The 93,101-nt window shown below is 71.7% G+C and carries 85 protein-coding genes and 1 tRNA gene (1 of these 86 running past the window's edge); 62 read left to right on the top strand and 24 right to left on the bottom strand.

Annotation, left to right across the window (positions count from 1 at the left end):
• From nth to ACZ4Z1_RS10480, 3 genes are all read left to right on the top strand, one after another.
• Positions 1–612, top strand: the 3' portion of a protein-coding gene (gene nth, locus ACZ4Z1_RS10470) for an endonuclease III (protein ID WP_468486160.1). Its footprint begins 483 nt before the window's first position; only the last 612 of its 1,095 coding nucleotides appear in the window; the start codon falls outside the window, past its left edge; it ends in the stop codon at positions 610–612.
• A gap of 198 nt (positions 613–810) precedes the next feature.
• Positions 811–1,515: an NUDIX hydrolase gene (locus tag ACZ4Z1_RS10475; RefSeq protein WP_468486161.1), complete on the top strand. Its 705-nt coding sequence runs from the start codon at positions 811–813 to the stop codon at positions 1,513–1,515.
• A 13-nt stretch (positions 1,516–1,528) separates the two neighbouring features.
• Entirely contained in the window at positions 1,529–2,728 is a 1,200-nt protein-coding gene (locus ACZ4Z1_RS10480) for a MarP family serine protease (protein ID WP_468486162.1), read from the top strand.
• Positions 2,729–3,212: 484 nt separating this feature from the next.
• Here the strand turns inward: ACZ4Z1_RS10480 and ACZ4Z1_RS10485 are convergent, their stop codons facing one another.
• From ACZ4Z1_RS10485 to ACZ4Z1_RS10505, 5 genes are all read right to left on the bottom strand, one after another.
• Positions 3,213–4,139: an alpha/beta fold hydrolase gene (locus tag ACZ4Z1_RS10485; protein ID WP_468486163.1), complete on the bottom strand. Its 927-nt coding sequence runs from the start codon at positions 4,137–4,139 to the stop codon at positions 3,213–3,215.
• Positions 4,136–4,594 (bottom strand): phage holin family protein, encoded by a 459-nt coding sequence (locus ACZ4Z1_RS10490; RefSeq protein WP_468486164.1) that lies wholly within the window; start codon positions 4,592–4,594, stop codon positions 4,136–4,138. Before ACZ4Z1_RS10490 ends, ACZ4Z1_RS10485 begins: the two co-directional genes overlap by 4 nt.
• A gap of 45 nt (positions 4,595–4,639) precedes the next feature.
• Positions 4,640–5,992 (bottom strand): Na+/H+ antiporter NhaA, encoded by a 1,353-nt coding sequence (gene nhaA, locus ACZ4Z1_RS10495; RefSeq protein ID WP_468486313.1) that lies wholly within the window; start codon positions 5,990–5,992, stop codon positions 4,640–4,642.
• A 414-nt stretch (positions 5,993–6,406) separates the two neighbouring features.
• Positions 6,407–8,371: an acetate--CoA ligase gene (gene acs, locus ACZ4Z1_RS10500; protein WP_468486165.1), complete on the bottom strand. Its 1,965-nt coding sequence runs from the start codon at positions 8,369–8,371 to the stop codon at positions 6,407–6,409.
• Positions 8,372–8,569: 198 nt separating this feature from the next.
• Positions 8,570–10,861 carry a bifunctional SulP family inorganic anion transporter/carbonic anhydrase gene (locus tag ACZ4Z1_RS10505; RefSeq protein WP_468486166.1) on the bottom strand — a complete coding sequence of 764 codons (2,292 nt, stop codon included), beginning with the start codon at positions 10,859–10,861 and terminating at the stop codon, positions 8,570–8,572.
• 328 nt (positions 10,862–11,189) lie between these two features.
• Between ACZ4Z1_RS10505 and ACZ4Z1_RS10510 the strand changes: the two genes are divergently transcribed.
• Positions 11,190–12,479: a polysaccharide deacetylase family protein gene (locus ACZ4Z1_RS10510; protein ID WP_468486167.1), complete on the top strand. Its 1,290-nt coding sequence runs from the start codon at positions 11,190–11,192 to the stop codon at positions 12,477–12,479.
• A gap of 49 nt (positions 12,480–12,528) precedes the next feature.
• Here ACZ4Z1_RS10510 and ACZ4Z1_RS10515 read toward each other — a convergent pair whose 3' ends face one another.
• Positions 12,529–13,515 carry an ATP-binding protein gene (locus tag ACZ4Z1_RS10515; RefSeq protein WP_468486168.1) on the bottom strand — a complete coding sequence of 329 codons (987 nt, stop codon included), beginning with the start codon at positions 13,513–13,515 and terminating at the stop codon, positions 12,529–12,531.
• A 110-nt stretch (positions 13,516–13,625) separates the two neighbouring features.
• On the opposite strand from ACZ4Z1_RS10515, the gene ACZ4Z1_RS10520 reads away from it, so the two are divergent.
• A complete protein-coding gene (locus ACZ4Z1_RS10520) occupies positions 13,626–14,447 on the top strand; it encodes a Fic family protein (protein WP_468486169.1) in 822 nt (273 codons plus the stop codon).
• Positions 14,448–14,782: 335 nt separating this feature from the next.
• On the opposite strand, the gene ACZ4Z1_RS10525 is transcribed toward ACZ4Z1_RS10520, so the two are convergent.
• Complete coding sequence (locus ACZ4Z1_RS10525) at positions 14,783–15,667, bottom strand: HAD family hydrolase (protein WP_468486170.1); 885 nt, start codon at positions 15,665–15,667, stop codon at positions 14,783–14,785.
• Between the two features lie 437 nt (positions 15,668–16,104).
• Here ACZ4Z1_RS10525 and ssd point away from each other — a divergent pair, with 437 nt between their 5' ends.
• The 8 genes from ssd (at position 16,105) to ACZ4Z1_RS10565 (ending at position 21,852) form a co-directional block, all read left to right on the top strand.
• Positions 16,105–17,289 carry a septum site-determining protein Ssd gene (ssd, locus tag ACZ4Z1_RS10530; RefSeq protein WP_468486171.1) on the top strand — a complete coding sequence of 395 codons (1,185 nt, stop codon included), beginning with the start codon at positions 16,105–16,107 and terminating at the stop codon, positions 17,287–17,289.
• Positions 17,290–17,356: 67 nt separating this feature from the next.
• A complete protein-coding gene (locus tag ACZ4Z1_RS10535) occupies positions 17,357–18,514 on the top strand; it encodes a TadA family conjugal transfer-associated ATPase (RefSeq protein WP_468486314.1) in 1,158 nt (385 codons plus the stop codon).
• Positions 18,511–19,506: a type II secretion system F family protein gene (locus ACZ4Z1_RS10540; RefSeq protein ID WP_468486172.1), complete on the top strand. Its 996-nt coding sequence runs from the start codon at positions 18,511–18,513 to the stop codon at positions 19,504–19,506. The genes ACZ4Z1_RS10535 and ACZ4Z1_RS10540 overlap by 4 nt, the downstream gene beginning before the upstream one ends.
• Entirely contained in the window at positions 19,496–20,398 is a 903-nt protein-coding gene (locus ACZ4Z1_RS10545) for a type II secretion system F family protein (RefSeq protein WP_468486173.1), read from the top strand. Before ACZ4Z1_RS10540 ends, ACZ4Z1_RS10545 begins: the two co-directional genes overlap by 11 nt.
• 65 nt (positions 20,399–20,463) lie before the next feature.
• Entirely contained in the window at positions 20,464–20,670 is a 207-nt protein-coding gene (locus ACZ4Z1_RS10550; RefSeq protein ID WP_468486174.1) for a DUF4244 domain-containing protein, read from the top strand.
• Entirely contained in the window at positions 20,663–21,016 is a 354-nt protein-coding gene (locus ACZ4Z1_RS10555) for a TadE family type IV pilus minor pilin (protein WP_468486175.1), read from the top strand. Before ACZ4Z1_RS10550 ends, ACZ4Z1_RS10555 begins: the two co-directional genes overlap by 8 nt.
• Positions 20,991–21,383, top strand: a complete 393-nt coding sequence (locus ACZ4Z1_RS10560) for an Rv3654c family TadE-like protein (RefSeq protein WP_468486176.1) — start codon at positions 20,991–20,993, stop codon at positions 21,381–21,383. Before ACZ4Z1_RS10555 ends, ACZ4Z1_RS10560 begins: the two co-directional genes overlap by 26 nt.
• A 136-nt stretch (positions 21,384–21,519) precedes the next feature.
• On the top strand, positions 21,520–21,852 hold the full coding sequence (locus tag ACZ4Z1_RS10565) for a cupin domain-containing protein (protein WP_468486177.1): 333 nt from the start codon (positions 21,520–21,522) through the stop codon (positions 21,850–21,852).
• Between the two features lie 84 nt (positions 21,853–21,936).
• Here ACZ4Z1_RS10565 and ACZ4Z1_RS10570 read toward each other — a convergent pair whose 3' ends face one another.
• Both ACZ4Z1_RS10570 and ACZ4Z1_RS10575 read right to left on the bottom strand, forming a co-directional pair.
• Positions 21,937–22,473: a hypothetical protein gene (locus tag ACZ4Z1_RS10570; RefSeq protein ID WP_468486178.1), complete on the bottom strand. Its 537-nt coding sequence runs from the start codon at positions 22,471–22,473 to the stop codon at positions 21,937–21,939.
• Positions 22,474–22,506: 33 nt separating this feature from the next.
• The gene (locus tag ACZ4Z1_RS10575; RefSeq protein ID WP_468486179.1) at positions 22,507–24,954 is read right to left on the bottom strand and encodes a DEAD/DEAH box helicase; all 2,448 of its coding nucleotides are present in this window, start codon (positions 24,952–24,954) and stop codon (positions 22,507–22,509) included.
• Between the two features lie 55 nt (positions 24,955–25,009).
• Between ACZ4Z1_RS10575 and bldG the strand changes: the two genes are divergently transcribed.
• The 7 genes from bldG (at position 25,010) to ACZ4Z1_RS10610 (ending at position 32,930) form a co-directional block, all read left to right on the top strand.
• On the top strand, positions 25,010–25,351 hold the full coding sequence (gene bldG / locus ACZ4Z1_RS10580; RefSeq protein WP_004571875.1) for an anti-sigma factor antagonist BldG: 342 nt from the start codon (positions 25,010–25,012) through the stop codon (positions 25,349–25,351).
• A 108-nt stretch (positions 25,352–25,459) separates the two neighbouring features.
• Positions 25,460–25,933: an ATP-binding protein gene (locus ACZ4Z1_RS10585; RefSeq protein ID WP_468486180.1), complete on the top strand. Its 474-nt coding sequence runs from the start codon at positions 25,460–25,462 to the stop codon at positions 25,931–25,933.
• A 1,087-nt stretch (positions 25,934–27,020) separates the two neighbouring features.
• Complete coding sequence (locus ACZ4Z1_RS10590) at positions 27,021–29,417, top strand: sodium-translocating pyrophosphatase (RefSeq protein ID WP_468486181.1); 2,397 nt, start codon at positions 27,021–27,023, stop codon at positions 29,415–29,417.
• A gap of 204 nt (positions 29,418–29,621) precedes the next feature.
• Positions 29,622–30,203 (top strand): small secreted protein, encoded by a 582-nt coding sequence (locus ACZ4Z1_RS10595; RefSeq protein ID WP_468486182.1) that lies wholly within the window; start codon positions 29,622–29,624, stop codon positions 30,201–30,203.
• A 156-nt stretch (positions 30,204–30,359) separates the two neighbouring features.
• On the top strand, positions 30,360–31,934 hold the full coding sequence (locus ACZ4Z1_RS10600; protein ID WP_468486183.1) for a DUF7059 domain-containing protein: 1,575 nt from the start codon (positions 30,360–30,362) through the stop codon (positions 31,932–31,934).
• A gap of 193 nt (positions 31,935–32,127) precedes the next feature.
• Complete coding sequence (locus tag ACZ4Z1_RS10605) at positions 32,128–32,325, top strand: hypothetical protein (protein ID WP_468486184.1); 198 nt, start codon at positions 32,128–32,130, stop codon at positions 32,323–32,325.
• A 203-nt stretch (positions 32,326–32,528) separates the two neighbouring features.
• Entirely contained in the window at positions 32,529–32,930 is a 402-nt protein-coding gene (locus ACZ4Z1_RS10610; protein ID WP_468486185.1) for a hypothetical protein, read from the top strand.
• 78 nt (positions 32,931–33,008) lie between these two features.
• Here the strand turns inward: ACZ4Z1_RS10610 and ACZ4Z1_RS10615 are convergent, their stop codons facing one another.
• Entirely contained in the window at positions 33,009–33,419 is a 411-nt protein-coding gene (locus ACZ4Z1_RS10615; RefSeq protein ID WP_468486186.1) for a DUF2752 domain-containing protein, read from the bottom strand.
• A 552-nt stretch (positions 33,420–33,971) separates the two neighbouring features.
• Between ACZ4Z1_RS10615 and topA the strand changes: the two genes are divergently transcribed.
• The 6 genes from topA to ACZ4Z1_RS10645 all read left to right on the top strand — a co-directional run bounded on the left by topA (position 33,972) and on the right by ACZ4Z1_RS10645 (position 43,815).
• On the top strand, positions 33,972–36,794 hold the full coding sequence (gene topA, locus ACZ4Z1_RS10620; RefSeq protein WP_468486187.1) for a type I DNA topoisomerase: 2,823 nt from the start codon (positions 33,972–33,974) through the stop codon (positions 36,792–36,794).
• Between the two features lie 10 nt (positions 36,795–36,804).
• Positions 36,805–37,065: a type II toxin-antitoxin system RelE family toxin gene (locus tag ACZ4Z1_RS10625; RefSeq protein ID WP_468486188.1), complete on the top strand. Its 261-nt coding sequence runs from the start codon at positions 36,805–36,807 to the stop codon at positions 37,063–37,065.
• Between the two features lie 63 nt (positions 37,066–37,128).
• The gene (gene tmk, locus ACZ4Z1_RS10630; RefSeq protein WP_468486189.1) at positions 37,129–40,380 is read left to right on the top strand and encodes a dTMP kinase; all 3,252 of its coding nucleotides are present in this window, start codon (positions 37,129–37,131) and stop codon (positions 40,378–40,380) included.
• A 238-nt stretch (positions 40,381–40,618) separates the two neighbouring features.
• Positions 40,619–41,848, top strand: a complete 1,230-nt coding sequence (locus ACZ4Z1_RS10635; protein ID WP_468486190.1) for a DNA polymerase III subunit delta' — start codon at positions 40,619–40,621, stop codon at positions 41,846–41,848.
• 231 nt (positions 41,849–42,079) lie between these two features.
• On the top strand, positions 42,080–43,681 hold the full coding sequence (locus tag ACZ4Z1_RS10640) for an alpha/beta hydrolase (RefSeq protein WP_468486191.1): 1,602 nt from the start codon (positions 42,080–42,082) through the stop codon (positions 43,679–43,681).
• A 60-nt stretch (positions 43,682–43,741) separates the two neighbouring features.
• Positions 43,742–43,815, top strand: a tRNA-Thr gene (locus ACZ4Z1_RS10645).
• 48 nt (positions 43,816–43,863) lie between these two features.
• Here ACZ4Z1_RS10645 and ACZ4Z1_RS10650 read toward each other — a convergent pair.
• Entirely contained in the window at positions 43,864–44,448 is a 585-nt protein-coding gene (locus ACZ4Z1_RS10650; protein ID WP_468486315.1) for a HipA domain-containing protein, read from the bottom strand.
• A gap of 400 nt (positions 44,449–44,848) precedes the next feature.
• Between ACZ4Z1_RS10650 and ACZ4Z1_RS10655 the strand changes: the two genes are divergently transcribed.
• Positions 44,849–45,550, top strand: coding sequence for a TetR/AcrR family transcriptional regulator (locus ACZ4Z1_RS10655; protein ID WP_468486192.1), 702 nt, complete (start codon positions 44,849–44,851; stop codon positions 45,548–45,550).
• A 61-nt stretch (positions 45,551–45,611) separates the two neighbouring features.
• Here ACZ4Z1_RS10655 and ACZ4Z1_RS10660 read toward each other — a convergent pair whose 3' ends face one another.
• Both ACZ4Z1_RS10660 and ACZ4Z1_RS10665 read right to left on the bottom strand, forming a co-directional pair.
• On the bottom strand, positions 45,612–47,072 hold the full coding sequence (locus ACZ4Z1_RS10660) for an amidase (protein ID WP_468486193.1): 1,461 nt from the start codon (positions 47,070–47,072) through the stop codon (positions 45,612–45,614).
• The gene (locus ACZ4Z1_RS10665; RefSeq protein ID WP_468486194.1) at positions 47,069–47,287 is read right to left on the bottom strand and encodes a hypothetical protein; all 219 of its coding nucleotides are present in this window, start codon (positions 47,285–47,287) and stop codon (positions 47,069–47,071) included. The genes ACZ4Z1_RS10660 and ACZ4Z1_RS10665 overlap by 4 nt, the downstream gene beginning before the upstream one ends.
• Positions 47,288–47,545: 258 nt before the next feature.
• Between ACZ4Z1_RS10665 and ACZ4Z1_RS10670 the strand changes: the two genes are divergently transcribed.
• The 3 genes from ACZ4Z1_RS10670 to ACZ4Z1_RS10680 all read left to right on the top strand — a co-directional run bounded on the left by ACZ4Z1_RS10670 (position 47,546) and on the right by ACZ4Z1_RS10680 (position 50,681).
• Positions 47,546–48,472: an MBL fold metallo-hydrolase gene (locus ACZ4Z1_RS10670; protein ID WP_468486195.1), complete on the top strand. Its 927-nt coding sequence runs from the start codon at positions 47,546–47,548 to the stop codon at positions 48,470–48,472.
• A gap of 191 nt (positions 48,473–48,663) precedes the next feature.
• Complete coding sequence (locus ACZ4Z1_RS10675) at positions 48,664–49,560, top strand: glycerophosphodiester phosphodiesterase (RefSeq protein ID WP_468486196.1); 897 nt, start codon at positions 48,664–48,666, stop codon at positions 49,558–49,560.
• A gap of 251 nt (positions 49,561–49,811) precedes the next feature.
• Complete coding sequence (locus tag ACZ4Z1_RS10680) at positions 49,812–50,681, top strand: arylamine N-acetyltransferase family protein (protein WP_468486197.1); 870 nt, start codon at positions 49,812–49,814, stop codon at positions 50,679–50,681.
• A 22-nt stretch (positions 50,682–50,703) separates the two neighbouring features.
• Here the strand turns inward: ACZ4Z1_RS10680 and ACZ4Z1_RS10685 are convergent, their stop codons facing one another.
• The 4 genes from ACZ4Z1_RS10685 to ACZ4Z1_RS10700 all read right to left on the bottom strand — a co-directional run bounded on the left by ACZ4Z1_RS10685 (position 50,704) and on the right by ACZ4Z1_RS10700 (position 55,106).
• On the bottom strand, positions 50,704–51,087 hold the full coding sequence (locus ACZ4Z1_RS10685) for a RidA family protein (protein WP_468486198.1): 384 nt from the start codon (positions 51,085–51,087) through the stop codon (positions 50,704–50,706).
• A gap of 113 nt (positions 51,088–51,200) precedes the next feature.
• A complete protein-coding gene (locus ACZ4Z1_RS10690; protein WP_468486199.1) occupies positions 51,201–52,121 on the bottom strand; it encodes a DeoR/GlpR family DNA-binding transcription regulator in 921 nt (306 codons plus the stop codon).
• 319 nt (positions 52,122–52,440) lie between these two features.
• Positions 52,441–53,388, bottom strand: a complete 948-nt coding sequence (locus ACZ4Z1_RS10695; RefSeq protein WP_468486200.1) for an alpha/beta hydrolase — start codon at positions 53,386–53,388, stop codon at positions 52,441–52,443.
• 50 nt (positions 53,389–53,438) lie between these two features.
• Positions 53,439–55,106 carry a bifunctional 3'-5' exonuclease/DNA polymerase gene (locus ACZ4Z1_RS10700; protein WP_468486201.1) on the bottom strand — a complete coding sequence of 556 codons (1,668 nt, stop codon included), beginning with the start codon at positions 55,104–55,106 and terminating at the stop codon, positions 53,439–53,441.
• Between the two features lie 459 nt (positions 55,107–55,565).
• Here ACZ4Z1_RS10700 and ACZ4Z1_RS10705 point away from each other — a divergent pair, with 459 nt between their 5' ends.
• The 3 genes from ACZ4Z1_RS10705 to ACZ4Z1_RS10715 all read left to right on the top strand — a co-directional run bounded on the left by ACZ4Z1_RS10705 (position 55,566) and on the right by ACZ4Z1_RS10715 (position 58,047).
• The gene (locus tag ACZ4Z1_RS10705) at positions 55,566–56,333 is read left to right on the top strand and encodes an alpha/beta fold hydrolase (protein WP_468486202.1); all 768 of its coding nucleotides are present in this window, start codon (positions 55,566–55,568) and stop codon (positions 56,331–56,333) included.
• A gap of 172 nt (positions 56,334–56,505) precedes the next feature.
• Positions 56,506–57,351, top strand: a complete 846-nt coding sequence (locus ACZ4Z1_RS10710) for a nitrilase-related carbon-nitrogen hydrolase (RefSeq protein WP_468486203.1) — start codon at positions 56,506–56,508, stop codon at positions 57,349–57,351.
• Between the two features lie 276 nt (positions 57,352–57,627).
• Positions 57,628–58,047 carry a Uma2 family endonuclease gene (locus ACZ4Z1_RS10715; protein WP_468486204.1) on the top strand — a complete coding sequence of 140 codons (420 nt, stop codon included), beginning with the start codon at positions 57,628–57,630 and terminating at the stop codon, positions 58,045–58,047.
• Between the two features lie 64 nt (positions 58,048–58,111).
• On the opposite strand, the gene rpsN is transcribed toward ACZ4Z1_RS10715, so the two are convergent.
• Together rpsN and rpmB are read right to left on the bottom strand one after the other, a co-directional pair.
• On the bottom strand, positions 58,112–58,417 hold the full coding sequence (rpsN, locus tag ACZ4Z1_RS10720) for a 30S ribosomal protein S14 (RefSeq protein ID WP_468486205.1): 306 nt from the start codon (positions 58,415–58,417) through the stop codon (positions 58,112–58,114).
• On the bottom strand, positions 58,417–58,653 hold the full coding sequence (gene rpmB, locus ACZ4Z1_RS10725) for a 50S ribosomal protein L28 (protein WP_468486206.1): 237 nt from the start codon (positions 58,651–58,653) through the stop codon (positions 58,417–58,419). The genes rpsN and rpmB overlap by 1 nt, the downstream gene beginning before the upstream one ends.
• Before the next feature lie 50 nt (positions 58,654–58,703).
• On the opposite strand from rpmB, the gene rpmG reads away from it, so the two are divergent.
• From rpmG to ACZ4Z1_RS10750, 5 genes are all read left to right on the top strand, one after another.
• A complete protein-coding gene (rpmG, locus tag ACZ4Z1_RS10730) occupies positions 58,704–58,868 on the top strand; it encodes a 50S ribosomal protein L33 (RefSeq protein ID WP_030260286.1) in 165 nt (54 codons plus the stop codon).
• Between the two features lie 8 nt (positions 58,869–58,876).
• On the top strand, positions 58,877–59,131 hold the full coding sequence (locus ACZ4Z1_RS10735; RefSeq protein ID WP_365837879.1) for a type B 50S ribosomal protein L31: 255 nt from the start codon (positions 58,877–58,879) through the stop codon (positions 59,129–59,131).
• On the top strand, positions 59,131–60,333 hold the full coding sequence (locus ACZ4Z1_RS10740; protein WP_468486207.1) for a GTP-binding protein: 1,203 nt from the start codon (positions 59,131–59,133) through the stop codon (positions 60,331–60,333). The genes ACZ4Z1_RS10735 and ACZ4Z1_RS10740 overlap by 1 nt, the downstream gene beginning before the upstream one ends.
• A 47-nt stretch (positions 60,334–60,380) precedes the next feature.
• Entirely contained in the window at positions 60,381–60,617 is a 237-nt protein-coding gene (gene rpsR / locus ACZ4Z1_RS10745; protein ID WP_468486208.1) for a 30S ribosomal protein S18, read from the top strand.
• A 383-nt stretch (positions 60,618–61,000) separates the two neighbouring features.
• Positions 61,001–61,240, top strand: coding sequence for a DUF397 domain-containing protein (locus ACZ4Z1_RS10750; RefSeq protein WP_385227785.1), 240 nt, complete (start codon positions 61,001–61,003; stop codon positions 61,238–61,240).
• A gap of 153 nt (positions 61,241–61,393) precedes the next feature.
• On the opposite strand, the gene ACZ4Z1_RS10755 is transcribed toward ACZ4Z1_RS10750, so the two are convergent.
• The gene (locus ACZ4Z1_RS10755; protein ID WP_468486209.1) at positions 61,394–61,942 is read right to left on the bottom strand and encodes an ATP-binding protein; all 549 of its coding nucleotides are present in this window, start codon (positions 61,940–61,942) and stop codon (positions 61,394–61,396) included.
• A 320-nt stretch (positions 61,943–62,262) separates the two neighbouring features.
• Between ACZ4Z1_RS10755 and ACZ4Z1_RS10760 the strand changes: the two genes are divergently transcribed.
• From ACZ4Z1_RS10760 to ACZ4Z1_RS10770, 3 genes are all read left to right on the top strand, one after another.
• A complete protein-coding gene (locus ACZ4Z1_RS10760) occupies positions 62,263–63,126 on the top strand; it encodes a helix-turn-helix domain-containing protein (protein WP_468486210.1) in 864 nt (287 codons plus the stop codon).
• A 90-nt stretch (positions 63,127–63,216) separates the two neighbouring features.
• Complete coding sequence (locus ACZ4Z1_RS10765) at positions 63,217–64,674, top strand: aldehyde dehydrogenase family protein (protein WP_468486211.1); 1,458 nt, start codon at positions 63,217–63,219, stop codon at positions 64,672–64,674.
• Between the two features lie 210 nt (positions 64,675–64,884).
• Positions 64,885–65,430: a DinB family protein gene (locus ACZ4Z1_RS10770; protein WP_468486212.1), complete on the top strand. Its 546-nt coding sequence runs from the start codon at positions 64,885–64,887 to the stop codon at positions 65,428–65,430.
• A 46-nt stretch (positions 65,431–65,476) separates the two neighbouring features.
• Here ACZ4Z1_RS10770 and ACZ4Z1_RS10775 read toward each other — a convergent pair whose 3' ends face one another.
• The gene (locus ACZ4Z1_RS10775) at positions 65,477–66,196 is read right to left on the bottom strand and encodes a bleomycin resistance protein (protein WP_468486213.1); all 720 of its coding nucleotides are present in this window, start codon (positions 66,194–66,196) and stop codon (positions 65,477–65,479) included.
• Positions 66,197–66,293: 97 nt separating this feature from the next.
• On the opposite strand from ACZ4Z1_RS10775, the gene ACZ4Z1_RS10780 reads away from it, so the two are divergent.
• The 4 genes from ACZ4Z1_RS10780 to ACZ4Z1_RS10795 all read left to right on the top strand — a co-directional run bounded on the left by ACZ4Z1_RS10780 (position 66,294) and on the right by ACZ4Z1_RS10795 (position 70,414).
• Complete coding sequence (locus tag ACZ4Z1_RS10780; RefSeq protein WP_468486214.1) at positions 66,294–66,956, top strand: PadR family transcriptional regulator; 663 nt, start codon at positions 66,294–66,296, stop codon at positions 66,954–66,956.
• 176 nt (positions 66,957–67,132) lie between these two features.
• Positions 67,133–68,089 (top strand): ATP-binding cassette domain-containing protein, encoded by a 957-nt coding sequence (locus ACZ4Z1_RS10785; RefSeq protein ID WP_468486316.1) that lies wholly within the window; start codon positions 67,133–67,135, stop codon positions 68,087–68,089.
• A complete protein-coding gene (locus ACZ4Z1_RS10790) occupies positions 68,086–68,931 on the top strand; it encodes an ABC transporter permease (RefSeq protein ID WP_468486215.1) in 846 nt (281 codons plus the stop codon). The genes ACZ4Z1_RS10785 and ACZ4Z1_RS10790 overlap by 4 nt, the downstream gene beginning before the upstream one ends.
• A gap of 433 nt (positions 68,932–69,364) precedes the next feature.
• Positions 69,365–70,414 (top strand): methyltransferase, encoded by a 1,050-nt coding sequence (locus ACZ4Z1_RS10795; protein WP_468486216.1) that lies wholly within the window; start codon positions 69,365–69,367, stop codon positions 70,412–70,414.
• A gap of 140 nt (positions 70,415–70,554) precedes the next feature.
• Here ACZ4Z1_RS10795 and leuE read toward each other — a convergent pair whose 3' ends face one another.
• On the bottom strand, positions 70,555–71,229 hold the full coding sequence (leuE, locus tag ACZ4Z1_RS10800; RefSeq protein WP_468486217.1) for a leucine efflux protein LeuE: 675 nt from the start codon (positions 71,227–71,229) through the stop codon (positions 70,555–70,557).
• 121 nt (positions 71,230–71,350) lie between these two features.
• On the opposite strand from leuE, the gene ACZ4Z1_RS10805 reads away from it, so the two are divergent.
• A complete protein-coding gene (locus ACZ4Z1_RS10805; RefSeq protein WP_468486218.1) occupies positions 71,351–72,109 on the top strand; it encodes a MerR family transcriptional regulator in 759 nt (252 codons plus the stop codon).
• Positions 72,110–72,163: 54 nt separating this feature from the next.
• On the opposite strand, the gene ACZ4Z1_RS10810 is transcribed toward ACZ4Z1_RS10805, so the two are convergent.
• On the bottom strand, positions 72,164–72,535 hold the full coding sequence (locus ACZ4Z1_RS10810; RefSeq protein ID WP_030375002.1) for a YbjQ family protein: 372 nt from the start codon (positions 72,533–72,535) through the stop codon (positions 72,164–72,166).
• Between the two features lie 335 nt (positions 72,536–72,870).
• Here ACZ4Z1_RS10810 and ACZ4Z1_RS10815 point away from each other — a divergent pair, with 335 nt between their 5' ends.
• From ACZ4Z1_RS10815 to ACZ4Z1_RS10860, 10 genes are all read left to right on the top strand, one after another.
• On the top strand, positions 72,871–73,590 hold the full coding sequence (locus tag ACZ4Z1_RS10815) for a DedA family protein (protein ID WP_468486219.1): 720 nt from the start codon (positions 72,871–72,873) through the stop codon (positions 73,588–73,590).
• A 266-nt stretch (positions 73,591–73,856) separates the two neighbouring features.
• Positions 73,857–75,644, top strand: a complete 1,788-nt coding sequence (locus tag ACZ4Z1_RS10820) for a threonine/serine exporter family protein (protein ID WP_468486220.1) — start codon at positions 73,857–73,859, stop codon at positions 75,642–75,644.
• A 260-nt stretch (positions 75,645–75,904) separates the two neighbouring features.
• Positions 75,905–77,917: an ABC transporter ATP-binding protein gene (locus ACZ4Z1_RS10825; protein WP_468486221.1), complete on the top strand. Its 2,013-nt coding sequence runs from the start codon at positions 75,905–75,907 to the stop codon at positions 77,915–77,917.
• On the top strand, positions 77,914–79,398 hold the full coding sequence (locus ACZ4Z1_RS10830; protein WP_468486222.1) for a phytoene desaturase family protein: 1,485 nt from the start codon (positions 77,914–77,916) through the stop codon (positions 79,396–79,398). Before ACZ4Z1_RS10825 ends, ACZ4Z1_RS10830 begins: the two co-directional genes overlap by 4 nt.
• 539 nt (positions 79,399–79,937) lie before the next feature.
• Positions 79,938–80,696, top strand: coding sequence for a class I SAM-dependent DNA methyltransferase (locus ACZ4Z1_RS10835; protein ID WP_468486223.1), 759 nt, complete (start codon positions 79,938–79,940; stop codon positions 80,694–80,696).
• A gap of 97 nt (positions 80,697–80,793) precedes the next feature.
• Entirely contained in the window at positions 80,794–81,117 is a 324-nt protein-coding gene (locus tag ACZ4Z1_RS10840) for a transposase (RefSeq protein WP_468486317.1), read from the top strand.
• A 185-nt stretch (positions 81,118–81,302) separates the two neighbouring features.
• Positions 81,303–82,172 carry an alpha/beta fold hydrolase gene (locus ACZ4Z1_RS10845; protein ID WP_468486224.1) on the top strand — a complete coding sequence of 290 codons (870 nt, stop codon included), beginning with the start codon at positions 81,303–81,305 and terminating at the stop codon, positions 82,170–82,172.
• Between the two features lie 7 nt (positions 82,173–82,179).
• Entirely contained in the window at positions 82,180–82,761 is a 582-nt protein-coding gene (locus ACZ4Z1_RS10850) for a hypothetical protein (protein WP_468486225.1), read from the top strand.
• A gap of 123 nt (positions 82,762–82,884) precedes the next feature.
• Positions 82,885–83,079: a linaridin family RiPP gene (locus tag ACZ4Z1_RS10855; RefSeq protein ID WP_468486226.1), complete on the top strand. Its 195-nt coding sequence runs from the start codon at positions 82,885–82,887 to the stop codon at positions 83,077–83,079.
• A gap of 110 nt (positions 83,080–83,189) precedes the next feature.
• A complete protein-coding gene (locus ACZ4Z1_RS10860; RefSeq protein ID WP_468486227.1) occupies positions 83,190–84,044 on the top strand; it encodes a hypothetical protein in 855 nt (284 codons plus the stop codon).
• A gap of 119 nt (positions 84,045–84,163) precedes the next feature.
• On the opposite strand, the gene ACZ4Z1_RS10865 is transcribed toward ACZ4Z1_RS10860, so the two are convergent.
• Positions 84,164–84,661, bottom strand: coding sequence for an inorganic diphosphatase (locus ACZ4Z1_RS10865; RefSeq protein WP_468486318.1), 498 nt, complete (start codon positions 84,659–84,661; stop codon positions 84,164–84,166).
• Positions 84,662–84,861: 200 nt separating this feature from the next.
• On the opposite strand from ACZ4Z1_RS10865, the gene dacB reads away from it, so the two are divergent.
• From dacB to folE, 6 genes are all read left to right on the top strand, one after another.
• Positions 84,862–86,376: a D-alanyl-D-alanine carboxypeptidase/D-alanyl-D-alanine endopeptidase gene (gene dacB, locus ACZ4Z1_RS10870; protein ID WP_468486319.1), complete on the top strand. Its 1,515-nt coding sequence runs from the start codon at positions 84,862–84,864 to the stop codon at positions 86,374–86,376.
• 297 nt (positions 86,377–86,673) lie between these two features.
• A complete protein-coding gene (locus ACZ4Z1_RS10875) occupies positions 86,674–87,813 on the top strand; it encodes a zinc-dependent metalloprotease (protein ID WP_468486228.1) in 1,140 nt (379 codons plus the stop codon).
• Positions 87,814–88,024: 211 nt separating this feature from the next.
• Positions 88,025–89,113, top strand: a complete 1,089-nt coding sequence (gene tilS / locus ACZ4Z1_RS10880) for a tRNA lysidine(34) synthetase TilS (RefSeq protein WP_468486229.1) — start codon at positions 88,025–88,027, stop codon at positions 89,111–89,113.
• Positions 89,114–89,200: 87 nt separating this feature from the next.
• Positions 89,201–89,740 carry a hypoxanthine phosphoribosyltransferase gene (gene hpt, locus ACZ4Z1_RS10885; RefSeq protein ID WP_030077134.1) on the top strand — a complete coding sequence of 180 codons (540 nt, stop codon included), beginning with the start codon at positions 89,201–89,203 and terminating at the stop codon, positions 89,738–89,740.
• 284 nt (positions 89,741–90,024) lie between these two features.
• Positions 90,025–92,043, top strand: a complete 2,019-nt coding sequence (gene ftsH / locus ACZ4Z1_RS10890; protein ID WP_468486230.1) for an ATP-dependent zinc metalloprotease FtsH — start codon at positions 90,025–90,027, stop codon at positions 92,041–92,043.
• Between the two features lie 217 nt (positions 92,044–92,260).
• Positions 92,261–92,866, top strand: coding sequence for a GTP cyclohydrolase I FolE (gene folE / locus ACZ4Z1_RS10895; RefSeq protein WP_365837924.1), 606 nt, complete (start codon positions 92,261–92,263; stop codon positions 92,864–92,866).
• The last annotated feature ends 235 nt before the right edge of the window (positions 92,867–93,101 follow it).

Here is a 93,101-nt window from a genome sequence, read left to right on the forward strand (position 1 = left end):
GTCAACCAGACCACCCCGGCCCTGTTCGCCGCCTACCCCACCCCGGAGGACATGGCCGCCGCCGAGCCGGAGCGGCTGGAGGAGCTGATCCGGCCGACGGGGTTCTTCAGGGCCAAGGCGAAGTCGCTGCTGGGCCTCTCGACGGCGCTGCGGGACCGTTTCGACGGTGAGGTGCCCGGCCGCCTGGAGGACCTGGTGACGCTGCCGGGCGTCGGCCGCAAGACCGCCAACGTGGTTCTGGGCAACGCCTTCGGCGTACCGGGCATCACGGTCGACACCCACTTCGGGCGGCTGGTGCGGCGCTTCCGCTGGACCGAGCAGCAGGACCCGGAGAAGGTCGAGGCGGAGATCGCCGAGATCTTCCCCAAGAGCGAGTGGACGATGCTCTCGCACCGCGTCGTCTTCCACGGCCGCCGGGTCTGCCACTCCCGCAAGCCCGCCTGCGGCGCCTGCCCCATCGCGCACGACTGCCCTTCGTACGGCGAGGGGGAAATGGACCCGGAGAAGGCGAAGAAGCTGCTCAAGTACGAGATGGGCGGTCAGCCGGGCCAGCGGCTGCGGCCCCCTGCCGACTATCCGGGGCAGCCCGCGCCGCCGCTGGCGGGCCGTTGAGCGGCGTAGTGCGCCCGGCGCGGCCGGGCCCGGCCGCGGTTCTCCGGGGTCCGTTCCGCCCCGGCCGTGCCGCCCGGGACGAAACCGTCACACCCCGGAGGGGAACCGAACCGGTCGTGAACGGACTCAGCCCGAATAGGACCGGCCACGGCCGCACGACCATCGATCCCATCGATCCAAGGGCCTGAGGGGGCGCGTATGACGAGCGCACGGGAGCAGTACGGGAAGACGGCGGCGTACGAGGCGGCCGTCCGCACCGACGGCCTGCCGGAGTGGCTGACGCCGGTCTCCCGCGCCGCCGCCACGATCGAGCCCCACCAGCTCAGCCGCTTCCTGCCGCCCGAGAGCGGCGGTCGGCAGTCCGCCGTACTGGTCCTCTTCGGGCACGGCGACCGCGGCCCGGAGCTGCTGCTCATGGAGCGTGCGGGCACCCTGCGCTCGCACGCCGGCCAGCCCTCGTTCCCCGGAGGCGCCCTCGACCCCGAGGACGGCGACCCGGAGGGGGAGGGGCCGGTGCGCGCCGCGCTGCGCGAGGCGTGGGAGGAGACCGGGCTGGACCCGTCGGGTGTACAGGTCTTCGGCGTGCTGCCGCGGCTGTACATCCCCGTGAGCGGCTTCGTCGTCACGCCCGTCCTGGGCTGGTGGCGGGAGCCGAGTCCGGTGGGGCCGGTGGACGAGGCGGAGACCGCCCGCGTCTTCACGGTTCCCGTGGCGGATCTCACGGACCCCGCGCACCGGGTCACCGCCCGCCACCCCAGCGGCCATGTGGGCCCCGCCTTCCTCGTCGAGTCCGCCCTGGTCTGGGGTTTCACCGCCGGGGTGATTGACCGGATCCTGCACTACGCGGGGTGGGAGCTGCCGTGGGACCGCGCCAAGCAGGTCCCGCTCGACCGGCGCGCGTGAGACGGTGGCGGGCGTGAACGTGCTGGACATCGTGTTGCTGGCCGCGGCCGTGTGGTTCGCCGTCGTCGGCTACCGCCAAGGCTTCGTCGTCGGCATCCTGTCCGTGATCGGCTTCCTCGGGGGCGGCCTGGTCGCGGTCTACCTGCTGCCCGTGATCTGGAACGAGATCACCGACGACGCCACCCCGGGCACCTTCGCGGTGATCGCCGCGGTCGCCGTCGTGGTCGTGTGCGCGTCCGTGGGGCAGGCGCTGACCACCCATTTGGGCAACAAGCTGCGGCGCTACATCACCTGGTCACCCGCGCGCGCCCTGGACGCCACCGGCGGCGCGCTGGTCAACGTCCTGGCGATGCTGCTGGTCGCCTGGCTGATCGGCTCCGCGCTGGCCCGTACGTCGCTGCCGACGCTGGGCAAGGAGGTCCGCAACTCCAAGGTGCTGCTCGGCGTCTCCCAGGTGATGCCGGAGCAGGCGAACACCTGGTTCCAGGACTTCTCCTCGGTGCTCGCGCAGAACGGCTTCCCGCAGGTCTTCACGCCGTTCTCGAACGAGCCGATCCACTCGGTGCCGGCGCCCGACCCCAAGCTGGCGAACAGCCCGGTCGCGGCCCAGGCGCGCAAGAGCATCGTCAAGGTCGTCGGTACGGCCCCGAGCTGCGGCAAGGTCCTCGAAGGCAGTGGTTTCGTCTTCGCGCCGCACCGGGTCATGACCAACGCGCACGTGGTGGGCGGCGTCAAGGAGCCGACCGTCCAGATAGGCGGCGAGGGGCGTACGTACGACGCGAAGGTCGTCCTGTACGACTGGGAGCGTGACATCGCGGTGCTCGACGTGCCGTCGCTGCCCGCGCCCGCGCTGCGTTTCGCGCAGGACGACGCGAGCACCGGCAAGGGTGCCATCGTCGCCGGCTTCCCGGAGAACGGCGGCTATGACGTCCGCGCGGCCCGTATCCGCAGCCGTATCCCGGCCAAGGGCCCGGACATCTACCACCGCGGCACGGTCAACCGCGATGTGTACTCCCTGTACGCCACGGTCCGGCAGGGCAACTCCGGCGGCCCGCTGCTCACGCCGAGCGGCGAGGTGTACGGAGTGGTCTTCGCCAAGTCCCTGGACGACACCCACACCGGTTACGCGCTGACCGCCGACGAGATCCGCGAGGACATCACCAAGGGGCGTACGGCCGAGCGGCCGGTCGACAGTCAGGGTTGCGCGATGTGAGGCGACGCCGGGCCGGACGGACCCGGGCGGGGAGGCGGACGCCGCCGCCCGGGCCCGGGGCTCCGGCGGGTGTCAGGTCCGTGGATGCTTCAGGCGCGCGGTCATCCAGCGCGCACGACGGCGCAGGATGTGCGGAATGCCCAGCGGGTGGGCGAGGCCGGGGCTCTCACCGGACACACGGTCCGAGGAACCCCTCTCCTGAGTGCCCACTGCAGCGGCGTTGCTGCGGCGGTTGCGTGCCACGTCACGGTAGTCGTGCGTCCAGCCCATACCCACGACTCTGCCCGTGCCCCGGGCTCCGTAACCGCCCGGCGGCCCGTCAATTGGCCTATGCGGGCGGCAATTGGCTGTTCGTCATACGTGCGTTCGGATCCGGTCGGCGTGTCGTGCCGCCCGGCGCCCGGGTCACGCCCCTGCGGGGTTTCAAGAACCCGCCCGGGGGCTCCGTACGCGGCGGGGGCGATGCCCGTGCGGGGCCACCGGACTACCGGTCCGGTTCCGGGTCCCGCAGCCAGTTGATCAGCTCGGCGGAGAACGCCACCGGGTCCTCCTCGTGCGGGAAGTGCCCGAGACCGTCGAAGAGCCGCCAGCGGTACGGGGCCTCCACGTACTCGCCGGAGCCGGCCGCGCTGCGGGTGCGCATCACGGGGTCGAGCGAGCCGTGCAGATGCAGCGTCGGCACCCGTACGGGCCACTTCATGCGCCGGTTGAACTGGATGCCGTCCGGCCGGGCCATCGACCGCACCATCCAGCGGTACGGCTCGATCGCGCAGTGCGCGGTCGAGGGGATGCTCATCGCGCGCCGGTAGACCTCGACATCCTCGTCCTCGGGCAGCCGCGGCCCGGACCAGTCCCGGATCAGCCGCCCCACCAGGGCGGCGTCGTCCGCCATCAGCCGGCGTTCGGGCAGCCACGGCCGCTGGAAGTTCCAGACGTAGGAGCTCTGCCGGGTCTGCTTGAAGTCGGCCAGCATGGCCGCGCGCCAGCGCCGCGGATGCGGCATCGAGGACACCGCCAGCCGCCGTACCAGCTTCGGCCGCATCACCGCGGCGGTCCACGCCAGGTAGCCGCCGAGATCATGGCCGACGAGCGCGGCGTCCGGCTCGCCGAGGGACCGTACGACCCCGGTGATGTCCAGCGCCAGGTTGGCCGGATCGTAACCGCGGGGCGTGCGGTCGCTGCCGCCCACGCCCCGCAGGTCCATCGCCACCGCACGGAAACCCGCTCCGGCGAGCGCCGGGAGCTGGTGGCGCCAGGCCCACCAGAACTGCGGGAAGCCGTGCAGCAACAGCACCAGCGGGCCGTCACCCATCTCGGTGATGTGGAAACGCGCGCCGTTGGCCGCCACGTCCCGGTGGATCCAGGGCCCGTCGGGACGTACGACCGCGTCGGAACTGTCGGGAGCCGTCATACGGAGGAGCGTGTCACAGACTCCAGGACCGGGTGGTCCTCGGGAACCGCGCGCGGATGCGGCTTGACGTTCTGCAGTACGGCGGCCGTCTCCTTGGCCGAACTGATGGTCTTCTCCGGCTTCTTGATCTTCTTGAGCTTGCTGACCGCCATCAGGACCAGCAGCAGGGCGACGACCAGGAAGGCGCCGCCGACGATCAGGAAGGACCAGGCGAGGCCGAGGCCGAGGTTGTGGATGCCGTAGGCGGCGGCGAAGCTCAGGACCGGCAGCGCGAACAGCGCCAGCGCGCCGGCCACGAGGAACGCGGCGCTGCCGATGCCGGCCCGCTTGGCGTCCTGCCGCAGCTCGGCCTTGGCCAGTGCGATTTCGTCGTGCACCAGTGCGGACATCTCGGCGGTGGCCGTGGCCACCAGCTGCCCGAGGCTGCGGTCCGCGCCGTCGTCGGCTGTGCTCATCGCCGTCTCCCTCTTGTCTTCTCCCGGATGCTAAAGCCTCTCAGATCATGCCGGACCATCGTCCCCGGCGTTTGCGCCGGAGGCCACTTCGGCAAGGCGGCGGTGTTCCGCGGCCTTCGCCTCCAGGAGTTTCGCCATCCGCAGGTGGTACTCCGGGTTGCCCAGTTCGTACACGTCCGGGATGCCGTCCTGGTCCTCGTCGCGGTCCTCGTCCTCGCACAGCTTCCGGTACTTGGCGTTACGCATCTTCAGCAGGATCCCGGACAACACCGCGGCGATCAGCGAGCCCGTCAGGACGGCCGCCTTGATCTCGTCGGTCAGCAGCGGGTCGTCGGTGAAGGCCAGCTCGCCGATGAGCAGCGAGACCGTGAAACCGATGCCGGCGAGTGAGGCGACGGCGAAGACGTCCGGCCACTTCAGGTCGGGGTTCAGCTCCGCCTTGGTGAAGCGGGCCGCGCACCACGTACCGCCGAAGATGCCCACCGCCTTGCCGACGACCAGGCCGAGGACGACGCCGAGCGTCTCCGGCTTGGTGAACACGTCGTGCAGCGCGCTCCCGGAGACCGAGACCCCCGCCGAGAAGAGCGCGAACAGCGGCACCGCGAGGCCGGCCGAGACGGGCCGCACCAGGTGCTCGATGTGCTCGCCGGGGGACTGCTGCTCGCCGTCGCGGCGGTGGCAGCGCAGCATCAGGCCCATGGCGACGCCCGCGATCGTGGCGTGTACGCCGCTGTTGTACATCAGGCCCCAGATGACCAGGGCGAGCGGTACGTAGATGTACCAGCCGCGTACACCCTTGCGCAGCAGCAGGTAGAAGGCGGCGAGGCCGACGACGGCGAAGCCGAGCGCCAGGAAGTTGAGCTGCGAGGTGAAGAAGACCGCGATGATCAGGATCGCGAAGAGGTCGTCGACGACGGCGAGGGTGAGCAGGAAGGCGCGCAGCGCGGACGGCAGGGAGGTGCCGATGACGGCGAGTACGGCCAGCGCGAAGGCGATGTCGGTGGCGGTCGGCACCGCCCAGCCAGCCGTCGAGCCGCCGCCCGCGGTGTTGACCAGGAAGTAGACGAGGGCGGGCATCGCCATGCCGCACAGCGCGGCGACCACCGGGAGGACGGCCTTCTTGGGTTCGCGCAGGTCACCGGCGACCAGTTCGCGTTTGAGCTCGATGCCGGCGACGAAGAAGAAGACGGCGAGCAGGCCGTCGGCGGCCCAGTGCTGCAGGGACAGGTCCAGGCCGATCGACCCGATGCCGAGGTGGAAGCCCCGTACCGACTCGTAACTGGAACCCAGGGTATTGGCCCAGACCAGGGCCACGACGGCGGCGATGAGCAGCAGGACGCCGCCCACGGTCTCGGCGCGCAGCGCGTCCGCGATGAAGTTCCGCTCGGGCAGGGACATCCGCCCGAGGAATATGGATCGGCGGTTGTGGGGCGCGCTCACGCGAGGACCTCCGGTGTTTCGGCAGCTGGATACGGCTGTTGCAGTTGCCGACCAGACTTCCCGGCGCACCTTTGGTATTTGTCGCGTTCTTGACGCGATCCCTACTGTACCCGGGCCACGCGGGGATAAATCCGGCGAGCTTCACCTTACGGGCATTTGGTGTGATCGGCCGCTCGGCGGCGGGTGTCGGGGCGCCCGGAACAGGTGAGGGGCACCCGGCCGGCCTGCGGACGGGTGCCCCTCGGGGTGGCGGTCAGTCATCAGCACATACGTACGAGCGCGCGCCGATGCCCGGCCACCGGGCGCGCTCTCCCGGAGCGCGCGGTGGGTCCTGGTGAAACGTCGGGATCTCGGGTGAGGTCCCTCCTTCGGTCAGTCCTCGCTCGCCGCGCCGGGCAGCTTCGCCTGGATCAGGTCCATGACGCCGGAGTCCGTCAGCGTCGAGACGTCGCCCAGGTCGCGGTTCTCGGCGACATCGCGCAGCAGCCGGCGCATGATCTTGCCGGAGCGGGTCTTCGGCAGCTCGGCCACCGGCAGGATGCGCTTCGGCTTGGCGATCGGGCCGAGCTGCTTGGCGACGTGCGCCCGCAACTCCTCCACCAGTCCCTCGTCCTCCGCCGCGGTGCCGCGCAGGATGACGAAGGCGCAGATCGACTGGGTCGTCTGCGGGTCGGTCGCGCCGACGACGGCGGCCTCGGCGACCTTCGGGTGCGAGACCAGCGCGGACTCGACCTCGGTGGTGGAGATGTTGTGGCCGGACACCAGCATCACGTCGTCCACCCGGCCGAGCAGCCAGATGTCGCCGTCCTGGTCCTTCTTCGCGCCGTCGCCGGCGAAGTACCGGTCCTCGAAGCGCGACCAGTAGGTGTCCAGGTAACGCTGGTCGTCGCCCCAGATCGTCCGGAGCATGGACGGCCACGGCTCGGTCAGGACCAGGTAGCCACCGCCTCCGTCCGGCACCTCGCGGGCCTCGTCGTCCACGACGGTGGCCGCGATGCCGGGCAGCGGGCGCTGCGCCGAACCGGGCTTGGTCTCCGTGACGCCGGGCAGCGGGCTGAGCATCATGCCGCCGGTCTCCGTCTGCCACCAGGTGTCGACGATCGGGGCACTGTCGGCGCCGATGTGCTTGCGGTACCACATCCACGCCTCCGGGTTGATGGGCTCGCCCACCGAACCGAGGATCCGCAGCGAGGACAGGTCGTACTTCGCGGGGATGTCGTCGCCCCACTTCATGCAGGCGCGGATCGCGGTCGGCGCGGTGTAGAGGATCGTGACGCCGTACTTCTGCACGATCTCCCACCAGCGGCCCTGGTGCGGGGTGTCGGGCGTGCCCTCGTAGAGCACCTCGGTCGCGCCGTTGGCCAGCGGTCCGTAGGTGATGTACGAGTGGCCGGTCACCCAGCCGACGTCGGCGGTGCACCAGTAGACGTCGGACTCCGGCTTGAGGTCGAAGACGGCGTGGTGGGTGTACGCCACCTGGGTGAGGTAGCCGCCGGTGGTGTGCAGGATGCCCTTGGGCTTACCGGTGGTGCCGGAGGTGTAGAGGATGAACAGCGGGTGCTCGGCGTCGAACGCCTCGGGAGTGTGTGTCCCGCTCTGCCGCCCGACGATGTCGTGCCACCACACGTCGCGGCCCTCGGTCCAGGCCACGTCCTCCTGGCCCGTACGGCGTACGACCAGGACGCTGCGCACGTTCTCCGTACCGGGCCTGGTCAGCGCCTCGTCGACGGCGGGCTTGAGGGCGGAGGGCTTGCCGCGGCGGTAGCCCCCGTCGGCGGTGATCACCACGCGGGCGTCGGCGTCGTTGATACGGGTCGCCAGCGCGTCGGCGGAGAAGCCGCCGAAGACGACCGAGTGCGGCGCGCCCAGGCGGGCGCAGGCCAGCATGGAGATGACGGCCTCGGGAATCATCGGCAGGTAGATCGCGACCCGGTCGCCGGCCGTGACGCCCAGCTCGGTCAGCGCGTTGGCGGCCTGGGAGACCTCGCGCTGCAGCTCGGCGTAGGTGATCGAGCGGGTGTCGCCGGGCTCGCCCTCGAAGTGGATGGCGACGCGGTCGCCGAGCCCGTTCTCCACGTGGCGGTCCACGCAGTTGTACGCGACGTTGAGCTTGCCGTCGGCGAACCACTTGGCGAACGGCGGGTTGGACCAGTCGAGCGTCTCGGTGGGTTCGGTCGCCCACGTCAGGCGCTTGGCCTGGGTGGCCCAGAAACCCAGCCGGTCCGCCGCGGCCCGGTCGTACGCCTCGGCGGTGACGTTGGCGTTCGCGGCCAGTTCGGCGGGCGGCGCGAACCGCCGCTCCTCCTTCAGAAGGTTGGCCAGGCTTTCGTTGCTCACGTCATCTCCCATTCCCGGGGCGTGCGATGTCTCTCCCGGCCATAGCTCATCAGCCCACCGCCCGGCCTGACAAGGCCTGTGGACAAAAATTGGTGTAGACCTTTACTGTCCGCAGGTCAAGTGCCGTTTACGGGTGGGGCAGCAGAGCACCGCAAGGGGTGAGGCGGACGGTGTGGACTGACGCCCGACACCGTCCGGTCACGCCGTCACCGCCGCCGCCCGGGGCCGTACCGCGCAGAACGTGCCGGTGGCCCGGTCGAGGACGTACGCCTGGGCCTCGGCCACGTGGAAGTACATCCCGTGCAGGGTGAGCGCGCCCTCGGCGACACGCCGGGCGACGCATGGGTACGACATCAAGTGGTCGAGCTGCTGGACGACGTTGACCAGCGCGAGCCGTTCCACGTCGTCGGTCACCGGGCGTCCGTCCAGCGCGACTTCGCCCCGCCCCAGCCGGCCGATCCGCTGCATCCGGGCCAGGCTCGGACGGCCGTGCCGCAGCCAGCGCGCGAGCGGGGTCTGCGCGCCCGGCTCGTGGTCGGTGCCGAGCAGCGCCTGCATCGCCCCGCACCCCGAATGCCCGCAGACGGTCAGCGAACCGACCTCCAGCACCTCGACCGCGTACTCGATGGCCGCGCCCACCGAGTCGCACGCGGCGTCCGTGCCGGGCGGCGGCATCAGGTTGCCGACGTTGCGTACGGTGAACAGGTCCCCCGGGCCGCTGGAGGTGATCATGCTGGTGACCAGGCGGGAGTCGGCGCACGTCAGGAAGAGCTGGGTGGGCCGCTGGCCTTCGTGGGCCAGCCGCGCCAGCTCCTCCCGTACCAGCGGAGCCGTGTTGCGCTGGAACGCGCTGACGCCGCCGAGCAGTTGACTGCCGCTGGACTGCGGCGCGGCTTCCTGGGGCGGGCGGGTGCAGTGGTGGTTGCGCCACGGTGTCCACGGGCGGCAGTGGTGGGCGCTCGCGGGCTCCGCGATCGGGCTTCCGGCGCGGCCACCCAGGGTCACCCAGCCGCCGCCCGCGCGATGCCCGTCGGACCAGGCCCGCAGGGCCTCGTACGCGGCATGGTCCATGAACGAGCCTCCCAGTTCGACGACGGTGTCCGCCCCGGCGGGCACCTGGGCGAGGGCCCGGGTCAGCCTCGGTACCGCGAGGAACGTCAACTGCCCATTGACGCAGACCCGGTGGCGGCCCTCCTCGGCGCTGACCGTGACCCGGGTGTGGGTCAGCCGCCGCAGCGACAGGAAGACCGTCACCCCGATGCCCAGGGCCACACCCTGGAGGACACCGAAGAGCACCACACCGCCCAGGGTGACCGCGTACACCGGGAACTCCCGGTGCCGCTGCACGTGCTTGATGTGCGCGAAGCTCACCATCCGTACGCCCATGACCATCACCAGCGCGGCGAGCGCGGCCAGCGGGATCCGCTCCAGGGCCGTGGCCAGCAGGCCGGCGCAGAGCACCACCCAGACGCCGTGCAGCACGGTGGCGCGGCGACTGACCGCGCCCGCCCGTACGTTCGCCGAGCCGCGCATCGCGCCGCCGGCCACCGGGAGCCCGCCGAGCAGCCCGGACAGCACGTTGGCGACGCCCTGGCCCGCCAGCTCGCGGTCGAGGTCCGTACGGGGCGTGGTCACGGCGCGGTCGGTGGCGAGGCGGTCGACCGCGACCGCCGACAGCAGCGACTCCATGCTGGCGACGAGGGTGACGGTGAGGACGGCCGCGACGATGCCCAGGACCGGCCCGTCCGGGAGGGCGGGCAGCGCCTGCAGGGACCAGTCGGGCAGCGCGACGCGCGGCACCGGCGCCGCCGCACTCACGGCCGTCGCGGCGGCCACGGCGGCCAGCGGCGCCGGGACCGTGCGCAGCGCCCGTCCGGCCCGCCCGGGCAGCCGCTGCCATCCGGCGAGCACCCCGACCGTGACGGCGCCGATGAGCAGCGCGGCGACGTGCGGGTGCGCCAACTGGCCCGGCAGCGCGGCGATGTTGTCGACCGCCGAGCTGTCGGGGCTGCCGCCGAGCACCACGTGCAGCTGCCCGAGGGCGATCGTGACGCCGATGCCCGCGAGCATGGCGTGCACGATCGCGGGGCTGATGGCGAGCGCGCCCCTGGCGACCCGTACGGCACCGAGGGCCAGTTGGGCCAGCCCGGCGAGGACCGTGACGGCGCAGGTGGCCCGCCAGCCGTACCGCTGCACCAGCTCGGCCGTGACCACGAGCAGGCTCGTCGCCGCGCCGCTGACCTGGAGGGGCGCGCCGCCGAGCAGCCCGGCCACGATGCCGCCGACGGCCGCGGCGACCAGGCCCGCCTGGAGGGGCGCGCCGGTGGCCAGGGCGAGGCCGAGCGAGAGCGGTACGGCGATCAGGAACACGACGAGCGAGGCGGACAGGTCGCCGAGCCGAGCCGCGGTCCGGTCGGCGGTCCGCGGGGGCTGCGTACGGCGGGTGTTCGGTGCACCGGATGGTGCTGGCGGCTTCTGTAGCTGCGACATTCCCGTCTCCTCCGGGGCGGCGCGGTCGCGCGGGGCGCGATCGTGGGCGGCGGTGTACTGCGGCGGGACGCGAGCCGGCCGGCTGGTGTCACGGTTAGTGACGGTCCGGTGACTCTCAAGCATCGGTAAATGAAGCGTAATGACATGTAAAGGCACAGAGAAGCCTTTTCAGGCATTCGGGTCTATCGTTCCGTCTTTCGAGTGACCGCAACGTCGCGTCGCTTGTCCCTTACGGCCCATTCCATGGCTTATGCGCTCTTCAAAACGGTTAATCAGTTTTTTTGATGTTTCCGTTTCGCAGTTCGCAGCTCAGGGAGTGAGGTGGCTGATGGCAGCCGCAGCAAGGGTCACGGCCGGAATGGTCACGACGATGGCGCTGGCGGCGGCCGCCGGCTGCGCCGGGGGACACGGGGGCGGGCCGGGCGGCGCCCAGGCGGGCCAGGCCGCGCCACAGCGCACCGCCCAGCAGGTCAAACTCATCGGTGACGGCTCGACCGCGTACACCGGCGCGCAGCCGATGCAGCCGAAGGCCGAGCGCCTCCGACCCGGTGAGCGGCCGCCGCAGTTCGTGGTCTTCTCCTGGGACGGCGCCGGCGAGGACAGCCAGAAGCTGTTCTCGCACTTCCGCGCGGTCGGCAAGAAGTACAACGCCCGTATGACGTACTTCCTCAGCGGCGTCTACCTGCTCCCCGGCAGCAAGAAGGAGGCCTACCACCCGCCCAAGCACAGCCCCGGCGCCTCCGACATCGGCTTCAACGACGTCAAGGGCGTACGGGCCACCGTGGAGCAGATCCGCGGCGCCTGGATGGACGGCAACGAGATCGGTACGCACTTCAACGGCCACTTCTGCGGCGCCAACGGCGGCGTGGGCACCTGGTCGCCGGAGGAGTGGCAGAGCGAGATCCGGCAGGCCGAGGCGTTCGTCAAGTCCTGGAAGACGCACACCGGACTGAAGACCGAGAAGCCGCTGCCGTTCGACTACAGCAAGGAACTGGTCGGCGGCCGCGCCCCCTGCCTCGAAGGGCAGCGCAACCTGATCCCGGCCGCCAAGGCGATGGGCTTCCGCTACGACTCCAGCTCCGTCGGCGGCCGCCAGCTGTGGCCCCGGCAGATCGACGGCATCTGGGACTTCCCCCTCCAGCAGATCCCCGTCCCCGGCCGCGCCTTCGAGACGCTCTCGATGGACTACAACTTCCTGGCCAACCAGTCCGGTACGACCCGGGGCGACCCGGCGATGCACGCCACCTGGGGCAAGCAGATGCGGGACGGCCTGGTCGCCGCGTTCGAGCGGGCCGAGAAGGGCAACCGGGCGCCACTCGTCGTCGGCAACCACTTCGAGTCCTGGAACGGCGGTACGTACATGCGCGCCGTCGAGGACGCGATCAAGACCATCTGTCCCCGCCAGGGCGTGCGCTGCGTGACCTTCAAGCAACTGGCCGACTGGCTCGACGCACAGGACCCGAAGGTGCTGGAGAAGCTGCGCGCGCTGCCCGTGGGCGGCGCCCCGAAGGGCGGCTGGGGGAGCTATTTGACGTCCCAGTCGACGAAGCCCGGCGCGCCGGAGAAACCCGCCGGTTCGGCAGGCCCGGCCGAACCGGTACGGCGGGGCGGGGAGTAGGGACCGTACTGTTTCCGGCCCGTACCGCCTCGGTTCTCCTGCGGGGACTTCAGGCGGGCTGCGGGGCCCCGGCAGGCTCGGCGAGAACGAAGGCGGGGTCGACCTGGGCCGCCAGGTCGGCGCCCGTCTTCGCGTTCGCCCAGCTCTCCGCGTTCTTCAGGTGGAAGTGCACCATCTGGCGGGTGTAACGCTCCCAGTCGCGCCGCTCGTACGTGTCGTCAGCGGCGGCGTGCAGCTCCTTCAGGGCCTGCCGGTTGTCGGCCTCCAGCAGGTCGAAGCGGCGCGGCCGGCCCTTCTCCATGGCCCGCACCCACGCCGAGTCCTCCACCGTCAACAGCAAGTCCTCGCCCACCTCGTCGGCCAGGAAGGCGATGTCGTCCGGGCCCTGGACCTTGTTGCCGACGACCTTGAGGGCGATGCCGTAGTCCCGTGCGTAGTCGCGGTACTGGCGGTAGACCGCGACGCCCTTACGGGTGGGCTCGGCGACCAGGAAGGTCAGGTCGAAACGGGTGAACATCCCGGAGGCGAAGGAGTCCGAGCCGGCCGTCATGTCGACGACGACGTACTCCTCGCGGCCGTCCACGAGGTGGTTCAGGCACAGCTCGACCGCGCCGACCTTGGAGTGGTAACAGGCCACCCCCAGGTCGGACTCGGCGAAGGGGCCGGTCGCCAGCAGGCGCACCGGCTCGCCCTCCAGGAGCACGGACCGGGCACACGCCGCGTACACCGGGTTGTCCTCGGCGATCCGCAGCAGCCGGGAGCCCTCACCGGGCGGCGTCGTCTTGATCATTGTCTCGGCGGAGGCGATACGCGGGTTGGTGCCGCGCAGGTAGTCCTTGACCAGCGGCAGCCGGGCGCCGAGCGCGGGCAGCGCGGCGGCCTCCGTCTCGTCCATGCCGAGGGCGCCGGCCAGATGCTGGTTGATGTCGGCGTCCACCGCGATCACGGGGACGCGGGCGGCGGCGAGGTGGCGGATGAACAGGGAGGACAGCGTGGTCTTCCCACTGCCGCCCTTGCCCACGAACGCGATCTTCATGGTCACGAAGCGTAATCGTCAAGTTGCCCGGGGTGAGAGGTTCGGGTGAAGAAGACCACTCCTTCGAGCGGTTCGGCCTTGCGGCTTCCGGGGTGCGTAGGGTCGTACCCATGAGTACGACAGCCGATCCGCTCGCGACCCTGGCCTCCCTTCCGGGGGTCGCCGACTCCGTGGACTCCGTGCGCAAGAGCGTGGACCGGGTCTACGGGCACCGGATCATGCGGCGGCGCAGCAACGAGGTCACCTCCGAGGCGGCGCTGCGCGGAGCGCGTGCCTCCGCCGCGCTGGCCGGTGCCGACTGGGCGCTGGAGGAGGTGCGGCGGCGCTCCGACTTCGGCGTCGAGGGCGAACCGCGGACGGTCGGTGCGGCGCTGCGGCTGACCGCGGAGGCCGGGCAACTGCTCAGCGTGTGGCGGCAGTCGCCGCTGCGGGTGCTGGCGCGGCTGCACCTGGTGGCGGCGAGCGGCGACGCGCGGCAGGAGTCGGTCGGGCGGCCGCGGCTGGCGGGTGAACCGGTCGACGAGCCCCTGGTGGAGCTGCCGCTGCCGGACGCCGACGAGGTCGCCGGGCGGCTGGACGGGCTGGCGCGGCTGCTGCTGGCGGGCAGTGAGGCGCCGGCTCTGGTGGTCGCGGCCGTGGTGCACGGTGAGCTGTTGGCGCTGCGCCCCTTCGGCTCGTACAACGGGCTGGTCGCGCGGGCCGCCGAACGCATCGTGCTGGTGGGCAGCGGGCTGGACCCGAAGTCGGTCTGCCCGGCGGAGGTCGGCCACGCGGAACAGGACCGGGCCGCGTACGTGGCGGCGCTGGAGGGCTATGTGTCCGGCACCCCGGAGGGCGTGGCGGCGTGGATCGCGCACTGCGGCCGGGCGGCGGAGCTGGGCGCGCGGGAGAGCACGGCGGTGTGCGAGGCGATGCAGCGCGGGGCGGCGTGACGGGGGCTCCCCAAGGGGCCCTCTAGTGCGCCCGGGCAAAGGGTTGCGGCGGTACCCAGTCGTTCCGGTACCGCCGCTGGCACGTCCACCGGGTTACCAAGCGCGCTCCGTATGTGCCGATCAGGTCGGAGACTTGGTCCGTCACCTGGTACGGCTGGCCCGTAATCGACGGGTCGGCGTCGCGTGGGTGCCCGGTTTTCGTGCTTCGGTCCGTGGGGCCTTGCTGCGTAGAAGGTCTTCCTCTCGGAGGTCCTCGGTCTCGCGGGCCGTTACGTCCTTTGTACTCCTGCCGCGGGGGAAGCGGAACCCCTCACCACAGTTCTTTACTTTTCCCTTCAAACTCGGGTGATACGGGCAAAAGCCGGGCGCCGTCGGCTCGCGTACCAGACGAGGCCCGCGGTCGCGGCGGCCGCGCCCACGGCGGCCACCGTGGCGAGCACCGGACGCGACGGCATGCCCAGCGACGGCAGCCGCTGCTTGAGCTGGACCGGCCGGGTGAAGGACAGGACCGGCCAGCCCCGGCTCGCGGCCTCCCGGCGCAGTGCGCGGTCCGGATTGACGGCGTACGGGTGGCCGACCGACTCCAGCATCGGAACGTCGGTCGCCGAATCGCTGTACGCGTAGCAGCGCGCCAGGTCGTACCCCTCGGAGGCGGCGAGGTCCCGGACCGCCTGCGCCTTGGTCGGACCGTAGGCGTAGTACTCCACCTCACCCGTGAAGCGGCCGTCCTCGCCGACGACCATGCGGGTGGCCACCACGCGGTCGGCGCCGAGCAGCTTGCCGATCGGCTCGACCACCTCGGCGCCCGAGGTGGAGACGATCACGACGTCGCGGCCCGCGGTGTGGTGCTCCTCGATGAGTGAGGCGGCCTCGTCGTAGATGAGCGGGTCGATCAGCTCGTGGAGGGTTTCCGCGATGATCTCCCGGACCTGGGCCACGTCCCAGCCGCGGCAGAGCGCCGACAGGTAGGCGCGCATCCGCTCCATCTGGTCGTGGTCGGCGCCGCCGGCGAGGAAGACGAACTGGGCGTAGGCGGTGCGCAGAACGGCCCGGCGATTGATCAGGCCGCCTTGGTAGAACGACTTGCTGAAGGTCAGCGTGCTCGACTTAGCAATGACTGTCTTGTCCAGGTCGAAGAACGCGGCTGTGCGGGGGGTCGAGTGAGTCGCCGAGTGGGGCACGGAGTGGTTTTCCACGGGGCGAGCATAGGCGCCCACCATTCGGCGTAAGGTGTGGCGCGTGGGTTTGCCTGAGAAGGCTCTCGGGTACACCATGGAAGTCACGGATCGTTCGCGACCGTGCTAACCCGGTCCGACTCCTCCCCCCCCGAGTCGGCCGTGGGGACGACCCCCGCTCTCCCCCCCGGCGGGGGTCGTCGCATGTCCGGACGCGTTTTTGCCCGTCCGAGGCGGATCGACCGCTTCCACCTTCGTCGCTCGGCCCGAGCTTGCTGACACCCGCTACACATCACGCAGGGTAGCCGCAGCGCTGCTCTAAGGGAGCCTTCAAGGTCGCCGGTATAGGTGACTGGGATATTCACAGCCATTGAGTTGTCCACAGTTTTGAACCAAGATCCACAGAATTTTCCGGATCGCTGCACGGTGAAACTCCGCGAGTTCGCGGATGTGTGAGTTGTGTAGCGATAGGGGAACGGAACGTGGCCGGACGTAAGACTCCCGATCAACCGCCCGGGCCCGCCGAAGGGCGCGGCGGACCGCTGGTCGTCACCGAGGACGAAGACCTCCTCGACGACATCCTGAGACTGTGCGCCGCGGCCGGCGCAACGCCCGAAGTGGCACACGGCGTCGCCCGGGGCCGCAGCCCGGGCTGGGCCTCGGCGCCCCTGGTGATCGTCGGCGCCGACTGCGCGCCCCGGCTGTGCGGGGCGGGCCGCAGGGACGGAGTGGTGCTCGTCGCCCGGGGCGCCGACGACCGGCAGCTGTGGCGGTTGGCCGTCACGGTCGGGGCGGAACGGGTGCTGGTGCTCCCCGGCGGCGAGAGCTGGCTCGTGGACCGGATCGCCGACGCGGTGGAGGGCGTCGGGCCGGCGGCCGTGACGGTGGGGCTGATCGGCGGCAGCGGTGGCGCCGGCGCGAGCACCCTCGCCTGCGCCCTGGCCCTGACGGCGGCCCGCGCGGGCCGCCGCACCATCCTGGTCGACGCGGACCCGCTGGGCGGCGGCCTCGACGTACTGCTGGGCGGCGAGAAGGAGGAAGGGCTGCGCTGGCCCGCCTTCGCCGAGTCGCGCGGCCGGGTGGGCGGTCGCGCGCTGGAGGAAGCGCTGCCGCGGCTGCACTCCTTACGCGTACTGAGCTGGGACCGGGGCGACACGGTGGCGATCCCGCCGCAGGCGATGCGCGCGGTGATGGCAGCGGCCCGCAGGCGGGGCGGCGCCGTGGTGGTGGACCTGCCGCGCCGGCTGGACGAAGCGGTCGTGGAAGCCCTGGCGCAGATCGATGTCGGGCTGCTGGTCGTCCCCACCGCACTACGGGCGGTCGCGGCGTCCCGGCGCATGGCGGCACTCGTCCGGACGGTCCTGCCGGACGTACGCGTGGTGACGCGCGCCGGCCCCGGTACGGGTACCGGCCGCGCGGCGGAGCTGGCGCCCGAAGAGACCGCCCGGCTGCTCGATCTTCCGCTGGCCGGCGAGCTGGACTGGGAGCCAGGACTCCAGGGGGAGCTGGCCCGCGGCGCGCCCCCGGGAGCGAACGCCCGAGGCCCGCTGCGGCACTTCGGCACGGCCTTCTGGGAGCGGGTGCTACCGGGGACGGCGGAGCCGGAGGGCGGCGGGCCGCGAGTACGGATCGGTGAGGGTGCGGGGGGCGGTCGGCGTGAGGCCTGAGAATTCGGGGGCGGACGACCTGCGGCTGTCCGGCGGCCGGCCGGCCCGTGGCGGTGCCGGGACGCACATCGGCGCCGGCCTGCTGGAAGCGGTGCGAGGGCGGCTGGCGGAGGCGGGCGCGGAGCCGACACCCGCGCGGGTCGCGATGGCGCTGCGCGCCGAGGGCCGCCTGCTCGGCGACGCGGAGGTGCTGGGTGTCGTGTCCGCCCTGCGGTCGGAGCTGGTCGGCTGCGGCCCTCTCGAACCGCTCGTCGCCGAGCCGGAGGTGACCGACGTCCTGGTCACCGCGCCGGACGAGGTGTGGGTGGACCGCGGCGGCGGCCTGGAGCGCACGCCGGTGCGCTTCACCGACGAGGCCGCGGTGCGCCGGCTCGCCCAGCGGCTGGCATCGGTGGCCGGGCGACGGCTGGACGACGCCCATCCCTGGGTGGACGCCCGGCTGCCCGACGGGACCCGCCTGCACGCCGTACTGCCCCCGGTGGCGGTCGAGGGCACCTGCCTGTCGCTGCGTGTCCTGCGCCCCCGCGCCTTCACCCTGGCCGAACTGGTCGCGGCGGGGACGGTGCCGCCGGACGGCGACCGGCTGCTGCGGGCCGTGCTGGACGCCCGGCTCTCCTTCCTGATCAGCGGCGGGACGGGCTCGGGGAAGACCACGCTGCTCAGCTCGCTGCTGGGCCTGGCAGGACCGGCCGAACGGCTCGTACTGGCCGAGGACTCCGCGGAACTGCGCCCGGATCACCCCCACGTCGTACGGCTGGAGACCCGGCCCGCGAACCAGGAGGGCATCGGCCGCGTCACCCTGCGGGACCTGGTGCGCCAGGCGCTGCGGATGCGGCCCGACCGGCTGGTGGTCGGCGAGGTGCGCGGCGCCGAGGTCACGGACCTGCTGGCGGCTCTGAACACAGGCCATGAGGGCGGCTCGGGAACGGTCCACGCGAACGCCCCCAGCGACGTCCCGGCGCGCCTGGAGGCCCTCGGTTCGACGGCCGGGCTCGACCGGGCGGCACTGCACAGCCAGGTGGCGGCCGCGCTGTCGGTGGTGCTGCACCTCGTACGGGACAGGGGCGGTCGGCGACGGCTCGCCCGGGTGGACGTGCTGGAGCGGGACCGGGACGGCTTCGTGGTGACCGTACCGGCGGCGGTGTGGGCACCGGGCGGCTTCCAAGAGGCGGCGGGCTGGCAGCGGTTGACGGGGTTGTGCGAGCGGGGGAGGGGTGCGGGATGAGTGGCGTCGGTGAGACGGCGGTGGCCGTGGGGCCGGTGTGTGCGGCCGTGCTGTGCGCGGGACTGGCGGTCTGGCTGTCCGGTGGGCGGAGCGGCGACGTACGGCGGGCACGCCTGCTGTTCGTGGACGGGGAGCGGGCTGGGCCGGAGACCCGGGAACGGGTGACGGCCGCCGGTGAGAGCGGGTTCGGGCTTCGACGGGTGCTGCGGCGGGTGGCGCATTGGGCCACGTGGGCGGCGTACCGGGCCTCCCGGTGGAGTGGAGACGGAAAGGACGGGCCTGCCTCATTCCCACGGGTTCCACGGGCCCCACAGGAATTGTGGTGCCTGCCGGCCGGTGTCGTCCTCGGTGTCATGGGCGGATCGGTGGTGCCCGTGATCGCCGCCGTGGTGGCGTCGGTCCTGGTACGGCGATGGCTTCGGGCCCGCGAGCGGGTGCGCGAGCGGGAGCTCCGGGACGTGGCGGTCATCGAGCTGTGCGAGGCGGTGGCGGGGGAGTTGCGGGCCGGACGGCAGCCCGGGCAGGCCCTGACGGCAGTCGGGGCCACGGGTTTCGGCGAGGAGGGCGCGGCGGTCGTGGCGGCGGCCCGGTTCGGCGGGGACGTACCGGCGGCCTTCCGGGCGGCGGCGCGGCTGCCGGGCGCGGAAGGGCTGGCCGGAGCGGCGGCGTGCTGGCAGGTCGCCGTCGATGGCGGTGCGGGGCTGGCCGCCGGGCTGGAACGGATCGCGACGGCCCTGCGGGCGCTGCGTGACCAACAGGACGACCTACGCGCCCAGTTGGCGGGCCCGAGAGCTACGGCCTTGATGCTCGCCCTCCTCCCTGCCGGAGGGCTCGCGATGGGCAGCGCCCTCGGCGCCGACCCGCTCCGGGTGCTGCTGCACACCCCTGCCGGGTGGGCGTGCCTGCTGGTCGGCGGCCTCCTGGAGTGGTGCGGTATCGCCTGGACGGCGCGGATCATCACGGCTGCCGAGGGGGGCGATCATGTCCGCTGACGCCGCGCCGGAGGCCGTCCGAGAAGTTGTCCACACCCTGGGGATTGTCTTTCTCGCGCTGACCGCCGCGGTGTGCGCCCTGACTGCGGCCAGGAAAGCACGCGGCGTACGGGCCGTCCGGCGACGGGCGCGGGTGGTCCTGGCCGAGAACGCACGGCGCGTCGACGGCGCGGACCGGTGCCCGGTACCGGGGCTGAAGCGCGACAAGGACCGGAACTCGACCCAGCGCCGGGGCCGGAATCGAGAACGGCGGTCGGCTGGGGCGGTCCGGGAGCGGCGGTGGACTGGGGCGGTCCGGGAGTGGGCCGGGGCCGTTGTGATCGCGGGCTTCGTGGTCGTTCTCGTCGGCGGAGTGACCGGTGGCGTACTGGGGCTCGCCGTGGCGTACGGAGTCGGGCGGTGGCAGCGGCGTACGAAGACACGGGCCGCGCGGCAGACGGCCGAGGCCGAGCTGCGAGCGGCGCTGGCACCGGCCGCGGACCTGCTGGCCGCCTGCCTGGCAGCGGGAGCCGGGCCACGGGAGTCCGCCGAGGCGGTCGGGCGGTCGCTCGGCGGAACCATCGGCGAGCAACTGCGGCGCGTGGCCGCGGAACTCCGGCTGGGCGGCGACCCTGCGACGACATGGCAGCGGTTCGGCGCGCTCCCCGGTGCCCAAAAACTCGCCCGGTGCATGGAACGGGCGGGCATATCGGGGGTCCCGGCCGTGGAGGGCGTCTCCCGGATCGCGGCGGAGCTGCGAGCGCAGCAGTCCCGCTCGTCGGCCGAACGGGCCCGCCGCGCCGGGGTGCTGGTCACGATGCCGCTGGCGGCGTGCTTCCTGCCCGCCTTCCTGGCGCTCGGCGTCATACCGGTCCTGATCGGCCTGGCCGCGCAACTCATGCGGAACTCATGACGACTCACGACCGACCCGGGCCACACCGGCTCACGGACGACGGAAACGATCACAAGGGGGAAGAGATGTTCGCACGAGAGTGGCTGAAGCGACGCGTCGCGGCGGTGCGGAGGAGGGCCGTCGCCGACCGGGGCATGACCACGGCGGAGTACGCGCTGGGGACGCTCGCGGCGTGTGCGGCAGCGGCGGTGCTCTACAAGGTGCTGTCGGGCGGCGCGGTGGAGGCGGCGTTGCGCGCGGTGATCGGGAAGGCCCTCGGCGTCCATGTCTGACGACGACCGCGAAAGGGGGTACGTGACCGCGGAAGCGGCCCTGGTGATCCCGGCGCTGGTCCTGTTCACCGGGCTGCTCCTGTGGGGGCTGATGGCCGCCTGCGCGCAGATCCAGTGCGTGGACGCGGCCCGGGCCGGGGCCCGCGCGGCGGCCAGGTCGGAACCGGACGCGACCGTCGGCGCGGTGGCCCGCGGCGCGGCCCCGCACGGCGCGCGGGTGGCGCTGGAGAGGCGAGGCGACCTGGTGCGCGTACGGGTCGAGGCGGCCTCGCCCGGCGTCGGCCCGCTGACGCTGACGCTCCGAGGGGAGGCGACGGCTCTTGCGGAGGAAACGGTGGGGCGATGAGGGCTCGGCCACGGTGTGGGCGGTGTTCGCGGCGATGGCGGTGTGCACGGTGTTCGCGGTGGTGCTCGCCATGGCCCAGGTGGTCGTGGCACGCCACCGTGCGGGCGCGGCAGCGGACTTGGCGGCGCTGGCGGCGGCGGACACCGCACTCCGGGGTGCGTCGGCCGCCTGCCGTGCCGCCCAGGAGGTGGCGGCCGCGCAGGACGCGCACCTGGTGCGCTGCACGGTACGGGGCGACATCGCGGACGTCACGGCCCGATCCCGTACCGGCCCGTTCGCCTCGGACATCCGGGCCCGTGCGGGGCCGCCGGTGCCGGGCCCGGGCGCGGAGCCGATACCCGAACGGCGCGGCTCCGCACGGCAGTAGCCGCCGGGTCCGCGCGGCAGATTTGACCGAACGGTCGACCACCCGTCGCCCCGGCTCGGATAGCGTCCGGATCATCCATTGATCTTGATGTGCGGACTCTTCGGGCAGACCGAGGCGGTCCGCCAGGAGGCGTGTCATGAGTGTGATCGACGTACGGGAAACGGCGGCCGCCCTGCCGGAAGCGTGGAGTTCCCGCCCCCTGGGGAAGGTGGGCGCGGCCTGCGTGAAGGTGCTGCGGATGGACGAGTCGGCGGGAGAGGAGGAGGCCCACGGGACGGCCGAGGCGCTGTTCGTGGTCGACGGGAGGCTGGAACTGACGGTGGGCGGTGCGGACGTCTCGGTGGGGCCGGGCGAGATGTATCTGGTCCCGGCGGGAGTGGCCCACGCGGTCCGTGCGGGGAGCCGGGGCACGCTGGTCATCCTCGAAGCGAGGGAGGCCGAGGAGGAGGGAGGTGGCGAGGAGGCATGACGAGCCGAAGGGGGCGGTGAGAGAGCGTCAGGCTGTTCCGCACGGGGCTCCGGGTGGGGTCCCGGGTGGGGTCGACGCAGCGCGTCAGGTTGGCCCGGGCGGGGCTCCGGACGGCGCCTCGGTCGGTGCGCCGGCCGCCGTCTCGTCGTAGCCGTACACACGCAGCGGATCCAGGTGCAGCTCGTACGGGCCCATGCAGTCGGCCGTGAGGGTGGCGACGAGTGCTCCGCAGGCGCACGCCATGTTGCGGCCGCCCGTGCCCAACGGGCCGCAGCAGCCGTGGTGGTCGGCGGGGACGGCGGCCTGGCGGAGGGCAGGTGTGTCGTCCGGGTGGACGATCACCGTGTTCCGGGGGCCGGCGGAGACCATGCCCTCCATGCCGGGAGGCATGAGCAGGGCACGGTCGTCCTCGACGCGGCTGCCCCCGGGGCCGGCGGGCTCGAAGGGCGCGCCCCACGGCTGGGGATCGATCGCGTAGTGGCCCGGCGGCACGGTGGAAGGGGCCAGCCCGGTCTTCTTGTCGCGGTCCTTGTCGTGCGTCGACACGTCGGGTACGGCAGGCAGCCGCCGCAGGTCGGACGTGAGCTCGATGCTGCATTTGGCACAGAAGAAGGTGGTCATCAGTCGGTCCAGCAGGTTTCAGGTATCAGGCGCTCAGGAAGGCGGCGTGGGCGCGTTCTTGAGGAGTTCGGTCAGGAGCCGTACGGCGCCTCGTTTGTGGAGGGGGTCGTTGCCGTTGCCGCACTTGGGGGACTGGATGCAGGACGGGCAGCCGGCCTCGCACTCGCAGGAGGCGATGGCCTGGCGGGTGGCGGCCAGCCACTCGGGGGCGGTGTGGAAGGCGCGTTCGGCGAAGCCCGCGCCGCCCGGGTGCCCGTCGTACACGAAGACGGTGGGAAGGAGGGTGTCGGGATGCAGGGGGAGGGACACGCCGCCGATGTCCCAGCGGTCGCAGGTGGCGAACAGCGGCAGCAGGCCGATCGAGGCGTGCTCCGCGGCGTGCAGGGCGCCGCCGAGCTGCTCGGGGTTGACCCGGGCCGCGTCGAGCTGGTCCTCGGTGACGGTCCACCACACGGCCCGGGTGCGCAGCGTACGGGGTGGCAGGTCCAGCTTGGTCTCGCCCAGCACCTCGCCGGTGATGAGCCGTCGGCGCAGATAGGAGACGACCTGGTTGGTGACCTCGACCGAACCGAAGCACAGGCGTGCGTCGCCCCAGGCGATCTCCGTCTCGGTCTCCAGGACGGCGATGGCGGTGGTGTCGCGCGCGGTCGTCGAATACGGCGGGTCGGCCTCCTCGACCAGAGCCACGTCGTCCTCCAGGTCGAGGTGTTCGACCACGTACGTACGGCCTTGGTGGAGGTGGACGGCGCCGTCGTGGACGGTGGTGTGCGCGGCGGCAGCGTCCACCGTGCCCAGCAGACGGCCGGTGCCCGCCTCCACGACCTGTACGGGCGAGCCGCCCTGCCCCCGGATGTCGGCGAGGTCGGCGGCCCGCTCGCGACGGGTCCAGTGCCACGCCTTGGCGCGGCGGCGCAGCAGCTTGCGCGCCTCCAGGGAGGGCAGGAGCCCTGGGGTGGCCGGGCCGAACAGCGCGAAGTCCTCCTCGGTCAGCGGGAGTTCAGCGGCGGCCGCGCACAGGTGCGGGGCGAGCACGTACGGGTTGTCAGGGTCCAGGACGGTGGACTCGACGGGTTGGTCGAAGAGCGCCTCGGGGTGGTGGACGAGATAGGTGTCCAGCGGGTCGTCGCGGGCGACGAGGACGGCGAGCGCACCCTGCCCGGCGCGTCCCGCGCGGCCGGCCTGCTGCCACAGGGAGGCGCGGGTGCCCGGGTATCCGGCGATCAGTACGGCGTCGAGTCCGGAGACGTCCACGCCCAGTTCCAGGGCGGTGGTGGCGGCCAGTCCGAGCAGGTCGCCGGTGTGCAGGGCACGCTCCAGGGCACGCCGCTCCTCGGGCAGATAGCCGCCCCGGTACGCGGCCACCCGGCGGGCCCGGGACCGTTCGACCGCCCCCAGCCGCTCCTGCGCGATCAGGGCGATCAGCTCGGCGCCGCGCCGCGACCGTACGAAGGCGAGGGTGCGCACGTCCTGGAGGGCGAGGTCGGTCAGCAGGTCGGCGGTCTCGGCGGTGGCGGTACGGCGGACGGGCGCGCCCTGCTCGCCGTGCAGCTCCGTCAGCGGCGGCTCCCACAGGGCGAAGACCACCTCGCCGCGCGGCGACGTGTCCTCCGTCACTTCGGCCACGGGCAGCCCGGTCAGCCGCTCGGCCGCCTGTGCCGGTTCGGCGGCGGTGGCCGAGGCCAGCAGGAAGACCGGCTCGGAGCCGTACCGGGCACAGACACGCCGGAGGCGGCGTACGACCTGGGCGACGTGGGAGCCGAAGACGCCGCGGTAGGAGTGGCACTCGTCGATGACGACGTAGCGCAGGGCGCGCAGGAAGGCGGACCAGCGCGGGTGGGCCGGGAGGATGCCCAGGTGGAGCATGTCGGGGTTGGTCAGGACGTAATTGCCGTACTGGCGCACCCATTCGCGTTCTTCGACCGGCGTGTCGCCGTCATACACGGCCGGCCGTACCGCGGTACCGAGCGGCGCCGCGAGTTCACCGACGGCGCGCCGTTGATCGGCGGCGAGCGCCTTGGTGGGCGCGAGGTACAGGGCGGTGGCGCCGCGCCCGTTCGGTGCCTCCGAGCCGTCAAGAAGCCCGGACAGCACGGGGACCAGGTAGGCGAGTGATTTTCCCGACGCCGTACCGGTGGCGATGACGACCGATTCGCCCCGCAGGGCATGCTCCGCCGTACGGGCCTGATGGGCCCAAGGCCGCTCGATCCCGGCGGCGCGCACGGCTTCCACCACCTCCGGACGGATCCGTGCGGGCCATTCCGCATGGCTGCCGATGCGCGGGGGCAAGTGCTCCGTATGAGTGATGCGCGTAGCGCGGGACGCCCCCTGGGTGAGACGGTCCAGGACCGTGCGCGGGGAGGGGCTGGTGCCCCCGTCCGGGGGCAGCTGATTGGAGGCCATCGGCACCGAGTGTGTCACCGGTGTGACGGACAATGCGCACAAGGCGTCGTGCACGCCTGCTGGTAAGTGATTGAATGCCATCGCGGCTGCCGATCCATGGGGGGCGACCGCTCGATAGCAAGGTGCTGGAGGATCCGTGGACCTGTCCCTGTCGACCCGGACCGTTGGCGACCGTACGGTCGTCGAGGTCGGTGGCGAGATTGATGTATACACCGCGCCCAAGCTGCGGGAGCAGCTGGTCGAGCTCGTGAACGACGGAAGCTACCACCTCGTGGTGGACATGGAGCGTGTCGACTTCCTGGACTCCACGGGGCTCGGCGTGCTGGTCGGCGGGCTCAAGCGGGTGCGTGCCCACGAGGGCTCGCTGCGCCTGGTCTGCAACCAGGAGCGCATTTTGAAGATCTTCCGTATCACCGGACTGACCAAGGTGTTCCCGATTCACACCTCGGTCGACGAAGCCGTCGCAGCCACCGACTGACGGTTTGCCGGTCCCCGCGCCGCGGCGCGGGGGTTGGAAGCAGTGGGGGGAACCGGGCTTGGCGGTCCGGCCCCCTGCGTTGCACGCCCGCATACCGAGGGGGATGGCATGACCACCGTCGAACTCCGCTTCAGCGCCCTTCCCGAGCACGTCCGCACCGCGCGTCTGGTCGCGGCTGCCGTGGCGCGGCGGGCCGGCGTGGACGAGGCCGTGCTGGACGAGGTCCGGCTCGCCGTCGGTGAGGCGTGCACCCGTGCGGTGGGGCTGCACCGCACCAACAACATCTCGGCCCCGGTGCGGGTCGCCCTGGTCGAGGACGAGAAGAAGTTCTCCATCGAGGTGGGCGACGAGGTCCCGGGCAGCCCGGCCGGTGCCGGTGCGGTGCCCGGCGTACGCGGCCTCGACGGGGAACCGCTGCCCGGCGGCCCCGCCTCGGACAACGGCGACGCGGCGGAGAGCGACGACGAGATGGGGCTCGCGGTCATCAGCGGGCTGGTCGACGACGTCGAGGTGACCTCCGGCGAGACCGGCGGCGTCATCCGCATGAGCTGGCCGACGACACCGGCGCCGGTACTGCCGTGACGGTCGCCCGGCCCTGTGCTGCTGTCGTGACGGTCGCCTGCCCCTGTGCCGCCGTGCCGTCGCCCGCCCGCCCTTGTACTGCTGTGACGCCCGCCTGAGCCGATAGCACTGCCGTGACGCCCGTCGGCCTCGTACGTGTGACGCACGCCTGAGCGCGTCCCGCCGTGACGTTCCCTCTGCCTCCGTACTGCCCCCGAACTACCGGTGTACTGCCGGGACGCACCGACGCTTCGGCGCTGCCGCCGCCGCAGCTGTGCCCGCCCGCTGCCGGCACCGGGCTCTCCCGGGCGCCCCCACCATTCGGCCGTACGCCCCGCACCTCTTTCGAGCGCCTCCGGAAGCGCCTCCACGGCCGGGGCCCGTCCCGGCCGCGCCCGAGCCCTGTACCCCCCCTCTTCAGGCCACATCGGCACACCCCGCCCCACCACGCGTCTCGAAGCCCGCCGGCGCCCCCCGAACCCATCCGGGTGCCCGCGGCCCACCCCGCCCACACCTCACCGCGCCACCATCCCCTCCGCCTCCCCACCGGGCCGTACAGGGCGTACGGCCCGCCGCCGTCCCGGAGCTGTACGGCCCGTACCGGACCGCGTACTTCCGTGGCGGTACGGGTGTCCGCGCCGCCCGGCGTCCGTCGCAGGCCGTCGCGGCGCACGCCCTCCCCAGGCGCCGCCGGCGCCCCGCCGGGCGGCCGAGCGGGCTCTCGCGCCGGCCCGCGCCCTCGTGGCGGTCCGGGCCCGCCGCCTTGTCCGCGCCCGGCCCGGCGGCGCTCCGCACCCCCTTGAGCAGGGCCGTCAGGTAGGACCCTTAGATCATCATTCAGTTGTCAGCTCATTATTCGCATTCATTCGTCCAGGCGAAATTGCGGCAGCGTGGCTACGGTCCCGCTATTTTCGATCTTCGCTGCTTGTTCGCCTGATCTCTGTCCGATCTCCGTCCGTTCTTCGAACGATCTCGGCCGCCACCGGCGAATTCCCTTTGAGGCGCCCTGTTTTGATCTGGTGCCGCTACCTACAATCCGTCCACAACTTTGCTCAGGACGCCTGAGCGTGCATCCGCGCGCCCATGTGCCAAACGTCAAGGAGGACGAATGGCGGGGCCTTACACCCCTCAGTTGCTGGAACATCCCTCTTACCTGGCCGAGCCATCGCTGACGTCGGGCAACCGCGGCATGGTGCTGGTGATCGCCGTCGTGGCGCTCGCGGCACTGGCCGTCGCGGCGGTGCTGGTGCGGCAAGTGCTCGCCGCCGGTGAGGGAACCGACGGCATGAAGAAGATCGCCGCAGCCGTGCAGGAAGGCGCAAATGCCTATCTCGCCCGGCAGATGCGCACCCTCGGCGTTTTCGCCGTGGTGGTGTTCTTCCTGCTCATGCTGCTCCCCGCGGACAACTGGACGCAGCGCGCCGGGCGCAGCGTCTTCTTCTTGATCGGCGCCGGTTTCTCGGCAGCCACCGGCTATATCGGGATGTGGCTGGCGGTGCGCAGCAATGTGCGCGTCGCGGCCGCGGCCCGGGAAGCCACACCGGCCGAGGGCGAGCCGAAAAAGGATCTCACGGCCGTCTCGCACAAGGCCATGAAGATCGCTTTCCGTACGGGTGGCGTCGTCGGCATGTTCACCGTGGGGCTCGGCCTGCTCGGCGCGTCCTGTGTGGTGCTCGTCTACGCGGTCGACGCCCCCAAGGTCCTGGAGGGCTTCGGCCTCGGCGCCGCGCTGATCGCGATGTTCATGCGGGTCGGCGGCGGCATCTTCACCAAGGCCGCGGACGTCGGCGCCGACCTCGTCGGCAAGGTCGAGCAGGGCATCCCCGAGGACGACCCGCGCAACGCCGCGACCATCGCGGACAACGTGGGCGACAACGTCGGTGACTGCGCGGGCATGGCCGCCGACCTCTTCGAGTCGTACGCCGTGACGCTGGTCGCCGCCCTCATCCTGGGCATGGCCGCCTTCGGCGACTCGGGCCTGGCCTTCCCGCTGCTGGTCCCGGCCATCGGTGTGATCACGGCCATGATCGGCATCTTCGTCGTGGCGCCCCGGCGCTCCGACCGCAGCGGCATGACCGCCATCAACCGCGGCTTCTTCATCTCCGCGGCCATCTCGCTGGTCCTCGTGGCCGTCGCCGTCTACACGTACCTGCCGTCCTCCTACGCCGGCCTGACCGGCGTCACGGACCCCGCGATCCTGGCCCACGGCGGTGACCCGCGGACGCTGGCGCTGGTGGCGGTCGCCATCGGCATCGTGCTGGCCGCGCTCATCCAGCAGCTCACCGGCTACTTCACGGAGACCAGCCGGCGGCCCGTACGGGACATCGGCAAGACCTCGCTGACCGGCCCGGCGACCGTGATCCTCTCCGGCATCTCCATCGGTCTGGAGTCCGCGGTCTACTCCGCGGTGCTGATCGCCCTGTCCGTGTACGGCGCGTTCCTGCTGGGCGGCACGTCCATCATGCTGGCGCTGTTCGCGGTGGCGCTGGCCGGCACCGGCCTGCTGACCACCGTCGGCGTCATCGTCGCGATGGACACCTTCGGCCCGGTCTCCGACAACGCCCAGGGCATCGCCGAGATGTCCGGTGACGTCACCGGCGACGGCGCGCAGGTCCTCACCGACCTCGACGCCGTCGGCAACACCACCAAGGCCATCACCAAGGGCATCGCCATCGCCACGGCCGTCCTGGCCGCGGCCGCGCTGTTCGGCTCGTACCGGGACGCGATCGCCACGGCCGTACGGGACGTCGGCGACGCCGCCCGCGGCATGGGCCTGAGCCTGGACATCTCGCAGCCGAACAACCTGGTCGGCCTGGTGCTGGGCGCCTCCGTCGTCTTCCTCTTCTCGGGGCTGGCGATCAACGCGGTGTCCCGGTCGGCCGGCTCGGTCGTCTTCGAGGTGCGGCGGCAGTTCCGTGAGAAGCCCGGGATCATGGACTACACGGAGCAGCCGGAGTACGGACGTGTCGTGGACATCTGCACCAAGGACGCGCTGCGCGAGCTGGCCACGCCCGGCCTGCTGGCGGTGCTCACGCCGATCGCCGTCGGCTTCTCGCTCGGTGTCGGCGCGCTCGGCTCGTTCCTGGCGGGCGCCATCGGCACCGGCACCCTGATGGCGGTCTTCCTCGCCAACTCCGGCGGCGCCTGGGACAACGCGAAGAAGCTGGTCGAGGACGGCCATCACGGCGGCAAGGGCAGTGAGGCGCACGCCGCGACCGTCATCGGCGACACGGTCGGCGACCCGTTCAAGGACACCGCGGGCCCCGCGATCAACCCGCTGCTGAAGGTCATGAACCTGGTGGCGCTGCTGATCGCGCCCGCCGTCGTGAAGTTCAGCTACGGCGCGGACAAGAGCACCGGCGTACGGATCGTGGTCGCCGCCCTGGCCATCGCGGTCATCGTCGGCGCGGTGTACGTCTCCAAGCGACGCGGCATCGCGATGGGTGACGAAGACAACAACTCGGGGAAGGTGGCGCAGACCGCCGACCCGGCGGTGGTCTCCTAGGGGGCGGGGCGTTCGCGCCGCTCAACGGGCGGGCGGAAGGCGTGCATTGAGCGCGCCGTCCGCCCGCCCTGCTGTGCGCCCGGCCGCGTCACGGGGCTTGGTGCAAATGGCTGCAATGCGGGTCGTACGGACCGACCGGCTCATGGCCGGGGGCCTTCGGACGTGTATGTTCCGGGGCCGAGAGCCATGGAAGGGACCGATCCGGTGAAGAAGACGCTTGTGGCCGCGCTGTCCGGCGGCGCGGCACTGATGCTCGCGCTGACCGGCTGCAGCGACGACGGCAACAAAAAGCTCGACGACTGGGCCAAGAAGTTCTGCGACCCCGCCCAGGCCCAGTTCAAGAAGATCCAGGACGCCAACACGTCCATGCAGACGGCCGACAGCGGCGGCACCGACTCCAAGAAGGTCCAGGAGGCCGATTCCAAGGCGTTCCAGCAGATCTCCGGCGCCTACGCGTCGCTGGCGAAGTCCCTCGACCAGGCGGGCGCGCCGCCCGCCGACGGCGGCGAGGAGTCCCAGAAGAACGCGGTCAAGGAGCTGAACGACCTGTCCAAGGGCTACGCCGACCTCAAGAAGCAGGTCGACGGCCTGGACACCGGAGACAAGGGCAAGTTCGCGGACGGTCTGCGGTCGCTGTCCGACGGCATCAACAAGCTCAACAAGAAGAGCGAACAGGCGTTCAAGAAGCTGGAGTCCGGCGACGTCGGCAAGGCGATGGCCGGGCAGTCCGGCTGCCAGAACCAGAAGGCGACCGAGGGCGGCGGGTCGGCTTCCCCGAAGAAGTAGCCGCGGCGGCGTGGCGGCGGCCCCGGGCGCCGGGCGCGGCCGACACGCCGTCAGGTGCGGCGGGGACCGCGTCCGACACGCCGTCGGGCGTGACCCGGTGGCCGGGGCGCGGCCGGGCCGTGGCCGTTTGTCAGTGGTTGGCCTGACAATGGGAGCGTGAGTACGCACCTCCCCACCGCTGACCTTCGAGACCCCGACTCCGCCGCCCGCACCGCCCGGCTGCGCGCGGCGCTGCTGACCGCCGGCTTCACCGCCGACGGCCTGCTGGAGCTGCTCGGCGCGCCCGCCTACGCCGCGCTGGCCCGCAGCGAGACCGTCCCGGCGCTCCGGGCGACCCGGGGCGGCGGACCGCTGCCCCTCCTGGTGCGGCTGTTCCTGCTCCAGCGCCCGGTGCCGTACGACCGGGCCGCCGCCGCGCTGCCGGTGGCCGACTGCCTCGCCGACGGCTGGCTGGTGCGCGACGGCGACGAGGTCCGGGCGAGCGTGGACGTGCGCCCGTACAGCGGCCCTGACGGCCAGGACTGGTGGATCGTCTCCGACCTGGGCTGCGCGGTCGGCGGCGCGGGCGGCATCCGGGCCGCCGAGGAGGCCGCGGGTGTGGACCGCGCGCAGCTGGTGCTGGGTGTCGGCGGCGCGTCCACGACGCTCGCCGGCATCACGGTCCGCGCCCCCGTCGCCAAGGCCCTGGACCTCGGCACCGGCTCCGGCATCCAGGCGCTGCACGCCTCCGTGTACGCGACGGAGGTCACGGCCACGGACCTGAACCCGCGGGCGCTGCGGATCGCCGCGCTCACACTGGCCCTGTCCGGCGCGCCCGCCGCCGACCTGCGGGAGGGCTCGCTGTTCGAACCGGTGGGCGCGGGAGGCCCGGCGGAGCGCGGCGCGGAGTCTTACGACCTGATCGTCTCCAACCCGCCCTTCGTGATCTCCCCGGGCGCCCGGCTGACCTACCGGGACGGCGGCATGGGCGGCGACGACCTGTGCCGCACGATCGTCCAGCAGGCGGCGGACCACCTGAACGACGGCGGGTACTGCCAGCTCCTCGCCAACTGGCAGCACGTCGAGGGCGAGGACTGGCGCGACCGGCTGCGCTCGTGGGTGCCGCGCGGCTGCGACGCGTGGATCGTGCAGCGCGAGGTCCAGGACGTGACGCAGTACGCCGAGCTGTGGCTGCGCGACGCCGGCGACCACCGTACGAGTTCCGAGGAGTACGCGGCGCGCTACGACGCCTGGCTGGAGGAGTTCGAGGCCCGTAAGACCAAGGCCGTCGGCTTCGGGTGGATCACGCTGCGCAAGTCCGGCGCGGAGGACCCGTCGATCACGATCGAGGAGTGGCCGCACCCGGTCGAACAGCCGCTGGGCACCGCGGTCGTCGCCCACTTCGAACGCCAGGACTACCTGCGCGCGACGGACGACGCGGCGCTTCTCGCGGGGCACTTCCGGCTCGCCGACGAGGTCGTGCAGGAGCAGGTCGGGCTGCCCGGCGCCGAGGACCCGGAGCACGTGGTGCTGCGGCAGAACCGCGGCATGCGGCGCGCCACGAAGGTGGACACGGTCGGCGCGGGCTTCGCCGGGGTCTGCGACGGCTCGCTGCCCGCCGGGCGGATCCTCGACGCGATCGCGCAACTGGTCGGCGAGGATCCGGTGTTGCTGCGCGACCGTACGCCGGACGCGATCCGGACGCTGGTCGAGCAGGGCTTCCTGGAGCCGGTGCCGGCCGGGAAGGGCTGAGAGCCGGGCGGAAGACGGGGGCGGGTGCGCGGGGGAACGAGGGGGCGGGGATACGGGGGCGATGCGAGGGACGTGATCGGGCGGTCCCGGCGGCCGGGTGGTCCTGGCGGCGGCTGGGCGGTCCCGGCGGCCGGACGGGCGGCATTCATCCGCAGTTCGCCGCCGCGCCGCCCCGGCGTGCCACGCTGCGTGCATGGAGAGTGGTCCCGAAGCGTTCGCCGGGGTGGCCTTCGCGCTGTTCGGCGCCGGCCTGCTGGTGTGGACGGGCGTGTGCGTACGGGCCGGGGAACCGGTCGCCGACGGGGTGGGCCGGTCGTCCGGTGCGGCGCTGGCGCTGTTGTTCGGAGTGCTGTTCCTGGGGACGGGGTGCTGGCTGCTGCTGCCGGTGTAGCGGCGGGGCCGGCCGGTCACCGGCACGGGTGCTGCCGTCCGCGCGCCGGCCTTTTCGTTGCGTGATCAACTGCATTGCTGGTCACCGGTGTTCACTTCCGGCGCCTGAAAAAATCTTATGCAGGTGTGAGGCAACCGACACGGCCATGTGCCCGTGTTCCTGTGTGAAGGCCATCAACCGGCCCCAATAGGGAGGAACACGCAATGAACCGTGCATACCGCCTCGCCGCCGCAGGTGTTCTCAGCGCCGCACTCGTAGCCGGAACCGCGGCTGCCGCCTCCGCCGCACCCGCGGCCCCGGCCGCCCACTCCGTCACCGCCAAGGCGCCGCAGAAGGCCACGCTCACCGCCAAGGCGAGCACCGGCTCGGTCAAGGCGTGGCAGGAGTTCCGCATCTCCGGCACCTCCAAGGGCCTGAAGGCCGGCACCAAGGTCACCGTCCAGCAGAAGCAGGGCGCCAAGTGGGTCTCGCTGCCGGCGAGCGTGAACGTCAACAAGACCGGCGCCTACTCGCTCCGCGTGAAGCTGGGCATCAAGGGCGTCAACCAGCTGCGCATCGCCGGCGGCGGCGCGGTCTCGCCGGTGATCACCGTCACGGTGCGCTGAGGCAGGCTCCAGGACACCGCCGATACGCACGGTACGCCGGGCGCGCCGCTTCCCCCGCGGCGCGCCCGGCGGCCGGTTTCAGCCCGTGAGATTGCGCACCAGCATCCAGACGGCGGCGATGCCGAGGGCGACGGCGTTGCCGCGCGCCCCGAGGCGGGCCCGGAACCGGCGCCCGCGCAGTCCCGCGTACAGCCACCGTCCGGTCATGTACGCGGCGGCCGGTACGCCCAGGGCCAGCAGGACGGCGTTGTCGTGGAAGGCCGCCACCAGGTCGCCGTGCATCAGGTCGTACGCCATCCGTGTCCCGCCGCACGCCGGGCACAGCAGCCCGGTCGCCCAGCGGAACGGGCACGGCAGCAGGACATGCCCCGGTTCATGGGGATTGGTGTGCCACAGGTAGACCGTGCCGAGGGCTCCGGCGCCGACGGCGACCGCCGCGCGGCGCAGCGTCGCGTTCCGTATGGCGGCGGGGGAGGAGGGGGCGCTCACCGGGTGCTCACAGCGCGCTCACCGCTCCGGGCCCCGGCGCCGACGACCTGGCGTAGTTGCCCTGATTCAGGACAAACAGACAAACATGGCGCTGCCCGGGCGGTCGCCCCCGTCCCGTAACGCCCGTAACGCCCCGCAACAGCCACTCCAGCCGACACATCAGCCACAACAACAGCCACTTCCCGCCTCGCCCCCGGCCAGATCGGCGGCACCTGGTGAGAGAGCCCGGTCGAGAGGGGACAGTACGGGGTGAGAACGGATACGGCCACCGTCCAGCCGGTCGTCGCGGCCCGCAGGCCGGAAGCCCCGCAGTGCCGTCCCGGCCCGCCGCGGGCCGGGAACACACCGGGGCCGGTCACCGGCCCGTGTCCGGTCCGGGCGGCATGAAGGCATGTAGTCGGGTTACCGTTCGAGTGGCGTTGCGGGGTTTTTCCGTTTGACACGAGGGCGGGATGTACCGTCACACTCCGCAGCGTCAAGCGTCACCGCAGTGTCCCCCAGAGCTCCGGCCCGGGGGGTTACCCCCAGCGTCGACCGGAGAGAAGAGCGAAGTTGTCCCCGACCAGCGAGACCGCACAGGGCGGCGGCCGCCGACTCGTCATCGTCGAGTCGCCTGCCAAGGCGAAGACGATCAAGGGCTATCTCGGCCCTGGCTACGTGGTCGAGGCCAGCGTCGGGCACATCCGCGACCTCCCGAACGGCGCGGCCGAGGTCCCGGCGAAGTACAAGGGCGAGCCCTGGGCCCGTCTCGGCGTGAACGTCGACGCCGACTTCCAGCCGATCTACGTCGTCAACAGCGACAAGAAGGACCAGGTCAAGAAGCTCAAGGAGCTGCTGGCCGAGTCCGACGAACTCTTCCTCGCCACCGATGAGGACCGCGAGGGCGAGGCCATCGCCTGGCACCTCCAGGAGATCCTCAAGCCCAAGGTCCCGGTCCACCGGATGGTCTTCCACGAGATCACCAAGGACGCGATCCGCGCCGCCGTCGCCAACCCGCGCGAGCTGAACCAGAAGCTGGTCGACGCCCAGGAGACCCGCCGCATCCTCGACCGCCTGTACGGCTACGAGGTCTCGCCGGTCCTGTGGAAGAAGGTCATGCCGCGGCTGTCGGCCGGCCGTGTGCAGTCGGTGGCCACCCGCCTCGTCGTCGAGCGGGAGCGCGAGCGCATCGCCTTCCGCTCCGCCGAGTACTGGGACCTGACCGGCACGTTCTCGACCGGCCGGGCCGGTGACCCGAGCGACCCCGCGACCCTGGCCGCGCGCCTGTCCACGGTCGACGGCCGCCGCGTCGCCCAGGGCCGTGACTTCGGCGCCAACGGGCAGCTGAAGAACAGCGACGTCCTGCACCTGGACGAGGCCGGCGCCCGCGCGCTGGCCGCCGCCCTGGAGCACACCGACTTCGCGGTCCGCTCGGTCGAGTCCAAGCCGTACCGCCGCTCCCCGTACGCCCCGTTCCGTACGACCACGCTCCAGCAGGAGGCCAGCCGCAAGCTGGGCTTCGGCGCGAAGTCCACCATGCAGGTGGCGCAGAAGCTGTACGAGAACGGCTTCATCACCTATATGCGTACGGACTCCACGACGCTCTCGGACACCGCGATCTCCGCGGCCCGCGCCCAGGTGACGCAGCTGTACGGCGCCTCGTACCTGCCGGACAAGCCGCGCTCGTACGCCGGCAAGGTCAAGAACGCGCAGGAGGCGCACGAGGCGATCCGGCCTTCGGGTGATCGTTTCCGCACCCCGGCGGAGACCGGCCTGACCGGTGACCAGTTCAAGCTGTACGAGCTGATCTGGAAGCGGACCGTCGCCTCCCAGATGAAGGACGCGACCGGCAACTCGGTCACCGTCAAGATCGGCGGCCGGGCCTCGGACGGCCGGAACGCCGAGTTCAGCGCCTCCGGCAAGACCATCACCTTCCACGGCTTCCTCAAGGCGTACGTGGAAGGCGCCGACGACCCGAACGCCGAGCTGGACGACCGCGAGCGGCGCCTGCCGCAGGTCGCCGAGGGCGACCCGCTGACCGCGCAGGAGATCACCGCGGACGGCCACGCCACCAAGCCCCCGGCCCGCTACACCGAAGCCACGCTGGTCAAGGAGCTGGAAGAGCGCGAGATCGGCCGCCCGTCGACCTATGCGTCGATCATCGGCACGATCCTGGACCGCGGCTACGTCTTCAAGAAGGGCACCGCCCTGGTGCCGTCCTTCCTGAGCTTCGCCGTGGTCAACCTCCTGGAGAAGCACTTCGGGCGCCTCGTCGACTACGACTTCACCGCCAAGATGGAGGACGACCTCGACCGCATCGCGCGCGGCGAGGCCCAGTCCGTGCCGTGGCTGCGCCGCTTCTACTTCGGCGAGGGCGAGGCGGCCGGCGCCGCCTCCGAGGCCGGCAACGGCGACGGCGACCACCTCGGCGGCCTGAAGGAACTGGTCACCGACCTCGGTGCCATCGACGCCCGCGAGATCTCCTCCTTCCCGGTCGGCGACGGCATCATGCTGCGCGTCGGCCGCTACGGCCCGTACGTGGAGCGCGGTGAGAAGGACGCCGAGGGCCACCAGCGCGCCGACGTGCCGGAGGACCTGGCGCCCGACGAGCTGACCGTCGAGTACGCGGAGGAACTGCTCGCCAAGCCGAGCGGCGACTTCGAGCTGGGCATGGACCCGGACAGCGGCAACCAGATCGTCGCCAAGGACGGCCGCTACGGCCCGTACGTCACCGAGATCCTGCCCGAGGGAACCCCGAAGACCGGCAAGAACGCGGTCAAGCCGCGCACCGCCTCGCTCTTCAAGTCGATGTCCCTGGACACCGTCACCCTCGCCGACGCCCTGAAGCTGATGTCGCTGCCGCGCGTCGTCGGCAAGGACCCCGAGGGCGTCGAGATCACCGCGCAGAACGGCCGCTACGGCCCGTACCTGAAGAAGGGCACCGACTCGCGCTCCCTGGAGAGCGAGGACCAGATCTTCAACATCACGCTGGAGCAGGCCCTCGCCATCTACGCGCAGCCCAAGCAGCGCGGCCGCGCCGCCGCCAAGCCGCCGCTGAAGGAGCTGGGCACCGACCCGGTCAGCGAGCGCCCGGTGGTCGTCAAGGACGGCCGCTTCGGCCCGTACGTCACCGACGGCGAGACCAACGCGACGCTGCGGCGGGACGACGACGTCGAGACGATCACGCCGGAGCGCGGGTACGAGCTGCTCGCGGAGAAGCGCGCCAAGGGCCCGGCGAAGAAGAAGACCGCCAAGAAGGCCCCGGCGAAGAAGACGGCCGCCAAGAAGACGACGGCCGCGAAGAAGACCACGACGGCCAAGAAGACGACCGCGGCGAAGAAGACCACGGCCGCGGCCGCGAAGAAGACGGCGGCCGCGGAGGGCGTGGAGAGCTGAGGGGGAGCACTTGACGTACCGCGTCACCTACACCGTCGAGGCGAAGGCGACCGCCGATGCCATGGCGCCGGAGCGGCGGGACATGCTCGAACGCGGGCTGGCCAAGCTCGCTCTCGACCCGTACCACAAGGCCACGGCGCACATCGGCACGCACGAGGACGACCGCAAGGCCCAGGTGGCGCCGGGAGTCCTCATCGAGTACGTCGTCGCACACGGTCTGCTCGTCATCGTGGTGATCGAGATCTTCGACGACATACTGCTGGAGGACTGAACCACCCGCCCGTGTGTTCGGGTGGAAACTGGACCTGTCATATCCGGCCGATAGGCTGGCGGGATGACGCGTGCCGAGCTCCCTACGGTCGTGACCCCCACATCCGGCGCCCTCGTCGCGGACTCCCGCGAGCGCGCCGTGCGAGCCCTGCTCCGCTTCCCCCCACTGAAGCGGCTCTGGAGCGCACAGTTCGTCGGGGCGATCGGCGATGCCCTGGCCCTGCTGGTGCTCGTACTGCTGACGCTGCAAGCGGCGGTGTACGTACCCTTCGGCGGCCTGGCGGCCTTCGGCGGCGGTTACCGGGGCGCGGCCCTCGCCGTCGCCTCCGTCTTCGCCGTCCGGATGCTGGCCACCCTGCTCTCCGGGGCGGTACTGCTGGGCCCGCTGTCCGCACTGACCGCGCCGTCGGGCCCGCTGGACCGCCGCTGGACCATGATCGGTGCGGACGGGGTGCGGCTGGCGCTGCTGGTCGTGGCCCCGCTGTGGATCGACTGGACCCCTGACAGCGCGCTGATCTGGCTGCTGGTGACGGCCTTCGTCGTCGGCGTGGCCGAGCGCTTCTGGACCGTCGCGCGGGAGAGCGCGGCGCCCGGACTGCTGCCCGCGCCGCCCCCGGCTCCGGCCCCGGATTCGCCCGGGCGGCCGGACTCCCGCGCCGAGGGCCCGGCCGTCCGCCCGCTGCCGGACAATCTGGACGCGCTGCGGCGCCTGTCGCTGCGTACCGCCTTCGTCTCGCTGCCGCTCGCCGCCGCGGGCCTGATCGTCGTCGCGCTCATCGGCAAGCTGCTGGCCAACGGCATCGGCTGGTTCGCCGACCACCAGGCCGCGCTCGCCTCGTACGTGGCCTCCGGCCTCTTCGCCGCCTCGATCTCGATCCTGTACTTCCTCGAACTTCCCGGTACGCAGACCCCGCGCCCGCGTTCCCCCCTGGAGGGCCTGCGCCGCCCCAAGAGCGACGCCGGCGTCGACCGCGGCCGTACGAACGCCGTACCGCTGCTGGTCCTGGCCTGCGCCGCGGTGGCCGGCGCGATCGCCGCGGCCGTCTCCGTCGCCGTCCTGCACGCCGGCGACCTGGGCGGCGGCCCGGTCGCCTTCGGGCTGCTGGTCCTCGGCCTGAGCGCCGGCCCGGTCGCCGGCATCCGCGGCGCGCGCAAGGTGCTGCCCGCACTGTCCCGGCGCCGCCTGCTGGCCCTCGCCGTGGCCGTCACCGGCCTGGCCCTGCTGGCGGCCGGGCTGGTCCCGGACACCACGACGGTCGTCCTGCTGACGCTGCTCGCCGGAGTGGCGGCGGGCGTCGCGGCCAACACCGGCCACACGCTCCTGGACCAGGAGACCGAAGAGCCCCGCGCCGCCCGGATGACCGAGCACCTGCACGCGGTCGTCCGGCTCGTCGTCGCGCTCGCCGTCATCGTCGCGCCGCTGCTGGCCGCGGCCATCGGCCCGCACCACCTGGCAGGCGACAAGAACGTCTTCTCGCACGGCGGCGCGGCCTTCACCTTGATGCTGGCCGGCGCGCTGCTGCTGCCGGTCGCCGCGTGGGTGCTCGGCAAGGTCGACGACCGGCAGGGCGTCCCCCTCGGACGCGACCTGCGCGAGGCCCTGCGCGGCGGCGACCCGGACCAGGCACCGGCCCCCACCGGCTTCTTCATCGCCCTGGAGGGCGGCGACGGCGCCGGCAAGTCGACGCAGGTCGAGGCGCTCGCAGCGTGGATCCGCGGCAAGGGCCACGAGGTCGTGGTGACCCGCGAGCCGGGCGCCACCGCCATCGGCAAGCGGCTGCGCTCGATCATCCTGGACGTGTCCACCTCGGGCCTGTCCGACCGCGCCGAGGCACTGATGTTCGCCGCCGACCGCGCCGAGCACGTCAACAGCGTGATCCGCCCCGCCCTGGAGCGCGGCGCCGTCGTCATCACCGACCGGTACATCGACTCCTCCGTCGCCTACCAGGGCGCGGGCCGCAACCTCGCCCCCACCGAGATCGCCCGCATCTCCCGCTGGGCCACCGACGGCCTCGTACCGCACCTGACCGTCCTCCTCGACGTCTCCCCGGAGACCGCCCGCGAGCGCTTCACCGAGGCCCCGGACCGAATGGAGTCCGAGCCCGCCGAGTTCCACCAGCGCGTCCGCTCCGGCTTCCTGACCCTGGCCGCCGCCGACCCGGCGCGCTACCTGGTCGTGGACGCCGGCCAGGAGCCGGAGGCCGTCACCACCGTCGTACGCCACCGCCTCGACCAGGTGCTGCCGCTGTCCGAGGCCGAGGTCAAGGCCCAGGAGGAGGCTCGCAAGGCGGCCGAGGAGGAGGCCCGGCGCAAGGCCGAGGAAGAGGCCGCGCGCAAGGCCGAGGAGGAGCGCAAGGAGCGCGAACGGCAGGAGCAGATCGCCAAGCTCCGCGCCGAGGAGGAAGAGCGCAAGCGCCGCGAGATCGAAGAGGCCAAGGCCCGCGAGGCCGCCCGCCAGGCCGAGGAAGCCCGCAAGCGCGCCGAGGAGGCCTGCCGGGCCGCCGAGGAGGAGCGCCAGCGGCGCGAGGCCGAGGAGCGCGCCCGGCAGGCCGAGCAGGAACGGCTGCGCAAGCAGGCCGAGGAAGAGGCACGCCTGCGCAAGGAGGCCGAGGAACGCCGCCTGGAGAAGCAGCGCAAGGCCGAAGAGGCACTGCTGCGCGCCGAGCAGGCCCGGCTGGCAGCCGCGGCCGAAGCGGAGGCCAAGGCCAAGGCCGATGCGGAAGCCCGGGCCAAGGAGGAGGCCGAGGCCGCGCGCAGGGCCGAGGAAGACGCGGCGCGGGCGGCGGAGGCCGCGGAGGCACCCACGACGGAGACGCCGATGGCGGGGCTGGAGCGGCGCGGGCGTACGGAGCCGGCGCCCTCCCCCGACGCGGAGGAGACCACCGTCCTGCCGCAGCACCGGCAGACCCCGGGAGCCTCCGACGAGACCGCGGTGCTGCCGCCCGTACGGCCCGAGGCGGGGTACAGCTGGCAGGAACGCGAGGAGGCGCGGCGCGGGGACGACCCGGCGGACCGCGTACCGGCGTGGATGTTCCGGAAGGAGAACGACGTCCCTACGGAGCGGCACGACGCCCGTACGGACCCGCGGGCCGGGGCGTCGGGTGCGTCCGGTGTCCCGGGTGTGGAACGGACCAGGGAACTCCCGCAGATCGACCCGGCCACCGGCGAACCGGTCGAGCCCGCACCGCGCCGCCGCCCCGAGTGGGCGGAGGAGACCCCGCTGGACGACCTCCCGACACTGGCCGACGAACTGCTCGGCCCGCGCGAGGACGAGGACGAGCAGCGGGGACGCGGCCGGCGGGGGCGCCGGGGGTGAGACCGGCGGACCGGTGACGCGTACGCGCACGGGATGAGCCCCTGGCAGCGGTCGAAAGTCAGCTGCCAGGGGCTCACCCCTTTCCGCCTTCCCGCCTTCCCGCCCTCCGGCACCGGCTGTCAGCGGCAGGCCCCACAATGGAACGAGCGCGGGGCGCGGAACGACAGCAGGGGAGAACGGGCGTCGCGCGGGTGGCGCGACGGCACGGGCAGGACGGACAGGAACGGCGGGCAGCGAGATGGCTGTGTGGGACGACGTGGTCGGGCAGGAACGTCTGACGGAGCAGCTGGCCGCTGCCGCACGCGACGCGGACGCGCTGGTCACCGCAGAGGGCGCGGCCGCGAACGGCGCCGACCCGATAGCGCAGTCCGGCACGTCGAAAATGACGCACGCCTGGCTGTTCACCGGCCCGCCCGGCTCCGGCCGCTCCACCGCCGCGCGCGCCTTCGCCGCCGCCCTCCAGTGCGTCAGCCCGGACCGCGCGCTCGGCGGCGCCCCCGGCTGCGGCTTCTGCGACGGCTGCCACACGAGTCTGGTGGGCACCCACGCCGACGTCGAGGTCGTCCGTACGGACCTGCTCTCGATCGGCGTGAAGGAGACCCGCGACCTGGTCCGCCGCTCCTCCATGTCCCCGTCCGGCGGCCGCTGGCAGGTCATCGTCCTGGAGGACGCCGACCGCCTCACCGAAGGCGCGGGCAACGTACTTCTCAAGGCCGTCGAGGAGCCCGCCCCCCGTACGGTCTGGCTGCTGTGCGCCCCCTCCATCGAGGACGTCCTGCCCACCATCCGCTCCCGCTGCCGGCACGTGACCCTGCGTACGCCGCCGGTCGCCGCCGTCGCCGACGTCCTCGTACGCCGGGACGGCATCGACCCCGACGCCGCCGCGGCCGCCGCCCGCGCCACCCAGGGGCACATCGGCCGGGCCCGCCGCCTGGCCACCGACGAACGGGCCCGCGCCCGCCGCGACGCCGTGCTGAAACTCCCCCTGCGCGTCGACGACATCGGCGGCTGCCTCAAGGGCGCCCAAGAACTGATCGACGCCGCGACGGAGGACGCCAAGCAGGTCGCGGAGGACGTCGACTCCAAGGAGACCGAAGAGCTGCGCGCCGCCCTCGGCGCCGCCGCCGGCACGGGCGGCCGCCTGCCGCGCGGCACGGCAGGCGCCATGAAGGAGCTCCAGGACAAGCAGAAGCGCCGCTCCACCCGCACCCAGCGCGACAGCCTCGACCTCGCCCTGACCGACCTCACCGGCTTCTACCGCGACGTCCTCGCCGTCCAGCTGAACGCCACGGTCCCGCTCGCCAACGACGAGGTCCGCGACAGCATCCGGCGTATCGCCGCCTCCTCCACCCCGGAGCGCACGCTGCGCCGGATAGAAGCCGTCATCGCCTGCCGCCAGGCCCTCGACCGCAACGTGGCCCCTCTCCTGGCGGTCGAAGCGATGACAGTCGCCCTCCGCAAGGGCTGAGCCCGCCGGCCCCCTTCCCTCTTCCGCCCCTCACCCATACGAGCGCACCCACTCACCCCCACGGACCGTCCCGACCCGGATACTCTCCGTCCACGGCCGCCAGTCGACCGCCACCGCCAAGGGCCACCGCCACAGCCACCTACCGCTCCTGCTCCCGCCCGCTCCTGCTCCCACCCCTACTCCTGCTCCTGCTACTGCTGCTGCGACGACTCAGGGACCGAGGGACCGCCCATGGCCACCAGCCGCCTGCTCCGCACCGCCGGTACCGTCCTGACGGCCACCGCACTGTTCGTCTCCGGCTGCTCCACGGGCAGCCCGTCACGCGGCGCCGCGGCCTCCGGGCAGCCGACGAACGGCCGTACGGGCTCCGCCGGCGCAGTCCCCGACGCGGCGACGGCCCTGCTCAAGCCCCTCCCCACCGCCATCCCCCCGGCCCTGCGCCCGTACTACGACCAAAAACTCACCTGGCGCGAGTGCGGCATCGTCGGCTTCGAATGCACGACGATGAAGGCCCCCCTCGACTACGCGCACCCCAGCACCGCCACCGACCTGAAACTGGCCGTCTCCCGCAAAAAAGCCACCGGCCCGGGCAGCCGCCTCGGCTCCCTCATGGTCAACCCGGGCGGCCCCGGCGGCTCGGCGATCGACTACCTCCAGCAGTACGCGCCCCAGCCCGAAGCGGTCCGGGCCCGCTACGACATGGTCGGCATGGACCCGCGCGGCGTGGCCCGCAGCGAACCGGTCACCTGCCTGTCCAATGCCCAGATGGACGACTACACCCGCGTCGACCAGACCCCCGACGACGACGCCGAGGTCGACCGCCTCACCACGGCCATGCGTACCTTCGCCCAAGGCTGCCGCTCCCGCTCCGGCGCCCGCCTCGGCCACGTCTCAACCGCCGAATCGGCACGCGACATGGACGTCCTGCGAGCCGTCCTCGGCGACGACAAGCTCACATACGTAGGCGCCTCCTACGGCACCCTCCTCGGTGCCACATACGCCGGCCTCTTCCCCTCCCGCGTCGGCCGCCTCGTCCTCGACGGCGCCATGGACCCCTCCCTGCCCGCCCGCACGATGAACCGCGACCAGACCGCCGGCTTCAACACCGCCTTCACCGCATTCGCCAAGGACTGCGCCAAGCAGCGCAACTGCCCGCTGGGCACCTCCGGCCCCGAAGAAGCAGGCCGCCACCTTTCCGCCCTCTTCAAAAAACTCGACGCCCACCCCGCCCCCACGGGCAGCTCCCGCACCCTCACCGAATCCCTCGCCACCAGCGGCGTGACGGCCGCCATGTACGACGAGGGCGCCTGGCCGGTCCTGCGCGAATACCTCGCCCAGGCCCAGAAGGGCGACGGCCGCGGCCTGCTCGCCCTCTCCGACTCCTACTACGAACGCGACCCTGACGGCACGTACGCCAACCAGATGTTCGCCAACCCCGCCGTGAACTGCCTCGACCTCCCCGGCTCCTTCTCCGGCCCCGACGAGGTACGCGCCGCCCTGCCCGCCTTCCGCAAGGCCTCTCCGGTCTTCGGTGAAAGCTTCGCCTGGGCCGCCCTGAACTGCGCGTACTGGCCGGTCAAGCCCACCGGCGAACCCCACCGCATCACCGCCGACGGCGCCGCCCCGATCCTGGTCGTAGGCACCACCCGCGACCCGGCCACCCCCTACCCCTGGGCCCGCTCTCTCGCCTCCCAGCTCTCCTCCGCCACCCTGCTCACCTACGAGGGCGACGGCCACACCGCCTACGGCCGCGGCAGCGACTGCACCGACACCGCCATCAACACCTACCTCCTGGAAGCCACACCCCCACCCCCCGACAAGCACTGCCCCTGACCCCACCCGAACCCGGTTCGGACCACCCCCATCCGATGTGTAGACTGGGCTCCGCACCACGCCGCCTTAGCTCAGTCGGCCAGAGCGACGCACTCGTAATGCGTAGGTCAAGGGTTCGATTCCCTTAGGCGGCTCAGTTGGGAACCCCAGCTCAGACCTGGTCTGGGCTGGGGTTTTCTCATTCACCGAATAGGACGCCGCCGCCGAGTCCGCTCAGTCCTGCAGCCGGCGGCAGCCTCCGGCCAGAAGGCGCCTCTCTGCGGCGCATCGCGACCTCCGAGAGCTCGGAGCGTTCCTTCACGTACCGCCGGGTCTGACCGAAGCCATGGATCGGTGCATCTCCTTTTCAGCGAGCGAGCTGTGGAATCGGAAATCCAGGTAGATAGCGCTTCGCGAAGCGAGGGATTGGCCGGGAGCATCTTTTCGTGGCTCGGCCGGTATTCGCTGACGGCTCGTACTGTTTCTTCGGCGACGTTTGCGAGGTGGGCCTCAGGCATGCCGAACTTTTGGCTCAGTGCACCTTCGAGACGTTCGAAGGCGGAGAATCTTAACCTATCGAAACGCTTGCTGCCACCGAACTTCAGGCCAAGGCCTTCCAGCTCGTCACTCGGTGAGTAGGGGGCCGTTGAGACCAGGTCGTGCACCGGGGGCAGTGAGGGTGTACGGCCGTCGCGGTAAATGAGAGACCGATTCTTCAGGTGCGAATCACCGTTTCCGACAGCGACAGAGAAAGCGATCCTGGGCACGGCTTCGCGCAGAGACGTCAGATCGTGCCCTCGGTACGAGACGGCCGCGACGGTCTCGCATGGAGAATTTCAACGCCACTCCTGCGAGGGAGAAGCGTCATGGGGAACGGCTGCCAGCCCGTTCGGGAGACGGACCTACGCTCACTGCCGGGTCCTGTCACACCCAACCGCCCTCCGGCTCATCTGCGTGCAGCACTTGGACAGCACCGGGCAGATCGTGCCCGACTTGTGCCAGGCGTTCCATTTCCCGGTCGGGGAGCGTCTATCGGGCTCTAGGGATCAAGCCTCAGCTGCCATCGCGGCGCCACGAGGTGAGCTCGGTTCCCTGTTCGTCCTACGTATCCTCTTCGCGGAGAGAGACGAGGGCGCTGCCGCGGGGAGATGACCGACTGACGCAAATATTTCGCGTTAAGGTGAGGGGATGAGCGGCAGGGTGAGTGAGGGATCCGGTGCCGGGGCCGTGGTCAAGGGGGGCAGGAAGGCTGCTCGGCCCGGTGGGCGCAGTGCGCGGGTGCAGGAGTCGGTGCACCGGGCCGTACGGGAGCTGATCGCCGAGCGGGGGCGGGACGGGCTGACGGTGCCGCTGGTCGCGGCGCGGGCCGGAGTGACGCCGTCGACCGTGTACCGGCGATGGGGTGACCTGCAGGAACTGCTGTCGGACGTGGCGGTGGAACGGCTGCGGCCGGAGGGGGAGCCGGAGGACCACGGTTCGCTGCGTGCCGACCTCGGCGCCTGGGCCGAGCAGTTCCTGGAGGAGATGGCGTCCTCGGCGGGCCGCGCTTACATCCGGGACGCGCTGGCGGGCGATCCGGACGGCAGCAACGCCGGGCAGTGTTCCGAGTACGCGGCCGAGCAGTTGCGGATTCTGCTGGGGCGGGCGGCCGGGCGGGGGGAGGCCGTGCCGGAACTGGAAGTGGCCATGGACCAGGTCGTGGCGCCGATGATGTACCGGATTCTGTTCCGGCCGGGACCGGAGACGGGGGTACGGGCGGAGACGGGGGTACGGGCGGACACGGGGCCGGGCCCGGAAGCCGGTGACGGAACTGGTGCCGGTGCCGGTAAAGGTGCCGGTGCCGCTCCGGACTACGCCCGGGGGCTGGTGGAGCGGCTGCTGTCCGGCTGACGGTCAGGGGGAGGGGGTGTCCGATAGGGCGCGGTCCCGGCCCTGACCCGTCGGACACCCCCTACACCGGCGCCACCTCCGGCACCGGCCGGTGAGCGGTCTCGTACGCGTGGGCGAGCTGGAGAAGCGTCGACTCGGCCAGCGGGCGGCCGATCAGCTGCATCCCGATGGGCAGGCCCTGGTCGTCGAAGCCGACGGGGAGGGAAAGGGCCGGGAAGCCGGTGAGGTTGGCGGGGGCGCAGAGGCGTACGTAGGCGTCGGAGACCGGTTCGGTGGTGCCGTCGGGCCAGGTGAAGGCCGGCTGGCCGGCGAGGGCGGCGGTGGCGGGGACGGTGGGGGCGGCGAGCACGTCGATGCCGTCAGCCGCGAGAGAACCGCCGTCGGCGGTGCCGTTGAAGAGCTCCAGCCAGGCCTGGTGCATCAGAGTCCGGGTGCGCTGGGCGCGGATGTAGTCCGTCGCCGGGAAGAACTCGCCGGCTTCGAGGAGGATGCGTACGTCGTCGGAGTACAGGTCGGGGACGGCGCGCAGCGTGTCCTGGTGGTACGCCGTGGCCTCGGGAACCATGTGGCCCCACTGGGCGGCATGGACGTACTCCGTCATCGGGACGTGCACGGGTACGGCGATGGCCCCCAGCGCGGTCAGGGCGTCGACGGCGGCGCGGACCGCGGCCGCCACCTGGGGCTGTACGCGGTCGAAGTAATGGTTCACGGGGACGCCGACGCGCAGGCCGGTGACCGGAGTGCCGAGGGCGCGGGTGTAGTCCTCGCGCGGGTGGTCCAGGGACGCCGGGTCGCGCGGGTCGTGTCCGGCGAGCGCCTGGAGGACCAGGGCCGCGTCGCCGACCGTACGGGTGAGCGGGCCGACGTGGTCCAGCGACCACGACAGGGACGTCACGCCGCGCCGGGAGAGCAGGCCGTACGTCGGCTTCAGGCCGACGACGTGGTTGAGGGCGGCGGGCACGCGGATCGAGCCGCCGGTGTCGGTGCCGAGGGCGAAGGTGGCCGTGCCGGCGGCGACGGCGGCCGCCGAACCGCCGCTGGAGCCCCCGGCCACATGCTCGGGTGACCAGGCGTTACGGGTCTGCGGGGTGGTCAGGCCGTACGCGAACTCGTGGGTGTGGGTCTTGCCGATCAGTACCGCACCGGCCGCTCTGAGCCGTTCCGTCACGGCGGCGTCCGCGTCCGGTGTGTGGCCCGCCCGCACCTGGGAGCTCGCCGTGGTCGGTACGCCGGCGACGTCGATCAGGTCCTTCAGCGCCACGGGGACGCCGTGCAGCGGGCCGCGGTGGCGCCCGGCGGCGATCTCCCGTTCGGCTTCGGCGGCGGAGTGCAGCGCCGCCTCGGCGGTCACCGTCACGTAGGCGCCGGCCTTCGGGTCCACGGCGGCGATCCGGTCGAGGACGGCGGTGGTGAGTTCGACGGGGGAGAGGGCGCGGTCCGCGATGAGGCGGGCGGCTTCGGTGAGGGGGAGGTGGTGGGGGAGGGGAGTGGTGGGGGGCGTGGACGAGGGTGCGTACGTCATGAGGTCTCCCGGGCGGGGGCGGAGGTGCGGGGGGCGGCGGTGAAGACGGGGGCTGGTGGTGTGTCGCCGAGGGGCAGGGTGCGCAGGGAGCTGAGGACGGAGTCGATGGCGTTCACGGTGGCGGCGACGCCGGCCAGCCGGTCTTCGGGGAGGGGGAGCCCGGCCCGGCGGGCCAGACGGGCGATGTCTTCGGGGGTGAGGGCGGGAGAGGACATGGCGCCTCCGGGGCACTTGGTGAGGGCGGGTGGGGGTGGAGGTGCGGATAGGGATGGATGGGGGTGGAGGTGTGGGTGGGGAGGGCCGGGGGCGGATGGAGCGTTAAAGCTAAGGCTTTGCGTTTGGTGAGCCTAGGGGGCTAGTCTCGGTTAAGGCAAATATTTAGCTTTTGGTTACCCGGGGTCGGCCTGACCGGCCGCAAGGCCCCGCCCCGCCCCCTCTTCACCCCGGCTCGCTCCCGCCCGTACGGAGGCCCCATGTCCCCCCGCCCCGCGCACACCTGGCACGTCGGCGACATCGTCGTGCACCGCATCGACGAAGTCGCGCTGCCGCCCGAGACCGGCGCCTGGCTGCTCCCCGGGGCGACGCCGGACCTCGTGTCCGAAGTGCCCTGGCTCGCGCCGGAGTTCGCACACCCCGACGGCACCCTGCGCGCCGCCGTGCACACCTTCGCGCTGGAGATCGGAGGTTTGCGCGTACTGGTCGACACCGGTATCGGCAACGGCAAGACGCGCGCCAACCCCGCCTGGCACCAGCTCGACACGCCCTACCTCGACCGGCTGGCCGCCGCCGGCTTCCCGCCGGAGCGGATCGACTACGTGATTAGCACGCACCTCCACGCGGACCACGTCGGCTGGAACACCCGCCTCGCCCCCGACGGCAGCTGGCAGCCGACGTTCCCACGCGCCCGCTACCTCACCTCCCGTGCCGAGTACGACTATTGGTCCGGCGTCGACATGGAGGAGAGCCGCCGTCAGATGTTCCGTGACTCGGTCGAGCCCGTACGGGAACACGGTCTGCTCGACCTGGTCGACGTCACCGCGCCCGGCACCGAGATCCTCCCGGGCCTCACCCTCGTGCCGACGCCCGGTCACACGCCGGGCCAGAGCGCGGTCGCCCTGCGCAGCCAGGGGGAGTCGGCGATCATCACCGGCGACTGCGTGCACCACCCCGTGCAGCTGGCGCACCCGCAGCTGTGCAGCAGTGTCGACATCGACCCGGAGGAGGCCGTACGGACGCGCCGGTGGCTGTTCGACGAGGTGGCGCGCAGTGGTGCGCTGATGCTCGGGAGCCACTTCGCGGCGCCGACCGGCGGGCTGGTGCGGCGGGAGGGGGCCGGCGGAGGAGCCGGAGCCGGTACGGGCGAGGCGCGGTACCGGCTGGTGGCCACCGGCGGTGAGTGACGGTCCCTTCGGCCCGGAGGGCAGGTCCCCCGTACCGCGTCGTCCGGTCACCCGACCCGGCTACGCGCCGGGGCGTGCGCTCCCCGGAGTGCGCGCCCCCGCATGGCGGCATTCTTGAATGCTTAAGGGCATATCGGGGCAAGGTTGTCGCTGTCGTTGATGCCAGCGGTGGGCGTGCCCGGGAGGCCCTGATGAACCAGAGATCGGTCCGTGTCGTCGCGGCCACCGGATGTGCCCTGCTGATCGCGTGCCTGGCGCCCGCATGGGCAGGCAGCGCGAATGCCAGTACGGGAGCCGCCGGACGGGTGACGGCCTCCCTCGCCGGTGCCGTGGACATCCCCTGGCTCACCGGCCCGGTGGTCGTCGCGCACCGAGGCGCTTCCCAGGTGGCTCCGGAGAACACCCTCGCCGCCGTGGACGCGGCGGACCGCCAGGGTTTCAAGTGGGTCGAGAACGACGTGCAGCAGACCCGGGACGGGAAGCTGGTGGTGATGCACGACCCCACGTTGACGCGGACCACCAACGCCCGGCGCCTGTTCCCCCAGCGCGCCCCCTGGCGGGTACGGGACTTCACGGCCGCCGAGATCGCGCGGCTGGACGCCGGGAGCTGGTTCCACAAGCGCTTCGCGCGCGAACGGGTGCCGACGCTCGCGGAGTTCCTGCGGCGGATGGAGGACCACGACCTGCGGCTGCTGCTGGAGATCAAGAACCCGCAGCACTACCCCGGCATCGAGGCGCGCATCGTCAAGGAGCTGTCGGGCGCGGGCTGGCTCGGCCGTGGACACGTGCGCCGCCGGCTGGTGGTGCAGAGTTTCAGCGCGAGCAGCGTGCAGACGGTGCACCGCCTGGTGCCCGGCGTCCGTACGGGGTTCCTGGGCAACCCGCCGCTGAACGCGCTCGCCTCGTACGCACGCTACGTCGACCAGATCAACCCCCAGCTGTCCAGGGTGAACGCGCAGTACGTGGCCGCCGTCCACCGGCTGCGCGGCGTACACGGCCGCCGGATGGAGGTCTTCGCCTGGGACGTACCGCTGCGGAACTACGCCCGGATCGCTTCCGCTTACGGCTTCGACGGCGTCATCGTCTGAGGAAGGCGGGTTCTGGGCGGGGCCTTACGGGATTCCGTTCACGCGGCTGGGGCGCCTCTGGTGTGCGACGCCGTAGCTCTTCCCGTAACCCCCGTAAGACCCGGGTTCGGCTCCTCGGCTCCCCGGCTCCGCGGCTCCCGCGCGCCGGGCTCCGGCCGTCTCGTAGGGTCGCAGGGGCGGCGTTTCGCCGACCGCAGGTGAGCAGCCGCCCCGGAGCGAGGCCCGGGGCACAGAAGGAGCAGGGACCGATCATGACCGACAGCGCCTGGAGCACCGGCAGCGTCTGGGGCGGGGACGAGCTGGATCTCGATGCGTACCTCGCACGGATCGGGTACGAGGGCGAGCGCGCGCCGACGGCGGCCACCCTGCGGGAACTGCATGCCCGGCACGCGGCCACCTTCGCCTTCGAGAACCTGGAGATCGTCCTGGGGCGGCCGGTCCTCCTCGGCCTGAAGTCCCTCCAGGAGAAGATGGTCGGCCGCCGCCGCGGCGGCTACTGCTACGAGCAGAACCTGCTGTACGCCGCCGCGCTGGACCGGCTCGGCTTCCAGGTCACGGGGCTGGGAGCCCGTATCCGCATGGGCGAGGCCAAGATCCGGCCGGTCACCCATGCCCTGCTCAAGGTGCGACTGGACGGCGAGGACTGGATCACCGACGTGGGCTTCGGCGGCGAGGCGCTGCTGGAGCCGGTCCCGTTGCGCGACGGCGTCGAGGTCCGGCAGGGCGGCTGGACGTTCGGCCTGGTGCGGGAAAGCGGACCGCAAGGGGAGGACGGCACCTGGGTGCTGCGCTCACGGCACGAGGACGGCTGGTTCGACCTGTACGCCTTCGGCCCGGAGGCCCGCCACCCGGCCGATTACGGCGTCTTCAACTACTACATCTCCACCCACCCGCGGTCGCCGTTCACCGGCCGGACGGTCGTCCAGCAGCCCGGCCCCGACCTGCGGCGCACCCTGATCGGTACGGAGCTGACACTGACCCGCCCCGACTGGTCCCGCGAGGTGCGCCAGATCCCGGCCGAGGAGATCCCGGCCGTACTGGCGGCGGACTTCGGGCTCGTACTGGACGAGCGGGACGCGGCCGACCTGGTGGCGCTGCACCGGGAGGAGCCGGTCGCGTGACGGCTGCGGCCTCCCGCGGGGGCTACCGGACGACCGCGAAGCCCTCGATCTCCACCAGCGCCGCCGCGTCCCACAGCCGGGTCGCGCCGATGACCGCCATCGCCGGGTAGTCGGCGCCGACCAGCCGCTTCCACACCCGGCCGATGGCCGCCGCGTTGCTGCGGTAGTCGGCCACGTCCACGGCGAAGACGGTCAGCTTGGCCAGGTCACCGGGGCCCGCGCCGGCGGCCCCGGCCGCGGTCAGGAGGTTGGCCAGCGCCCGTTCGAACTGCTCGACGACACCGTCACCGACGATGCGGCCCGTCCCGTCGAGCGCGGTCTGGCCGGCCAGGAACACGATCGTGCCCGGCGCGGCCCGTACGGCGTGGCTGAAACCGGTCGGCGGCGACAGCTCGGGGGGATTCACCCGCTCGAAACCGCCGGCCGCCGTGCGGCGTGCGTCCGTGGGCCGTGCTTCTGCCGGGACCGTCCCGCTTTCCGCCGTACCCGCACGGCCTCTGCCCTGCTCCCGCCCCGCACTCATGCCCGGTGTGCCCCCTCCGTAGCCAACTCGTACCGTACTCCCAGGGATTGCAGCGCGTCGCGCTCCTCCTGCGGAAGCTGTCCGTCGGAGATGACGAGGTCGAAATCGGCCAGCGGCGCCAGCTCGTACAGCGCCTGGCGGCCGAACTTGGAGTGGTCCACCAGCAGCACCTTGCGCCGCGCCGCGGCCATCAGCGCCCGCTTGACCAGGACGTTCTCCTGCGCCTGGTGGTAGCAGCGGCCGTCGTCGACGGCGGAGGCGGACACGAAGGCGACATCGGCGCGAAAGCTGCGGGCGATGTCGGCCGTGGACATGCCGAGGAAGGCGTTGAAGGCGGCGTGGTACTCGCCGCCCAGCGCGATCACCCGGATGTCGGGCTCCTCGGCCAGCTCGTTGATGACCTGGAGCGAGTTGGTGATGACCGTGTACGCGCCGCGCGAGGCGAGGGAGCGGGCCAGCGGCAGCGCGGTACTGGAGTCGTCGATGATCACGGCCTGGCCGGGTTCGGCGATGGCCAGCGCCGCCGCGCAGATCGCCTCCTTCGCCGCCACCTGCTCGTCGCCGCGCCAGCGCGCGTTGGACTCGAACAGGGCGTTGGGCGCGGCGGTCGCCCCGCCGCGCACCTTGCGCAGCCAGCCCTGGTGTTCCAGGGAGTCCAGGTCGCGGTGGACCATCATCTGGCTGACGCCCAGCTCCTGCACGAGGTCCTCGATGCTCACCTGGCCCTCGGCCAGCACCCGGTCCGCGATCCGCTTGCGCCGGTCCTTGGGTCCCAGCTTGCCTTCGGGCGCCGTCGTCGCCGGAGCCTCGCCGCTCTTCGCGCCCTTCGCCGGTTCCGAGGTCTTCGCGGGGGCCGGTGCCCCGGCCGGAGTCGTGGCCGCTGCCGAGGTGTCTGGAGTCCCTCCGGTGTCGGCCAACGCTGATCCCTTTCCGTACGTTCTCGGCTGTCCGCCGAGTCTATGGCGTGGTCACACCGAGGTCGCCGCCCCGGACGACGCGTGCCCGCCGGGCGACGCGGCCACCGCGTACGGGACTGCGGGACTTCCAGCGCGAACTCCAGCGCCGACAGCGCGCCACCGGTGCCGGCGCTGCTGCGCGAGTACGTACCGGGTCTGCCCGAGGCCGAACCGGAGCCGCTGGGCGAGGCGGTCCGCAGTTTCCTGTACGGGCCGGCGCTGTGGTGGCCGGACCGGCCCGAGAAGCCGCGGGAAGTGCTGGTCGCGGCGATGGTGCGGATCACGCGGGGATTCGGGGCCGTACCCGGAGCGCGGTGCGCAGCTGCCCTGTCCAGGCGGCCGTCGTCTCCCGCGTGAGGCGGGAGTCCGGCGCGAACATCTCGAAACCGTGCCAGGCCCCCGGTACGTAGTGCAGCGCGACCCGCACATCGGCGTCCATCAGCCGGCGGGCATAGGCGAGCCCGGTGTCCCGCAGCGGATCGAGGCCGCAGACGACGACGCAGGCGGCGGGCAGGCCGCGCAGGTCGGTGGCGCGGGCCGCCGCCGCGTACGGGTACGACTCGGCCCCCTCGGGCGCGTAATGCCGCCAGCCGCGCTGGATGAACGCGCCGTCCGGCAGCCGCGGGTCGCCGTCCGCGGGTGTCGGCCGCGTACCGGCCGTGTCGTCCAGGTCGGGCACGACCAGCGACTGGTGGACGAGGGCCGGGCCGCCCCGGTCGCGCGCCATCAGCGCGACGGCGGCGGCGAGCCCGGCCCCGGCGGACTGCCCGCCCACCGCGAGGCGCGCGGAATCGACACCGAGCGCCACGGCCTGCCCGGCCGTCCACTCCAGGGCGAGGAAACAGTCCTCCACCGCCGCCGGGCACGGGTGCTCCGGGGCGAGGCGGTACTCCACGGAGACCACCGCGGCCCGCACCGCGCGGACCAGCTCGATCGCCGTACGGTCCTCACCGGGCGGCGCCTGCCCGAACGTGTAGCCGCCGCCGTGGAAGTGCAGCACCCCGGGCAACGGACCCGGCGCGTCCACCGGCCGGTAGACCTCCACGGTCAGCCACGAACCGTCCGGCCGCGGCACCGCGAACCGCTCGCTCGTCACCCCGTCGCGGTCCGCCGGGAAGTGGCGGGCCAGCGCGTGCAGGCCGGTGCGGGTGCCCTCGACGTCGGCGTACGGATCGAGAAGCGGAGGCAATTGCTCCAGTACGGGCGCGAGCTCAGGATCGACATGCACAGCAGGCCCTCACTCTCCTCACATTCCTCCTCACCCCCTACCCCGCCGCCTCACTTCGCATCGGCGTAACACTCCACGACCGCCGTACCGAACGGGAACCGCACCGGCGTCGCACCGAACGCGATGCGCCCGGCCAGCTCAGCGGCCTCCGCGACGGCCTCCGCGACCGCTCCGGCCTCCTCCTCGGGAGCGTGCACGATCACCTCGTCGTGCTGGAAGAAGACCAGCTCCGCGCGGAGCGGCGCCAGCGACCGGCGCAGTGCGGCCAGCATCAGCAGCGCCCAGTCGGCGGCACTGCCCTGCACCACGAAGTTACGGGTGAACCGGCCACGCGCCCGGGTGCCCGCCGTACTGCCGTACACCGGGGCCTCCTCCTGCGGCAGGCCCGCCTCGTCGGGCGGCGCGACGGAGGCCGGCGGGCACGTACGCCCCAGCCACGTCCGTACGAGACGGCCCTCCTCGCCCGCGCGGGCCGCCGCGTCCACGTACTCCACCGCGTCCGGGTACCGCCGCCGCAGGTCCGCCAGGTGTTTGAGGGCGTCCCCGGACGTCTGGCCGTACACGGCACCCAGCAATGCCAGCTTGGCCTGCGCCCGGTCGCCCCCGAAGGCACGCGCCGCCAGGTCGGCGTACAGGTCGCGGCCGCTGCCCGCCACCTCCATCAGCCCCCGGTCCCGGGAGACCGCCGCCAGCACCCGCGGCTCCATCTGCTCCGCGTCCGCGACCACCAGCCGCCAGCCCGGGTCGGCCACCACGGCCCGGCGCACCACCTTCGGGATCTGGAGCGCGCCGCCGCCGTTGGTCGTCCAGCGGCCCGAGACCGTGCCCCCGGGCAGGTACTCCGGGCGGAACCGGCCCTCGTGCACCCACTGCTGCAACCAGGCCCAGCCGTGCGCCGTGTGCAGCCGGTACAGGCGCTTGTACTCCAGCAGCGGCGCCACCGCCGGATGCCGCACCTCCTGCAACTCCCACTTACGGGTCGACCGCAGCGTGATGCCGGCGCCGGCGAACGCCTTGACGATCTCGCCCGGCAGATCCGGGCGCACCCGCACGCCCTCCCCGAACGCCCGCGACACCTCCTCGGCCAGCTCCGCCATCCGGCGCGGCTCCAGGCCACCCGGATAGCGCTCGCCGAGCAGTTCGTCCAGCAGCTCCCGGTGCACGTCCGCCCGCCACGGCAGCCCGGCCCGCCGCATCTCCGCGGCGACGAGCATCCCGGCCGACTCCGCGGCCAGCAGCAGCCGCATCCGGTCCGGGTGCTCGGCCCGCTCCGTACGCTCCAGCTGCCCGGCGTACACCTCCAGCAGCGCGGTGAACTCGTCCACCCCCGGCGGCAGCGGCACCGGGCCGGGCTCGAACAGTGACGGCTGGGTCTCCGCGCCGCGCACCGGCGGATCGTCGGGCACCGGCAGCCGGTGCCGCCGCGCCCACGCCGCGGCGAGCGACCGCGGCTGGCCGGACTGGCCCTCCTCGTGTCCGATCAGCAGCGCCTCGGCCGCCTCGACGTCGTAACACCGCTCGACGCGGACGCTGGCCGCGAGCAGCTCGCGGTACGTCTCGGCGGTCGAACGCCACACCCAGCGCTCCGCGTCCGGACACGCCCGTACGGCCTCCGCCACGCTCCTCGCGCGGACCGGCACCCCCACCGGCCGCCCGGCCACGTCCACGGCACACGCCGCCACACCCCCGTCACCGGTCCCCCCGACCACCCACCGCATACGTCCACTTTCCCATTCCGGACTTTTCGGGGCTTCCCCGCGGGCCCCCGAAGACCGGCGCCCGCCCCGCAGCTCGCCTCCCGCAGCTCACGCCCCCGTCAGGCCGCAACCACCCCCAACTCCCGCCCCGAACAACCCCCAGCCTTCCGGCTTCCTCCGCCAGCTCCTTCAGCGCCGCCTCCGGGAGGGCAGCGCCGCCAAACGCCGATGCCTGCAGGGCCGGTATCTGTAGGGATGACGAGTCCGATCCCCGTTCGTGCCCCCATTGCACACCACCCCACTGACAACGGCCCCGCCACCGCCTCCGCCCGCCCCCGTCAAGACGCGCCGTCAACTCCGACGTTGGCCGGTTAGCTCCCCTACCCGGTCCACCTGACTAGGGGGAGAATGCGCGCGCCGACCCAGGTCACGCACCCCGCACCCGCATCCCCGCCCACGGCAGACAAGGGAGTCGCCCCTATGGCCATCGCGCACCGTGCCATCGGTTCAGGACCGCACCCGGTGATCGTTCTCCACGACTGGTTCGGAACCTCGGCCAACTGGGGTTCCGTCCTGGACTTCCTCGACCGGGAGACCTTCACGTACGCCTTCCTCGACTGCCGCGGTTACGGCGACCGCAAGTACGTACCGGGCCGCTATGACCTGCCGGAGATCGCCGGCGACGCGCTGGCCCTCGCCGACCAGCTCGGCTGGGAGCGGTTCTCCCTGGTGGGCCACTCGATGGGTGCCAAGGCGATGCAGCAGGTGCTGGTCCGCGCCCCCCATCGGGTGAACCGGATGCTGGGTCTCGCACCGGTCCCCGCCGGTACGTACCCGATGGACGACGCGACGCACGAGCTGTTCTACGGGGCCTCGGCGGACCCGGACAAACGGCGCGCCATCATCGATCTGGTCACGGGCCACCGCGCGAGCCGGATCTGGCTGGACCGGATGGTGCGCCACTCCCTCGACATCTCCCGTGCGGAGGCGCACGCGGCCTACCTCGCCAGCTGGCAGCGGCTCGACCTCTCGGAGGCGGTCGCGGACGCGGCGAAGCGGTACTCCGTTCCCGTACGGGTGGTCGTCGGCGCGTACGACCTCGCGCTCACCGCCGACCTCATGCGGGAGACCTGGCAGCGGTGGTACCCCCAGGCGGAGATCGTCACGATCGAGGGCTCGGGGCACTACCCGATGCACGAGACGCCGGTGGCGCTGGCCACGACCATGGAGGACTTCCTCCGCGCCTGATCCAGGTCCTCGCGGCTTCCGTGGCCCCTTCCCGCGAGCAGGCCCGCGCCCGCAACCTCTGTCAGCATGGCTTCGTACCGCCTGTATCACCGCAAACCATGCGCAAGGCGGGTGTACCGCCCACCGTGTGCCGTCCCGGTGGGCAAGACGGCCGACGGAGCGAGGTGCGGGCATGCGGGTGGCTCTGGCGCAGACGGACTGCGGGCTGGGCGAGGTCGACGCGAACCTCGCCACCGCGCGGGAAGAGGTCGAGAAGTCGGCGGAGCAGGGCGCCGACCTCGTCGTCTTCCCGGAACTGAGTCTGCACGGATACCACCTGGGCGCCCTGTCCCGGGACGTCTCGGTCGAGGCGCAGGACCCGCGGCTGCGCGAGCTGAGCCTGCTCGGCCCGGACGTCCTCGTGGGCTTCCACGAGCACACGGTCCTGCGGGCCTACAACACGGCCGCTTACTACGCGGACGGCGCGCTGCTGCACGCGCACCGCAAGCTGTACCTCCCGAACTACCTGTCCTGGGAGGAGCGCAAGCACGTCAGCCCGGGCCAGTCGCTGCGCGCGTACGGTCTGACGAAGTCCCCGAGCGGCGGCCGTGGGGCGACGCTGGTCTGCAACGACGCCTGGCAGCCGGTGCTGCCCTGGATCGCCGTGCAGGACGGCGCCGAGGTGCTGTTCGTGCCCACCAACAGCGCGGCCAGCCTCGACCCGGAGGCCATGGACACCGGCTCGTACTGGGACACGCTGCTCTCCTACACGGCGCGGATGCTCCAGTGCTGGATCGTCTTCGTCAACCGGGTGGGCAACGAGCACGGGGCCGCCTTCTGGGGCGGCTCGCGGGTGGTGGATCCGCGCGGCACGGTGGTGGCGCAGGCGCCGAAGTGGGAGACGGCGCTGGTCACGGTGGACATCGACCTCTCCGAGGCGCGCCGCCAGCGCCGCGCCGTCCCCCTGGTCGCGGAGGCCCGCCTCGGCCTCATCGACCGCGAGGTGCGGCGCTTGATCGACGAGGGCGGGGACAGCTGAGGTGGCCCAGGGGAAGGGCACGCTCGTTCGGATGAAGAGTCACCCGGATGCCGGTGTGGTTTTGCCTAAGGTGGCAGTGTCGCTCCGCATGAAGGAGGTCCCGTGACATCGGCAGCTCCAGACGCGCCCCGCACGCGATCGGTGACGACGTCATGATCGCGTCGGTCGAGGAAGCCTTCGAAACGTTGAACGCGGCAGCCCCTGAGGGATGGCGCGTGGAACTGGTCGAAGGGAAGATCCATGTGGTGCCACGCGAACGGGGAGCATGAGGAGATCGTGGCGGAAGTCGCGGACCAGGTGTCCGGCCGCCGCAAGGACGCGGAGCTGCGCACACGTACCGGGCTCGGCCTGAACGTGCCGGGGGTCTCGGTCACCGGAAAGGTCGTCCCTGATCTGGTGACCGCCCCGAAGGGGAGCTTCAGCGACCGGCTGGAGTACCACGATCCAGCGTCGGTGATGCTGGTGGGCGAGGTGACCTCGAAGTCCACCGCGGAGCAGGACCGCGGTCCCGAGCTGCGCGGTTACGCCCGGGCCGGTATCCCCTTCCACCTCCTGGTGGACCGGGAAGCGGAGCAGGTCTCCCTCTGCTCCGAACCGGCGGGCGACAGGTACACCCGCGTGTCGGCGGTCGCCCTTTCCAAGACGATCGCCCTCCCTGCGCCCTTCGGCTTCGAGATCGATACGGGCGAGTTCTGAACCGCGTGGCCTACGGGCCCGCCCCGGATGCCTGGCCTCCGGGGCGGGCCCGTAGCCGTACCCCCTACCAGCTCGACTTCCGCACCCCCGGCAGGAACCCCGCGTGTGCCTGTTCGCGCAGGCTGACGCGGGAGAGACCGAAGGCGCGGAAGTAGCCGCGCGGGCGGCCGTCGACGCTGTCCCGGTTGCGTACGCGGGTGGCGCTCGCGTCGCGCGGCTGGCGGGCGAGTTCGCGCTGGGCGGCCAGCCGCTCCTCCTCCGGGGTGTGCGGGCTGCGGATGACGGACTTCAGCAGGGCCCGCCGGGCGGCGTAGCGCGCCACCGTCGCGCGCCGCTTCTCGTTCTTCGCGATCTTGCTCTGCTTCGCCATCAGACCTTCTCTCCTCGTGCGCGGATCCGGGCGACGGCCGCCTCGATCCCGATCGTGTCCACGGTCTTGATCCCCTTCGCGCTGAGCGTGAGGCGGACGTGCCGCCCCTCGCTCGCCAGCCAGTAGCGCTTGCGCTGGGTGTTGGGGTCGAACCGCCGTGACGTGCGGCGGTGGGAGTGCGAGACGGACTTGCCGAAGCCGGGGCTGCGGCCGGTGAGCTGGCAGTGGGCGGACAAGGTCAGTACCTCCTAATGAAAATGGAAACCATTTCTGTATAGTAGCGCCCATGGCCCGCAACGAACTACGACCCGTGATCAAGCTCCGGTCCACCGCCGGCACCGGCTACACCTACGTCACCCGCAAGAACCGCCGGAACAACCCCGACCGGCTGGTGCTGAAGAAGTACGACCCGGTCGCCGGCCGCCACGTCGACTTCCGAGAGGAGCGCTGAGCAGCGCCATGAAGCCTGGAATCCACCCCGCGTACGGGCCCGTCGTCTTCCGCGACCGGGCCGCCGATTACGCCTTCCTGACCCGGTCGACCGCCACCAGCGACAAGACGATCGAGTGGGAGGACGGCAACACGTACCCGGTCATCGACGTCGAGATCTCCTCGGCGAGCCACCCCTTCTACACGGGGACGGCGCGCGTGCTGGACACCGCGGGGCGCGTCGAGCGGTTCGAGCGCCGTTACGGCAAGCGCGGGGCCCGCTGATGGGCGGCCCGTCGAGGGAGGGCGCACCCGGCGGTCCCGGGGGCGGCTTCGGGGACCGGCTGTCCGTGGTGATCATCGGCGGGCTGCACTCGGACGCCCGCCGGACGGCGGTGGAGCGGCTGCTGCGCGCCGTGCCCGGCAGTGTCGCGCTCCACCACGACCTCGCTTCCGCCGCTGAAGGAACGGTTCGCCGGACCGTGCGGGACGCCGGTGGCGTGCTCGACACGGGCGAGGCGCCGCTGGTCAACGACTGCGCCTGCTGCGCGCTCCGCGAGGACCTGGTCCCCGAGCTGGAGCGGCTGGCCGCCGGCCGCACCTGCCGGCTGGCCGTCGTCGAACTGTGGGATTCCGTGGAGCCCAAGGCCATGGCCGAGGTCGTCACCGCCTGCGGCGGCGAGGAACTCGCGCTGTCCGGCGTGCTCACCGCCGTCGACCCGGCACTGCTGCTGCCGTACCTGGGCTGCGGCGACGACCTGGCCGAGGCCGGGCTCGCCGCGGCCGCCTCGGACCAGCGGACCGTCGCGGACACCTGGGCCCGCCAGCTGGAGTACCCGCCGGTGCTCGTCGTCGTACCGGGTGAGGAGGAGGGCGACGCCGCCGATCTGGCGCTGCTCGCGCAGCTGCACCCGACGGCGCGGCTGGTGGACGCCGACTCCCCGGGCGAGCTGGCCGCCGCGGCGCTGGCCGGATTCGACGTGGAGGCGGCCGCCGCGCGGCAGCACCCGGCGTGCGCGCTGCTCCCGCAGGAGGCCGACGCGGACGGCGTCGGAACGCTCGTCTGGCACCGTACCCGGCCCTTCCACCCGGCCCGGCTGTACGCGGCGCTGGAGGACCTGACCTGTGTGGCGGCCCGCAGCCGTGGCCGGTTCTGGCTCGCGGACCGGCCGGACACGCTGCTGTCGTGGGACGCGGCGGGCGGTGCCCTGTGCGTCGAGAACGCCGGCCCGTGGCTGGCCGCGCTGCCGGACGCCGCCTGGGATCTGGTGCCGCCGGTACGCCGCGCCGCGGCCGCGCTGGACTGGCACCCCGAGCACGGCGACCGCGCGCAGCACCTCGTCTTCACCTCACCGGGGCTGGACCGGGACGGGCTGACGTCGCTGCTGGAGTCCTGCCTGCTGACGGACGAGGAGTACGCGGGCGGGCCCGAGGCCTGGAAGCGGCTGACGCCCGCGTTCGACGAACTCCTCGACCCCGTTCCGTAACCCGCCCTCAAGGCCGCCGACCGGCCCGTACGACCTCAGGAGCCCCCATGCCCCGCCGCCACGACCCCCGTAAGAAGACCGTGCCCCGTCCCAACCCGCTGGACGCCGCGGGCATCACGTACATCGACTACAAGGACACCGACCTGCTGCGGAAGTTCATCTCCGACCGCGGCAAGATCCGCAGCCGCCGGGTCACGCGGGTGAGCGCGCAGCAGCAGCGGCAGCTGGCCCGTGCGATCAAGAACGCGCGGGAGATGGCGTTGCTGCCGTACTCGTCCAAGTGAGGGCCGTGGGGCGGCCGGCGCTATTTTTCGCGAGTCGCCGCTGCTGTGCCGCCGTTCACGCAGAAGTCCGGCCCGCTGACCGGCCTTCCGGAGCACCGTGAGGTGTTGCGGAAGGCCGGTTCTCTTGTTCCGGGGAACCCTGGCGTCCGGTGATACGTCCCGTGAGCATGGTGTTCGACGTGCTGTGACCGGTGCGCCACGGGCCGTCGTGCACGTGCATCCGACCATGCATCTGCATATGAACGAAGCTATGATCCCCATCAGTTGCAGTTGACACCGGTTCCCGTTGTGCGCACTGCTGCTGACAGCCCATCACCGACCGCCGACCGCTCAGCGCGCCACGACCCGTCACCGCTGACCACCGCATCCACCGGGAGACACCTGTGCCCGACGCATACAACGGCATGGCCGCAACGGATCTCCACGGTGTGACCTGGCAGAAGAGCCGGCACAGCAACTCGCAGGGCTCCTGCGTGGAGTTCGCGCGGCTGCCGGGCGGCGAGATCGCCGTACGCAACTCCCGCTTCCCGGACGGGCCGGCGCTCGTCTACACCCCGGCCGAGGTCGAGGCGATGATCCTGGGCGTCAAGGACGGCGAATTCGACCACTTGATGCGGGACTGACCGGTACGGGACCGACTGGTCCCCGGCCGGCCGGTGCGGGACCGGCCGGTATGCCCGCGCGCCTGCCCGGACGGCCGCGGCCGTCCGGGCAGGCCGGCGGAGGCTCCGTGGCCCCCGGGCCCCGTGCCCCCGAGGCCCCGGAGCGTCCGCCGCTCAGGGCAGCCGGAACTGCGCCCACACGATCTTTCCGTGCGGTGCGCCGGCCAGCGGTTGCCAGCCCCAGCCGTCGCTGAAGGAGTCGACCAGGTACAGGCCGCGTCCCGACTCCGCGCCGGCGTCGGCCTCCTCGGCCTCCGGGGACGCGTCGCTGGAGTCGCGCACCGCGCACACCAGCCGGGATGACCACAGCATCAGGTGCAGGCGTGCGGGCAGGGCGCCCGGGGTGCGGGCAGGCTCGAACGGGTCGGCGTCGGCAGGGCCGTACGGTGCGGTCCGGGTGGGTTCGTACGCGCCGGGGGTGCCGGCCGGCGGGGCGTGCCGCAGTGCGTTGGTGACCAGTTCGGAGACGACCAGGGCGACGCTGTCGAAGATCTCCTCCAGCTCCCACCGGTGCAGGGTCTCGCGCGTGAAGTGCCGTGCGCCGCGCACCGATTCGTAGCGGGGGGCCAGCGAGTAGGAGACGGATCCGGAGACGGCCGGGGGGTCGACGGGAGGAAAGCCCTGCCATGACGGCTGGAGCATGGTCAAAACCTTGGTCCCCATGCGAGGCACTCCTGGCGTTCGCGGACGTCATGACCCTGGCCGGGCAGCTGGATCTGGCGGTCTGGCGGATCTTTCCCGAGCGTGCATGCGTGCGCTGTCCATGGTTCCCAATGCGTACGCCAGATGCAAGGGCAGATGCACGTGCACGTGCCCTGTTTGGGAGCGCGCGTGCCGCTTCACGCGTATTTCTTCCTACGTGTTCTTGTGGAGCGGCCGCCCGGACCTCCCGCATCAGTAACCGGATGAGCACTCAACGAAGCCCGGACGTGGCAGACTGCGGCCCACTGTTGGACGGGGTGGGCCATGGGAGGGTCACAAAGGTGTCCGCAAGCGAATCGAGCGGGTCCGTGGTGCGGCGCATCCTGCTGGGGGCACAGCTCCGCAGGCTGCGCGAATCCCGCGGGATCACCCGCGAGGCGGCCGGCTACTCCATCCGCGCGTCCGAGTCGAAGATCAGCCGGATGGAACTGGGCCGGGTCAGCTTCAAGGCACGGGACGTGGAGGACCTGCTCACGCTGTACGGCGTGACCGATCCGCAGGAGCGCGAGGCACTGCTGGTACTGGCCCGCGAGGCCAACGTCGCGGGCTGGTGGCACAGTTACGGCGACGTGCTGCCCGGCTGGTTTCAGACATATGTGGGGCTGGAGGGAGCCGCTTCCCTCATCCGCGCCTACGAGGTGCAGTTCGTGCACGGGCTTCTGCAAACGCAGGAGTACGCGCACGCGGTCGTCCGCCGCGGTATGCCCGGGGCGAGTGCGGCGGAGATCGACCGCCGGGTCGCGCTGCGCCTGGAGCGGCAGAAGTTGCTGCTGGCAGAGCGCCCGCCGGAGTTCCACTGCGTGCTCGACGAGGCGGCGCTGCGCCGCCCGTACGGCGACCGGGAGGTGATGCGCGGGCAGCTGCGGCACCTGATCGAACTGTCCGAGCGACCGAACGTGCGGCTGCAGGTGATGCCGTTCAGCTTCGGCGGTCACGCGGGGGAGAGCGGCGCCTTCACCACGCTCGGTTTCCCGGAGCCCGGCCTGCCCGACGTCGTGTACCTGGAGCAGCTGACCAGCGCGCTCTACCTCGACAAGCGCGACGAGGTCGCCCAGTACGCGCGGGTCATGGACCGCCTCCAGGAGGACAGCCCGAATCCGGCCGAGACCAGAGACTTGATACGTGGTCTACTCCAACTGACTTAACCCGTAGGTAGCATGAGTTCCCATCAGGAGTCAGCACCCCCCGGCTAGGGCGCTGCGACCGGTGCCCTGTCCTCCAGATTGGGATTTCGCATGTCCTACTTCGACGAGTTGGCCCACCAGTACATCGACGGCGAATGGCGGTCCGGAAGCGGCTCGTGGGACATCGTCGATTTCAATCCCTACGACGGGGAGAAGCTGGCGTCCATCACCGTGGCCACGGTCGACGAGATCGACCAGGCCTACCGCGCCGCCGAACGCGCACAGGGGGAGTGGGAGGCCACCAATCCGTACACCCGCCGTCTGGTCTTCGAACGCGCGCTGCGGATCATCGACGACCGGGAGCAGGAGATCGGCGCCGCGATCGTCGCGGAGGTCGGCGGAACCCACGCCAAGGTCGCCTTCGAACTCCATCTCGTCCGTGAATTCCTGCGCGAGGCCATCCAGTTGTCGCTGCGGGCCGAGGGCCGCATATTGCCGTCCCCGGTGGACGGCAAGGAGAACCGGCTCTACCGGCTGCCGGTCGGTGTCGTGGGTGTCATCAGCCCCTTCAATTTCCCGTTCCTGCTGTCGGTCAAGTCGGTGGCGCCCGCGCTCGCGCTCGGCAACGCGGTGGTGCTCAAGCCCCACCAGAACACCCCGGTCTGCGGTGGCGGCCTGGTCGCCAAGGTCTTCGAGGAGGCCGGGCTGCCCGCCGGCCTGCTCAACGTCGTGGTGACCGACATCGCGGAGATCGGTGACGCGCTCATCGAACACCCGGTGCCGAAGGTCATCTCCTTCACCGGCTCGGAGAAGGTCGGCCGCCACGTCGCGACCGTCGCCGCCTCCCACTTCAAGCGCACGGTCCTGGAACTGGGCGGCAACAGCGCGCTGGTCGTCCTGGACGACGCCGACATCGACTACGCGGTGGACGCCGCCGTCTTCAGCCGCTTCGTGCACCAGGGGCAGGTCTGCATGGCCGCCAACCGGGTGCTGGTCGACCGCGCGGTGGAGCGGGAGTTCACCGAGAAGTTCGTCGCCAAGGTCAAGACTCTGAAGGTCGGCGACCCGAACGACCCGGCCACCCACATCGGCCCGCTGATCAACGAGGGGCAGGCGGAGGCCGTCGCCGCGGTGGTGGACCGCGCCGTCGCCGAGGGCGGCACCGCGCTGGTGCGCGGTACGGTGCGCGGCACCCTGGTCGCGCCGACCGTCCTGGCCGGGCTGCCGGAGGACTCCGTCGCGCTCACCCAGGAGATCTTCGGGCCGGTCGTGTCGCTGGTGCCGTTCGACGGTGACGAGGAGGCCGTACGGATCACCAACGCCTCGCCGTACGGGCTCAGCGGCGCGGTGCACACCGCCGACATCGAGCGGGGCGTGCGCTTCGCCAAGCGCGTCGAGACCGGCATGATCCACATCAACGACGGCACGGTGCACGACGAGCCGATCGTGCCCTTCGGCGGCGAGAAGGCGTCCGGGCTGGGGCGGCTGAACGGCGACGCGATGGTGGAGGCCTTCACCACCACCAAGTGGATCTCCATCCAGCACGGCCGGTCGCGGTTCCCGTTCTAGCGGTCTGCCGGCGGCTGCCGCCGGTCCCTGCCGGTCCGGGCCGACGCTGTCCGGCCCGGACCTTGCTCGACGAGCGGGGTCTCTTCCGGTCGGCGGGGGCCTTTTCCGGTTCCTGACCAGTTGAGGACAGAACCTGTCCGCAACGCTTCGTACCTTCTTCGTGTCGGACCGCGGCAGCAGCGCCGCGGCCCTCGCGAAAGGCAGATCACCATGCCCACTCATGTTCCGGCCGAAGCCCACGGCGACGAGCGCGGCGCGCTCCTGGCCTTCCTGGAGGCGCAGCGCGGCGGCCTGCGGCGGTCCGTACTCGGCCTCACCGACGAACAGGCCGCACAGAAGCCGTCGGCGAGCGAACTGTCCCTGTCCGGCCTGATCAAGCACGTCGCGGAGGTCGAGCAGGGCTGGGTGGAGACCGCCCGGCAGAAGCCGCACTCCATCGAACGCGACATGGACACCTGGCACCTCGGCTTCCAGCTGGAGGGCGCGGAGACCGTCGCGTCGATTCTCGCCTTCTGGGACGAGGTGGCCCGTAGGACCGAGGAGTTCGTCCGGTCGCTGCCGGACCTGAACGCCACCTTCCCGCTGCCCGAGGCGCCCTGGTTCCCGCCGAAGGCGGAGCAGTCGATGCGCTGGCTCGTGCTGCACCTGATCGAGGAGACCGCCCGGCACGCCGGGCACGCGGACATCATCCGCGAGTCCCTGGACGGCAGGACGGCCTTCGCGCTGGTCGACGAGGAGCGGGCGGCACAGGGCTGAGGCGGGCCCGGCGCGTGCGCACGCCTCGGCCCTCCCCGGCGTGTCCTCAGTCCTCCCCGGCCCGCAGGTCCGCCGCCCGGCGCAGCGCGTCACGCGCGGCCTGCCGGTCGGCGTCGCCGAGCTCGACCGCGTCCGCGCGGTCGAGCCAGGGGGCGGCCGCGCGCAAGCCGTCCAACTGGGCAGCCATCTCGGCGCGCAGCACGAGGAGCTGTACGAGCTGGAGCGGGGAGGGCCCGGCGCCGTGCCCGGTTCCGTTCTCCAGCGCCCGGTCGATGATCCGGGCCGCCGCGGCGTGATCGCCCTTGGACTCGCCGATCAGTGTCGCCTGGTGCAGGGCTCGCGCGTAACGCTCCTTCGGGACGGCCGTGTGCTCGAAGCTGTCGGCGATCGGCTGGCCGATCCGTACGCAGTTGCCGCCGGGGTCGGTCACCAGGAACTGCCGTACGCCGTAGGACATGTCCTTCAGCGCCCCGAGCCGCGGCAGGCCGCGCGTCGGCACCTTGCCGAGCGCGGCTTTCAGGTTCGCCCGGAAGGACGCGTAGAGGCCGTCCACGTCGTCGGTCAGGACGTAGCAGGTGCTGTACGAGGTGGCCGGGTCGTGCGCCTTCAGGCCGAAGAACTGCAGCTCGATGCCGCGCAGGCGGACGCCGCAGTACGGGTTCGGGCGCTTCTGGTACGAGGTCACCTCGAATCCGAGGGCCCGGTAGAAGTCGAGGAGTTCGTCGATGGACGGGCACGGGAGGATCGGAATCACGGTCTCGGCCATGCCGGTGAGCGTAGAGCGCCCGCAGCGGGTATTCAAACTTGAATAGGTGGTCGGTCTAGGCTGGCCACAGTGCGAGCGTGAAGGATGAGAGGGAGCGATGTCGGCGATCCGGCTGTTGGTTCTGGGGGCCGTGCGCCAGCACGGGCGGGCGCACGGTTACCAGGTGCGCAACGACCTGGAGTACTGGGGCGCCCACGAGTGGTCCAACGCCAAGCCCGGGTCGATCTACCACGCGCTCAAGCAGATGGCCAGGCAAGGGCTGATGCTCGCGCACGACGTCGCGCCCAGCCCGGCCGGCGGCCCGCCGCGTACGGAGTACGAGCTGACCGAGGCCGGCACGGAGGAGTTCTTCAAGCTGCTGCGCGAGTCGCTGTCCCAGTACGACCGCAAGGTCGACGAACTGAGCGCGGCGGTCGGCTTCATCGTCGACCTGCCCCGCGAGGAGGCCGTGGCCCTGCTGAAGGAGCGGGTGCGGGGCCTGGAGGAGTGGCGGCTCTCGGTCACCGAGTACTACACGCCGGAGGCCGGTCCGGAGCAGCTCGGCCACATCGGCGAGATCATGAACATGTGGGTGAACTCGGCGGACAGCGGCGCGGAGTGGACGCGGGGACTGATCGAGCGGATCGAGGGCGGGGCGTACGTCTTCGCGGGCGAGGGCGAGCCGTTCGTGGGGGTGCTCGCGGAGGGCCAGGAGAACCCGTACGCGACGGGTGAACCGGACCCGGAGTACGGCGTCGAAACGCCACCGTCCGGCGCATAATCAAGTTTGACTACTGCGAGTCGGCGGGCTTACCTTCGAGCGGGTAGTCAAACTTGGCTACGCGTCTGGAGGAGGCACCTTTGAACCCGCCACCCGACCCCGCCTCACCTTCCACTCCCACCGCACCTGCCGTCCCCGCCGCATCTTCGACCCCCACCGCACCTTCGACCCCGGCCATCGCCGTCGAAGGGTTGCGCAAGACGTACGGGCGCAAGCCCGCTCTCGACGGCCTCGACCTGACCGTGCCCCGCGGCACCGTGCACGGCATCCTCGGCCCGAACGGCGCCGGCAAGACCACCCTCATCCGCATCCTGTCCACCCTGCTGCGCCCAGACGCCGGGACCGCCCGGGTCGCCGGCTTCGACGTCCTGCGCCGGCCCGACGAGGTGCGCGTACGGATCGGGCTGCTCGGCCAGCACGCCGCCGTCGACGAGGAACTCAGCGGCCGGCAGAACCTGGAGATGTTCGGCCGGCTCTACCACCTGGGCGGACGCGCGGCCGCGGCTCGCGCCGCCGAACTGCTGGAACGGTTCGCGCTGGCCGGCACCGGAAAGAAGGCCGTGGGCCGGTACAGCGGCGGGATGCGGCGCCGCCTCGACCTCGCCGCCAGCCTGATCGTGTCCCCGCCGATCCTCTTCCTCGACGAGCCGACCACCGGCCTGGACCCGCGCGGCCGCACCGAGGTGTGGCAGGCGGTGCGCACCCTGGTGGACGGCGGCACGACCGTCCTGCTGACCACGCAGTACCTGGAGGAGGCCGACCAGCTCGCCGACCGGATCTCCGTCGTCGACGACGGGCGGGTCATCGCGGACGGCACGGCCGATGAACTCAAGGCCGAGGTGGGCGGCGACCGGATCGACGTCGTCCTGCACGACCCGGACGATCTGGCGCGCGCGGCGGCCGTCCTGGAGACCGTCGCCGGGAGTGTCGTCACCGACGCGGACACCCGGCGGGCCAGCGCGCCCGTCACCGACCGGATGGCGGCGCTCAGCGAGACCGTACAGGCCCTGGCGGCCGCCGGCATCGATGCGCAGGACATCGCCCTGCGCCGCCCCACCCTGGACGAGGTCTTCCTGCACCTGACCCGCCGGCCCGCCAAGGGGGAGACGGCCAAGGAGGAGACGACCGTATGAGCACCGTCACGGCACCGGGGCCGGTACCGGCCCCCGCCCCCGGCTCCCTGCCCCGTAAGGCCGGATGGGTCCTCGCCGACTCCTGGACCATGACCCGCCGCGGCCTGGCGCACTGGGTGCGGCAGCCCGTCCAGGTCGTCGTCGGGCTGGTCTTCCCCGTGATGATGCTGGTGATGTTCGGCTACTTCCTCGGCGGCGGGATGGCGCTGCCGGGAGGCGGCGACTACAAGGAGTTCCTGGTCCCCGGAATGCTCGCGCTGACCATGGCCTTCGGCCTGGAAGCCACGATGGTCGCGGTCACCCAGGACCTCGACAAGGGCGTCATCGACCGCTTCCGGTCCATGCCGATGGCCCCGTCGGCCGTCCTGATCGGCCGCAGCGTCCTGGACATGCTGGAGTCGGCTGTCAGCCTGCTGGTGATGATCGGCGCCGGCCTGGCGATGGGCTGGCGCTGGCACGGCGGCTTCGGGGACGCGCTGTACGCGGTGGGGCTGCTGCTCCTGCTGCGCTTCGCGATGCTGTGGATCGGCATCCACCTGGCCCTGGTGGCAGGCAGGCCGGAACTCGTCCAGGCCGTGCAGATCCTGGTCTGGCCCGTCGGCTTCCTCTCCAGCGCGTTCGTCTCACCGGCGTCGATGCCCGGCTGGCTGGGCGCCGTCGCCGAGTGGAACCCGATGTCCGCGACGGCGGGCGCGGTACGCGAACGCTTCGCCAACCCCCGCTGGGTGGGGGACGGGTGGGCGTCCCAGCACGCGGAACTCCTGGCAGTGTGCTGGCCGTTGGCGCTGCTGGCGGTGTTCTTTCCGCTGGCGGTGCGGAAGTTCGGAAGGCTGGGGAAGTGAAGGCGGGACCCAGGCCGTAAACCCCTGTCCTGTGGTGCAGCCGGAACTCGTGCACCGCGGGCAGGTCGTCCGGGCGCACTCGACGCGCCAGTAGGAGGCATTGCCGGCTGCGGCGTACAGGCCGAGTTCGCCGAAGCCGTGCGCCCTGCGAACGACCGTGCGCCCCTCGCGCGGATGACGAGGTTCGGCGCGCCCCGCCGCGTCCGGCCGTGCCTGTTCTCCGCCTCCACTCCACCGTGACGCGCTATACCTGAACCCTCAACGACCGCACCCCATACCCCCTTACGGAAGTATTGCGCCAACCCGCACAGGAACTTAGGCTTACCTAACTTATCGCGCGGGACGGGGGAACGATCCGCCGGGCCCGCCGTGCCGTCACCCGGCCGCCGGTCCGGTGCGGGAGCGGTGTCCGAGGCGACCCGAAGGAGCGCACGTGGAAGCGAACGAGGAACGGGCGACACCGGCACGCGAGGCCCGCGGAACCGTCACCCGGCTGCTGTTCGGGCAGCTGGCCACGTACGCGGTGGGCGCCGCCGTACGGATGGGTGTGCTGGACCGCATCGGGGACGGCACCCGTACGGCGGCCGACGTGGCGGCCGCGTGCGGCACCCACCCGCAGGCCACGCTGCGCCTGCTGCGCGCCCTGGCCGCCCTGGATCTGCTCACCGAACGCGAGGCGGGCACCTTCGAGGCCACCGCCGCGGGGGCACTGCTGCGCAGCGACACCCCGGACTCCATGGCCGCGCTGGCCCGCATCTTCAGCGAGCCGGTCATGACCCGCGCCCGGGAGCGCATGGAGGACAGCGTGCGCAGCGGTGCGCCGGCCTTCGACATGATCTTCGGAACGGACTTCTTCAGCCACCTCAAGGGCGAACCGGAGCTGTCGGAGATCTTCAACACCGCGATGGGCCAGGGCACCCGGATCGCCGCCCAGGACGTCCCGTCCCACTACGACTTCGGCCGCTTCACCACCATCGTCGACGTGGGCGGCGGCGACGGCACCCTGCTCGCCGCGATCCTGCGGGCCCACCCCGCACCGCGCGGCATGATCTACGACAGCGCCGAGGGCCACGCCCAGGCCCCCGCGAAACTGGCCGCCGCGGGCGTCACCGACCGCGTCACCCTGGAGACCGGCGACTTCTTCGCCGCCGCCCCCGCCGGCGGCGACCTGTACCTGCTCAAGAGCGTCATCCACGACTGGAACGACGAACAGTGCGCCGGCATCCTCGGCCACATCCGGCAGGTGCTGCCCGCGGACGGCCGGCTGCTGATCATCGAGCCGGTGCTCACCGACACGGTACGGCCCGGCGCCACCGCCCTGCCCTACATGAGCGACCTCAACATGCTGGTCAACGTCGGCGGCCGGGAGCGCACCCGCGCCGACTTCGAGGACCTCTGCACCAAGGCCGGCTTCAAAATCACCGGCCTCACCCCGCTACCGGCTCCGGACCCGTTCGTCCTCATCGAGGCCGCCGCGGTCTGACCCGGTAAGGACCGGCGCGGCCCCGGCCGCCCGGTCCACCGGCGCCGCCCGGCAACCTGCCCGGCCGGGCGGCGCCGGGACTCGTGATGAAGTGGCTCAGGCTTGCGCGCACCGGGTGCGTGGCCTTCGGGTGCCTGCCGTCACCCCGTGCTCGCCAGCGACAGCTTTGCCGCGAAGCCCAGGAATGCCGCGCCCGCGCCCGCGGACAGGCCTGCCGTCAGGCGCTTGCGGCGGCGGAAGGTGGCGGCCAGGTAGGTGCCGCTGAAGATGAGGAGGGAGAGGTAGGTGAGGCTGAAGAGTTGGGCCCAGGCGCCGAGGGTGAGGAAGGACAGGACGGGGTGGGGGTAGTGCGGGTCGACGAACTGGACGAAGAAGGAGATGAAGAAGAGGATCGCCTTCGGGTTGAGGAGGCTGATCACCAGGGCGCGGCGGTACGGGCGTTCGCGGGAATCCCGCGCGGCGGACCCGCCGTCGGCCGTGGCCTTCTTGCGGAGGGATTTCGTGGCCTCCCGGTTGCGCCACAGTGACCACGCGCCGCGCAGCATGCCGACCGCCAGCCAGGTCAGGTAGCCCGCGCCGGCGAATTTGACGATCGAGAACAGGACCGGGCTGGCTTGCAGGAGCGAGGCCACGCCGCCTGCCGACAGGGTCATCAGTACGGTGTCGCCGCACAGCACGCCGGCCGCCGCGCGATAGGCGGTGCGCGGGCCGCGGCGGGCCGCCACGGAGACGACGTACAGCGAGTTCGGGCCCGGCAGCAGAATGATGAGCGCGAGGCCCGCCAGGTAGGTCGGAAGGTCGGTTATCCCCAGCATGGCGGCAGGATGCCACTCGTGACCCGTGCGTCCCACAGGTTTCCGGTATACGGACTTGCACCTCACGTGGCGTGAGGGCCCATCGTGGAGCGCGTACCGACAAGGAAGGAGGGCGGGGAGGGTGAGCTATCCGGTGGGGCAGGTGGCCGGGTTCGCCGGTGTGACGGTGCGCACTCTGCACCACTACGACGAGATCGGGCTGCTGGTGCCGGGGGAGCGCAACCACGCGGGCCACCGGCGCTACGGCGACGCCGATCTCGACCGGCTCCAGCAGATCATGTTCTACCGGGAGCTCGGCTTCCCGCTCGACGAGGTGGCGGCCCTCCTGGACGATCCGGACGCCGACCCGCAGGAGCACCTGCGGCGGCAGCACGCGCTGCTGAGCGCCCGGATCGGCAAGCTCCAGGCGATGGCCGCCGCCGTCGAACACGCGATGGAGGCACGCAAGATGGGCGTCAACCTGACCCCGGAGGAGAAGTTCGAGGTCTTCGGGGACTTCGACCCGGACGAGTACGTGGACGAGGTGCGCGAGCGGTGGGGCAGCACCGACGCGTACAAGCAGTCGCAGCGCCGGACGGCCTCCTACACGAAGGAGGACTGGAAGCGGCTGACCGAGGAGTTCGACGCGGTCCACCGGAAGATGGCAGGGCTGCTGGAGCGCGGCGTGGCGGCTGATTCGGTTGAGGCGATGGACGTGGCCGAGGAGCACCGCCGGGCCATCTCGTCCGGGTACTACGACTGCTCGTACGAGATGCACACCTGTCTCGGGGAGATGTACGTCGCGGACGAGCGTTTCACCGCCACCTACGAGACCATCCGGCCCGGGCTGGCCGTCTACATGCGTGACGCGATGCTGGCCAACGCGGTCCGCAACGGCTGAGCCCGTACGGGGCAGGGGAGCGCGCCCCCTGGTCCGTACGGTCTTGCGGAGGCCTCATGCGGCCTTCGGGGCGATGACGACGGCGGTGCCGTACGCGCAGACCTCCGTGCCGACGTCCGCGGCCTCCGTCACGTCGAAGCGGAACATCAGCACCGCGTTCGCGCCGCGCGCCCGCGCCTGCTCCACCAGCCGCTCCATCGCCTGGTTGCGCGTCTCCACGAGCGTCTTCGTCAGGCCCTTCAGCTCGCCGCCGATCATCGACTTCAGCCCGGCCCCGATCTGGCTGCCCAGGTGGCGGGAGCGGACCGTCAGGCCGAAGACCTCGCCGATCACCCGCTGCACCTCGTACCCGGGGACGTCGTTGGTCGTCACCACCAGCACGTCGGCCTGCGCGGCCTGGCCGCCGCCGAACTCCTCGATGCCCATCGTGTGTCCTGTCCCTCCGTGCGGTGAGCCGCCTGGAGGCGGGCTCCTCGCGGGGAGGGTCTCATGGGGGAGGGGTGGAAGCGGGGAATCCGGCGGTCGGTGTCCGGCCATGGGGGGAGAGACAGTGGGCCGGGCTGCTTGCCGGGGGCCGAGGGGGTGCGTCGAGGGCGCCGCCAGAGCCGCCCCGGAGCCGTGTCCAGAGCCGTGCGCAGGCCTCCGCGGGCGGCTGGAACCAAGCCCTGCCGTCCGGCGTTGATAGCTTTGGGCCGCACACTGCGCCTGAATCCCCGTCGCACCGCACGATCCGGCGCCCTCGACCCAGGAGCCTTCACCCCGTGAATACTCTCGCGCTCGGCCCCCAGTGGCTGGACCCGGACTACCTGATCGGCACGTTCGGGCTGATCGGCGTGCTGATCATCGTCTTCGCGGAGTCCGGCCTGCTGATCGGATTCTTCCTGCCGGGCGACTCGCTCCTGTTCACCACCGGCCTGCTGGTGACGACCGACAAGCTGGACAAGCCGCTGTGGCTGGTGTGCCTGCTGATCGTGCTCGCGGCGGTCCTCGGTGACCAGGCCGGCTATCTCTTCGGCCGCAAGGTCGGGCCCGCGCTCTTCAAACGCCCGGACTCCAAGCTCTTCAAGCAGGAGAACGTGGAGAAGGCGCACGAGTTCTTCGAGAAGCACGGCCCGAAATCGCTGATTCTGGCCCGTTTCGTCCCGATCGTACGGACCTTCACGCCCATCATCGCGGGCGTGAGCAAGATGAACTACCGCTCGTTCATCACCTTCAACGTCATCGGCGGCACCCTGTGGGGCGCCGGTGTCACCCTGCTCGGCGCCTCCCTGGGCAACATCGAGTTCGTCCACAAGCACATCGAGCTGATCCTGGTCGCGATCGTGCTGATCTCGGTCGTCCCGATCGTCATCGAGTACCTGCGGGCCCGCGGCAGGAACAAGAAGGCCGCCGCCCAGCAGCCGTACGACCCGACGGGCGCCGTCCAGCCGCCCCGCCAGCCCGGCAACGACGGCCGCCGCGGCCGGCACGCCAAGCGCTGACCCGGTCGGCGGTACCGCTACCGCCGGTGACCGCCGTACGGTGATCCGTGCGGCGGTCTTGGCGAGTGTCGTACGGCGGGCCTGGCCACCGTCGTACCGCGCCGGCCGGTGATCGCCGCGGCGCAATTCACCGGTTTCCCTTCAGAAACAGGGGACACTCGCAGCCCATATGAACCTCAGTAAGGGCCCCGCCACGCGCGCCTCTGCCGACCATCAGGCATCGTGTCCTTGAGGGTCGGCAGGAGGCGTACGAGGAGCGAAGAGACGTGGCGTCGGACGCACAGCGGGGCCAGCGCGGAACCAACGGCACGAACGGAAAGAACGGCGTGAACGGCGTCAAAGGCGCGCACGGCGCCAGCAATGGTACGAACGGCGGAAACGATCAGACCGAGGACCGCAAGTCCCCGTCGGACGAGGCACGCAGCGCCTTCACCCCGCCGCTCGGCGTGCCGTACCCGCAGGTCCCCGAGGAGGAGCACCCCACCTCCGAGTTCGCCCTGCCGGAGGGTTTGAAGACCGAGACGCCGGCCGAGCCGGAAGGGTCCGCCTTCACCCCGCCCGGCGGCAGCGGCAGCACCACCGGCCAGCAGCAGCTGCCCGACCGGACCCCGGCGGGCTGGCCCGCCTTCACGCCGCCGCACGGCATCCCCGTCATCAGCCTGACCAAGCAGACGCCCTGGCAGGACCGGATGCGCACGATGCTGCGGATGCCGGTCGGCGAGCGGCCGGTCCCCGAGCGGGCGGAGCGCGCCGAGGAGAGCGGGCCCGCGGTGCCGCGCGTCCTCGACCTGACCCTGCGGATCGGCGAGATCCTGCTGGCCGGCGGCGAGGGCGCGGAGGACGTGGAAGCCGCCATGTTCGGCGTCGCACACGCGTACGGGCTGGAGCGCGTCGAGCCCACCGTCACCTTCACACTGCTGTCGATCTCCTACCAGCCGTCCCTGGTCGACGACCCGGTGACGGCCAGCCGTACGGTGCGGCGGCGCGGTGTGGACTACACCCGGCTCTCCGCGGTCTTCCGCCTCGTCGACGACATCACCTCCGAGGGCATCACCCTGGAGGAGGCGTACCGCGGCCTGGCCGAGATACGCCGTAACCGCCACCCGTACCCGAGCTGGGCGCTCACCCTCGCCTCCGGGCTGCTGTCCGGCGCCGCGAGCATGCTGGTCGGCGGCCAGCTGATCGTCTTCATCGCGGCCGCCATCGGCTCGATGCTCGGCGACCGGCTGGCCTGGCTGGCGTCCAGCCGCGGGCTGCCGGAGTTCTACCAGTTCGTGGTCGCCGCCATGCCGCCGGCCGCGATAGGGGTCGCCCTGAGCTTCTCGCACGTCGCCGTGCAGGCGTCCGCGGTGATCACCGGTGGGCTGTTCGCGCTGATCCCGGGGCGGGCGCTGGTGGCGGCCGTGCAGGACGGCCTGACGGGGTACTACATCACCGCGTCGGCACGCCTGCTGGAAGTCGGCTACCTCATCGTCGGCATCGTCATCGGCGTGCTCGCCGCGCTCTACATCGGGCTCCGGCTCAATCCGGGGGACCTCTACCCGGCGGCCGGACTGCCCATGTTCGACGACCCTCCGGTCCAGATCGTGGCCGCCATGCTGCTGGCGCTGGCGTTCTGCGTACTGCTCCAGCAGGAACGTCACACCGTGCTGCTCGCCACCCTCAACGGCGGTGTCGCCTGGGTCGTGTACGGCGCGCTCGCCAACGTCAGCGGCATGAACGCGGTGCCCGCCACGGCCATCGCGGCCGGCCTCGTCGGCCTCTTCGGCCAGCTCCTCAGCCGCTACCGGTACGCGTCCGCGCTGCCGTACGTGACCGCCGCGATCGGGCCGCTGCTGCCCGGTAGCGCCACGTACTTCGGTCTGCTCAACTTCGCCCAGGGCGACATCGGCCCCGGCGTCTCGTCCCTCATCAAGGCCGCGTCCCTCGCGCTGGCCATCGCGGTCGGCGTGAACCTCGGAGGCGAGATCGCCCGCCTCTTCATGAAGGCCCCCGGCGCCACCCAGGAAGAGCCGGGCGAACGGCGCGCAGCGAAGCGGACGCGCGGCTTCTGAGAATGAGGGGCGTTGCGGCCCAGGGCGCCGGCACCGCCCCTCGGAAAGCCGCGTCCAACAACAACAAAGCAATTAACTGACGCCGGTCGCATACAGCCGCTTCCCCGCCCGAAAGGCCCGTGCCGACGGGAAAGTAACGCGTAACTTGATGCCGGGCCGCGTGCTAGTTTCTGCCGACTTGATGACGGATCCCCACGAGACAGGGATGTTCTCTTGGCCGCGCGTGCGGTGCGGCTGTCGTCAGCGCAGGGGGAGCACTCATGGCGAGTCACGCCGACACCGCGGGGCCGGCAGGCGGGGCCGGAAAAGGCACCGGTGCCGTAGCGAGCGTGTTCAAGCAGCACACCACGTTGCTGCTCACGGGCGTGATCCTGGGACTGCTGGGGGTGGCCGCCTCGCTCACCCAGCCCTGGGCCATCGGGAAACTCATCGAGGCGGCGGGTGCGGGTGACCCGCTGGGCCTGCCCATCACCCGGCTCGTCGTCCTCTTCTGCGCGGGTGCGCTGCTCTCCTCGCTCCAGTCCTACGTCATCGGGCGGGCCGGGGAGAATATCGTCCACGGCGTGCGTCAGCTCGTGACCGGGCGGCTGCTGCGCGCCGATCTCACCGCATTCGGAAAACGTACGCAGGGCGATATCCTCACCCGCGCGGTCACCGACACATCCTTGGTGAAAATCGCCCTTTCGCAGAGCCTCGCCCAGCTGATCACCAGTGGCGCCACCGTGACCGGCGGTGTCGTCCTGATGTTCATCATCGACCCGTGGCTGATGCTCATCACCATGAGCTGCCTCGGGGCCGCCGCCGCCCTTTCCCTGGCACTCGCGCGCAAACTGCGCAAAGCGGCTTTGCAGAACCGGGACGACACCGGTGAATTCGGCAGCGACATGCAGCGCGTGCTCTCCGCGCTGCCCACGGTCAAGGCGTCCCGCGCGGAATCCCGGGAGGCCGCCCGCATCGGCGCGCTGGCCGGGAAGGCGCGACGCTCGGGCATCAAGGTCAACGCCTACAACGCCCTGCTGGTTCCCTCCATGAACGTCGGCACGCAGGGCGCGCTCGCCGTCGTGGTGGGCGTCGGCATGACCTGGGTGGCGCGGGGCGGGATGGACATGGCCGTGCTGACCACGTTCATCATGTACCTGTTCCAGCTGGTGTCGCCGCTGGTGATGTTCTTCATGGCGGTGGGCCAGTTCGTCCAGGGCCGGGCCGCCATCCAGCGGGTCGACGAGCTGGCAGGGCTGCCCCAGGAAGGCGACGGGACGGCGGACGCGGGGCGCGCCGTGCGGCACCCGGTGGACGCGGGGCACCGCGCGCCGCATCCGGCGCCCGGCGCGCCCCCGCCCCGGTACCGGCCGGCGGTCGAGTTCCACGACGTACGTTTCGCCTACCGGCGCGGGCAGCAGGAGGACCGGACGCAGGTCCTCCACGGGGTCTCGTTCAGCGTGCCGGCGCGCGGGCTGACGGCGGTGGTCGGGCCTTCGGGCGCGGGCAAGACCACCCTGTTCCAGCTGATCGAGCGCTTCCACGCGACGGACGGCGGCCGCATTCTGCTCGGCGGGCAGCCGGTCGACGCGCTGCCGCTGGACACGGTGCGCGGGCTGGTCGGCTACGTCCAGCAGGACAGCGCGGCCATGCGCGGCACGGTGCGGGAGAACCTGACCTACGCCAACCCGCACGCCTCCGAGGACGACATCCAGGAGGCGGTACGGATGGCCGGCCTCGCGGCCGTGGTCGCCGGCCTCCCGCAGGGCCTCGACACCGAACTCGGCGACCAGGGCAGCGGGCTGTCCGGCGGCCAGCGCCAGCGGCTGTGCATCGCCCGTACGCTGCTCCAGAAGCCCGCGATCATGCTGCTGGACGAAGCCACCTCGCACCTCGACTCGGACTCCGAACGCGACTTCCGCGACGTACTGCGCCGCGTCTCCCGGCAGTGCGCCGTCGTCGCCATCGCCCACCGGATCTCCACGGTGATCGACGCCGGGAAGATCGTGGTGCTGGAGGGCGGCAGGGTCCGGGCCACCGGCGCGCACCAGGACCTGATGGAGCACGACGAGTTGTACCGGCGGCTGGCGGGCTCGCAACTGCACGCCGGACCCGGCTTCGCCGCCACGGCGCCCGGCCGGACGCGGGGAGAACCGGAGACGGCTTCCCTCTCCCCGGCTCCCGGCAAAGCCCCCGCGGCCCGGCTCAGCGAGCAGACGACGCGGCTCCGGCCCGTCAGGAGCGACGAGCAGACGACGCGGCTGCGGCCCGTCAGCAGTGAGGAGCAGCGATGAGCACACCCGACGTCGCCATCGTGGGCACCGGCCCCAACGGCCTCGCGGCCGGCGTGGTCCTGGCCCGGGCCGGCCTGCGCGTGGAGCTGTACGAGGCGGCCGAGACCATCGGGGGAGGGCTGCGCACCGCCCCCCTCTTCGACTCCGGCGTCGTGCACGACATCTGCTCCGCCGTCCACCCCATGGCCGCCGCTTCGCCGTTCTTCCGCGCGTTCGGCCTAGCGGCCCGCGGGGTCGAGCTGCTGCACCCCGAGATCGGTTACGCCCATCCGCTGGATGGGGGCCGCGCTGCCCTGGCGTACCGGTCGCTGGACGCCACCTGCGAGCACCTGGGCGCCGACGGGCCCCGCTGGCGGCGGCTGATGGGCCCGCTGCTGGAGCACAGCGAAGCGGTCGTCGACCTGATCCTCTCCGGGCAGCGCAGTCTGCCGCGGGACCCGGCGGCAGCCCTGCTGCTGGCGAGCCGGGTGGCGTTGCACGGCAGCGCGCTGGGCGCGGCACGATTCCAGGGCGAGGAGGCGCGCGCCCTGCTCACCGGTGTCGCCGCGCACGCGGTCGGCAAGCTGCCGAGTCTCGCGTCCGGCGCCGTGGCCATGCTGCTCGGCCACCTGGCGCACGGGACGGGCTGGCCGCTGCCGCGAGGCGGCAGTGCCCGGATCGCGGAGGCGATGGCCGAGGACATCACGGCGTACGGCGGCGTCTTCCACACCGGACACCCCATACGGGACCTGGCGGAACTGCGCGGCGCGCGAGCGGTCCTGCTCGACACCAGCCCCAAGGGCTTCCTGGCGCTGGCGGGCGACCGGCTGCCCCGCGCTTACGCGCGCACTCTGGAACGTTTCCGTTACGGGCCGGGCGCCGCCAAGGTCGACTTCCTGGTCTCCGGGCCCATCCCCTGGTCCGACCCGGCCGTGGGCCGTGCCGGAACGGTGCACCTGGGGGGCGCCCATGCCGAGATGGTCCGGCAGGAGACGGCGACCGCGCGCGGCGTACGTACGCGGGAGCCGTTCGTCCTGGTCGTGGACCCGGCGGTGGCCGACCCAGGGCGCGCGCTGCCCGGCAAGCGCCCGGTGTGGGCGTACGCGCACGTACCGAACGGGGACCCCACCGATCCGTACGACCGCGTCTGCGCGCGCATCGAGCGCTACGCGCCCGGCTTCCGGGACACGGTCGTCGCGCACCGCTCCGTGCCCGCGGCCTCGTACGAGACGTACAACCCCAACTACGTCGGCGGCGACATCGGTTCCGGCGCGATGACGCTCTGCCAGAGCATCGCGCGGCCCGCCCCCCGCCTCGACCCGTACCGCACCCCGCTGCCCGGAGTCTTCCTGTGCTCCTCGGCCACCCCTCCGGGCCCCAGCGTGCACGGCATGTCCGGCTACCTGGCCGCGCTTTCCGCGCTGCGGCACCGGTTCGGGACACGTGACGTACCCGGCCTGGCGCCCGGTCCGGTGGCGGCCGAAGGCGCGCCGAACCGCTGACGGCGGCGGCCCGCCCGTCCGATTCCCCTTTCCCGGCGAACGCTGTCAACTCATTTCTCGATACCGCCTTTTGCGCGCCGCATTTCGATGATGTGTCGTCCAGGTGTACTGCGGTGCACCAAGACGCTTATGTTGTCCACACCTTGAGACATTTGCCTCGGGCGGCCGCAGTCATTCGTCAAACCGGGCGCTCCGTACGGCGGTTACCGCGCCCGGCCGGCGCCCGGATGGTCCCAAAGGCGAACGCAGCGCGCAAAAACCCCAGAAGATCCCTGTCTGCAAGAAGGGCTTCATGCATGCCTAAACGGCATGCATGTCCGTTTGATACGGTGACGAATGAAGCGCTGTCCCCCCACACATGCGCCGTTGCGGCGTTACCACTGGACGTATGGGCTCTGCAGGCCTGACCGTCATGCAGAGGGCTGTGGTTCCCCCCGCGGCCGGCCCGGTTGACGTATTTTGTCTCGTCCCGTTCCGGCGCCCCTGCGTCACGACGCTCCCATCGGCATGACAGTGGGGACATACAGAAGGGGAAACGGGTGGAAAACGGGGTTGAGGACATCGGCTACGGCCGCCAGTTCGAGGGCTGGTACGACCGGCTGCTCCCGGACGACAGGCTGACGGCGGAAGCGGTGGAAGGGCTGCTGGCCCGCCACCCAGCGCCGGAAGCCGGGACCATGGAATTCGGAGTCGGTACGGGGCGGATCGCCCTGCCGCTCTCCCGGCGGATCGGCCAGGTGACCGGCGTGGACTCCTCGCCGGAAATGCTGGACGCCCTGCGCGTGAAACTGAAGGACGGCGGAGACGTCACCCCGGTGCACGGCGACATCCGCACCTACACCTCCGAAGCCCGGTACGGGCTGGTGTACTGCGTCTGCGCGACCCTGTCGGTCCTGACCACTCCCGAGGACCAGCGGCAGGCCGTCCAGCGCGCGGCCGACCTGCTCGTCCCCGGCGGCCGGCTGGTGATCGAGACGCACAACAAGCCGCCGGTCCTGGCCCTTCACGAGGGGCTGACCCGCACCACCTACTTCGTCCCCTACCCCGAGCCGGGGACCGGTGTGCAGACCCACTCCACCCTGCTCGCCGGCGACCTGTGGCACTGCTCGCACATCCTGTACCAGGCCGACGGCACCACCAGGGTCGGCAACGAACTCACCCGGCTGACCACGCCGGACGAGGTCGACGGCTACGCCCGCGCGGCCGGGCTGGAGCCCGAGGCCCGCCTGTCGCGCTGGGACGGCACCCCCTACAGCGACCGGGCCCCGCTGTTCATCTGTCGGTACGTCAAACCCTGAAGGCGGCGGACACCGAGACGCGGACGAGAGAAGGGGGCTTTACGTGGGACGTCCGCCGATATTGCCGACAGATCAGAAGTTCGCTCTGGTACTCAGAGTGCTGACCGGTGAACTGACCGCGGCGGAGGCCGCGCGCAACGCCGGTGTATCCGAGCAGTCCGTATCGAACTGGCGCCGACAGTTTATTGAGGGAGCCCGTGTCGGACTCGCCGGCGAAGGCGGCCGGGACACCGGTAATGCCTCACGCGTGGACGAGCTGACTCAAGAAATCGCCACGCTGAAAGCCACGATCGGCGAACTCTACATAGAACTCCGGAAGTCCGGCCGCAGTACGGTCGGCCGCTCCCCGATGCGCGGGGGGAGGCCCACCCGCACACAAGACTCAACTAACCCATTATTTTACCCCGGCACCGCGTGCTAGCTTTCCCGGCATCAGTCAATTCGATCCACGGGGGAGGGAATGTGGCGTCTTTGGAGCGCCAGTTCGGTATAGGTATTGCCGGACTGGCCGGCGCGAGCCTGCTGACCGGCGCGGTGACGCGATGGACGGGCAGGCGTGCACGAGCGCGTCGCTACATGCTGCACGAAAGACCCGACGGAAGCCTCGTGGAGGTCGACGTCAGTATTCCTCCCCGGACCCGGCGCGTCGTCCTGCTCGACAACGGCCTGGGTACGCCCCACGAATACTGGGACTGGGTCTGCGGCGCGCTTCCCCCGGACATGGGGTACGTGAAGTTCAACCGCCCCGGGTACGGCCTCAGCACATCGGCGACGGACTACGGTCTGGAGCGTCACTTCGCGCTGTTGCAGGAATTGCGCGAGACGTATGCCGCAGGCCTTCCGCTGGTGCTGGCCGGCCATTCCCTGGGCGGTTACCTCGCCGCCGCCTACGCGTCGCTGCACCCCGGCGCGGCGGACGGCGTGACCGCGGTGGTCATGATCGACGCCACCGACGTGGCCCACCTGCGCAGTTCGCGGCGTTCCGACGTCGACCGCTGGTCCCGGCAGTCGATGGTCATGGAGCGGGTGTACGCGATGGCGGGCGTCGCGGCCTTCCGTCCCGCCCTGAACAAGTACGAGACCTACCGACCGGACATCAACCGCAGCTCCAAGGCGTTCCTGGCGGAGCCCCGTACCTGGGCCCTGGCCCACCGGGACTACCGCGACGCGATGACGTACCCGGAACTGACCGCCCTGGACTGCCCGCTGACCGTGGTCACGGCGGAGAACAACCACGGGGACAACGACGCGCACCGCGACGTCCAGGCGAGGATGACCACCCTCTCGAAGCGGTCCCGGCACCGCTTCGTCGACGGCGCCGACCACGAGACGATCCTCTCCGTCCAGCCGTACGCCGAGCAGGTGGCGGCGGCGATCGCCGCCGAACCGCCCACCGGGCAGGGCGGTTCACCGGACCCGCAGTCCGCCGGGGGGCGCCCGGCCGCCGGCATCACCGCGATCCGGGAGAGGAGCTGACGTCAGCGTGAAGGTGAACACCGAACGCGTGAAGACAGCGGCCGTCACGGCCTCGCTCGCCGGGTGGCTCGTCGCGACGGCCGCGGCGCAGCTGCCCGAGACGCGCTTCGACAACATCCTGTGGTGCGGGAAGCTGCGGATACCGACGCCGAACTGGCGCTTCTTCGGGCCGAATCCCGGCGTCAAGGACTGTCACCTGCTCTACCGGGACGTCACGGACGGCAAGCCCGGCGAGTGGAAGGAGATCACGGTCACCCGCGACCGGCCCTGGTACGCGCTTGCCTGGAACGCGCGGAACCGGTCCCCCAAGGCCCTGTTCGACGCGATCCAGGGCATTCGTGCCCGCGCGGCGGCGGCCGGTTCGGACACGGCGCCCGTGGTGTGGTCACCCGGCTACCGGCTGCTTTCCCGTTACATCCAGCAGCACCTGCCGCACACCGAAGGCGCCTCGCACAGTCAGTTCCTGCTGATGCACTCGTACCTCACCGCCCCGGATCACCGGCAGATCGAGCCGTTCTTCGTGTCCGAGGACATTCCGCTGCCGACAGCGGACGTTTCCCGTCCGGAGTCTCTTCCGGCAGCCGCCTAGCTCGGGGGTCCTCTCGGCTGGAAGCCGCGAACTCACTCGGCGCACCGGTGCCGCGTGAGTCCGTGCCCTCCCGCCGAATGGCTGGAGTGCTCACTGTGAGAATCCGATAGGAAGAAGAAAAACATGTCCATGCTGGCTGATTTCGCCAACGCCGAGCTGGCCGACGTGAAGCCGGGCCGTATCGGTGCCGACTCCACCCCGACCATGGTCACCCCGCTCGCCACCATCGCGACCCCGGAGGCCACGCCGGTCGGTTTCGCGGCGACCTCGGCGACCGCGGTGGCGCTCGACAAGGTCACCCACAACGCCGCCGGCTGATTTTCGCCGGGCGGGGCACGGTAGGCCGTACGCCTACCGTGCCCCTGCCCTTGTCAGCCGCCGTACTCACATCGATTCGCAGTACATCGATCCGCAGGGAGCACCCATTCATGTTTCTCAGCGCTCCACCCGAGGTCACGGCTCGCCGAGTGGCTTCGCTGGGTACGCTGGTCTCCGCACTGGAAATGCTGAGCCAGCACCGTAAGTTCGAGGACGGCGAGCTGCTGAGCGGCCAGCTGGAGAGCATGCGCCCCAAGTTCGCCAAGCGATTCCCCCGGCTGACCCGCGCCCTCAGCTCCAAGAAGGCAGCGGTCGCCCTGTACGGGATCCAGGCGGGTGCTTCCGCCGCCACACTGATCTGGGGCCACAAGCGCGGGGTACGCGCGGCGGGCAGCGCCGTACTGGCGGCGACGGGCGCGGCCGGCCGGATGCACACCCCCTTCGGAGGGGACGGCGCCGACCAGCTCCAGCAAGTGATCAACGTCGTGCTCGCCTCGACCGGCACCTTCAAGGACGACGAGAAGGCCCGTGACGTGGCCATGCGCGCCCTGGCCCTGGAGACGACCATCTCCTACGTCGCCTCCGGCGTGGTCAAACTGGTCTCCCCGCTGTGGCTCAGCGGGGAGGCGTTCAGCGGAGTCATCCGTACGCAGAACTACGGGGACCAGCGTGTCTTCAAGCTCGTGCACAAGTACCCGACGGTCGGCAAGGCCGTCACCTGGGGCACGGTCGCGGCGGAGGTCGCCTTCCCGCTGGTCTTCGTGCTGCCGAAGCCCGCGGCGAAGGCCTGGCTCGGCTCGATGACGCTCTTCCACCTGGGCATCGGCCAGTTCATGGGCCTCAACCGCTTCGTGCTGGCCTTCGGCGCCACCCACCCGGCGCTCCTGTACGTCTTCGCCCAGAGCGGCAAGCCCGGACTGCCGCCCGGGAAGACGCCCGCGGCGCTCACCCCCGCGACCGGCTGACCCGCGGCGTCACCCGCGAACGCTTCGCATCATCGGCCCCTCCGGACCGTGACACGACGACGGGCGGCACCCCTGTGCCGGGGTGCCGCCCGTTCGCGTGCGGAAAAGAACCGCGAGACTCAGTGGTGGGCGCCGCCCTGCGCCTCCAGGCGCTTGAAGGACGCCTCGATCTCGGCCTCGGCCTCGGAGCGGCCGACCCAGTTCGCGCCCTCGACCGACTTGCCCGGCTCCAGGTCCTTGTAGACCTCGAAGAAGTGCTGGATCTCCAGGCGGTCGAACTCCGACACGTGGTGGATGTCACGCAGGTGCTCCACGCGCGGGTCGGACGCCGGGACGCACAGCAGCTTGTCGTCGCCGCCGGCCTCGTCGGTCATCCGGAACATGCCGATGGCGCGGCACTTGATCAGGCATCCGGGGAACGTCGGCTCGTCCAGGATGACCAGCGCGTCCAGCGGGTCACCGTCCTCGCCGAGGGTGTTCTCGACGAAGCCGTAGTCGGCCGGGTAGCTGGTCGAGGTGAAGAGTCGACGGTCCAGACGGATCCGTCCGGTCTCGTGGTCCACCTCGTACTTGTTCCGCGAACCCTTCGGGATCTCGATGGTGACGTCGAACTCCACGGGTGGCTCCTCCATGATCAACACATACGTCTGGTGATTAAGTGTCCCCCACGCAGGTGTGTGGTGGCGAAAGGGGCTGGTCCTAAGTGCCGGAGACCAGGTCGTGGCAGGTCAGGTGGCAGGCCGCGCGGCGGTTGGCGCAACGTTTTGCCCGGACGGCGACGGGCTCGGCGCGGTCGGCGGGGTCCGCCGCCGTGTCCATGACCCGTTCGGCGGCCGGCTCGGCGCGTACGGCCTACCGGTCCGCCACGGATTCCGCCCGTACCGCCTGGTGGTCCGCCTCCAAGCAGCAGCGGCAGACCGTACGGCTGACGGCAAGCTCCACCGTCCTGGGCCTGCTGGTCGCGGCCGGAGCGGTGGTGGCGGCCGGTCCGTGGGACTCCGGCCAGCGTACGGCCGAGCGCGCCCGCGCCGCGGCGCCCGGCGGCACGCGTGGCGAGCATCACGCCCCCGACGACGCCGCCCGCAGGCCCAGCGCGCCCCCCGTCCTGGCCGCACTCGGAACGCCCGCGGGCAACACCGCACCCCCACCCAGCACCGAGGGCCTGAGGAACGCCCTCACCCCCCTCCTGAACGACCCGGCACTCGGCTCACTGCGCACCGCCTCCGTCGTCGACGCAGTCACCGGCCGCGAACTCTTCGGCGCCGGATCCGGACGCAACGCCACCCCCGCCTCGACGGTCAAGCTGGCCATCGCCACCGCCGCGCTCTCCGCACTCGGCCCCGAGCACCGCATCGAGACCACCGTCGTGGAGGACGCGGGCGGCGGCCTCGTCCTGGTCGGTGGCGGCGACCCCACCCTCACCGCCCGCGCCCCGGAACAGGACGCCCGGGACCACCCCGCCAGCCTGCGCGCACTGGCCGACGACACGGCCGCCGCACTCAAGGCGCGCGGCACCGGCACCATCCGCCTCGGCTACGACACCTCGGCCTACACGGGCCCCGTCCTCCACCCCATAAGCCCCAACGAGAACATCGCCCCCGTAACCCCCCTCATGGCAGACGAGGGCCGCCTCGACGGCACCAGCGCCGGCCCGGCCCCCCGCGACACCGACCCGGCGGCGACCGCGGCCCGCACCTTCACCAAGCTGCTCGCCGACCGCGGCATCACGGTCGAGGGCACGCCCGCCAAGACCACCGCCCCTGCCAAGGCCCGCCGCCTCGCCACCACCCGCTCCCTGCCGCTCTCCGGCCTCGTCGAGCGGATGCTGACCCACAGCGACAACGACATCGCCGAGGCCCTGGCCCGCCAGACGGCCCTGGCCACCGGTGAACCGGCCAGTTTCGAGGGAGCGGGCCGGGCCGTACAGAAGACCCTGGCGCACCTGAAACTCCCGCTGGCCGGTGCCGTCTTCGAGGACGGCAGCGGCCTGGACCGCGACGACAAGGTTTCGGCGGCCCTGCTCTCGCGCCTGCTCGTCCTGGCCACCTCGGCCGACCACCCCGAATTCCGCCCCGTCACCACCGGCCTGCCGGTCGCCGGCTTCACCGGCACCCTCAGCGGCCGTTACGCGGACGAAAAGGCCGGCGCAGGCACCGTACGGGCCAAGACCGGCACCCTCACCGGCGTGAACACCCTGGCCGGCACGGTCGTCGACACCGACGGCCGCCTCCTCCTCTTCGCCTTCATGACCAACACCACCACCGACCCTCAAGCAGCCCAACAGGCCCTCGACCGCATGGCATCCACGGTGGCCAACTGCGGCTGCCGCTAAAAGCAGCCCAGCAGCCCAGCAGCACCGCACCACTCACACCAGCACCCCACCCACCTTCCTTCCCACCCTTCCCACGGAGGGGGGCGGGCCGGAGCGGCCTGCCGCGCAGGCCCGCCCCCGAACCTCGACAGCCCCGCGCAGCGGCCACAGCCCGCCGCAGGCGCGAACGACGCCGCAGCTGAAGGCGAACCGGCACCGAAGAACCGGCCCAGCCCGCCGCAGGCACCGGTAACCGGGAAACCGCGCCCGAAGGGCGCCGCGCTACCCCCAGCGGATGCGCCCACGTACCGTGAACCCATGACGAGCATCGGTGGTGTGGAGATGGTCGACTGGAATCTCGCGGTAGCGACCGCGACCCGGTTCGTACGGCCGGGACCAGAGGTGAGCCGCGACGAGGCGCGGGCGATCGTCGCCGAGCTGCGGCGGCACGCGAAGTCCTCCGAGGAGCACGTGCGCGCGTTCACCCGCATGGTGCAGCCGGAGACGGAGGGCGGGCCGGGCGCGGAGCAGGCCCAGGACACGCCGGTCCTGGTCGTGGACCGGCCGGGCTGGATCAGGGCGAACGTGGCCGGCTTCCGGGCGGTGCTCAAGCCGCTGCTGCAGAAGATGGAGGAGCGCCGTTCCTCCGTACCGGGCGGCGCGGTGCTGGGCGCCGTGGGCGGCAAGGTGACCGGCGTGGAGCTGGGGATGCTGCTGTCGTTCCTGGCCTCGCGGGTCCTCGGGCAGTACGAGACGTTCGCGCCGGCGGGCCGTGACCTGCCGGCGGGGTCGCAGGGCGGGCGGCTGCTGCTCGTCGCGCCGAACATCGTGCACGTCGAGCGGGAGCTGGAGGTGGACCCGCACGACTTCCGGATGTGGGTCTGCCTGCACGAAGAGACCCACCGTACGCAGTTCACGGCCGTGCCCTGGCTGCGCGACCACATCGAGGGCGAGATCCAGTCGTTCCTCGGCGAGACCGAGATCGACCCGGGCACGCTGCTGGAGCGGCTGCGCGAGGCCGTCCAGTCGCTGGCCGGCGGCCGGCCGGAGGGCGAGGAGGGCGACGACGGGGGCCGCAGCTTCGTGGACCTGGTCCAGACCCCGGCACAGCGGGAGATCCTGGCCCGGCTGACCGCCGTGATGTCGCTCCTGGAGGGGCATGCCGATTATGTGATGGACGGTGTCGGCCCGGACGTGGTGCCGTCCGTCGCGGAGATCCGCGAGAAGTTCCAGAAGCGGCGGGCCAGCGGAGCGGGCCGCCTCGACCAGGCGCTGCGCAAGCTGCTGGGACTGGACGCGAAGCTGCGCCAGTACCGGGACGGTGAGCGGTTCGTCCGGGCGGTGGTGGACGAGGTCGGCATGGACGGCTTCAACCGCGTGTGGACGTCGCCGAACACGCTGCCGACCAAACAGGAGATCGCCAAACCGGCGGACTGGGTCGCGCGGGTGCACCGCTAGGGGGCGGAGCCCGGCGGGGCGAATGCCGTGAGCCGGGCGCACCGCGAGGCAGGTGAACGCTCCCCTCAATCACTCTTCTGAGGGACCGTGACCGCAAGATAGGCGTGCAATGCTCGGGGAACTGCTCGTCTCTGTCACCATCTAGGCACTCTGTGTGACGAAAAAAGCCGTAGACGGCCCGAGGCCCCCCAGCTGACGATTGGAAACGGACATGGGTCCCCATCCAGCGGTCGCCGCGATACGCGTGGCGGTCCGCCGCGTACTTCACGACGTACTGAACCACCACACCTCGCACTCCCCGGCCCCCGCCTCCCCCGCGCAGCAGCCGGTCACCGCGGGCCCCGCGCGGCCCGCCGGGGCGCCGCTGCCCTCCGCCGCGGCGGACACGCCCCCTCTGGTACTCGTCGCGTGCTCCGGCGGCGCCGACTCCATGGCTCTCGCCTCCGCACTGGCCTTCGAGGCGCCCCGGCTGGGCGTACGGGCCGGCGGCATCACCGTCGACCACGGCCTGCAGGACGGCTCCGACCTCCGCGCCGCCGAGGTCGCCCTGCGGATGCGCTCCCTCGGCCTGGACCCGGTCGACGCGGTGGCCGTCGAGGTGGGCCGCGCGGGCGGGCCCGAGGCAGCCGCCCGCGACGCCCGCTACGCCGCGCTGGACGCCGCCGCCGAACGGCTCGGCGCCGCCGCCGTCCTCCTCGGCCACACCCGCGACGACCAGGCAGAGACGGTCCTGCTGGGGCTCGCCCGCGGCTCCGGCACCCGCTCGCTGTCCGGTATGGCGGCGAAGACCGGCCGCGGCGGCCGCTACCGCCGCCCGTTCCTGGAGGTCGACCGGCAGACCGCCCGTAAGGCGTGTCTGATCCAGTCGCTGCCCGTCTGGGACGACCCGCACAACGCCGACCCCCTCTACACGCGCTCCCGGCTGCGCCACGAGGGCCTGCCCGCGCTGGAGAAGGCGCTCGGCAAGGGCGTCGTGGAGGCCCTGGCCCGTACGGCGCAGCTGTCCCGGGACGACGCCGACGCCCTGGACTCCTGGGCCGCCGACGCCGAGCGCACGGTCCTGGACGAGCGCGGCACCCTCGACGTCACCCAGCTGTACGCGCTGCCCGCGGCCGTCCGCCGCCGGGTGCTGCGCCGGGCCGCCATCGCGGCGGGCGCTCCGGCCGGTTCGCTCTTCGCCCGCCACATCGAGGAGGTGGACCGGCTGATCACCGGCTGGCGGGGCCAGGGGACCGTCAACCTCCCCGGGCGGGTGGGTGTGCGACGGCAGGGTGGCAGACTGGTGATCCGGCAGGGCTGAGCCGCAGGACACCGAAGGGCACCGCCCCGCTTCACGAGTCTCACGACACCGAACCGAGCGAGAGTGGCACGGGTGGACGACAAGGACATGGGTTCCGACCTTCAGTCGGTGCTCATCAGCAAGGAAGAGATCGACGCGAAGCTGGCGGAGCTGGCGGCGAAGATCGACGCGGAGTACGCGGGCAAGGACCTGCTCATCGTCGGCGTCCTCAAGGGCGCCGTGATGGTCATGGCGGACCTGGCGCGCGCGCTGTCCACCCCCGTCACGATGGACTGGATGGCCGTGTCGTCGTACGGCGCGGGCACCCAGTCCTCCGGAGTGGTGCGCATCCTCAAGGACCTCGACACCGACATCAAGGGCAAGCACGTCCTGATCGTCGAGGACATCATCGACTCCGGCCTGACGCTGTCCTGGCTGCTGTCGAACCTCGGCTCACGCGAGCCCGCCAGCCTGGAGGTCTGCACGCTGCTGCGCAAGCCCGACGCGGCGAAGGTCGCCATCGACGTGAAGTGGATCGGCTTCGACATCCCCAACGAGTTCGTCGTCGGCTACGGCCTGGACTTCGCGGAGAAGTACCGCAACCTGCCGTTCGTGGGCACGCTCGCGCCGCACGTCTACGGCGGCTGAGCGGCGCCGGCCCGTCCGGCCGCCGTCATGCGCGGCCGGGGCCCGGACCGACCGGTGCCCGGCGGCGGGAACCCCGTGGGGTCGCCCGCCGTTGGAGCAGGGAGAACGGCATCCGAAGCTGCATTGTTAACCGTGGGCGGCGTCGTCGGGTGACAATGCTGGGGTACCGTCCGAAGGTCAGTCTTTTTTCGGGCCAGTAATACACCGTACGCACGACCAGCCCTCCACAGGGCTGTTGTGCCTCACTGTGGCAGGAGGGACGGGGCTCAAAGAGCTCCGTATGGATGGACGTGAAGCGATACTTCCGTGGGCCGGTCATGTGGATCGTGCTGGCCGTCCTCGCCGTGGTCGTGTTGATGCAGGTCGTCGGCTCGTCCGGCGGCTACAAGACGGTGGACACCGGTCAGGTCGTCAAGGCGATCACTGACAACAAGGTGAAATCCGCCGAGCTGACGACCGGCGACGAGAACAAGATCAAGGTCGAGCTGTCGGGCGACAACAAGGTCGACGGCTCCAACAAGCTCCAGGCGAGCTACATCGGCGACCAGGGCGTCGATCTGGCCAAGACTCTGCAGGCCAGGTACCAGACCGGCGAGATCAAGGACGGTTACACCGTCTCCCCGTCGAAGCAGAACCCGTTCGTCAGCATGCTGGTGACGCTGCTTCCCTTCATCCTCATCCCGGTCGTCTTCCTGTTCCTGCTGAACCAGACGCAGGGCGGCGGCTCCCGGGTGATGAACTTCGGGAAGTCCAAGGCCAAGCTGATCACCAAGGACACGCCGAAGACGACGTTCTCGGACGTCGCGGGGTCGGACGAGGCCGTCGAGGAGCTCCAGGAGATCAAGGAGTTCCTCCAGGAGCCGTCGAAGTTCCAGGCGGTCGGCGCCAAGATTCCCAAGGGTGTGCTGCTGTACGGCCCGCCGGGTACGGGCAAGACGCTGCTCGCGCGCGCCGTCGCCGGCGAGGCGGGCGTCCCGTTCTACTCGATCTCCGGTTCCGACTTCGTCGAGATGTTCGTCGGTGTCGGTGCCTCCCGGGTCCGTGACCTGTTCGAGCAGGCCAAGGCGAACGCCCCGGCGATCGTCTTCGTCGACGAGATCGACGCCGTCGGCCGGCACCGCGGCGCGGGCCTCGGCGGCGGCCACGACGAGCGCGAGCAGACGCTGAACCAGCTTCTCGTCGAGATGGACGGCTTCGACGTCAAGGGCGGCGTCATCCTGATCGCCGCCACGAACCGCCCGGACATCCTGGACCCGGCGCTGCTGCGCCCCGGCCGCTTCGACCGGCAGATCGCCGTCGACCGCCCGGACATGCAGGGCCGCCTGGAGATCCTCAAGGTCCATCAGAAGGGCAAGCCGGTCGCGCCGGACGTCGACCTGTCGGCCGTCGCCAAGCGCACCCCCGGCTTCACCGGTGCCGACCTGTCGAACGTGCTGAACGAGGCCGCCCTGCTGACGGCCCGCAGTGACGCCAAGCTGATCGACAACAAGTTCCTGGACGAGGCGATCGACCGCGTGGTGGCCGGGCCGCAGAAGCGGACCCGCATCATGTCCGAGAAGGAGAAGAAGATCACCGCGTACCACGAGGGCGGACACGCCCTGGTCGCGGCCGCTTCCCCGAACTCGGACCCGGTCCACAAGATCACGATCTTGTCCCGCGGCCGGGCCCTGGGCTACACGATGGTCCTGCCGGACGAGGACAAGTACTCGACCACGCGCAACGAGATGCTCGACCAGCTGGCGTACATGCTCGGTGGCCGCGCGGCCGAGGAGCTGGTCTTCCACGACCCGACCACGGGTGCCGCGAACGACATCGAGAAGGCCACCGCGACGGCCCGTGCCATGGTCACCCAGTACGGCATGACCGAACGGCTCGGCGCGATCAAGTTCGGCTCCGACAACTCCGAGCCGTTCCTCGGCCGTGAGATGGGCCACCAGCGCGACTACTCCGAAGAGGTCGCCGCGCTGGTCGACGAAGAGGTCAAGAAGCTCATCGAGACCGCGCACAACGAGGCGTGGGAGATCCTGGTCGAGAACCGCGACGTGCTCGACAACCTGGTTCTGCAGCTCCTGGAGAAGGAGACGCTGAACAAGGAAGAGGTCGCCGAGGTCTTCAAGCACATCGTCAAGCGCCCGGCCCGCCCGGCGTGGACCGGTTCCTCGCGGCGTACGCCGTCGACCCGCCCGCCCGTGCTGTCGCCGAAGGAGCTGGCGCCGGCCAACGGCTCCGCCCCCTCGGCCTCCTCGCCGGCCGTCTCGACGGACAAGACCGAGGCTCCCGAGGACCAGAACCCCGAGGTCTGACCGCTCGACCGAGCGGGGCGACCGGGTTCGCCCGGAAGCGCACCGGGCCCGTACGGAAGATTCCGTACGGGCCCGGTTTTCTTCGTCAGTGGCCCGTTACGCCGGATTCGTTACGGGGTCCTCAGCGGTCCCGGAATGAATGTGGCGCCTCACGGGTTCTAGCCTGGACGTGTGGTACTCCGCGTGTGGAGCGGGCGCAACAGGAACGAGGCACGAGATGACCGATCCGGTGACGCTGGACGGCGACGGCAAGATCGGCGAGTTCGACGAGAAGCGAGCCGAGAACGCCGTACGTGAGCTGCTGATCGCCGTCGGCGAGGACCCGGACCGCGAGGGCCTCCTGGAGACGCCGGCACGGGTGGCGCGGGCGTACAAGGAAATCCTGGCCGGACTGCGCCAGGAGCCCGAGGACGTCCTGACGACCACCTTCGACCTCGGCCACGACGAGATGGTGCTGGTCAAGGACATCGAGATCGTCTCGCTGTGCGAGCACCACCTGCTGCCCTTCCACGGTGTGGCGCACGTCGGCTACATCCCGGCCGACAGCGGCAAGATCACCGGGCTGTCCAAGCTGGCCCGGCTGGTCGAGGTCTTCGCCCGCCGTCCGCAGGTGCAGGAACGCCTCACCACGCAGATCGCGGACTCCCTGATGCGCATCCTGGAGGCCCGCGGCGCCATCGTGGTGATCGAGGCCGAGCACATGTGCATGTCGGTGCGCGGCATACGCAAGCCGGGCGCCAAGACGACCACCTCGGCCGTACGCGGCCAGCTGCGGGACTCCACGACCCGCGCCGAGGCGATGAGCCTGATACTGGCGCGCTGACCGACGGCAGCCATTGTGGAGCGGCCGTGAGGCGGCTCTGAGACGGTTCTGGGCGGCTCTGACGGCTCTGAGACGGGCTTACGGGCGCGCTGGCCGGCGGCCCACGTCGCTCCGGCGCTCCGGGGCGTTTCCATGGCGCGACACGACGCGGGGGGGGGGGGGGGGGGGGGGGGGGGGGGGGGGGGGCGGGAAGGGGGGGGGGGGGGGGGGGGGGGGGGGGGGTGGGGGGGGGTGT

The sequence above is a fragment of the Streptomyces sp. NPDC030165 genome (assembly GCF_055573595.1).

Bases quoted from the DNA above. Each gene is read 5' to 3' on its own strand.
- ACZ4Z1_RS10485 (WP_468486163.1), bottom strand. From the start codon at position 4,139: ATGACGGCTCCCGACAGTTCCGACGCGGTCGTACGTCCCGACGGGCCC.
- nhaA (WP_468486313.1), bottom strand. From the start codon at position 5,992: ATGTCCCTGCCCGAGCGGAACTTCATCGCGGACGCGCTGCGCGCCGAG.
- ACZ4Z1_RS10525 (WP_468486170.1), bottom strand. From the start codon at position 15,667: ATGGTGGGCGCCTATGCTCGCCCCGTGGAAAACCACTCCGTGCCCCAC.
- rpmG (WP_030260286.1), top strand. From the start codon at position 58,704: ATGGCCCGCAACGAACTACGACCCGTGATCAAGCTCCGGTCCACCGCC.
- ACZ4Z1_RS10775 (WP_468486213.1), bottom strand. From the start codon at position 66,196: ATGGCCGAGACCGTGATTCCGATCCTCCCGTGCCCGTCCATCGACGAA.
- ACZ4Z1_RS10660 (WP_468486193.1), bottom strand. From the start codon at position 47,072: ATGACGTACGCACCCTCGTCCACGCCCCCCACCACTCCCCTCCCCCAC.
- ACZ4Z1_RS10810 (WP_030375002.1), bottom strand. From the start codon at position 72,535: ATGGGCATCGAGGAGTTCGGCGGCGGCCAGGCCGCGCAGGCCGACGTG.
- ACZ4Z1_RS10505 (WP_468486166.1), bottom strand. From the start codon at position 10,861: ATGTCGCAGCTACAGAAGCCGCCAGCACCATCCGGTGCACCGAACACC.
- ACZ4Z1_RS10755 (WP_468486209.1), bottom strand. From the start codon at position 61,942: ATGGGGACCAAGGTTTTGACCATGCTCCAGCCGTCATGGCAGGGCTTT.
- ftsH (WP_468486230.1), top strand. From the start codon at position 90,025: ATGGACGTGAAGCGATACTTCCGTGGGCCGGTCATGTGGATCGTGCTG.
- ACZ4Z1_RS10875 (WP_468486228.1), top strand. From the start codon at position 86,674: ATGACGAGCATCGGTGGTGTGGAGATGGTCGACTGGAATCTCGCGGTA.
- rpsR (WP_468486208.1), top strand. From the start codon at position 60,381: ATGCCCCGCCGCCACGACCCCCGTAAGAAGACCGTGCCCCGTCCCAAC.
- dacB (WP_468486319.1), top strand. From the start codon at position 84,862: ATGACCCGTTCGGCGGCCGGCTCGGCGCGTACGGCCTACCGGTCCGCC.
- ACZ4Z1_RS10550 (WP_468486174.1), top strand. From the start codon at position 20,464: ATGTTCGCACGAGAGTGGCTGAAGCGACGCGTCGCGGCGGTGCGGAGG.
- ACZ4Z1_RS10565 (WP_468486177.1), top strand. From the start codon at position 21,520: ATGAGTGTGATCGACGTACGGGAAACGGCGGCCGCCCTGCCGGAAGCG.
- ACZ4Z1_RS10555 (WP_468486175.1), top strand. From the start codon at position 20,663: ATGTCTGACGACGACCGCGAAAGGGGGTACGTGACCGCGGAAGCGGCC.
- ACZ4Z1_RS10640 (WP_468486191.1), top strand. From the start codon at position 42,080: ATGGCCACCAGCCGCCTGCTCCGCACCGCCGGTACCGTCCTGACGGCC.
- leuE (WP_468486217.1), bottom strand. From the start codon at position 71,229: ATGCTGGGGATAACCGACCTTCCGACCTACCTGGCGGGCCTCGCGCTC.
- tilS (WP_468486229.1), top strand. From the start codon at position 88,025: ATGGGTCCCCATCCAGCGGTCGCCGCGATACGCGTGGCGGTCCGCCGC.
- ACZ4Z1_RS10790 (WP_468486215.1), top strand. From the start codon at position 68,086: ATGAGCACCGTCACGGCACCGGGGCCGGTACCGGCCCCCGCCCCCGGC.
- ACZ4Z1_RS10670 (WP_468486195.1), top strand. From the start codon at position 47,546: ATGTCCCCCCGCCCCGCGCACACCTGGCACGTCGGCGACATCGTCGTG.
- ACZ4Z1_RS10545 (WP_468486173.1), top strand. From the start codon at position 19,496: ATGTCCGCTGACGCCGCGCCGGAGGCCGTCCGAGAAGTTGTCCACACC.
- ACZ4Z1_RS10590 (WP_468486181.1), top strand. From the start codon at position 27,021: ATGGCGGGGCCTTACACCCCTCAGTTGCTGGAACATCCCTCTTACCTG.
- ACZ4Z1_RS10765 (WP_468486211.1), top strand. From the start codon at position 63,217: ATGTCCTACTTCGACGAGTTGGCCCACCAGTACATCGACGGCGAATGG.
- ACZ4Z1_RS10635 (WP_468486190.1), top strand. From the start codon at position 40,619: ATGGCTGTGTGGGACGACGTGGTCGGGCAGGAACGTCTGACGGAGCAG.
- ACZ4Z1_RS10610 (WP_468486185.1), top strand. From the start codon at position 32,529: ATGAACCGTGCATACCGCCTCGCCGCCGCAGGTGTTCTCAGCGCCGCA.
- ACZ4Z1_RS10575 (WP_468486179.1), bottom strand. From the start codon at position 24,954: ATGGCATTCAATCACTTACCAGCAGGCGTGCACGACGCCTTGTGCGCA.
- hpt (WP_030077134.1), top strand. From the start codon at position 89,201: ATGGGTTCCGACCTTCAGTCGGTGCTCATCAGCAAGGAAGAGATCGAC.
- ACZ4Z1_RS10705 (WP_468486202.1), top strand. From the start codon at position 55,566: ATGGCCATCGCGCACCGTGCCATCGGTTCAGGACCGCACCCGGTGATC.
- ACZ4Z1_RS10655 (WP_468486192.1), top strand. From the start codon at position 44,849: ATGAGCGGCAGGGTGAGTGAGGGATCCGGTGCCGGGGCCGTGGTCAAG.
- ACZ4Z1_RS10520 (WP_468486169.1), top strand. From the start codon at position 13,626: ATGAGTACGACAGCCGATCCGCTCGCGACCCTGGCCTCCCTTCCGGGG.
- ACZ4Z1_RS10735 (WP_365837879.1), top strand. From the start codon at position 58,877: ATGAAGCCTGGAATCCACCCCGCGTACGGGCCCGTCGTCTTCCGCGAC.
- ACZ4Z1_RS10665 (WP_468486194.1), bottom strand. From the start codon at position 47,287: ATGTCCTCTCCCGCCCTCACCCCCGAAGACATCGCCCGTCTGGCCCGC.
- ACZ4Z1_RS10570 (WP_468486178.1), bottom strand. From the start codon at position 22,473: ATGACCACCTTCTTCTGTGCCAAATGCAGCATCGAGCTCACGTCCGAC.
- ACZ4Z1_RS10475 (WP_468486161.1), top strand. From the start codon at position 811: ATGACGAGCGCACGGGAGCAGTACGGGAAGACGGCGGCGTACGAGGCG.
- ACZ4Z1_RS10585 (WP_468486180.1), top strand. From the start codon at position 25,460: ATGACCACCGTCGAACTCCGCTTCAGCGCCCTTCCCGAGCACGTCCGC.
- ACZ4Z1_RS10510 (WP_468486167.1), top strand. From the start codon at position 11,190: ATGGCAGCCGCAGCAAGGGTCACGGCCGGAATGGTCACGACGATGGCG.
- ACZ4Z1_RS10675 (WP_468486196.1), top strand. From the start codon at position 48,664: ATGAACCAGAGATCGGTCCGTGTCGTCGCGGCCACCGGATGTGCCCTG.
- ACZ4Z1_RS10490 (WP_468486164.1), bottom strand. From the start codon at position 4,594: ATGAGCACAGCCGACGACGGCGCGGACCGCAGCCTCGGGCAGCTGGTG.
- ACZ4Z1_RS10770 (WP_468486212.1), top strand. From the start codon at position 64,885: ATGCCCACTCATGTTCCGGCCGAAGCCCACGGCGACGAGCGCGGCGCG.
- tmk (WP_468486189.1), top strand. From the start codon at position 37,129: ATGACGCGTGCCGAGCTCCCTACGGTCGTGACCCCCACATCCGGCGCC.
- ACZ4Z1_RS10780 (WP_468486214.1), top strand. From the start codon at position 66,294: ATGTCGGCGATCCGGCTGTTGGTTCTGGGGGCCGTGCGCCAGCACGGG.
- ACZ4Z1_RS10515 (WP_468486168.1), bottom strand. From the start codon at position 13,515: ATGAAGATCGCGTTCGTGGGCAAGGGCGGCAGTGGGAAGACCACGCTG.
- rpsN (WP_468486205.1), bottom strand. From the start codon at position 58,417: ATGGCGAAGCAGAGCAAGATCGCGAAGAACGAGAAGCGGCGCGCGACG.
- ACZ4Z1_RS10825 (WP_468486221.1), top strand. From the start codon at position 75,905: ATGGCGAGTCACGCCGACACCGCGGGGCCGGCAGGCGGGGCCGGAAAA.
- ACZ4Z1_RS10605 (WP_468486184.1), top strand. From the start codon at position 32,128: ATGGAGAGTGGTCCCGAAGCGTTCGCCGGGGTGGCCTTCGCGCTGTTC.
- ACZ4Z1_RS10680 (WP_468486197.1), top strand. From the start codon at position 49,812: ATGACCGACAGCGCCTGGAGCACCGGCAGCGTCTGGGGCGGGGACGAG.
- ACZ4Z1_RS10710 (WP_468486203.1), top strand. From the start codon at position 56,506: ATGCGGGTGGCTCTGGCGCAGACGGACTGCGGGCTGGGCGAGGTCGAC.
- ACZ4Z1_RS10860 (WP_468486227.1), top strand. From the start codon at position 83,190: ATGTTTCTCAGCGCTCCACCCGAGGTCACGGCTCGCCGAGTGGCTTCG.
- ACZ4Z1_RS10740 (WP_468486207.1), top strand. From the start codon at position 59,131: ATGGGCGGCCCGTCGAGGGAGGGCGCACCCGGCGGTCCCGGGGGCGGC.
- ACZ4Z1_RS10700 (WP_468486201.1), bottom strand. From the start codon at position 55,106: ATGCGGTGGGTGGTCGGGGGGACCGGTGACGGGGGTGTGGCGGCGTGT.
- ACZ4Z1_RS10855 (WP_468486226.1), top strand. From the start codon at position 82,885: ATGTCCATGCTGGCTGATTTCGCCAACGCCGAGCTGGCCGACGTGAAG.
- folE (WP_365837924.1), top strand. From the start codon at position 92,261: ATGACCGATCCGGTGACGCTGGACGGCGACGGCAAGATCGGCGAGTTC.
- ACZ4Z1_RS10830 (WP_468486222.1), top strand. From the start codon at position 77,914: ATGAGCACACCCGACGTCGCCATCGTGGGCACCGGCCCCAACGGCCTC.
- ACZ4Z1_RS10540 (WP_468486172.1), top strand. From the start codon at position 18,511: ATGAGTGGCGTCGGTGAGACGGCGGTGGCCGTGGGGCCGGTGTGTGCG.